The 114,150-nt window shown below is 67.6% G+C and carries 106 protein-coding genes, 2 tRNA genes and 1 pseudogene (2 of these 109 cut by a window edge); 73 read left to right on the plus strand and 36 right to left on the minus strand.

What is annotated here, in order from left to right; genetic code table 11:
* Nucleotides 1–436: the 5' portion of an SDR family NAD(P)-dependent oxidoreductase gene (locus QUE68_RS08435; protein WP_284225531.1), read on the minus strand. The gene continues 266 nt to the left of window position 1, outside the view; 436 of the gene's 702 nt are visible here — the first part of the coding sequence; its start codon is at nt 434–436; its stop codon lies beyond the left edge, outside the window.
* A 241-nt stretch (nt 437–677) separates the two neighbouring features.
* Here QUE68_RS08435 and QUE68_RS08440 point away from each other — a divergent pair, with 241 nt between their 5' ends.
* The 10 genes from QUE68_RS08440 to QUE68_RS08485 all read left to right on the plus strand — a co-directional run bounded on the left by QUE68_RS08440 (nt 678) and on the right by QUE68_RS08485 (nt 13,444).
* On the plus strand, nt 678–2,285 hold the full coding sequence (locus QUE68_RS08440; protein ID WP_286275771.1) for an aldehyde dehydrogenase family protein: 1,608 nt from the start codon (nt 678–680) through the stop codon (nt 2,283–2,285).
* Nucleotides 2,282–3,490 carry a CaiB/BaiF CoA transferase family protein gene (locus tag QUE68_RS08445; RefSeq protein ID WP_284225533.1) on the plus strand — a complete coding sequence of 403 codons (1,209 nt, stop codon included), beginning with the start codon at nt 2,282–2,284 and terminating at the stop codon, nt 3,488–3,490. Before QUE68_RS08440 ends, QUE68_RS08445 begins: the two co-directional genes overlap by 4 nt.
* 371 nt (nt 3,491–3,861) lie before the next feature.
* Nucleotides 3,862–4,671: an MlaE family ABC transporter permease gene (locus tag QUE68_RS08450; protein WP_284225535.1), complete on the plus strand. Its 810-nt coding sequence runs from the start codon at nt 3,862–3,864 to the stop codon at nt 4,669–4,671.
* A 9-nt stretch (nt 4,672–4,680) separates the two neighbouring features.
* Nucleotides 4,681–5,538 (plus strand): MlaE family ABC transporter permease, encoded by an 858-nt coding sequence (locus tag QUE68_RS08455; RefSeq protein ID WP_284225536.1) that lies wholly within the window; start codon nt 4,681–4,683, stop codon nt 5,536–5,538.
* A gap of 12 nt (nt 5,539–5,550) precedes the next feature.
* Complete coding sequence (locus QUE68_RS08460) at nt 5,551–6,744, plus strand: MCE family protein (RefSeq protein WP_284225538.1); 1,194 nt, start codon at nt 5,551–5,553, stop codon at nt 6,742–6,744.
* On the plus strand, nt 6,741–7,766 hold the full coding sequence (locus QUE68_RS08465) for an MCE family protein (RefSeq protein ID WP_284225539.1): 1,026 nt from the start codon (nt 6,741–6,743) through the stop codon (nt 7,764–7,766). The genes QUE68_RS08460 and QUE68_RS08465 overlap by 4 nt, the downstream gene beginning before the upstream one ends.
* Nucleotides 7,766–8,851: an MCE family protein gene (locus QUE68_RS08470; RefSeq protein WP_284225540.1), complete on the plus strand. Its 1,086-nt coding sequence runs from the start codon at nt 7,766–7,768 to the stop codon at nt 8,849–8,851. Before QUE68_RS08465 ends, QUE68_RS08470 begins: the two co-directional genes overlap by 1 nt.
* Nucleotides 8,848–10,353, plus strand: coding sequence for an MCE family protein (locus QUE68_RS08475; protein WP_284225541.1), 1,506 nt, complete (start codon nt 8,848–8,850; stop codon nt 10,351–10,353). The genes QUE68_RS08470 and QUE68_RS08475 overlap by 4 nt, the downstream gene beginning before the upstream one ends.
* Entirely contained in the window at nt 10,350–11,717 is a 1,368-nt protein-coding gene (locus QUE68_RS08480; protein WP_284225542.1) for an MCE family protein, read from the plus strand. The genes QUE68_RS08475 and QUE68_RS08480 overlap by 4 nt, the downstream gene beginning before the upstream one ends.
* Nucleotides 11,717–13,444, plus strand: a complete 1,728-nt coding sequence (locus QUE68_RS08485; RefSeq protein ID WP_284225543.1) for an MCE family protein — start codon at nt 11,717–11,719, stop codon at nt 13,442–13,444. Before QUE68_RS08480 ends, QUE68_RS08485 begins: the two co-directional genes overlap by 1 nt.
* Nucleotides 13,445–13,482: 38 nt before the next feature.
* Here the strand turns inward: QUE68_RS08485 and QUE68_RS08490 are convergent, their stop codons facing one another.
* On the minus strand, nt 13,483–13,995 hold the full coding sequence (locus tag QUE68_RS08490; RefSeq protein ID WP_284233533.1) for an Rv2253/PknI dimerization domain-containing protein: 513 nt from the start codon (nt 13,993–13,995) through the stop codon (nt 13,483–13,485).
* A gap of 176 nt (nt 13,996–14,171) precedes the next feature.
* On the opposite strand from QUE68_RS08490, the gene QUE68_RS08495 reads away from it, so the two are divergent.
* Entirely contained in the window at nt 14,172–14,576 is a 405-nt protein-coding gene (locus QUE68_RS08495; RefSeq protein WP_284233534.1) for a hypothetical protein, read from the plus strand.
* A 19-nt stretch (nt 14,577–14,595) separates the two neighbouring features.
* Here QUE68_RS08495 and QUE68_RS08500 read toward each other — a convergent pair whose 3' ends face one another.
* Both QUE68_RS08500 and QUE68_RS08505 read right to left on the minus strand, forming a co-directional pair.
* On the minus strand, nt 14,596–15,087 hold the full coding sequence (locus tag QUE68_RS08500) for a hypothetical protein (protein ID WP_284233535.1): 492 nt from the start codon (nt 15,085–15,087) through the stop codon (nt 14,596–14,598).
* A 120-nt stretch (nt 15,088–15,207) separates the two neighbouring features.
* Nucleotides 15,208–16,488 (minus strand): cytochrome P450, encoded by a 1,281-nt coding sequence (locus QUE68_RS08505; RefSeq protein ID WP_284233537.1) that lies wholly within the window; start codon nt 16,486–16,488, stop codon nt 15,208–15,210.
* A gap of 190 nt (nt 16,489–16,678) precedes the next feature.
* Between QUE68_RS08505 and QUE68_RS08510 the strand changes: the two genes are divergently transcribed.
* Nucleotides 16,679–17,290 carry a TetR/AcrR family transcriptional regulator gene (locus QUE68_RS08510; RefSeq protein WP_284233539.1) on the plus strand — a complete coding sequence of 204 codons (612 nt, stop codon included), beginning with the start codon at nt 16,679–16,681 and terminating at the stop codon, nt 17,288–17,290.
* 16 nt (nt 17,291–17,306) lie between these two features.
* Here the strand turns inward: QUE68_RS08510 and QUE68_RS08515 are convergent, their stop codons facing one another.
* Nucleotides 17,307–17,765: a hypothetical protein gene (locus QUE68_RS08515; protein ID WP_349816659.1), complete on the minus strand. Its 459-nt coding sequence runs from the start codon at nt 17,763–17,765 to the stop codon at nt 17,307–17,309.
* A gap of 89 nt (nt 17,766–17,854) precedes the next feature.
* Between QUE68_RS08515 and QUE68_RS08520 the strand changes: the two genes are divergently transcribed.
* The 8 genes from QUE68_RS08520 (at nt 17,855) to QUE68_RS08555 (ending at nt 26,675) form a co-directional block, all read left to right on the plus strand.
* Nucleotides 17,855–18,379 (plus strand): VOC family protein, encoded by a 525-nt coding sequence (locus QUE68_RS08520; RefSeq protein ID WP_284225549.1) that lies wholly within the window; start codon nt 17,855–17,857, stop codon nt 18,377–18,379.
* A 154-nt stretch (nt 18,380–18,533) separates the two neighbouring features.
* On the plus strand, nt 18,534–19,736 hold the full coding sequence (locus tag QUE68_RS08525; protein WP_284234703.1) for an acetyl-CoA C-acetyltransferase: 1,203 nt from the start codon (nt 18,534–18,536) through the stop codon (nt 19,734–19,736).
* Nucleotides 19,733–20,533: an enoyl-CoA hydratase/isomerase family protein gene (locus QUE68_RS08530; protein WP_284233541.1), complete on the plus strand. Its 801-nt coding sequence runs from the start codon at nt 19,733–19,735 to the stop codon at nt 20,531–20,533. Before QUE68_RS08525 ends, QUE68_RS08530 begins: the two co-directional genes overlap by 4 nt.
* 3 nt (nt 20,534–20,536) lie before the next feature.
* Nucleotides 20,537–21,853 carry an acyl-CoA dehydrogenase family protein gene (locus tag QUE68_RS08535; RefSeq protein ID WP_284233543.1) on the plus strand — a complete coding sequence of 439 codons (1,317 nt, stop codon included), beginning with the start codon at nt 20,537–20,539 and terminating at the stop codon, nt 21,851–21,853.
* Nucleotides 21,850–22,638, plus strand: coding sequence for an SDR family NAD(P)-dependent oxidoreductase (locus tag QUE68_RS08540; protein WP_284225552.1), 789 nt, complete (start codon nt 21,850–21,852; stop codon nt 22,636–22,638). The genes QUE68_RS08535 and QUE68_RS08540 overlap by 4 nt, the downstream gene beginning before the upstream one ends.
* Nucleotides 22,622–23,620 carry a phosphotransferase family protein gene (locus QUE68_RS08545; RefSeq protein WP_284233545.1) on the plus strand — a complete coding sequence of 333 codons (999 nt, stop codon included), beginning with the start codon at nt 22,622–22,624 and terminating at the stop codon, nt 23,618–23,620. The genes QUE68_RS08540 and QUE68_RS08545 overlap by 17 nt, the downstream gene beginning before the upstream one ends.
* Nucleotides 23,620–24,483, plus strand: coding sequence for an LLM class flavin-dependent oxidoreductase (locus tag QUE68_RS08550; RefSeq protein WP_284233546.1), 864 nt, complete (start codon nt 23,620–23,622; stop codon nt 24,481–24,483). Before QUE68_RS08545 ends, QUE68_RS08550 begins: the two co-directional genes overlap by 1 nt.
* A complete protein-coding gene (locus QUE68_RS08555; RefSeq protein ID WP_284233548.1) occupies nt 24,471–26,675 on the plus strand; it encodes a molybdopterin-containing oxidoreductase family protein in 2,205 nt (734 codons plus the stop codon). The genes QUE68_RS08550 and QUE68_RS08555 overlap by 13 nt, the downstream gene beginning before the upstream one ends.
* Here QUE68_RS08555 and QUE68_RS08560 read toward each other — a convergent pair.
* A complete protein-coding gene (locus QUE68_RS08560; RefSeq protein ID WP_284225556.1) occupies nt 26,672–27,394 on the minus strand; it encodes an enoyl-CoA hydratase/isomerase family protein in 723 nt (240 codons plus the stop codon). The two genes, QUE68_RS08555 and QUE68_RS08560, sit on opposite strands and share 4 nt — an antisense overlap.
* Before the next feature lie 83 nt (nt 27,395–27,477).
* Here QUE68_RS08560 and QUE68_RS08565 point away from each other — a divergent pair.
* The 7 genes and pseudogenes from QUE68_RS08565 (at nt 27,478) to QUE68_RS08595 (ending at nt 35,221) form a co-directional block, all read left to right on the plus strand.
* Nucleotides 27,478–29,060 (plus strand): annotated as a pseudogene (locus QUE68_RS08565) (AMP-binding protein).
* A gap of 35 nt (nt 29,061–29,095) precedes the next feature.
* The gene (locus QUE68_RS08570; RefSeq protein ID WP_284225557.1) at nt 29,096–30,286 is read left to right on the plus strand and encodes an amidohydrolase family protein; all 1,191 of its coding nucleotides are present in this window, start codon (nt 29,096–29,098) and stop codon (nt 30,284–30,286) included.
* Between the two features lie 57 nt (nt 30,287–30,343).
* Entirely contained in the window at nt 30,344–31,798 is a 1,455-nt protein-coding gene (locus QUE68_RS08575; protein ID WP_286275413.1) for a FadD3 family acyl-CoA ligase, read from the plus strand.
* Nucleotides 31,799–31,940: 142 nt separating this feature from the next.
* The gene (locus QUE68_RS08580; protein ID WP_286275414.1) at nt 31,941–32,831 is read left to right on the plus strand and encodes a hypothetical protein; all 891 of its coding nucleotides are present in this window, start codon (nt 31,941–31,943) and stop codon (nt 32,829–32,831) included.
* A complete protein-coding gene (locus tag QUE68_RS08585; protein WP_286275415.1) occupies nt 32,828–33,496 on the plus strand; it encodes a twin-arginine translocation pathway signal in 669 nt (222 codons plus the stop codon). Before QUE68_RS08580 ends, QUE68_RS08585 begins: the two co-directional genes overlap by 4 nt.
* A gap of 22 nt (nt 33,497–33,518) precedes the next feature.
* Complete coding sequence (locus QUE68_RS08590) at nt 33,519–34,517, plus strand: patatin-like phospholipase family protein (RefSeq protein ID WP_286275416.1); 999 nt, start codon at nt 33,519–33,521, stop codon at nt 34,515–34,517.
* A gap of 5 nt (nt 34,518–34,522) precedes the next feature.
* Complete coding sequence (locus tag QUE68_RS08595; RefSeq protein ID WP_286275417.1) at nt 34,523–35,221, plus strand: IspD/TarI family cytidylyltransferase; 699 nt, start codon at nt 34,523–34,525, stop codon at nt 35,219–35,221.
* Here the strand turns inward: QUE68_RS08595 and QUE68_RS08600 are convergent.
* Nucleotides 35,199–35,924: an IspD/TarI family cytidylyltransferase gene (locus tag QUE68_RS08600; protein WP_284225564.1), complete on the minus strand. Its 726-nt coding sequence runs from the start codon at nt 35,922–35,924 to the stop codon at nt 35,199–35,201. The two genes, QUE68_RS08595 and QUE68_RS08600, sit on opposite strands and share 23 nt — an antisense overlap.
* 28 nt (nt 35,925–35,952) lie before the next feature.
* A complete protein-coding gene (locus QUE68_RS08605; RefSeq protein ID WP_284225565.1) occupies nt 35,953–36,375 on the minus strand; it encodes a PPOX class F420-dependent oxidoreductase in 423 nt (140 codons plus the stop codon).
* Between the two features lie 135 nt (nt 36,376–36,510).
* Between QUE68_RS08605 and QUE68_RS08610 the strand changes: the two genes are divergently transcribed.
* Entirely contained in the window at nt 36,511–39,366 is a 2,856-nt protein-coding gene (locus QUE68_RS08610; protein ID WP_284225566.1) for an MMPL/RND family transporter, read from the plus strand.
* Here QUE68_RS08610 and QUE68_RS08615 read toward each other — a convergent pair.
* The gene (locus QUE68_RS08615; protein WP_286275418.1) at nt 39,359–40,384 is read right to left on the minus strand and encodes an NAD-dependent epimerase/dehydratase family protein; all 1,026 of its coding nucleotides are present in this window, start codon (nt 40,382–40,384) and stop codon (nt 39,359–39,361) included. The genes QUE68_RS08610 and QUE68_RS08615 overlap by 8 nt on opposite strands.
* A 66-nt stretch (nt 40,385–40,450) precedes the next feature.
* Between QUE68_RS08615 and QUE68_RS08620 the strand changes: the two genes are divergently transcribed.
* Nucleotides 40,451–41,728 (plus strand): low temperature requirement protein A, encoded by a 1,278-nt coding sequence (locus QUE68_RS08620; RefSeq protein WP_286275419.1) that lies wholly within the window; start codon nt 40,451–40,453, stop codon nt 41,726–41,728.
* A 22-nt stretch (nt 41,729–41,750) separates the two neighbouring features.
* Nucleotides 41,751–42,170 (plus strand): ChaB family protein, encoded by a 420-nt coding sequence (locus QUE68_RS08625; RefSeq protein WP_286275420.1) that lies wholly within the window; start codon nt 41,751–41,753, stop codon nt 42,168–42,170.
* 2 nt (nt 42,171–42,172) lie between these two features.
* Here the strand turns inward: QUE68_RS08625 and QUE68_RS08630 are convergent, their stop codons facing one another.
* Nucleotides 42,173–43,444 (minus strand): MFS transporter, encoded by a 1,272-nt coding sequence (locus QUE68_RS08630; RefSeq protein WP_284225571.1) that lies wholly within the window; start codon nt 43,442–43,444, stop codon nt 42,173–42,175.
* 164 nt (nt 43,445–43,608) lie between these two features.
* On the opposite strand from QUE68_RS08630, the gene QUE68_RS08635 reads away from it, so the two are divergent.
* Nucleotides 43,609–44,229 (plus strand): MerR family transcriptional regulator, encoded by a 621-nt coding sequence (locus tag QUE68_RS08635; protein WP_286275421.1) that lies wholly within the window; start codon nt 43,609–43,611, stop codon nt 44,227–44,229.
* Nucleotides 44,230–44,233: 4 nt separating this feature from the next.
* Here the strand turns inward: QUE68_RS08635 and QUE68_RS08640 are convergent, their stop codons facing one another.
* Genes QUE68_RS08640 through QUE68_RS08655 form a run of 4 tightly spaced genes read right to left on the minus strand, consistent with a single transcriptional unit; the run spans nt 44,234 to nt 48,196 of the window.
* Nucleotides 44,234–45,034, minus strand: a complete 801-nt coding sequence (locus QUE68_RS08640) for an ABC transporter permease (protein ID WP_284225573.1) — start codon at nt 45,032–45,034, stop codon at nt 44,234–44,236.
* Nucleotides 45,034–45,867 carry an ABC transporter permease gene (locus QUE68_RS08645; RefSeq protein WP_353507030.1) on the minus strand — a complete coding sequence of 278 codons (834 nt, stop codon included), beginning with the start codon at nt 45,865–45,867 and terminating at the stop codon, nt 45,034–45,036. The genes QUE68_RS08640 and QUE68_RS08645 overlap by 1 nt, the downstream gene beginning before the upstream one ends.
* Nucleotides 45,868–45,908: 41 nt before the next feature.
* On the minus strand, nt 45,909–47,102 hold the full coding sequence (locus QUE68_RS08650) for an ABC transporter substrate-binding protein (RefSeq protein WP_284225575.1): 1,194 nt from the start codon (nt 47,100–47,102) through the stop codon (nt 45,909–45,911).
* Between the two features lie 41 nt (nt 47,103–47,143).
* Nucleotides 47,144–48,196, minus strand: a complete 1,053-nt coding sequence (locus tag QUE68_RS08655) for an ABC transporter ATP-binding protein (RefSeq protein WP_284225577.1) — start codon at nt 48,194–48,196, stop codon at nt 47,144–47,146.
* Nucleotides 48,197–48,377: 181 nt separating this feature from the next.
* Between QUE68_RS08655 and QUE68_RS08660 the strand changes: the two genes are divergently transcribed.
* From QUE68_RS08660 to QUE68_RS08675, 4 genes are all read left to right on the plus strand, one after another.
* The gene (locus QUE68_RS08660) at nt 48,378–49,115 is read left to right on the plus strand and encodes a DUF1906 domain-containing protein (RefSeq protein WP_284225578.1); all 738 of its coding nucleotides are present in this window, start codon (nt 48,378–48,380) and stop codon (nt 49,113–49,115) included.
* Between the two features lie 525 nt (nt 49,116–49,640).
* Nucleotides 49,641–58,883 carry a type I polyketide synthase gene (locus QUE68_RS08665; RefSeq protein WP_286275423.1) on the plus strand — a complete coding sequence of 3,081 codons (9,243 nt, stop codon included), beginning with the start codon at nt 49,641–49,643 and terminating at the stop codon, nt 58,881–58,883.
* A 37-nt stretch (nt 58,884–58,920) separates the two neighbouring features.
* Nucleotides 58,921–59,313: a holo-ACP synthase AcpS gene (gene acpS, locus QUE68_RS08670; protein ID WP_284233574.1), complete on the plus strand. Its 393-nt coding sequence runs from the start codon at nt 58,921–58,923 to the stop codon at nt 59,311–59,313.
* Between the two features lie 112 nt (nt 59,314–59,425).
* The gene (locus QUE68_RS08675) at nt 59,426–60,766 is read left to right on the plus strand and encodes a dipeptidase (RefSeq protein ID WP_286275424.1); all 1,341 of its coding nucleotides are present in this window, start codon (nt 59,426–59,428) and stop codon (nt 60,764–60,766) included.
* 12 nt (nt 60,767–60,778) lie between these two features.
* Here the strand turns inward: QUE68_RS08675 and bcp are convergent, their stop codons facing one another.
* Nucleotides 60,779–61,252 (minus strand): thioredoxin-dependent thiol peroxidase, encoded by a 474-nt coding sequence (bcp, locus tag QUE68_RS08680; protein WP_284225582.1) that lies wholly within the window; start codon nt 61,250–61,252, stop codon nt 60,779–60,781.
* Nucleotides 61,253–61,359: 107 nt separating this feature from the next.
* Between bcp and QUE68_RS08685 the strand changes: the two genes are divergently transcribed.
* Nucleotides 61,360–61,587 (plus strand): DUF3618 domain-containing protein, encoded by a 228-nt coding sequence (locus QUE68_RS08685; protein WP_284225583.1) that lies wholly within the window; start codon nt 61,360–61,362, stop codon nt 61,585–61,587.
* 11 nt (nt 61,588–61,598) lie between these two features.
* Here QUE68_RS08685 and QUE68_RS08690 read toward each other — a convergent pair whose 3' ends face one another.
* Together QUE68_RS08690 and QUE68_RS08695 are read right to left on the minus strand one after the other, a co-directional pair.
* Complete coding sequence (locus tag QUE68_RS08690) at nt 61,599–61,769, minus strand: hypothetical protein (protein ID WP_284225584.1); 171 nt, start codon at nt 61,767–61,769, stop codon at nt 61,599–61,601.
* A gap of 344 nt (nt 61,770–62,113) precedes the next feature.
* Nucleotides 62,114–62,189, minus strand: a tRNA-Lys gene (locus QUE68_RS08695).
* A 160-nt stretch (nt 62,190–62,349) separates the two neighbouring features.
* Between QUE68_RS08695 and QUE68_RS08700 the strand changes: the two genes are divergently transcribed.
* Nucleotides 62,350–63,573, plus strand: a complete 1,224-nt coding sequence (locus QUE68_RS08700) for a L,D-transpeptidase (RefSeq protein ID WP_284225585.1) — start codon at nt 62,350–62,352, stop codon at nt 63,571–63,573.
* 106 nt (nt 63,574–63,679) lie between these two features.
* On the opposite strand, the gene QUE68_RS08705 is transcribed toward QUE68_RS08700, so the two are convergent.
* A tRNA-His gene (locus QUE68_RS08705) sits at nt 63,680–63,752 on the minus strand.
* A gap of 27 nt (nt 63,753–63,779) precedes the next feature.
* Nucleotides 63,780–64,427 (minus strand): oligoribonuclease, encoded by a 648-nt coding sequence (gene orn, locus QUE68_RS08710; RefSeq protein ID WP_286275425.1) that lies wholly within the window; start codon nt 64,425–64,427, stop codon nt 63,780–63,782.
* Nucleotides 64,428–64,510: 83 nt separating this feature from the next.
* Between orn and QUE68_RS08715 the strand changes: the two genes are divergently transcribed.
* Nucleotides 64,511–66,085 (plus strand): helicase HerA-like domain-containing protein, encoded by a 1,575-nt coding sequence (locus tag QUE68_RS08715; protein WP_284233588.1) that lies wholly within the window; start codon nt 64,511–64,513, stop codon nt 66,083–66,085.
* Here the strand turns inward: QUE68_RS08715 and cmrA are convergent.
* Nucleotides 66,082–66,888 (minus strand): mycolate reductase, encoded by an 807-nt coding sequence (cmrA, locus tag QUE68_RS08720; RefSeq protein WP_284225588.1) that lies wholly within the window; start codon nt 66,886–66,888, stop codon nt 66,082–66,084. The genes QUE68_RS08715 and cmrA overlap by 4 nt on opposite strands.
* A gap of 33 nt (nt 66,889–66,921) precedes the next feature.
* On the opposite strand from cmrA, the gene QUE68_RS08725 reads away from it, so the two are divergent.
* Entirely contained in the window at nt 66,922–68,226 is a 1,305-nt protein-coding gene (locus QUE68_RS08725) for an MFS transporter (RefSeq protein ID WP_286275426.1), read from the plus strand.
* On the opposite strand, the gene QUE68_RS08730 is transcribed toward QUE68_RS08725, so the two are convergent.
* Nucleotides 68,223–68,972, minus strand: coding sequence for an MmpS family transport accessory protein (locus tag QUE68_RS08730; protein WP_286275427.1), 750 nt, complete (start codon nt 68,970–68,972; stop codon nt 68,223–68,225). The genes QUE68_RS08725 and QUE68_RS08730 overlap by 4 nt on opposite strands.
* A gap of 155 nt (nt 68,973–69,127) precedes the next feature.
* Between QUE68_RS08730 and QUE68_RS08735 the strand changes: the two genes are divergently transcribed.
* Nucleotides 69,128–69,343, plus strand: coding sequence for a hypothetical protein (locus tag QUE68_RS08735; RefSeq protein ID WP_284225591.1), 216 nt, complete (start codon nt 69,128–69,130; stop codon nt 69,341–69,343).
* Nucleotides 69,344–69,348: 5 nt separating this feature from the next.
* Here QUE68_RS08735 and QUE68_RS08740 read toward each other — a convergent pair whose 3' ends face one another.
* Entirely contained in the window at nt 69,349–69,966 is a 618-nt protein-coding gene (locus QUE68_RS08740) for an SACE_7040 family transcriptional regulator (protein ID WP_286275428.1), read from the minus strand.
* A gap of 90 nt (nt 69,967–70,056) precedes the next feature.
* On the opposite strand from QUE68_RS08740, the gene QUE68_RS08745 reads away from it, so the two are divergent.
* From QUE68_RS08745 to QUE68_RS08765, 5 genes are read left to right on the plus strand one after another with little or no spacing between them, the layout of a single operon-like run.
* A complete protein-coding gene (locus QUE68_RS08745; RefSeq protein ID WP_286275429.1) occupies nt 70,057–71,607 on the plus strand; it encodes a carboxyl transferase domain-containing protein in 1,551 nt (516 codons plus the stop codon).
* 4 nt (nt 71,608–71,611) lie between these two features.
* Nucleotides 71,612–73,609, plus strand: coding sequence for an acetyl/propionyl/methylcrotonyl-CoA carboxylase subunit alpha (locus QUE68_RS08750; protein ID WP_286275430.1), 1,998 nt, complete (start codon nt 71,612–71,614; stop codon nt 73,607–73,609).
* Complete coding sequence (locus QUE68_RS08755) at nt 73,606–74,766, plus strand: acyl-CoA dehydrogenase family protein (protein ID WP_284233600.1); 1,161 nt, start codon at nt 73,606–73,608, stop codon at nt 74,764–74,766. Before QUE68_RS08750 ends, QUE68_RS08755 begins: the two co-directional genes overlap by 4 nt.
* On the plus strand, nt 74,763–75,263 hold the full coding sequence (locus tag QUE68_RS08760; protein WP_284225598.1) for a MaoC family dehydratase: 501 nt from the start codon (nt 74,763–74,765) through the stop codon (nt 75,261–75,263). Before QUE68_RS08755 ends, QUE68_RS08760 begins: the two co-directional genes overlap by 4 nt.
* Nucleotides 75,263–76,075: an HpcH/HpaI aldolase/citrate lyase family protein gene (locus tag QUE68_RS08765; RefSeq protein ID WP_284233603.1), complete on the plus strand. Its 813-nt coding sequence runs from the start codon at nt 75,263–75,265 to the stop codon at nt 76,073–76,075. The genes QUE68_RS08760 and QUE68_RS08765 overlap by 1 nt, the downstream gene beginning before the upstream one ends.
* Nucleotides 76,076–76,079: 4 nt before the next feature.
* Here the strand turns inward: QUE68_RS08765 and QUE68_RS08770 are convergent, their stop codons facing one another.
* Nucleotides 76,080–76,832 carry an enoyl-CoA hydratase gene (locus QUE68_RS08770; RefSeq protein WP_284233605.1) on the minus strand — a complete coding sequence of 251 codons (753 nt, stop codon included), beginning with the start codon at nt 76,830–76,832 and terminating at the stop codon, nt 76,080–76,082.
* Between the two features lie 241 nt (nt 76,833–77,073).
* Between QUE68_RS08770 and QUE68_RS08775 the strand changes: the two genes are divergently transcribed.
* Nucleotides 77,074–77,568, plus strand: a complete 495-nt coding sequence (locus QUE68_RS08775) for a DUF5994 family protein (RefSeq protein ID WP_284225602.1) — start codon at nt 77,074–77,076, stop codon at nt 77,566–77,568.
* Between the two features lie 13 nt (nt 77,569–77,581).
* On the opposite strand, the gene QUE68_RS08780 is transcribed toward QUE68_RS08775, so the two are convergent.
* The gene (locus QUE68_RS08780; RefSeq protein WP_284233607.1) at nt 77,582–79,216 is read right to left on the minus strand and encodes a fatty acyl-AMP ligase; all 1,635 of its coding nucleotides are present in this window, start codon (nt 79,214–79,216) and stop codon (nt 77,582–77,584) included.
* Nucleotides 79,217–79,823: 607 nt separating this feature from the next.
* Here QUE68_RS08780 and QUE68_RS08785 point away from each other — a divergent pair.
* The gene (locus QUE68_RS08785) at nt 79,824–80,795 is read left to right on the plus strand and encodes a haloalkane dehalogenase (protein WP_284233609.1); all 972 of its coding nucleotides are present in this window, start codon (nt 79,824–79,826) and stop codon (nt 80,793–80,795) included.
* A gap of 21 nt (nt 80,796–80,816) precedes the next feature.
* On the opposite strand, the gene QUE68_RS08790 is transcribed toward QUE68_RS08785, so the two are convergent.
* Genes QUE68_RS08790 through QUE68_RS08800 form a run of 3 tightly spaced genes read right to left on the minus strand, consistent with a single transcriptional unit; the run spans nt 80,817 to nt 82,287 of the window.
* Complete coding sequence (locus QUE68_RS08790) at nt 80,817–81,569, minus strand: acyl-[acyl-carrier-protein] thioesterase (RefSeq protein ID WP_284233611.1); 753 nt, start codon at nt 81,567–81,569, stop codon at nt 80,817–80,819.
* Nucleotides 81,570–81,589: 20 nt separating this feature from the next.
* Nucleotides 81,590–82,066, minus strand: coding sequence for a hypothetical protein (locus QUE68_RS08795; RefSeq protein ID WP_284233613.1), 477 nt, complete (start codon nt 82,064–82,066; stop codon nt 81,590–81,592).
* Nucleotides 82,063–82,287: a hypothetical protein gene (locus QUE68_RS08800; protein WP_284225608.1), complete on the minus strand. Its 225-nt coding sequence runs from the start codon at nt 82,285–82,287 to the stop codon at nt 82,063–82,065. Before QUE68_RS08800 ends, QUE68_RS08795 begins: the two co-directional genes overlap by 4 nt.
* Before the next feature lie 18 nt (nt 82,288–82,305).
* Here QUE68_RS08800 and QUE68_RS29605 point away from each other — a divergent pair, with 18 nt between their 5' ends.
* From QUE68_RS29605 to QUE68_RS08815, 3 genes are all read left to right on the plus strand, one after another.
* The gene (locus QUE68_RS29605) at nt 82,306–82,686 is read left to right on the plus strand and encodes a CsbD family protein (protein WP_454786435.1); all 381 of its coding nucleotides are present in this window, start codon (nt 82,306–82,308) and stop codon (nt 82,684–82,686) included.
* 108 nt (nt 82,687–82,794) lie between these two features.
* Nucleotides 82,795–83,220, plus strand: a complete 426-nt coding sequence (locus tag QUE68_RS08810) for an Asp23/Gls24 family envelope stress response protein (protein ID WP_284233616.1) — start codon at nt 82,795–82,797, stop codon at nt 83,218–83,220.
* Nucleotides 83,217–83,441 carry a hypothetical protein gene (locus QUE68_RS08815; RefSeq protein ID WP_284233618.1) on the plus strand — a complete coding sequence of 75 codons (225 nt, stop codon included), beginning with the start codon at nt 83,217–83,219 and terminating at the stop codon, nt 83,439–83,441. Before QUE68_RS08810 ends, QUE68_RS08815 begins: the two co-directional genes overlap by 4 nt.
* A 186-nt stretch (nt 83,442–83,627) precedes the next feature.
* Here QUE68_RS08815 and mbp1 read toward each other — a convergent pair whose 3' ends face one another.
* Complete coding sequence (mbp1, locus tag QUE68_RS08820) at nt 83,628–83,858, minus strand: microaggregate-binding protein 1 (protein ID WP_284225611.1); 231 nt, start codon at nt 83,856–83,858, stop codon at nt 83,628–83,630.
* Nucleotides 83,859–84,393: 535 nt separating this feature from the next.
* Nucleotides 84,394–84,816, minus strand: a complete 423-nt coding sequence (locus tag QUE68_RS08825; protein WP_284234707.1) for an Hsp20/alpha crystallin family protein — start codon at nt 84,814–84,816, stop codon at nt 84,394–84,396.
* A gap of 108 nt (nt 84,817–84,924) precedes the next feature.
* Between QUE68_RS08825 and QUE68_RS08830 the strand changes: the two genes are divergently transcribed.
* Complete coding sequence (locus QUE68_RS08830) at nt 84,925–85,257, plus strand: MerR family transcriptional regulator (RefSeq protein WP_455013424.1); 333 nt, start codon at nt 84,925–84,927, stop codon at nt 85,255–85,257.
* Nucleotides 85,258–85,604: 347 nt separating this feature from the next.
* Here the strand turns inward: QUE68_RS08830 and QUE68_RS08835 are convergent, their stop codons facing one another.
* Nucleotides 85,605–86,120 carry a hypothetical protein gene (locus QUE68_RS08835; RefSeq protein ID WP_286275432.1) on the minus strand — a complete coding sequence of 172 codons (516 nt, stop codon included), beginning with the start codon at nt 86,118–86,120 and terminating at the stop codon, nt 85,605–85,607.
* 137 nt (nt 86,121–86,257) lie between these two features.
* On the opposite strand from QUE68_RS08835, the gene QUE68_RS08840 reads away from it, so the two are divergent.
* The 3 genes from QUE68_RS08840 to QUE68_RS08850 all read left to right on the plus strand — a co-directional run bounded on the left by QUE68_RS08840 (nt 86,258) and on the right by QUE68_RS08850 (nt 89,142).
* The gene (locus tag QUE68_RS08840; protein ID WP_284233625.1) at nt 86,258–86,959 is read left to right on the plus strand and encodes a response regulator transcription factor; all 702 of its coding nucleotides are present in this window, start codon (nt 86,258–86,260) and stop codon (nt 86,957–86,959) included.
* Complete coding sequence (locus tag QUE68_RS08845; protein WP_284233626.1) at nt 86,956–88,422, plus strand: HAMP domain-containing sensor histidine kinase; 1,467 nt, start codon at nt 86,956–86,958, stop codon at nt 88,420–88,422. Before QUE68_RS08840 ends, QUE68_RS08845 begins: the two co-directional genes overlap by 4 nt.
* 87 nt (nt 88,423–88,509) lie before the next feature.
* Nucleotides 88,510–89,142, plus strand: a complete 633-nt coding sequence (locus QUE68_RS08850; protein ID WP_284233627.1) for an SOUL family heme-binding protein — start codon at nt 88,510–88,512, stop codon at nt 89,140–89,142.
* Here QUE68_RS08850 and QUE68_RS08855 read toward each other — a convergent pair.
* Nucleotides 89,139–89,915 carry a hypothetical protein gene (locus tag QUE68_RS08855; protein WP_284233628.1) on the minus strand — a complete coding sequence of 259 codons (777 nt, stop codon included), beginning with the start codon at nt 89,913–89,915 and terminating at the stop codon, nt 89,139–89,141. The genes QUE68_RS08850 and QUE68_RS08855 overlap by 4 nt on opposite strands.
* Before the next feature lie 2 nt (nt 89,916–89,917).
* Entirely contained in the window at nt 89,918–91,963 is a 2,046-nt protein-coding gene (locus tag QUE68_RS08860) for an MMPL family transporter (protein ID WP_286275775.1), read from the minus strand.
* 82 nt (nt 91,964–92,045) lie between these two features.
* Here QUE68_RS08860 and QUE68_RS08865 point away from each other — a divergent pair, with 82 nt between their 5' ends.
* Nucleotides 92,046–92,531 carry a MarR family winged helix-turn-helix transcriptional regulator gene (locus tag QUE68_RS08865; protein ID WP_284233629.1) on the plus strand — a complete coding sequence of 162 codons (486 nt, stop codon included), beginning with the start codon at nt 92,046–92,048 and terminating at the stop codon, nt 92,529–92,531.
* Here the strand turns inward: QUE68_RS08865 and QUE68_RS08870 are convergent, their stop codons facing one another.
* Nucleotides 92,532–93,392 (minus strand): NmrA family NAD(P)-binding protein, encoded by an 861-nt coding sequence (locus QUE68_RS08870; RefSeq protein WP_284233631.1) that lies wholly within the window; start codon nt 93,390–93,392, stop codon nt 92,532–92,534.
* 443 nt (nt 93,393–93,835) lie between these two features.
* Here QUE68_RS08870 and QUE68_RS08875 point away from each other — a divergent pair, with 443 nt between their 5' ends.
* From QUE68_RS08875 to QUE68_RS08910, 8 genes are all read left to right on the plus strand, one after another.
* On the plus strand, nt 93,836–96,073 hold the full coding sequence (locus QUE68_RS08875; RefSeq protein WP_284233633.1) for an MMPL family transporter: 2,238 nt from the start codon (nt 93,836–93,838) through the stop codon (nt 96,071–96,073).
* A gap of 181 nt (nt 96,074–96,254) precedes the next feature.
* Nucleotides 96,255–97,391, plus strand: coding sequence for a polyprenyl synthetase family protein (locus tag QUE68_RS08880; protein ID WP_454786240.1), 1,137 nt, complete (start codon nt 96,255–96,257; stop codon nt 97,389–97,391).
* A complete protein-coding gene (gene crtI, locus QUE68_RS08885) occupies nt 97,391–98,899 on the plus strand; it encodes a phytoene desaturase family protein (RefSeq protein WP_284233635.1) in 1,509 nt (502 codons plus the stop codon). The genes QUE68_RS08880 and crtI overlap by 1 nt, the downstream gene beginning before the upstream one ends.
* A complete protein-coding gene (locus QUE68_RS08890) occupies nt 98,896–99,840 on the plus strand; it encodes a phytoene/squalene synthase family protein (protein WP_284225622.1) in 945 nt (314 codons plus the stop codon). The genes crtI and QUE68_RS08890 overlap by 4 nt, the downstream gene beginning before the upstream one ends.
* A gap of 2 nt (nt 99,841–99,842) precedes the next feature.
* On the plus strand, nt 99,843–100,184 hold the full coding sequence (locus QUE68_RS08895) for a lycopene cyclase domain-containing protein (protein WP_284230792.1): 342 nt from the start codon (nt 99,843–99,845) through the stop codon (nt 100,182–100,184).
* Nucleotides 100,181–100,507, plus strand: coding sequence for a lycopene cyclase domain-containing protein (locus QUE68_RS08900; protein WP_284225623.1), 327 nt, complete (start codon nt 100,181–100,183; stop codon nt 100,505–100,507). Before QUE68_RS08895 ends, QUE68_RS08900 begins: the two co-directional genes overlap by 4 nt.
* Nucleotides 100,508–100,563: 56 nt before the next feature.
* Nucleotides 100,564–102,042 carry an FAD-dependent oxidoreductase gene (locus tag QUE68_RS08905; protein WP_284233637.1) on the plus strand — a complete coding sequence of 493 codons (1,479 nt, stop codon included), beginning with the start codon at nt 100,564–100,566 and terminating at the stop codon, nt 102,040–102,042.
* The gene (locus QUE68_RS08910; RefSeq protein ID WP_284233639.1) at nt 102,039–103,052 is read left to right on the plus strand and encodes a DUF5914 domain-containing protein; all 1,014 of its coding nucleotides are present in this window, start codon (nt 102,039–102,041) and stop codon (nt 103,050–103,052) included. Before QUE68_RS08905 ends, QUE68_RS08910 begins: the two co-directional genes overlap by 4 nt.
* Here the strand turns inward: QUE68_RS08910 and idi are convergent.
* Nucleotides 103,042–103,587, minus strand: a complete 546-nt coding sequence (idi, locus tag QUE68_RS08915; RefSeq protein WP_284225626.1) for an isopentenyl-diphosphate Delta-isomerase — start codon at nt 103,585–103,587, stop codon at nt 103,042–103,044. The two genes, QUE68_RS08910 and idi, sit on opposite strands and share 11 nt — an antisense overlap.
* Before the next feature lie 85 nt (nt 103,588–103,672).
* Nucleotides 103,673–104,887 (minus strand): sensor domain-containing phosphodiesterase, encoded by a 1,215-nt coding sequence (locus QUE68_RS08920; RefSeq protein WP_284225627.1) that lies wholly within the window; start codon nt 104,885–104,887, stop codon nt 103,673–103,675.
* A gap of 183 nt (nt 104,888–105,070) precedes the next feature.
* On the opposite strand from QUE68_RS08920, the gene QUE68_RS08925 reads away from it, so the two are divergent.
* Genes QUE68_RS08925 through QUE68_RS08950 form a run of 6 tightly spaced genes read left to right on the plus strand, consistent with a single transcriptional unit; the run spans nt 105,071 to nt 109,907 of the window.
* Nucleotides 105,071–106,249, plus strand: a complete 1,179-nt coding sequence (locus QUE68_RS08925; protein WP_284233641.1) for an acyl-CoA dehydrogenase family protein — start codon at nt 105,071–105,073, stop codon at nt 106,247–106,249.
* 16 nt (nt 106,250–106,265) lie between these two features.
* The gene (locus QUE68_RS08930; protein ID WP_284233643.1) at nt 106,266–107,339 is read left to right on the plus strand and encodes an acyl-CoA dehydrogenase family protein; all 1,074 of its coding nucleotides are present in this window, start codon (nt 106,266–106,268) and stop codon (nt 107,337–107,339) included.
* Entirely contained in the window at nt 107,336–107,836 is a 501-nt protein-coding gene (locus tag QUE68_RS08935) for a MaoC family dehydratase (protein ID WP_284233645.1), read from the plus strand. Before QUE68_RS08930 ends, QUE68_RS08935 begins: the two co-directional genes overlap by 4 nt.
* Before the next feature lie 10 nt (nt 107,837–107,846).
* The gene (locus QUE68_RS08940; RefSeq protein WP_284225631.1) at nt 107,847–108,290 is read left to right on the plus strand and encodes a hotdog family protein; all 444 of its coding nucleotides are present in this window, start codon (nt 107,847–107,849) and stop codon (nt 108,288–108,290) included.
* Nucleotides 108,287–109,498, plus strand: coding sequence for a thiolase family protein (locus QUE68_RS08945; protein ID WP_284233647.1), 1,212 nt, complete (start codon nt 108,287–108,289; stop codon nt 109,496–109,498). Before QUE68_RS08940 ends, QUE68_RS08945 begins: the two co-directional genes overlap by 4 nt.
* A 1-nt stretch (nt 109,499) precedes the next feature.
* Complete coding sequence (locus QUE68_RS08950; RefSeq protein WP_284225633.1) at nt 109,500–109,907, plus strand: Zn-ribbon domain-containing OB-fold protein; 408 nt, start codon at nt 109,500–109,502, stop codon at nt 109,905–109,907.
* On the opposite strand, the gene QUE68_RS08955 is transcribed toward QUE68_RS08950, so the two are convergent.
* Nucleotides 109,892–110,536 (minus strand): PadR family transcriptional regulator, encoded by a 645-nt coding sequence (locus tag QUE68_RS08955; protein ID WP_284225634.1) that lies wholly within the window; start codon nt 110,534–110,536, stop codon nt 109,892–109,894. The two genes, QUE68_RS08950 and QUE68_RS08955, sit on opposite strands and share 16 nt — an antisense overlap.
* A gap of 98 nt (nt 110,537–110,634) precedes the next feature.
* On the opposite strand from QUE68_RS08955, the gene QUE68_RS08960 reads away from it, so the two are divergent.
* The 4 genes in view from QUE68_RS08960 to fadD1 are tightly spaced (at most 27 nt apart) and all read left to right on the plus strand, a layout consistent with a single transcriptional unit that may run on beyond the window.
* On the plus strand, nt 110,635–111,579 hold the full coding sequence (locus QUE68_RS08960) for an alpha/beta hydrolase (RefSeq protein ID WP_284233649.1): 945 nt from the start codon (nt 110,635–110,637) through the stop codon (nt 111,577–111,579).
* Nucleotides 111,576–113,180, plus strand: coding sequence for a flavin-containing monooxygenase (locus QUE68_RS08965; RefSeq protein WP_286275434.1), 1,605 nt, complete (start codon nt 111,576–111,578; stop codon nt 113,178–113,180). The genes QUE68_RS08960 and QUE68_RS08965 overlap by 4 nt, the downstream gene beginning before the upstream one ends.
* Entirely contained in the window at nt 113,177–113,893 is a 717-nt protein-coding gene (locus QUE68_RS08970) for an SDR family NAD(P)-dependent oxidoreductase (protein WP_284225637.1), read from the plus strand. The genes QUE68_RS08965 and QUE68_RS08970 overlap by 4 nt, the downstream gene beginning before the upstream one ends.
* A 27-nt stretch (nt 113,894–113,920) precedes the next feature.
* Nucleotides 113,921–114,150, plus strand: partial view of a fatty-acid--CoA ligase FadD1 gene (fadD1, locus tag QUE68_RS08975; protein WP_284225638.1) — the start only. Its footprint extends 1,372 nt past the window's final position; the window shows 230 of its 1,602 coding nt (coding positions 1–230); it begins with the start codon at nt 113,921–113,923; the stop codon falls past the right edge of the window.

Genomic DNA, 114,150 nt, shown 5'->3' on the forward strand with positions numbered 1-114,150 from the left:
CGTTCACCGCCGACTTGGCCGACACGTAGTGCGACATGTACGGCGTGCCCGAATGAGTGCTCGACGAGGAGATGTTGACGATCCGGCCCCAGTTCGCCTCGATCATGTCGGGCAGGACAGCCTGGATGCAGTGGAAGACGCCGTTGAGGTTGACGTCGATGACGCGTCGCCAGGTGTCGAAGTCGATGTCGAGGAAGCGCTTGAAACCATCCAGCCCGGCGGCGTTCACCAGGATGGTGACCGGCCCCAGCTGGGCCCGGATGGCGTCGAGTGCCGTATCGATGGCCGCTCGGTCGGTGACGTCCGCCGTGAAGGCGAACTCCTCGTCGGAAGGATTCAGATCCAGCGTCGCGACGTGATAGCCGTCGGAGCGCAGACGATTCGCGATCGCCGCGCCGATGCCGGAACCGCCTCCCGTGACGACGGCGTTCTTCACTGCGGGGTCCTCCCGGTAAGTTCGATCGAGTTCGTAAGAACAGTGCTTCCGATTATGAGAACCGTACTCTCCGGTCGCCAGATCTCGCAAGACAACCGTTCCGCCGCCAGATCCAAAACCGTACTGGCCAAGGGTCTTGCAAGGCCCTGACGAGGTGGTCTGAGGCTGCTTGTGTTCTCGTCTAGCGAATGTATGATTCGCCACTGATGAGAATGAAATTTCCATCACACTGAGGAGGATGATGGGCCAGACACCGACGATGGCCGCCGACGGGCGTGCAGGCTCGGGTGCGCACGCGCCCCGGTCGAAGGCCGACCGGCGGATGCTGGTGGACGGGAAACTCGTCGAGGCTGGGCGGAGTCGGGCTGCCGACGACATCGACTCGCGGAGTCGGGCTGCCGACGACATCGACTCGCGGAGTGGGGCTGCCGACGACATCGACTCGAGGACCTTCCCCTCGCTCAACCCTGCGACCGGGGAGGTGCTGGGCTACGCGCCCGACGCCACCGCCGAGGATGCCCGCGCGGCCATCGGTGCGGCCCGGCGGGCGTTCGACACGACGACCTGGTCCACCGACGTCGAGTTCCGGATTCACTGTCTGGAGCAGCTGCACGCCGCTCTGGTCGAACACCGCGACGAGCTGGGTGCCCTGACCATCGCAGAAGTCGGCGCGACGCCCGCCCTGCTCGCCGGTCCCCAGCTCGACGACCCGATCCGGATCGTCCGCTTCTACGCCGACCTCCTGAAGACCTATCCGATGACCGAAGACCTCGGCAACGTCGCGAGCCGGGGGCAGCTGCACCATCGTTGGGTGGAGAAGGAAGCGGCGGGTGTGGTCGCCGCCATCATCGCCTACAACTACCCCAACCAGCTCGCGCTCGCGAAGCTGGCGCCCGCCCTGGCCGCCGGGTGCACCGTGGTCCTCAAGGGTGCCCCGGATACGCCGCTCATCACCTTGGCGCTCGGCGAGCTGATCGCCCAGCACACCGACATTCCGGCGGGCGTGGTGAACGTGTTGAGTTCGGCAGACCCCGCAGTCGGGCCCGTGCTGACCGCCAGCCCCGAGGTCGACGTGGTCACCTTCACCGGTTCCACGCCGACCGGCCGCGCGATCATGGCGGCGGGTAGTGCGACGGTGAAGCGCGTCTTCCTGGAGCTGGGTGGGAAGTCGGCGATGATCATGCTCGACGATGCCGACATAGGCAGCTGCGCGATGATGGCGGCCTTCACGATCGTCACGCACGCCGGACAGGGCTGTGCCCTCACGACGCGTCTACTGGTGCCCAACGCGCGCAAGGACGAGATCGTCGCGCAGGTGGCGGCGAACCTGGCCCATGTACGCCACGGCGACCCGGCGGATCCGAAGACCTACATGGGGCCGCTGATCAGCGAGCAACAGCGGGACAAGGTGCACGGCATCGTCCAGCGCGCCGTGGCTGACGGCGCCACTCTGGTCACCGGCGGCGAGAAGCTGGATCCGGGCTTCTTCTATGCCCCCACGTTGCTGACCGACGTCGATCCGGACAGCGAGATCGCGCAGGAGGAGATCTTCGGCCCGGTGCTCGTCGTCATCGGCTACGAGGACGACGACGATGCGGTCCGCATCGCCAACAACTCGATCTACGGACTGGCCGGCGGTGTCTTCGGCGATGAGGACCGGGCCCTGGCCATGGCTCGCCGCATTCGCGCCGGCTCCCTGAGTATCAACGGCGGCAACTACTTCGGTGCGGAGACGCCCTTCGGCGGCTACAAGCAGTCGGGAATCGGCAGGGAGATGGGCGTCGCCGGGCTCGAGGAGTTCCAGGAGCAGAAGGCCTACGCGACGGTCGTTCCCGGAGAGAAGGCATGAGCGGGCCGCTGGAGGGCATCCGCGTCCTCGAGGTCGCGATGTACGGGTTCGTGCCGTCGGCGGGCGCGGTGCTCGCCGAGTGGGGCGCCGACGTCATCAAGGTCGAGCACGCCGTCACCGGGGATCCGCAACGCGGCCTGCGACAGACCGGTTCACTTCGCGTGGAGGGCGATCCGAACCCCAACATCGAGCATGCCAACCGCGGCAAGCGCAGCATCGGGCTCGACGTGTCCAAGCCCGAGGGCCGCGAGGTCCTCCTCGAACTCGCCAAGCGTGCAGACGTGTTCTTGACGAGTTTCCTTCCCGGGCACCGCAGGAAGTTCGGGATGGACGTCGACGACATCCGCGCGGTGAACCCAAAGATCATCTACGCCAGGGGAAGTGCGCTCGGCCCACGCGGAATCGAATCCGAGAAGGGTGGTTACGACATGACCGCCTTCTGGTGCCGTGCGGGTACGGCGGCGTCCATCACGCCTGCGGGCACCAAGGGAATGATCGGTCCACCCGGGCCGGCCTACGGCGATACCATTTCCGGCACCAACCTCGCCGGTGGCATCGCGGCGGCTCTGTTCAAGCGTGAGCGCACGGGCGAGCCCTCGACGGTCGACGTCTCGTTGCTCGGCAGCGGACTATGGGCCATGGGGCACACCATCGCGTTGACCTCACACCTCCATCAGTTGATGGTCTCGCCGCCGCCCGGTGTGCACGGCTCGCCGATCAACCCTCTCGTCGGCGTCTACGAGACGAAGGACAACCGCTACATCTCGCTGGTGATGATGCAGCCCACCAAGTTCTGGGCTGACGTCTGCCGGCACGTGGAGCGCGAAGACCTCGTCGACGACCCGCGTTTCGCAACGGTCGAGTCGATTGCCGAGCACACGGGAGAAGCAGTCGAAATCCTCCGCGAGGCGATTGCCGGCCGTACCCTTCCAGAGTGGAGTGCACGGTTTGCCACCCTTGCGGGACCGTGGGCTCCCGTGCAAGACACGTTGCAGGCAGCTGACGACGCGCAGGTGCGTGCGAACGACTACATCGTGCGTGCTGGCGACTTGGACCTCGTCGCCAATCCCGTCCAGTTCGACGTCGAGCCACCCCACACCGGTCCCGCACCGGCCTTCGCCGAGCAGACCGACGAGGTACTGGTCGAACTCGGCCTGGACTGGGATCGCATCATCGAGCTGAAGACGGCCGGCGCCGTCACCTAGACGACTCGGAGGCCTTGATGCCCAATGTCGCGACCCGGCGCACCCGGGGGCCGGGGTGAACACCGGAACCCGGCCGACGTCGCGGCGACGTGTCGTTGTACGGCAACATGATTGGTTCGGCGTCATCGACGAGGAGGAGGCTACGGACATCCGTTTCGGAACTGGTCAGCCGCCCCAGGCCCAAGTGTCCGGGGCCGCCAAGAGTCGACCCGTCGATTCCGACCAGTCGATTAACGCCAAAGGGCACCCGCCGAGGGTCCACCGTGTGGCACAGTGCGTCGAGTTGTTTCACCAACCCCTCGGTGAAGCCGCCGATCGGGTCGCCGGCGCTTGGGCTTCGGCCGTGACGATTGTGAAAGGACCTGCAACCAATGGCGGTTAGGGGACCGGAGCGATGGTCGACGGGCGTCTCGATGCCCAAGGGCTTGTCGGCTCCCATGGGTGCCGTCGGCGGTCTGTTCTCGATGGGCGTCGACGCGGTCAAGTTCGTGTTCGTCCGGCCGTTCCAGTGGCGAGAATTCCTCGACCAGTGCTGGTTCGTGGCACGGGTGTCGTTGTTGCCCACGCTCCTGGTGGCGATTCCCTTCACGGTCTTGGTCAGCTTCATCCTCAACATTCTCCTTCGCGAGCTGGGAGCGGCTGACCTGTCGGGGGCGGGCGCCGCCTTCGGCGCCGTCACCCAGGTCGGGCCCCTCGTCACGGTGCTCATCGTGGCGGGTGCGGGCGCCACCGCGATGTGTGCGGATCTGGGGTCCCGGACCATTCGCGAGGAGATCGACGCCATGGAGGTGCTGGGCATCAATCCCGTGCAGCGCCTGGTCACCCCCCGCATGCTGGCCTCGTGCCTGGTGGCGTTCCTGTTGAACAGCCTGGTGGTGATCATCGGCATTCTCGGGGGCTACTTCTTCTCGGTCTTCGTCCAAGACGTCAACCCCGGCGCCTTCGCCGCGGGCATCACGCTCCTGACCGGCGTTCCCGAAGTCATCATCTCCTGTGTGAAGGCGGCCCTCTTCGGGCTGCTCGCCGGGCTCATCGCCTGCTACCGCGGGCTGACGATCACCGGTGGCGGCGCGAAGGCCGTCGGCAATGCGGTCAACGAGACGGTCGTCTTCGCGTTCATGGCGCTGTTCGTCATCAACGTGGTCGTCACGGCCATCGGCATCCAGCTGACGGCGAAGTAGGGGTCGGCCATGGGAACCATGCAGGTGGTGCGCAGCCGCTTCCCGCGGTTGGTGAACACCGTCCACCGACCGGTCAACAGCCTGGCCAGGATCGGGGATCAGACCCTGTTCTTCGGCCGGGCGATCAAGGGGACACCGTACGCGGCGACGCACTTCGGCAAGGAGATCGTGCGCCTCATCGCCGAGATCTCCATGGGCGCGGGTGTTCTGGCGATGATCGGCGGCACCCTGGTGATCGTCGGCTTCCTCACCCTGGCCACCGGCGGCACGCTCGCCGTGCAGGGCTATAGCTCACTCGGCAACATCGGCATCGAAGCGCTGACCGGCTTCCTGGCGGCCTTCATCAACGTCCGCATCGCAGCGCCCGTGGTGGCGGGCATCGGTCTGGCTGCCACCTTCGGCGCCGGGGTGACCGCCCAACTGGGGGCGATGCGGATCAACGAGGAGATCGATGCGCTCGAGTCGATGGGCATCCGCCCGGTGGAGTACCTGGTGTCGACGCGGATCGTCGCGGGACTGATCGCGATCACCCCGCTGTACTCGATCGCGGTCATCCTGTCGTTCGTCGCCAGCCGGTTCACGACCGTGGTCCTCTTCGGCCAGTCCGGCGGTTTGTACGACCACTACTTCGGGACGTTCCTGAATCCCATCGACCTGTTGTGGTCGTTCTTCCAGGCCGTCCTAATGGCGCTAGCGATCCTGTTGGTGCACACCTACTACGGCTTCTATGCCACCGGCGGGCCGTCGGGCGTCGGTGTGGCCGTGGGCAATGCCGTACGCACCTCGTTGGTCATCGTGGTCTCGGTGACACTGCTGATCTCGCTGGCCGTCTACGGCTCCAGCGGCAACTTCAACCTGTCGGGTTAGGGGAGGGCACCGATGTCTCGATCGAACGTTCGCGCACTGGCGGGTCTCGCCACCGTGCTCGCCATCGTCGCGGTCGTCGTCTTCTCCGTCATGATGTTCCGGGGCGGTTTCGGCCAGACCGTGCCGGTGACGGTGGTCAGCGAGCGCGCCGGCCTGGTGATGAACCCCGAAGCCAAGGTCAAGATGCGCGGCGTGCAGGTCGGCCAAGTCCAGTCCATCGAAACCCGACCCGACGGCAAGGCCGTGCTGCACTTGGCCATCGACCCCGACGACCTTGCGGACATCCCCGGGAACGTCGGCGTCAACATCACGTCGACGACGGTGTTCGGCGCCAAGTTCGTCGAGTTCGTCAACCCCCCGACTCCGTCGCCAGCACGGCTCGCGGAGGGCCAGCAGATCGACGTCCAGCACGTCACCGTCGAGATCAACACCGTCTTTCAGCAACTCACCTCGGTGTTGAAGGCGATCGACCCGGTCAAGCTGAATCAGACCCTGGCGGGATTCTCCGGGGCACTGAACGGACGCGGGGAGAAACTGGGCCAGACGGTGACCGACTTCGACCGATTCCTGCAGAGGATCAACCCGAGCCTAGACAACATCAACCGTGATCTGGAGCTGGCTCCGGTGGCACTCAATGCCTATGCCGACGCCGCACCCGACCTCGTCGGCATCCTCGAGAGCACCACCAAGGTCAGCGACACGCTCGTCGATCAGGAAGACAATCTCGACAGGTTTCTGGTCAGCGCCATCGGCCTAGCCGACGTGGGTAACGACGTGCTGGGGGAGAACCGGCAGCCGCTCGCCGACGTCCTGCGCATGCTGGTGCCCACCACCGACCTGACCAACGAATACAGCCCTGCGCTCAGGTGCGGAATCCAGGGCTTGTTCCCCTTCTTCAAGGGGCAGCCGCTTTCGAAACCCGGCGTCGAGGTGTCGTCGAGCTTCACGTTGGGCGTCGAACGCTACCGCTACCCCGAGGACCTGCCCAAGGTCGCGGCCACGGGTGGTCCGCAATGTGAGTCGCAGATGATGCCTCTGCTGCCAAATGGAAAGTTTCCGCCCTTCCTGGTCGCCGACGTCGGCGCCAACCCATGGAAGTACGGCAACCAGGGCGTCCTGCTGAACTCGGACGCGCTCAAGCAAGCGCTGTTCGGACCCATCTCGGGCCCACCGCGAAACTCCGCGCAGATTGGACAACCCGGATGACCGGCTCGCGGGGCACACTCGTCAAGTTCGGGATCTTCGGCGCTGTCATGGCGCTGCTGACGGTGTTCCTGTTCTTCACCTTCGGGCAGTACCGGACCGGCTCTACCAACGGCTTCTCGGCGGTCTTCACCGACGCCTCCCGGTTGTCCGCGGGAGATACGGTACGGGTGGCCGGAATTCGGGTGGGGACCGTCACCGACGTGTCGTTGCGACCGGACCGCACGGTGCTCGTGGAGTTCGATGCCGACCGCAAGATTTCGCTCACCACGGGAACGCAAGCCGCGATCCGCTACCTCAACCTCACCGGGGACCGGTTCCTCGACCTGATCGACGGCCCCGGCTCGACGCGGTTACTGCCTGCCGGTTCTGAGATCCCGGTGGACCGCACCCAGCCGGCGCTCGATCTGGATCTGCTCTTGAGTGGCCTGAAACCAGTTGTCCAGGGCCTGAACCCGCAAGACGTGAACGCGCTTTCGGCGTCGCTGGTCGACGTCTTCCAGGGCCAAGAGGGCACGCTCGACTCCCTGCTGGCGAAGACGTCGTCGTTCACCAACTCGCTGGCGGACAACAACGCGACCACCGAGCAGCTGATCGACAACCTGAACACGGTGCTGGGCACCGTGGCCAAGGACGGCGACCAGTTCGACGGCCTGGTCGACCGGCTCGAGAAGCTGATCACGGGTCTATCGCAGGATCGCGATCCGATCGGCACCGCCATCACGTCGCTCGACAACGGCACCGCGTCGCTGGCCGATCTCCTCACGCAAGCCCGGCCACCGCTTGCAGGCACCATCGACCAACTGAGTCGCCTGGCCACCAACCTCGACGCCAAGACGTCGTTTCTCGACGGCGCGTTGCAGAGATCGCCGGGCAACTACCGCAAACTTGCCCGAATTGGGGCATACGGGTCGTTCGTGCAGTACTACATCTGCGAGCTCAAGATTCGCGTCACCGACCTCCAGGGAAGGGCTTCGGTATTCCCCTTCGTGTCGCAAGAAAACGGAAGGTGCGCTGAGCCGTAATGCTGAAGTATCGCGCCTCGAACCTGGTCCGCGCCGGTTTCATCGGTGTCGTCCTCGCCATCCTGGTCGTCGCCGTGGGGCTGCAACCGGAACGTCTGCTCTCGTATGCGACCTCGCTGAAGTATCAGGCCCGGTTCAGCGAGGCCGGCGGCATCTTCGTCGGCAACGACGTCACCCTCTCGGGCCTCAAGGTGGGTGCCGTCACCGGCGTCTCGCTCGACGACGGTGACGCCCTCGTCGCGTTCACGGTCAACTCCAAGTACCCGCTGGGATCCCAGACGTCGGCCCACATTCGCACTGGATCGCTTCTGGGACAACGTGTTCTGAGTCTGGAGTCGGCCGGTGGCGGGTCGTTGAGCCGCACCGACGCCATTCCGGTGTCGCGGACGTCATCGCCGTATTCGCTCAGCGATGCGGTCGGCGAACTGACCACGAACACGGCCGGTACCGACACCGAGGCGCTCAACCAGTCGCTGGACACCCTGTCGACGACGTTGGATCGCATTGCGCCGCAACTGGGCCCGACGTTCGACGGCCTGAGTCGGTTGTCGAAATCCCTCAACAGCCGTGATGACACGCTGCGCGAGCTTCTCAAGTCCGCCGCGGACGTCACCGGAATCCTCTCGGAGCGCAGCCAACAGGTGAATTCCCTGATCCTCAATGCCGACGATCTGCTGGCGGTGCTCGTCGAACGCCGCCAGGCGATCGTCGGCCTGCTGGCGAACACGTCGGCCGTGTCCAAGCAGCTGATCGGCCTCGTCGGCGACAACGAGAAGGAACTGGCGCCGACGCTGGAACGGCTCAACAGGGTGAACGCGGTACTCGAGAAGAACCGCGACAATCTCGCCAAGGCGCTACCGGGTGCGGCGAAGTACCAGACCACGCTGGCCGAAGCGGTGTCCAGCGGCGGCTACTACACCGCCTACGTGCCGAACTTCCAACCGGCGCAGCTGCTTCAGCCGTTCCTCGACTATGCGTTCGGATTCCGTCGCGGGCCGTTCGGTAGCGGAGCGCCGCCCGCGGATACCGGACCGCGTGCCGAGTTGCCGTTGCCGTACAACGGAGTTCCTGGAGGCTCGCGATGACGTCTCGTGCCGAGAAGTCTCGGTCCTGGCTCGTCCCCGCCATCGCGGCGGGGCTGGTCATCGCGCTCATCGGGGGTGGCTTCCTGGCCATCCGCGCCGCGTTCTTCGCGCCCACCACGATCACCGCGTTCTTCACCTCGGCCACCGCCATCTATCCCGGCGATGACGTAAAGGTCTCCGGTGTCAAGGTCGGCACGATCGACAAGATCGAACCGCAGGGCACCCAGACCAAGATCACCATGGCGGTCGACCCGAACGTGCCGGTGCCTGCCGACGCCAAGGCGGTCATCGTCGCGCAGAACCTCATCGCCGCCCGCTACGTTCAGTTGACCCCCGCGTTCCGCTCTTCAGAAGAGGGCCCGACGCTGGGCGATGGCGCGGTGATCCCGTTGGAGCGCACCGCAGTCCCCGTCGAATGGGATGAGGTGAAGGTTCAGCTCGACCGCCTCGCGACCGACCTTGGACCCAAGGGCGACTTGAACACCAGCTCGGTGGGCCGTTTCATCGACAGCGCTGCCAACGCCCTCGAGGGCAACGGCGACAAGCTGCGCGAGACGTTGAAGCAACTCTCCGGGGTGGGCCGGATCCTGGCCGACGGCAGCGGCAACTTCGTCGACACAATCAAGAATCTGCAGGTCTTCGTGACCGCGCTGCGGGGGAGCAACGAACAGATCGTGGCCTTCAACAACCGGCTGGCCACGCTGTCCAGCGTGCTCGACGGAAGCAAGTCCGATCTCGATGCGGCGCTGACGGATCTGTCGGTCGCGATCGACGAGGTGAAGCGCTTCGTCGTGGGCACCCGTGACCAGACCGTCGAACAGATTCGTGGGTTGACCGCCGTCACGCAGACCCTGGTCGACTCCAAGATGGACCTCGAGCAGGTACTCCACGTGACGCCCAATGCCTTTGCGAATGCCTACAACATCTACGACCCGGACATCGGCACGGTCCGCGGCGGGTTCGCGATCCCCAACCTGTCCAATCCGATGCAGTTCGTCTGCGGCACCATCGGCGCGCTGCAGAACACCACGGCGCCCGAGACGGCGAAGTTGTGCAACGACTACCTCGGTCCCGCGTTGCGGCTGCTGAATCTGAACTACATTCCGGTGCCGATCAATCCGTACCTGGCCAAGTCGGCCAGCCCGGACAACATCGTGTACTCGGAGGCCAGGCTGGCGCCCGGGGGCGAGGGAGCCCCGCCCGGGCCGCCGGAGATCCCGCCGTCGGTCTCCGCGTACACCGGGTTGGACGGTGACGTCCCGCCACCGGCCGGCATGGGGCCGCCCGGCGTTCCTCTGCCGGTCAACGATCGGCTGCCGGCGTTCCCGTCACCGGCGCTGTATCCCGGCGCCCCGGTGCCGCCTGGACCGCCACCAGGACCTCCGCCAGCCGATGCGGCCGGCGCGCCGAACCTGCCGAACCTGCTGCTACCCGCCGAATCCCCACCACCGGCTCCCGGCCCTGCGCCAGGACCGCCGCTCGCCGCAGAGGGGACACCATGAACAAGCTCGGTCGGTTGTTGGCGACGGGCACGTGCGTGGCGCTCACCGCCACCGGATGCGCGTTCCAGGGAATCAACTCGCTTCCGTTGCCCGGGGCCGTCGGCCGCGGATCCGACGCCGTCAGATATCACGTCGAGATCGCGAACATCTCGACACTGGAATCGAATTCGCCCGTCCTGATGAACGACGTCGTCGTCGGCAGCGTCGGGAAGATGGACGTCGAGAACTGGCACGCCAACGTCGAGATCTCGGTGAAGCCCGATGTCGTCATCCCTGCCAATGCGGTGGCCAGCGTCGGGCAGACCAGCCTCCTGGGCTCGATGCACCTGGCGCTAGATCCGCCGCTCGGCCAACCTCCGGAGGGCAAGCTAGCGCCGGGGGCCACGATCGGACTCAATGACTCGTCGACCTACCCGTCGACGGAACAGACCCTGTCGTCGCTGTCCGTGGTGGTGAACGCGGGCGGTCTGGGCCAGATCGGCGAGATCGTCCACACCTTCAACACGGCGTTGTCGGGGCGTGAGTCCGACTTTCGCGATCTGTTGAGCCAGCTCGACACGTTCGTGGGCACGCTCGATCAGCAGCGGGAGAATCTCGTCGCCACCATCAGTGCCCTGAACCGGATCGCGGTGACCTTCGCGGGTAAGCGCGACGTCCTCGACCAGGCGCTGCAGCGGATCCCCCGGGCGCTCGAGGTGCTCGATCGCGAGCGGCCGCAACTCACCACCGCGCTCACCAAGCTGGGCAACTTCAGCGATACTGCGAACCGGCTGGTCAACGACACCCAGGCCGACCTCGTCAAGAACCTGCAGAACCTTCAGCCGACGCTCCAGGCGCTCGCCGATGTCGGACCCGACATCACGGAGGCCATCGCCTACCTGACGGTCTTCCCATACGGGCAGGCGCTCATCGACCGCGGTGTACGAGGTGACTTCATCAATCTGTTTGCGACGATCGACATCTCGGGCCCTCGGCTGCGAAAGTCGATCTTCTTGGGCTCCCGAGCCGGTCAGGAAGGCCGCGACCTCGTGCCGCTTCCCGGCGAGCCGTTCTTCCAGCGCTACACCTACGATCCGCTGGGGCGGCCCCTGCAGCCACCGCCGCCCGGCGGCCCGCTGTCGGCCCTACCCGGCAACCCCCCCACCGCAGGATTGCAGGCGGACCCGCCCGGGGCCGATCGGAGCCTGCCGGGGCCGGGGGTGCTTCCAGCGCAAGCGCCCCCGCCGGTCACTGGGCCCGTGCTGCCCGTGGTTCCGCAGGGGCAGAACGACGGCGTGGTCGCCAATGAGTCCGCGCCTTCGCCACCGAGCGGATCCATCTTCGCCGGTCCGTATCCGATGGCGCCCATGGCCGGAGGCAATTGATGCTGACTCGTCTGATCAAGATCCAGCTCGTCATCTTCACGGTCGTCGGGACCATCGGCGTGATCGTGATGGCCTTCGCCTACATCCAGGTGCCGACGCTCCTTGGTCTCGGCCGCCTCACCGTCAAGGTGCAGATGCCCGCCTCCGGCGGGCTCTACCGGTTCAGCAACGTGACCTATCGCGGCGTCGAGGTCGGAAAGGTCACCGGGGTGGAGCTCACCCCGGACGGCGCCGAGGCGACGATGAGAATCGCGACGTCCCCGAAGATCCCCGCCGACCTTCAAGCCGAGATCCGCAGCATCTCCGCGGTCGGTGAGCAGTACGTCGACCTGCGACCGCGGACCGACTCGGGCCCGTACCTTCAGGACGGGGCCGTCATCACCGCAGCCAACGTCTCGCTACCGCAACCCGTTGGTCCGGTGCTCGACCGGGTCAGCACGTTGGTGGACACGTTCCCCAAGGATCGGCTGAGCGCCCTGCTCGACGAGACGTACAAGGGATTGAACGGCGCCAGTGACGATTTCGGCTCGTTACTGGACTCCGGGGCTACGCTGAGCGCCGACCTGAACGGTATCGCCGACCAGACACGCGCTCTCGCCGACGACAGCCGCCCGCTGCTGGCGTCGCAGGCCGATACGGTCGATTCGATTCGCACATGGGCACGCAGCCTCGCGGGCTTCACCGGTCAGCTGGCCGACAATGACCCGCAGTTCCGTGCGGTGCTGGCGAAGGGGCCGGCCTTCGCGGACGAGACCTCGAGTCTGCTGAGCCAGCTGAAGCCGACGCTGCCCGTCCTGCTGGCGAACCTGGGTACGGTCAGCGAGATCCTGATGACCTACAACGCGTCGCTCGAGCAGCTGCTGGTGCTATTGCCGCCGTATGTTGCCCAGCAGCAGGCGTATACGACGTCCAGCGACTCGACCGGCGCCGCTAGGGGCGACTTCGCGGCGACGGTGAGTGATCCGCCGCCGTGCACGGTCGGCTTCCTTCCGCCGTCGTCGTGGCGCTCGCCCGACGACGAGTCCGACATCGACACTCCTGACGGGCTCTACTGCAAGCTGCCACAGGACTCGCCGGTCGCCGTTCGCGGCGCACGCAACTACCCCTGCATCCGGCATCCGGGGAAGCGCGCGCCGACGGTCGCCATCTGCAACAGTGACAAGCCGTTCACGCCCCTGGCGATGCGGCAGCACGGTCTCGGACCGTATCCGATCGATCCCAGCCTGATCGCGCAAGGCATTCCGATCGACGACCGCACGGATTTCAATGACAACATCCATGCGCCGCTCGAGGGAACGCCGTTGCCCCCCGGGGCAGTTCCATTGGGTACGCCCCCCGGCGCACCGCCCGGTGCGGCGCCGCTCTCACCGTTGGAGGCCCCCTTCACGGCCGCTGCGGTACCGCCGCCACCGCCGCCAACGGGCAACTCGTTGAACGGCGTCCCGATCCCACCGCTCGGTCCGGCACCGGGGCCCGCGCCGGAGATCATGCCGGATCCGGCAGCGGCCGGTCCGGCCCCCGGGCCGGCGGTCGATGGCGCCGCGCCGCAGGTGGCTCCGAGTTCCTTCGGGACCGCGACGCCCACCGCCGGTCCCAAGGTGGCCGTTGCCGAGTACAACCCGCGCACAGGCGAATACGTCGGTTCGAACGGCAAGGTGTACAAGGTGACGAACTTGGTGGCGGGAGCTCGCCTGGGGCTGTCCTGGAAGGATCTGCTGCCGCACTGACCCGAAGCCGGTGACCCCGGCCTCGGGTGGGTGGTCGATCAGTCGATCTTGGTGATCTTCACCGGAAGGGTGAGCACCAGCGAGCGGTTCCGGCCGCAATTGCCGCTGATGCCGGTCGTCTCGTCTTCACCGGCCAGCAGGTTGGAGCCCTGCTGGGCCGTGCCTTCCTCGTTCGCATGGATGAACCGGTAGACCTGCAGACCGGGGGCTCTGCTGCCGTCCGGACACGGGATCCAGTCGGGCACATAGTGTTTGACGTACCACAATCCGCTAGTCGTGTAGATGTCCTCGGTCCAGCCCAGGCTGCTGGTGACCTTGCCCGAGCAGGTGATGGCGGTGGAACAGGTCGTGTTCACCGTCCACGTACTGCGCACCGTCGGCTCATCCTGGTAGCGGTCGTTCACCTTGGCCCACTCGCCGTTGGAGACCACGGAGAAGGTCCCGTTGATGGCGTAATCGCCATCGGTGGCCAACGCCGTTGGTGCGGAGCTCATTCCGATCGCGGCGGCGGCGATCAACGCGGCTCCCGAGATGGTCTTCGCTGAGCTCATGACGTGCTCCTCGATACGTTCACCTTGGCTGACTGCCATGGCAATGCCATTCTTACGCAGGAGAATAACATCGCGAGCAACCGTGGCGACGGGGTTCGGAACGTACCCTGAGTCGAGATGGCCGATCTTCGGCCAAAAGAGAGAATTCGGCTCTCGCTCGTGGAAGGGTACGTATCGTGCGACGCGTCCTGACCGCTGCTGCCGGGCTCCTGCTGGCGGGGCTCTTGGCTGCGCCCCCCGCGGTGGCCGACCCCACCGATCCTCCGCCCGCCGACGATCTCACGTCGTGCAACCTGCCCGCCTGCATGCCGGGCATCATGCCCGGCGCGGTGCTCGGCGCACCGTGTGAACAGACCACCTACTACGTCTTCGGTGTGACGAACTGGGGGAGGGTGGTGTTCTGCGGATCGCCGCGACGCCTCCCGCCGCGTTGGTTCCGCTCCACCGAGCTTCGGGGCATCAAACTCGAAGGTGGCAATTGCTCTGGGCGCGATGGGGACATGGCTCAGGCCCCCGATGGGCTGTTCCTGTCCTGTGATTCACGAAACGGTGCGGCCGTCTGGACCCGCGGAGACATCTAGCCCGCCTGCCGCGACCCGCTCAGTATCGTTGCAGCGAGAACGAATACGTACTCGTGCCGGCGGGCGCCCCGTAGCAGCCCGCGTCATAGGTGGACACGATCGTCCCGCCCAAGGTGGTGGCGTCCCAGGAGTAGACGTCGTGTGATGGCAGGTTGAACCCGATGCAGCGCACCCCGTCGATGACGTCGACGGTCAGGGTGTACCGGCCGTTGTCGTAGAACGCCGTGTTCTGAAACTTCTGACTCTTCGGCGGCCGCGGAATCGCCAGGACGTTCAGGTTGTCGGTGGCGGGGGCGATGATCGGGTCGACGAAGTAGGTGCCGCACTCCGGATCGTTCTTGCAGGAGTGGGTGATCGACCATATCCACGAGTGATCGTTCCAGCGGTCGGTGAGGACCACGTAGTTGCCGATCCGCATACCGGCTGCGTTCGCCGTCGGTGCGAACAGCATTGCGGCCACTGCCAGAATGGCGCTCAGTACCGGCGCTGCCGCCCTAGCCATCGTAGCCATCGCCATCTCCCGTCGCGTGTTCGGATGCTCCCGCAGCTTATCGGGACTCCCGTCCGCGAATGGGCCGTTTGGCGGCAGCACATCGCAAGGCGTTCAACGGGTCTGCCGAACGCAGAGAGCTCAATCCTTGGGGGTGAACCGGATGTTGATCTCGGTGAGCCCACGCAGGATGAACGTCGGTTCGTAGGTGTAGCGGCGATCGTCGATCGGACCGTGCTTCTCCTCGTCGATGGTGATGTCGCCCATCCGGTCGAGGATGCGTTCGATCGAGACCCTGCCCTCGACGCGGGCCAGGGGGCCGCCGGGGCAGGAGTGCACGCCGCGGCCGAACGCGATGTGCTCGCGAACGTTCTTGCGGTCGAGGCTGAACTCGTGGGGGTTCTCGAAGCGCACGGGGTCGCGGTTGACCGCACCGGGGCACACCATCAGCGTGGTGCCCGCGGGAACGTCGGTGTCGCCGAGGTGAGTTTTCCTCTTGGCCAACCGGAATTGGCTCTTCACCGGTGCGTCCATCCGCAGTGACTCCTCGACGAAGATGGGGATGCGGCTGCGGTCCTTGCGCAACGCGTCCTGGATGTCCGGGCGGTCACCCAGGACCTTCATCGACGCCGACAGCAGCTTGGTCGTGGTCTCCTGGCCCGCAGCGAAGAGGAAGGTGGCCGAGCGGGCCACCTCGAGCACCGGCGGTGTAGATCCGTCGGGGTACTTCGCTCCCGCCAGGGCGGTCAGGACGTCGTCCCTTGGCTGGGTGCGGCGGTCCTCGAGATAGCCGACGAACTTGTCGTCCAGCCACTCGAGCGGGTTGAGTCCGACGGATTCGTGCTCGAGCGAGCCGACCTGCGCGCCGGGCCGCGGCGAGCCGAGCACGGTTCGGAACTCCTCGTGATCCTGCTCGGGAACGCCGAGCAGATCGGCGATGACCAAGAGCGAGAACGGCTTTGCGTAGGCGGACAGGAATTCGCACTTGCCGTCGGCGACGAAGTCATCGAGGCATTCGTCGGCGAGGCGCCACATGAAGTCCTCGTTCTCCTTCAGTCGACTCGGGGTGAGGAGCCGGTTCAGGAGGGACCTGGCGTTGGTGTGGTCCGGCGGATCCATGGTGACCATGTGCTCGAACATCGGCATCTGCGAGCGGTGATCGGTGATCTGCTGGGTGATGTCGTCACCTTCTGGCGTGAACGGCAGTGGCGGGAACGGCCCTGCCACCGCGATGCACGACGAGTAGGTGTCGGTGTCCTTGAGCACCGCGTTCGCCTCGTCGTAGCCGGTGATCGCCAGCACCCCGTAGTTGGGCTCGCGCACGACCGGGCACTTGCTCCGCAGGTGATCGAAATAGGGGTGCGGGTCGGGCACCAGAGACTGATCGGTGAAGTAGTCGACCGAGTCGAAGTCAGTGGTCATCTCGTGAGTTCCTTCCAGAACGGCGTCGAGCGGAAGTGCGGATCGGCGGGCGGCGCAACACCCCGGCGATGGCACCAATAGTGCTGAGCACCTGCTTAGCATGGGCTAGTGTCGCGGTCAAGGTCGACTGGCCGGTGGCGTCTACGATTCGCCTGGTGACGCCGCCTGGCGCGGCGAGGAAGGAATGGGCATGGCATCGGACCGAAGGATCGGCGCCCCGGACGCCAAGAACCGCGGCGTCCTGCTCGATGCCGCCGAGCAACTGATGCTCGAGGACGGCTACGCCGCCGTGACGTCGCGACGGGTCGCCGAGCGCGCGAGCCTCAAACCGCAGCTCGTGCATTACTACTTCCGCACGATGGACGACCTGTTCCTCGAGGTCTTCCGGCGTCGCGCCAGGCAGGGGCTCGATGCCCAGGCGCAGGCGCTCGAATCGACCCAGCCGCTGTGGGCGTTGTGGGAGTTCGGCACCGACCCGGCGGGGACCCAGTTGACCATGGAGTTCATGGGTCTGGCCAACCACCGCAAGGCGTTGCGCGCCGAGATAGGAGTCTTCGCCGAACGCTTCCGTGAGCAGCAGGTCGAGGCCATCACGACCGCGCTGCGGCGCTACGGGTACGAGACGTCCGATGTGCCACCGGTGGTCTGGGCCGTGTTCGCGACGAGCGTCTCCCGGGTGCTCATCATGGAGCAGGCACTCGGGATGTCGGCCGGTCACGACGAGATGCTGGCCTTCTGCGAGGACTGGCTGCGCCGCCTGGAGGGTGAACGCCTTCCGGCGGCAACCACGGCATCTGCCTGAATCGTTCGGGGGTCCTTCACCAGAGGCGGATCGAGCAGAGCGCTCCCCTTGGCCCCTGGTTGGTCACCACGACGTTGCCGTCGACGGCGATCACGCAGTGGAAGTTCGGCTGCTTCGGCGAGTCGAGACTGCTTGCCGTGACCATCGCCCACTGGTCGGGGTCGGCGAGCATCACGTCCATGGTCCACATCTGACCCGGGCCGAGGTCGGCTTCCACGTTCGGGCTGAAGAGGTACGGATTATGGCTGTAGTCACCGAAGTTCGCCGGGTCGACGTTGCGGTAGTAGATTTCGGCATTCCGGAACGGCGCCTCCGTGAACACGGTGTACTGCACGTGGTGCAGCGGCGGACCCGGCAGCGGATCGTCGTCCGCGACGGCCACGGCGGCACTCGGCAGCAGGCTGCCGGCCACCATGAGCGCGCCGAGCCCAAGCAAGCGTCGGCCGGTCGGCCCGTGTCCTCCCGGAAACCTCATTCGCAGATTTTAGAACGCCCTTACCCGCGGGTGGCGGGAATGGGGCACATTGGGCCGAAGTCCGACGGCCCGGGCCCTAGGCTCGGCGTATGTACAGCGCAATGCCGGGTCCCATCCGTCAGATCGGTTACGTCGTCCGCGATTTCGACGCGGTGCTCGATTCCTGGATCGCGCTGGGCGTGGGACCGTGGTTCGTCGTCCGCGAGTACACCCAGCAGGCGATCTACCGTGGCGAGGCGTGCGAGGTGACCATTTCGATCGCGCTCGCCAACTCGGGGGACCTCCAGGTCGAGTTGATCCACCAGCACGGCGACACCCCGTCGATCTTCCGCGAGTTCCTCGATGGCGGGCGGGAGGGCTTCCACCAGTTGGCCTGGTGGACAGCTAATATCGACGCTTCGGTGGCGTCCGCCGAAGCCGCGGGGTGGCCGGTGGTGTGGAGTGGGGGAGACGGCACCACCACGCGCTTCGCCTACGTCGAACCACTCCCTGGTGGCCAGGCCACCGTCTTCGAGCTCATGGAACTCACCGAGGTCACCAGTGCGATGGGCGCAATGATCCGCGACGCGGCACGGGACTGGGACGGGCGCGACCCGATCCGGATCGTCGGTTAGTCGGTTCGCTCGCCGACCCGGCGATGCCACGATAACGCTGTGCATTCGCTCAGCGCTCTCGTATGCTCTCGAGGAGAATGCATTTTTCCAGGAGACCGATGGCCACCGATCTGGCCCGCCCATAGTGAACGCCGACGCCTGGCTCCTCGACGCCGTGCGCACGCCACGCGGCAGGGGACGCCTCGACGGAGGCCTGCACGACGTGCACCCGCAGCGACTGTTCGCACTGTGCCTGACCGGTCTCGCGACGCGGGTCGGCTTCGACGCGGCCGACGTCGAGGATGTCATCGCCGGGAACGGCATCCTCGCCGGAGACCACGGTGACGACATCGCCCGCCTCGGGCTACTGCTGGCGGGCTGGCCCGAGTCCGTCCCCGGGCTGACCCTCAACCGGTTCTGCGGCTCGGGTCAGCAGGCAATCACCGTCGCCGCGATGGGCGTCGCCAGCGGCCAGCAGGATCTGGTGGTCGCAGGCGGGGTGGAATCGATGTCGCGGTGGAATCTCACGGCAGGATCAGTGACCATCGACGGCGCCAATCCGGCCTTTCGGCAACTGCATCCGACGATTCCGCAGGGCATCTCGGCCGATTTGATCGCCTCGCTGGAGGGCTTCTCGCGCAGCGACGTCGACGCGTTCGCCGTCGAGAGTCAGCGCCGCGCGGTGGCAGCGATCGAGGCTGGTCGCTTCGACGAGTCCGTGCTCGCCGTGTACGACGACGATGGCGCGCTGCTCCTCGATCGTGACGAACATCCCCGCCCCGGTACGACGACGGAGGCGCTGGCGAGACTTCGACCCGCGTTCGCGGAACTCGGCGGCGCCCGCGTCGACGGGGAGGCCCGGACCTTCGACGACATCTGCGTGGACCGCTACCCGGACGTGGGGCACGTCGAGCACGTGCATCACGCCGGAAACTCCTCCGGCGTCGTCGACGGTGCGGCCGCGGCGGTCGTGGCCTCCGACCGCTGGGTACGGGCGCACGGCGTCGTGCCGCGCGCCCGGATCCGCGCGACCGCGGCGGTCGGATCGGAGCCCGTCATCATGCTCACCGCGCCCGGCCCCGCCGCGCAGCGCTGTCTGGAGAAGGCCGGTATGGCGGTCGACGACGTCGACCTGTGGGAGATCAACGAGGCCTTCGCGGCCGTGCCGCTCAAGACGATTCGCGACCTGTCGCTCGACCAGGAACGGGTCAACGTCAACGGGGGAGCCATCGCGCTCGGGCACCCGATCGGCGCGACTGGCGCCATCCTCATCGGCACCGTGCTCGACGAGCTCGAGCGCCGAGACCTGACGGTCGGCCTAATCACGATGTGCACCGGAGGCGGCATGGGCACCGCGACCATCGTCGAGCGGGTATGAGCGTGCCCACCACGCTGGACCTCGACACCTCGCACGACGGCATCGCAGTGCTGCGTCTCAACCGGCCCGACCGGCTCAACGCCATCAACGAGGTCATGCGGGACGAACTCCTGCAGACCTTCACGGCCCTCGGGGCCGATCATGCAGTGCGTGCGGTCGTGCTGACCGGAGCGGGTCGCGGATTCTGTGCCGGCCTCGACGTGCGCGACTTCGGGCCGGCCATGCTCTCCGCGGACGCCCCCGCCATCGACCGACTGCGCTTCCAGGAGGCCATGACCGCGCTGCCCACGGCGATCCGTGCGCTCCCGCAGCCGGTGGTCGCCGCCGTGAACGGTCCGTGCGTCGGCGCCGGATTGGCGCTATGCCTCTCGGCGGACATCCGAATCTGCTCTGCCACGGCATCGTTCGGCAACGCGGCGATACTGCTCGGGCTGTCGGGCGGCGAGATGGGCACCAGTTATCACCTACCTCGCATCGTCGGCACAAGCGTCGCGGCCGACTGGATGCTCACCGGCCGTACGGTCTCCGCCGAGGAAGCCGACCGGCGAGGGCTGGTGAGCGAACTCGTCGAGCCCGAGGGTTTGCTCGACCGGGCACTCGAATTGGCCGCGCTCATCGCCGGGCTCGCTCCGCTCGGCGCGCAGCTGACCAAGCGAGCGCTGCAGGCGAACACCGACGCGTCGCTCGACGCCGCGCTGGAACTCGAGAACCGCAACCAGGTGCTTACCCACGCCACCGACGAGGCCGCGGCCCGTCGCCAGGCGTGGTCGACGCGCGGGACCGACCGAAGGGACTGATTCATGTCGTGGGACTTCAGCACCGACCCCGAGTGGGCCGAACAACTGACCTGGGTCGAGGACTTCGTGCGCAACGAGTGCGAACCGATCGACTACGTCGTCAAGGAATCCCACGATCTCAACGATCCCGTGCGCCAAGCGCTGATTCCGCCACTGCAACAGATCGTCAAGAAGCGCGGGCTGTGGGCCACGCACCTCGGTCCGCATCTCGGAGGTCCCGGCTACGGGCAGATGAAACTGGCGCTGCTCAACGAAGTGCTTGGCCGATCCGAGTGTGCCCCGATCGTCTTCGGTTCGCAGGCGCCGGATTCGGGGAACAGCGAGATCCTTGCCCACTACGGCACCCCGGAACTCAAGGCACGCTATCTCGAGCCGCTGCTCGACAACCGCATCGTGTCGTGCTTCTCGATGACCGAGCCGCAGGGTGGCGCCGACCCCAAGGTGTTCACGACCACTGCCGTCGCGGACGACGAGCACTGGGTGATCAACGGTGAGAAGTGGTATTCGTCGTTCGCGTCGATGGCGTCCTTCATCATCGTCATGGCCATGACTGACCCCGAAGCGCCTCCCTATCAACGTTATTCGATGTTCGTGGTCCCCGGTGACACGCCAGGCATCAACGTCCTTCGCGACGTGGGGCTGGGCTACGAACCGCTCGGCGGTGGTGGCCGCGAGGGATACGTCCGCTACGAGAACGTACGGGTTCCCGACGACCACATGCTCGGTCCGCGTGGCGGCGCCTTCGTCGTCGCACAGACCCGACTCGGCGGCGGCCGGATCCACCACGCGATGCGCACCGTCGGCCTGGTGCGGCGGATCTACGACATGATCTGCGAGCGCGCGGTGTCGCGCTATACCCAGGGCGAGGTGTTGGCCAACAAGCAGATGGTGCAGGAGATGATCGCCGACTCTTGGATGGAGATCGAGGCGTTTCGCCTCCTGACCCTTCAAACCGCTTGGAAGATCGACAAGTTCAACGACTACCAGGCGGTCCGCAGCGACATCTCGGCGGTGAAGGCGATGATGCAGAAGGTGCTACACGACGTGTCGGCACGCGCGCTGCAGATCCACGGATCGCTGGGGACCTCGCACGAGATGCCCTTCGTCCAGTACCTGACGGAGTCGTTCGTGCTCGGTTTGGCGGACGGTCCCACCGAGGTGCACAAGGTGACGCTGGCCCGCCAGCTGCTCAAGGACGTGAAGCCCGCGCCGGACATGTTCCCGTCCGAACACCTCCTGCGGCTGCAGGAGGCCGCCGAGGAGAAGTTCGCCGACCGGCTCGCGGGCATCCCGCGGCGCGACGAGGCGAGGCTGGCGTGAGCGGGTCCTGTGAGGGCAAGGTCGCCCTCGTCACCGGCGCCAGTCGCGGTCTCGGAAGGGCCATCGCGCTGCGGTTCGCCGCCGAGGGCGCTACGGTCGCGATCACCGCACGCACGATGGATCCCGACCCGAAGTACGTTGGCTCGCTTGGGGAGACGCGCGACGAGATCATCGCGGCCGGAGGCACCGCGGTGGCGGTACGGGCCGATCTCTCGGACTCCGCGGACCGTGAGCGCATGTTCGCCGACGTCGTGCAGCGCGTCGGCGCACCAGACATCCTGGTCAACAACGCCGCGGTGACCTTTCTGCGACCGCTGGCGGGCTTCCCGGAGAAGCGGGCCAGGCTGATGGTCGAGATGCACGTGATCGCGCCACTGCACCTGGCGCAGCTCGCCCTTCCCGGCATGCGGGAGCGCGGCCGGGGCTGGATCCTGAACCTCACCTCGGTGGGCGGTGACCTCCCGCCGGGCCCACCGTTCGACGACTTCGATCGCCACGCGGGTTTCGGCATGTACGGCACGGTGAAGGCAGCCATGAACCGGATGACAAAGAGCCTCGCCGCCGAACTATCCGACGACGGCATCGCCGTCAACGCCGCCGCGCCGTCGAAACCCGTTGCCACGCCGGGAGCCGGCTCACTCGACCTCGCCAAGACCGACACCGAGGACATCGGCCTCATCGTCGAGACGGTGTTTCTGCTCTGCACGGGCGATCCCAGAATCGAGACCGGCCGCATTGCCCACACGAGTGACTACCTGCGGGAGACCGATGGCCGCACCGAGTGAACTCGACGGCGCGCGTGTGCTGTTGGCGGCTCGCGGAGTCACGGACCTGCGGCCGTTGTGCGGTGGTGCCTCCAGCCTGACCTTCGTCGGCGCGCTCGGCGAGCAGCGGGTGGTCGTCAAGATGGCGCCGCCGGGAGTACCTCCGACACTGCACCGCGACGTGCTGCGCCAAGCCCGCATCATCCGCGCACTGGCTCCCACCTCGGTGCCCGTGCCCGAAGTGCTCTGGGAGGATCGCGGCGAACCACCCGACGTGCCGCCACTGTTCGTGATGTCGTTCCTCGACGGCACCTCACTCGAGCCGCTGTTCGATGACGACCGAGCCGGGTGCGACGACACCACGATGGCCGAGCGGATGCACGACGCGGCGCGAGTGATGGCGGCCCTGCACCGTCTCGACGTGACCGAGATCGGTCTCGGCGCTGAACCCGTCGTCGGATCGGAGGCCGAGATCGACCGATGGTGCCGGGCACTGGCGACGGTCGAGCCCACGCTGGCCCCGGGGTGGCAGGAGGCCGCGGAGGCCTTGCGCGCCACGCTGCCCATCCCACTGCCCGCCGCACTGGTGCACGGCGACTTCCGGCTCGGAAATCTGCTGGCGCAACGTGATCACGTCACCGCCGTCATCGACTGGGAGATCTGGTCCGTCGGGGATCCCCGGGTGGACGCCGGCTGGTTCCTCGCCAACGCCGATCCGCGAACCTACGGGCGGGCTACGCCGTTCCTCGGGGCGACCCCCTCGCCTGCCGAGCTGGCGGCGGGGTATGCCCGCGCGCTCGGCCGCGACGTACCCGACCTCGGCTGGTTCGTGGCGTTGGCCTGTTTCAAGTCAGCGGCGACCTGGTCACTCATCGTCAAGCACAACCGTCGCAGGAGCAGCCCGGACCCGGGTTTGGAGGCGCTGGCCTCGGCGGTGCCGCACCTCGTCGAGCGAGCTACCGAAACGCTTTCCGCCAACGAAGGATTCGAGGTGGTTCGATGATGACCGAGTGGTTCCTGTACATGTCGCAATACCGGCTGGGCATCCCCGACTTCGTCGCGCGGGCGCAGGCCGCCGAAGCGAGTGGCTTCGACGGGGTGGCGTTCTTCGATCACCTCGAGACGCCCGGCGCGAGCCAGTTCGCGGTGTGGGAGGCGATGGGCATCGCCACGTGGGTGGCCGCGAAGACCACGACGCTACGGGTGGGGCACCTCGTTCTGTGCGACGCATATCGTCACCCCGCCGTACTCGCCAAGCAGGCCGTCACCCTTGCCGAGGCATCCGAGGGCAGGTTCGAGCTCGGTCTCGGCTCGGGCTCCATGCCCGAGGAACTCGCGAAGTTCGATCTTGCGGCTGGCGACGGACTCGAACGCATCCGCCGACTCGACCGCGACCTCACCGCGATCCGCGAGTACTGGGGGAGTGGGGAGGCGGGCGACCGCGCGCAGGCACCCACGCCGACGCAGCCGATTCCGATCGTCATCGGCGGCACCGGACCGCGGATGCTCGAGGTCGTGCGCAAGCATGCAGACTGGTGGAACCTGCCTGCCGACCGGGTCGATCGCCTTTCCGAGCTGGCGGGTTCGGTCGGTACCGCACGGGTGTCTGTGCAGCAGATGGTCGGTTTCGCCGGACACGGCACCGACCCGCAGGCCGTGGACGAGGCGAGCCGTCGGCGCTGGGGGCACCTGGGGCCAGGTTTGGTGTGCGGCGACGCCGAATCACTGAGCGCTCACTTCGCGAGACTGAAATCAGAGGGTGCACAACGGTTCTACGTGTGGTTTGCCGACGGTGCCACCGTGGAGACGATCGAGGGATTCGGTACCACCGTCATCGGTACGAGAGGGTCGGCATGCCGCACGTGACGACGAGTCCGGGGATCTGCCGCATCTGCTCGGCCCACTGCGGAGTGCTCGCCACCGTCACCGATGGCACGCTGACAAAGGTGACCGGCGATCCGGACAACCCGATGTTCAAGGGATACACGTGCGCCAAGGGACGGGCGCTGCCGGAGATCCACAACAACCCAGCCCGCCTGCTGCGCAGCCAGAAGCGACGGCCCGACGGCACGTACGAGGCCATCGGTGCCGAGCGCGCCATGGACGAGATCGCCGCCACGTTGCAGGACCTCATCGACGTTCACGGCCCTAGATCGGTGGCGCTCTACCTGGGCACGAACGGCCTGCCGTATCCGGCGTCGGCGTTGATGGCGAACGCGTTCATCAGGGCGATCGATTCGCCGATGTTCTTCACCGCCAACACGATCGACCAACCCGGTAAGCAGATCGCCCTCGCCGCACACGGTCACTGGCTCGGTGGCGACGTCGACTTCCACGAGGCCGACAGCTGGATGCTAATCGGCACCAACCCGCTGGTGTCCAAGGCGATCGGAATTCCTGGCCAGAATCCCGCGCAGGGATTGAAGGCCGCCCTGGCCCGCGGCATGAAGCTGATCGTCATCGACCCCCGCCGATCGCAGACGGCGGCGCGGGCAGCGATCCATCTGCAGCCCAGACCCGGCGAGGACGTGTCGATCGTTGCGGGGATCATCAATCTGATCATTCGAGAAGGACTGTGCGACAACGACTTCCTCAATCAAAATGTCGCCGGGTTCGACCATCTGGCCCAAGCCGTGGCGGGCTTCACGATTCCCTATGTCGCCGAACGAGCCGACGTTCCCGAGCAGCAGCTGATCGATGCTGCGCGCCTCTTCGCGACGTTTGGGGACCGGCCTGGAATGGTCAATGCGGGCACGGGCGCCAACTTCGCGATGCACGGCAACCTGCTCGAGTACCTCTGCCTGTGCCTGGTCACCATCTGCGGTCGTTGGCAACGGGCGGGCAGTCGGGTCACCCGACCGAACACGTTGATGCCTGCCTTCACCGCCAAGGCGCAGGCCCATCCACCGTATGAGGGCTGGGGTTACGGGGAACGGCTCCGCGTGCGCGGACTGACCGACGCGGTGTGCGGCATGCCGACGGCGGCGCTGGCCGACGAGATCCTCCTCGAGGGTGACGGCCAGGTGAAGGCATTGATCTGCATCGGCGGCAACCCCATGGCCGCGTGGCCCGATCAGCGCAAGACGCAGCGAGCACTCGAGAGCCTCGAGATGCTCGTCACCCTCGACACCGAGATGTCGCTGACCTCGCGCTTGGCCGACTACGTCATCGCCCCGCGGATGCAGATGGAAACCCCGGCCATGACTCAGGGCAGCGAGTTGATCAAGTACTACACCAGCGGCACCGGCATCCCCGCCGCCTACGCGCAGTACGCACCGCGATTGGTGGACCCGCCCGCGGGTTCCGATCTGACCGAGGAGTGGCAGTTCTTCCTCGGTCTCGCCAAGCGGATGCAGCTCGAGCTGTGGTTCGTGAACTTCTTCGGCGGCGGCGGCGGACGTTTCATGGAGTCGCCGCCCGTCGTGGTGAACCTCAATGGCGATACCGAGATGACGACCGAGGAACTGTTCGCCCAGATGTGCTCCACCTCGCGCATCCCGCTTCAGGAGGTCGCCAGCCATCCGCACGGCAAGATCTTCGACGTCGACGCCGTGGTCCAACCGCGCGATGCCGACTGCGTCGCCAAGCTCGACGTCGGAAACACCTACCTGCTCGGCGAATTGGAGGACGTGCAGGCCGAGGACTTCCGCTCGGCGCGCAGTGATACGGACTTTCCGTTCCGGCTGATTCCCCGCCGGGCGGGCAACTTCATGAACTCGTCGGGAACCAATCTGCCCGCGCTGAACCGGGGGAAGCCCTACAACCCGGCGTACATGCATCCCGATGCGATCGCCGAGCTGGGGTTGCGAACCGGGGCATTGGTGACCATCACCTCGCCGCACGATCACATTCCGAGCGTGCTCGAAGCCGATGACACCCTTCGTCTCGACGTCGTCGCCATGCACCATGCCTTCGGCGGACTGCCGGCCGAGGACCACGAGGTGATGGACCGCGGAAGCAACGTCGGTCGTCTGGTCCCCACCGACGTCGACTTCGACCCCATCACCGGTATGCCGCGGCAGGGCAACGTCCCGGTGCGTGTGAGCGCCGCCGGCTAGTCAGACCGCTTGCGGTTCATCACCCGGTCGGCGGCCGCCCAGTGTTCGTCGGACACCCAAAGTCTGGCGAACGCCGAGATGGCCTCCTCCGCCGAGGTTCCCGCGATCACCCCCTTGATGGGCGCGACCGGCGGGGCAGCGAGTTTGCGGGCGACGGCGCGCCAGTCCTCCTCGAACGACGCCCGGGGTACGACGAGGTCTACGAGACCGAGCCGCTGCGCCTCGGCCGCGTCGAGCACGGAGCCGGTGCCCGCGAGGAGCAGCGCCCTGCCCTTGCCGACCAGGGCAGCGAGCCGCTCGGCGCCACCCCAGGCGGGCATGATCGCCAAGGTCACCTGATTGAAGCCGATCTTGACGTCGTCGGCCGCGAGCCTGATGTCGGCGGCCACGGCCACTTCGGCGCCGCCTCCGAGGGCGTGGCCGTTGAGCGCCGCCAGCACGGGGCCCGGGAATGCGGCGATGCGGTCGCAGACCCCGCGCATCCGCCGTGCCATCGCCGCCGCCTCGGCCTCCGTCCTCAGGGCGCTGAGTTCCTTGAGGTCGCCGCCGGAGACGAACGCCTTGTCCCCGGCGCCCTTGATCACCAACGCCCTGGCGCCGTGGGCCCCGTCCAGCGCGTGGTCGAGCTGGTCCATCGTCTCGAGTGAGATGGCGTTGCGCGCGTGTGGGCGGTCGATGGTGACGACCGCCAAGCCGTCCTCGATCTCCAGGTCGACCATGTGTCGCTAAACCGCCGTTCTCCGTGAGCGATATTGGCATTCTCGTTTCGGGAGAATAGCATCGCCGTGTGGTGGCCCACCCCGTGCGAATCATCCCTGCCGAACTGGCAAGACACTATGCGGACCAGGGGTGGTGGACGACGGAGACCCTCGGCGCCATGCTCGCACGGGGGCTGGATTCCCATCCGGACGTCGGCTTCCAGGTGCACTCCGCGCATCGGCCGTGGGTCGGCTCGTTCCGCGAGGTCGAGACCGTCGCCCGTCGGCTCGCCGCCGGCCTGCGCGACCGGGGTGTCGGACCCGGCGACGTCGTCGCGCTTCAACTGCCCAACTGGATGGAGGCTGCGGCGGCGTTCTGGGCCTCGGCGATGCTCGGCGCCGTGGTGGTGCCGATCGTGCACTTCTACGGGCCCAAGGAGGTATCGCACATCCTCGCGACCGTCAGGCCGAAGGCGTTCCTCACCACCAGGAACTTCGGCCGGATGGAGTTTCACCCCGAGCTGTCCGAGGAGGTGCCGATCGTCGCGCTCGTCGGAGAAGCGAGCTTCGATCGACTCCTCGCCGACGAGCCGATGACCGGTACCGTCGACACCGACCCCGGCGCGCCGGCGCTGATCGCCTTCACCTCGGGTACCACCCGCGACCCGAAGGGCGTCATCCACAGTCACCAGACGCTGGGCTGCGAGACGCGACAACTGCTGGAGAACTACCCGCCGGACCGCGGCAGGCAGCTGACCGCCACACCCGTCGGCCACTTCATCGGCATGATCGGCGCGCTCCTGATCCCGGTGATCGAGGGGGCCCCGATCGATCTGGCCGACGTGTTCGAGCCCGCTTCGGTACTCGCGTTGATGAAGTCCGACGGCATCACCATCGGCGGAGGTCCGCCCTACTTCGTGACCAGCCTGCTGGACCATCCGGACTTCACCGACGAGCATCGGGGTCACATCAAGACCGTAGGGCTGGGCGGCTCTACCGTGCCCGCCGCGGTCACCAGGCGGCTAGCCGACCTGGGCGTGTTCGTCTTCCGGTCCTACGGCAGCACCGAGCACCCGTCGATCACCGGATCGGGCCGTGATGCGCCCGAGGACAAACGCCTCTACACCGATGGGAATGCGCGACCCGGTGTCGAGGTGAAGCTCGCCGCCGACGGAGAGATCCTCAGTCGCGGGCCGGATCTCTGCCTGGGCTACACCGACCCGGCGCTGACCGCCGTGGCCTTCGACCCCGATGGCTGGTACCACACCGGCGACGTCGGCGTCATGGACGACGACGGCTATCTGACCATCACCGACCGCAAGGCCGACGTGATCATCCGCGGCGGCGAGAACATCAGCGCGGTCGAGGTCGAAGAGGTGTTGCTGGGCATGCCGCAGGTCGCCGAGGCCGTGGTGGTGGCCGCGCTCGACGACCGTCTCGGCGAACGGGCGGCCGCAGTCCTGCGGACCAAGCCCGGGCACGTCATGCCGACCCTGGACGACGTGCGGGCGCACTTCGAACGCGCGGGTGCGGCGCGGCAGAAGTGGCCGGAGGAATTGCACGAGGTCCCCGAGGGGCAAGACTTTCCCCGTACCGCGAGCGGAAGGTCCAGAAGTTCCGCGTCCGTGAGGCGGTCCGGCTCCCGGCGGGCCAGGCCCAAGAAACCGTTGCCACCCGACGCATGTGAGAATAGGATTCTCTCAAATCGAAAAGGAGAGTTCCATGGGTCAACTTTCGCACCGGGTCGACGTGCCCTTTCCGCTGTTCGACGCGGACAACCACCTGTACGAGCCACCGGAGGCGCTGACCAAGTTCCTCCCCAAGGAGTACAAGGACGTCGTCCAATACGTCCAGATCAACGGCCGCACCAAGATCGCGCTGCGGGGCCAGATCAGCAATTACATCCCCAATCCCACCTTCTCGGTGGTCGCCAAGCCGGGTGCCTGGGAGGAATACTTCAAGTTCGGCAACCCCGACGGCAAGAGCAAGCGCGAGCTCTTCGGCGAGCCGATGAAGGCCATTCCTGCCTTCTTCGAGCCCGCACCGCGGCTGGAGAAGATGGACGAGCTGGGCCTCGACCGTTCGCTGATGTTCCCGACGCTGGCCAGCCTCATCGAGGAGCGTCTCAGTGACGACCCGGTCGCCATCCACGTCATCGTGCACGCGCTGAACGAGTGGCTCCACGAAACCTGGGGCTTCAACTACCAGAACCGCATCTACACCACGCCGGTGATCACGCTGCCGATCGTCGAGAAGGCGATCGAGGAGCTGGACTGGGCGGTCAAGCGCGGTGCCCGCGCCATCCTGATCCGCCCGGCGCCGGTTCCCGGTTTCCGCGGGCCTCGGTCGTTCGCGCTGCCCGAGTTCGATCCGTTCTGGCAGAAGTGCGTCGAATACGACGTCTTCGTCGGCATGCACTCCAGTGACAGCGGCTACTCCCGGTACACCTCGGAGTGGGACGGCGGCGCGCAGGAGATGCTTCCGTTCCAGACCAACGCCATGGGCATCCTCAACGAATGGCGACCCATCCAGGATGCGGTGGCCTCCTGGGTTATTCACGGCGCGCTGTTCCGCTTCCCGACCTTGAAGGTCGGCATCGTCGAGGCCGGCTCGAAGTGGATGTTCCCGCTGCTCGACTCGATGACCGAGGTGTACAAGAAGGCCCCCGAAGCCTTCCTTGGCAACCCGATGGAGGAGATCAAGAACCGCATCTACGTCAGTCCGTTCTACGAGGAGGGCATCGACGACCTGATCAACCTGATCGGCGTCGACCAGGTGCTCTACGGCTCGGATTGGCCGCACCCGGAGGGTTTGGCGGAGCCAACGCACTACGTGACCGCGCTCGAGCACCTCGCCGTCGAGGATCAGGCGAAGATCATGGGCGGCAACCTGTCTCGACTGATCACTGCTTGACCCAGCCGCGCGTTGCGACGATCAAGGGCGCCCGCGCCCGATGAGGAGCGGCGCCAGATGAGCACCGCTTGGCAGACCATCCCCGAGATGGTCTTGAGTGCAGCGGACCGATTCGGCGACGCGGAAGCGGTCGTCGACGGTCCGCTGCGCCTCACCTTCGTCGACGTCGCCGACCGCATCCGGCAGGCCGCGGGGGCGCTCGCCGACTTCGGCGTCGAGAAGGGTGACCGGGTCGCGGTATGGGCCCCGAACTCCGCGCCGTGGATCATCGCGGCGTTCGGGATCATGACCGCGGGTGCGGTGCTGGTGCCGGTCAACACGCGGTTCAAGGCCGAGGAAGCCGCCGACGTCGTGTCGCGCAGCGGCGCCAAGGTGGTCCTGGTTCAGGAGGGTTTCCTCGGGCAGGATTTCGGCGCGGCACTCGACGCGCCGACGATCGATCTCGGGTCCGACTTCCTCACCAGCGGTTCGCCATTCGCGCGCGAACCGCGGGACTGGTTGGACGGGCACGACGTCTCCGACGTCATCTACACCTCGGGTACGACGGGTCGGCCCAAGGGCGCGATGATGAATCACGTTCAGACGCTTCGCATGTACGAGGAGTGGGCGACGCTCGCCGATCTGCGTGCGGGCGACCGCTACCTGATGATCAACCCCTACTTCCACACCTTCGGGCTGAAGGCCGGGCTCGTCGCCTCCTTCCTCCGCGGCGCCACGATGCTGCCGTTGGCGGTCTTCGACGTCGATCACGCCGTGGATCTGATCGAGCGCGAACGCATCTCGATGCTTCCCGGCCCGCCGACGCTGTATCACGCACTGCTCACGGTGGCCGACAAGAGCAGGCTCGCCACGTTGCGGGCAGGGGTGACCGGGGCCGCCGACATCCCCGTGGAGCTGATTCGGCGGATCCACGACGAGCTGCCGTTCCAGTCGTTGATGACCGGTTACGGACTCACCGAATCGGGGAACGTCACGCTGTCGCGCCCCGGCGACTCGTTCGCCGACGTCGCCACCACCGCGGGCCTCCCCTGCGAGGACGTCGAGGTCCGCATCGGCGACGACGGTGAGGTCCTGGTGCGCGGGTACAGCGTCATGCAGGGTTACCTCGACGACCCGATCGCCACCGCCGAGGCAATCGACTCGCGCGGGTGGCTGCACACGGGGGACCTCGGCGAGTTCACCGAGTCGGGCCGGCTGCGGATCGTGGGCCGCAAGAAGGACATGTTCATCGTGGGCGGCTTCAACGTGTATCCGGCCGAGATCGAGGGATTTCTCGCCGAACATCCGGCGATCGCACAGGCCGCGGTCATCGGCGTGCCCGACTGTCGGCTGGGGGAGGTCGGTAGGGCGTTCGTGGTCCTGCGCTCCTCGGTCGACCCGATCGGCGAGGAGGAACTGATCGATTGGTGTCGTCAGCGAATGGCCGGTTTCAAGGCCCCGCGGTATGTACAGTTCGTCCTCGAGTTACCCACGAACGCCACCGGCAAGGTGGTGAAGGACCAACTGCGCTGAGCACTTTCACAGCACGGAACCAGTGTTTCTGCAGTTCGTGCGAGATCTTGCCGAATGTGGAACGGAGTATGGTCGGGGCCTTGCTCACCGATGGAAATGCCATTCTCACGAGCTACACCCCATGAACAGGACGGGAGGTCGCATGTCGTCTCGCAAACCAGCCTCGCCGGTGCTCAACGGCGGCGACGCACACGACGATCCGACGGACACCGAGGTTGCCCCCCAGGAGGTGGCGGCTGGCCCGGATGACGCGCTCGCGCTCGCCGAAGAGGCCGAAGCCGAAGCCGATGCCGCGGAGGCCGCCGCGGCCGCCGCGCGCGCACGTGCCCGGGCGTTGAAACTCCGGAGGCAAGCGGCAGCCGCGGCCACCGAGTCATCCGATCCCGTCGCCCCGGCGGCAACGGCACCGGTCGCGCCCGAGGTCGACGAAACCCCGGACGCGACCAACGACACCGAGGTCGACCTCGCCGACGCCGAACCCGCCGAGGAGCCCGAGGACCCCGAAGACGAAGCGCCACGCCGTCGTCGGCTCGGCCTCGGCGTACCCCGCATCCGGCTCCGCTGGATCGCCGCCGCGTTGGTGATCCTCTGCACGATCGGATTCCTCGGCGCCAGTGCGTACATGGTCCTGCACCACCGGCAGGCGACGGAACAGCGACAGCAGTCGGCGGAGTTCGCCGCCGCGGCCAGGCAGGGCGTCGTGACGCTGATGTCGCTGAACTTCAACAGCGCGGCCGACGACGTCAAACGAATCATCGACAACACGACCGGTGACTTCAAGAAGGACTTCCAGGGTCAGGCCGACGAATTCACCAAGGTGGCGCAGGAATCGAAGGTCGTCACCGAGGCCACGGTCAACGCCTCTGCCGTCCAGAAGATGTCGAAGGACACCGCCACCGTGCTCGTCGCCGTGACCACGCAGGTGTCCAACGCCGCCAGCAATGACCAGCAGCCGCGCTCGTGGCGGCTCCGGGTCGACATCGCCCGCGACGGCGGACAGCTCAAACTGGCGAAAGTCGAGTTCGTGCCATGAGCGAGAAGGACGATGTGACCGACGTCGAGACCCCGGACGTCGAACCGACCGCCGAGGAACTCGACGAGACCCCGGCTGCCGTCGATGACGAAGACGGCGACGAAGTCGGCGACGAAGTCGGTGACGAAGGCGGTGACGAGACCCCGGCCGACACTGCCGAGGCTCCTCGGTCGGCCCGCGGCACGAAGATGCTGGCGCCGCTCGCACTGGCGGTCGCACTGATCGCGTCGGCAGGTCTGGCCGGCTGGCTGTACGTGTACCAGTACCAACCCGACCGGGAGTCCAACTCCGCCGTCGCCGCCGAGACCGTCAAGGCGGCATCCGACGGCGCCATCGCGCTGTTGTCGTACGCCCCGGAGACGATGGACAAGGACTTCACCGCGGCCAAGACGCATCTGACCGGTGACTTCCTGAACTACTACAGCCAGTTCACTCAGGACATCGTGACGCCCGCGGTCAAGCAGAAGGCGGTGACGACGTCGGCCACGATCGTGCAGGCCGCCGCCTCCGAGGTGAACCCCGACAACGCGCAGGTGCTGCTGTTCCTGAACCAGACGACGACGAGCAAGGAGAACCCCGACGGGTCCTTCACGGCCAGCAGCGTGAAGGTGGGCCTCACCAAGGTCGACGGCGCCTGGTTGATCTCGGCCTTCGACCCCGTCTAGCGGTACCCGTACCGTCGGAGGCGTGACGAACGAGCGCGCCGATCTGGTGCTGTCGGGGGGCGGCGTCAAGGGCGTCGGCCTGGTGGGTGCCGTCGTGGCTCTCCTGGACGCCGGCTACTCGCCGCAACGCATCTCCGGCACCTCGGCGGGATCCATCGTCGGAGCGGTCGTCGCCGCGGCGGCCCAGACCGGCGCGATGACGGGTGCGCAGGTCAAAGAGCTTGCGTTGCAACTGGACTACCGAAAGTTCCTGGATCCGGGTCCGCTGGAACGGGTGCCGGTGATCGGACCCTCGCAGGCTCTGCTCCGCGGCACGGGAATCTACCGCGGCGACTACGTGCGCGAGTGGGTTCGCAGCCAGCTGGCCGATCTCGGGGTCACCACCTTCGGGGACCTCGCGCTCGACGACGACGAGTTGCCGCCCGAGCAGCGCTACCGGCTGGTGGTCACCGTCGCCGACGTCACCCTCGGTCGGTTGGTTCACCTGCCGTGGGACTACCGGCGCGTCTACGGCCTCGATCCCGACGAGCAGTCGGTCGCCGACGCCGTTCGGGCGTCGATGTCCATCCCGTTCATCTTCCGGCCGGCGTCGATCGTCAGCACCGCCGGTCTCACCTCGACCTTGGTGGACGGCGGGCTGCTGTCGAACTTCCCCCTCGACTCCTTGGACCGGACCGACGGCAAGCCGCCGCGGTGGCCCAGCTTCGGCATCACCCTGTTGCCGAACCTGCCCGACGGCAACGACGGCGTCATTCCCGCGCTGGCGGCGCTCCGCAAGCTGGGCGCGCCGCACCTGCTGGAGGACGTCCTGACCACCATGCTGGTGGGCCGCGACCAGGCCTACCTCGCTCAGCCGTGGGTCGAGGCCCGGGCGATCCGGGTGGACTCCACGGACGTCGGATTCCTCGACTTCGACATCAGCGAGAACGAGGTGGAGGCGCAGTATCTGAAGGGGTACGGGGCAGCCGAACGGTTCCTCGCCGACTGGAACTGGCCGGCCTATCTGCGCCGGTTCCGCTGACCGAGGTGAGCGTCCCGACCATGAACCCGTGCGCGATCGTGCCGCTCGCCGACGCCGACGACGTCGCGGCGGCCACCGCGCCGGTGGCAGGCGAGGCGCCGCTGGTGCGCGTGGTCCGGTCGGTCCTGGGTGCGGTGGCCGAGGACCGGGTGGTCGTCGTGACGCCGCCCGCGCTGGCGGAGGACGCACGGGCGTGCCTGCGCTTGGTCGGCCTGGACGCGGCGGTCATCGTCGCCCCCGCCCCAGGATCGCGACGTCACCTCATCCGTGCGGGCCTGGAACACGTTGGCGCAGAACAGGCTTCGCTGACGGCGGTCCTGCTTTGCGATCGCCGCTACCCGCTGTCACCCGCCGACGTCGCCGCGCGGGTGCTCGCCGGCCTTGGGCCAGGCGCCGAGGTGGTGGTGCCCCTCCTGCCGGTGACCGACACCGTCAAGACCGTCGACGTCCTGGGCTCGGTGCTCGGTACCGTGGACCGTTCCACGCTGCGGGCGGTGCAGTTTCCGCGTGGCTTCACCGCCTCGGCGCTGTGGCGACTGATCTCGGTGGGGCCCGACGATGCCGAAGACGACGACGAGTTCGACGCGGCCGTGCGAGCCGGTCTCGAGATCGGCACCGTGGCCGGTCACGCCAACGCCATCCGCGTCGAGTCGGCGGCGGATGCGCGTCTGCTGCACGCGATCATCGCCTGCCTCGACGATTGACCCCGTCCTGCAGCAGTGCCTCCGCGAGCCGCACGTCGTGGGCGAAGGTGACCTTGAGATTCGTTGAGGCGCCGGGGAATACGCGCACTTCGAGATCGGTGAAGCGTTGCACGCAGGACGCCGTGTCGGTTCCCTCGAAGCTGCCTCCGGCCGACAGTCGGTAAGCGGTGAGCAGCGGCTGCGCGCGAAACGCCTGGGGTGTCTGGACCCGCACCAGTCGGCCGCTAGTGGGTGTGAGCCGGCCGTCGGCGGTCGCGGTCACGATGTCGGTGGCGGGGAGCACCGGTATGGCGCCACCCACGGCGCGCGCGGTGCTCAGCGCGGTATCCACCATCGCCGTCTCCGCCAGTGGACGGGCAGCGTCGTGGATGAGCACGACGTCGACGGCCCCCGATTCGATGTCGGGGGCCAGATGGCGAAGGACGTTCTCCTCGGAACCGTGGCGGGTGTCACCGCCTTCGACGAGTTCGACAGCCACGTGGGGGAGTTCGGCGGCCAGCGTGCGCGCGGCCATGTCGCGTTCACCCCGGCGGAACACCAGGACGGTGCGCGCGATCATCGTCGAGCGGGCGACCGCCTCGACCGACCACGACAGCATGCTCCGCCCGGCAAGCGGGAGATACGCCTTGTTGCCGTCGGCCCCGATTCGCGTGCCCATACCCGCGGCCAGCACGACGCCGACCGCGATGGGACCCGTGTGCATCGGCCTACGCTAGCCTGCCCGCCCGCGGTCACTCGGCGAGGTTGAACGCCGTGATCACCTTCGTCGGCCGGACCCGCACGACCAGTTCGCCGGGCACTCCGTTGCGGCGCCCGTACTCCTCGGCCCGCTCCGCGCCCATGTAGCGGGCGCCGGTGCGGGTCGCGACGTCGAGGAGCTCGTGGGGATCCTCACTGATTTCGGCGATGCCCTGCACCTGCACGAACGAGTACGGGGGATGCGGATCGTCGACGCACACGACGACCCTCGGGTCGCGCGCGAGGGCACGACCCTTTGCGGTGCTGCCGTGGGTGTTGAACACCAGACGACCGTCGTCGACGACGAACCACACGGGAGCGACCAGTGGTCTGCCGTCGGCCGCGACGTAGCCGAGCATGGCGGTGCGCGTTCCCTCGGACAGAAAGGCGATGACGTCATCGGTGAGCGCGTCCATGTCCACCACGGTAGGTGCGGTAGGTCACGTCGACCAGTGGCGCCCGGCACCGGGTCGTCGCGCAAATTGACAGGAGACAGTTTGACGGCCTAGATATATGACGTCGGTGTGATCGAGGAGGCTGGGTGGACTCGAATGAGTGACACGCGGCGCGAACCCTCGAAGGTAGCGCGTGCGATCCGGCGCTTGGCTGTGCCGATCATCCTCGGCTGGCTCGCGCTGACGGTGATCACCAACGTCGCGGTGCCCACCCTCGAGAAGGTCGGCGAGGCGAACACGGTGTCGATGAACGCCAAGGACGCGCCGTCGATGATGTCGATGCAGAAGATCGGCAGCAACTTCGACGAGTTCAACTCCGACAGCAACGCGATGGTCATCCTCGAGGGTGAGCAGCCCCTGGGCGCCGCGGCGCACGAGTACTACGACCAGTTGGTCGACAAGTTCGAGGCCGACACCGCCCACGTCGAGCACATCTCCGACTTCTGGGGTGACCCGCTCACGGCGTCCGGCGCCCAGAGCAACGACGGCAAAGCCGCGTACGTGCAGGTCTATCTGCGCGGCAACATGGGCGAGACGATCGCCAACGAATCCGTCACCGCGCTCCGTGAGATCGTCGATCAGACGCCCGCCCCGCCAGGGGTGAAGGCCTACGTCACCGGCGGTGCGCCGCTGGTGGCGGATCAACACTCTGCGGGTGACCGAAGCGTCATCATGGTCACGGTCATCACTCTGGTCGTCATCGCGGCGATGCTCCTTCTGGTGTACCGCTCCTTCGCCACCATGGCCCTGATCCTGTTCATGGTGTTCATGGAGCTGGGTGCCGCCCGCGGCATCGTCGCCTTCCTCGGCTACTACGAGATCATCGGGCTCTCGACGTTCGCCACCAGCCTGCTCACCCTGATGGTCATCGCCGCGGGTACCGACTACGCGATCTTCCTGATTGGCCGCTACCAGGAAGCCCGGGGTGTCGGCGAAGACCGCGAAGCGGCGTACTACACCATGTTTCGCGGGACCGTCCACGTGGTCCTTGGGTCGGGTCTGACCATTGCCGGCGCGATGCTGTGCCTCAGTTTCACCCGGCTGCCGTACTTCCAGACCCTCGGTGTGCCCTGTGCCGTCGGAACGCTCGTTGCCGTCCTGGCCGCGCTGACGCTGGGTCCCGCGGTGGTCGCCCTGGGCAGCCGCTTCCGCCGCATCTTCGAACCCAGGCGGGCCATCCGTTCGCAGGGGTGGCGGCGGATCGGCACGGTCGTCGTGCGGTGGCCCGTTCCGGTCCTCGTCTCGACGATCGCCCTGGCCCTGATCGGTCTGCTGGCCCTGCCCAGCTACAAGACCAGCTACGACAACCGCAAGTACCTGCCGGAGGACATCGCGGCCAACGTGGGCTACCAGGTGGCCGACCGGCACTTCAACGCTGCCCGGATGAACCCCGAGCTGATGATGATCGAAAGCGATCACGACCTGCGCACCTCGGCGGACTTCCTGGTGATCGACAAGATCGCGAAGGCCATCTTCCACGTGCCGGGCATCGGCCGGGTGCAGACCATCACCAGGCCCGACGGCAAGCCGATCAAGCACAGCACGATTCCGTTCCAGATCAGCATGCAGGGCACCACCTCGAAGATGAACGAGAAGTACCAGCAGGATTCGTTCGCCAACCTGCTCCAGCAGGCCAACGACATGCAGACCATGATCGACACCCTGACTCGCATGCTGTCGTTGATGGACCAGCTCACGGCCAACATCGGCGATCTCACCGACAAGATCACGGAGTTGGCGGCCACGACCAACGATCTGCGCGACGACATCGCGAACTTCGACGACTTCTTCCGGCCCCTACGCTCCTATCTCTACTGGGAGCCGCATTGCTACGACATCCCGCTGTGCTACACGGGGCGGTCGATCTTCGACGCGCTGGACGGCATCGACGCGCTGACCGATCAGCTCGGTGCCGTCGTCATCGACACACAGAAGTTGAACGAGCTCACGCCGCAGCTCGCGGATTCGCTGCGGCCCCAGCTCGCGCAGCTCAAGTCGGTCAAGCAGATGCTGCTGACGACCTATCAGACTCAGCGCGGCTTCCAGGACCAGCAGTCGGCGATGTCGGACAACTCGACCGCGATGGGCGAGGCGTTCGACGACTCCCGCAACGATGACACGTTCTATCTGCCGCCGGAGATCTTCGACAACAAGGACTTCAAGCGCGGCATGAAGAACTTCATCTCACCCGACGGGCACTCGGTGAGGTTCATCATCAGCCACGAGGGTGACCCGGCGACCGTCGAGGGCATCTCCCACATCGACGCCATCAAGCAGGCCGCCGCGGAAGCCATCAAGGGCACGCCGCTGGAGGGTTCGAAGATCTACCTCGCCGGCACCGCCGCCACCTACAAGGACATGCGGGACGGGTCGGCGTACGACCTGCTGATCGCCGGAATATCAGCCGTGACACTGATCTTCATCATCATGCTGGTCATCACCCGAAGCGTGGTGGCCGCGGCGGTGATCGTCGGCACGGTGCTGCTGTCCCTCGGCGCGTCGTTCGGATTGTCGGTACTGCTCTGGCAGCACATCCTCGGTCTCCAGCTGCACTGGATGGTGCTGGCCATGTCGGTGATCCTGCTACTGGCGGTGGGTTCGGACTACAACCTGCTGCTCGTCTCACGGTTCAAGGAAGAGCTGCCCGGCGGGCTGAAGACCGGCATCATCCGCGCGATGGCCGGCACCGGTTCGGTCGTGACGTCGGCCGGCCTGGTCTTCGCCGCGACCATGGCGACGTTCGCGTTCAGCGAGCTCAAGGTGATGGGACAGGTCGGCACGACGATCGCGTTGGGGCTTCTATTCGACACCCTGATCGTGCGGTCCTTCATGACACCGGCCATCGCGGCGCTCATGGGCAAGTGGTTCTGGTGGCCGCAGATCGTCCGCTCGCGCGCGGCGGTGAAACTGCCTCCACCGACCGAGCCTGCAGCGACGTCCGGAGTCAAATAGCTTCTGCGATAGACCGTTTCCGGTGTTCGCGGTACCAGTGCACCGCACGCTCGATGGATTCGTGGATCGGTTGCGGCTGCCAGCCGAGTTCGCGCTCGGCCTTGCCGTGATCCATCGGCGGCATGACGTGCATCAGCCGGATGCTGAGGCTCGACAACTCCATGTCGCGGCGCAAGACCCTAGCCGCCACGTCACCGACCGTGCCGAGTGCCGACATCACGCCCAATGGAATGCCGTAGCGGGGTGGTGCCACGCCGCCGGCCGCGGCGGCGGCGCCGTAGAGGTCGTGGGCGGTCATGTATCGCTCGGAGACGATGTAGCGCTCGCCGTTTCGGCCCTTCTCGGCGGCGAGCAGCAGCGCGGCCGCCGCGTCCTCGATGCCGACGACCTCGCTGGCCGTGTCCCTGACGTAGGCGGGCATCCGTCCCCTGGCCGCCGCCGCGAGCAGTGCGCCGTGCGGCGTCGGGGCGTAGTCGCCCGGCCCGTAGGTGTTGGCGACGCACATCGCGACGGCGGGCAGGCCGCGGTCGGCGGCGTAGCCCAACACCAAATCCTCGGCGGCGACCCGCGATTGGATGTACCCGCCGCCCCGTTTCGCCCAGTTCATGGCGTCGTCCTCGGTCGCGAGCCGACCGGACGCGGGGATGCCAATGGTGCCGATACTGCTGGTGAAGACGAACCGCCGCAGCTCTGCGTCGACTGCGACGTCCAGAACGTGTTGCAGCCCTTCGACATTGGTCCGGAACAGGGGAGTTGGGTCACGCAGCCAGGCCCGCGTGTCGACCACGCAGTAGTACACGTCGTCGACCCCGACCATCGCGGCCCGCAGCGCCTCGCCGTCGAAGACGTCACCGTAGTGCCGTTCCACCGTCAGGTGGTCGATCGCCGCGGTGGAACTGGTCGTACGCACCAGCACCCTCACCCGTTCGCCGCGCTCGACGAGCCGGCGCGTGACGTGCGAGCCCAGGAAACCACTGGCGCCGATGACCAACTTCGTCGCGCCGGCCGTCGATGACATGGTGGTGAATGTAGCGGCACCAAGGGGTATTCGGTACCGTCAACCGCCGTCGAAGGGAGGAGGCGCATGACCGAGTCGAAGCCGTCGACCCCCGCCGTGGTCCGCGCGCACCGCGTCCGACGGATGGGGGGCCGCGACCCACACGAACCGCACCGCGTCGCCACCCCGCTGGAACTGCTCTTCGATCTGACGTTCGTCATCGCCTTCGGCGTCGCTGCGTCGGAGCTCTCGCACGCCCTCGCCGGCGGTCACGTCGGCGTCGGGTTGACGGGGTTCGTCTTCGCCATGTTCGCGACGTGCTGGGCGTGGATCAACTTCACCTGGTTCGCCTCGGCGTATGACACCGATGACTGGATGTACCGCATCCTGACCATGGTGCAGATGGTCGGTGTGCTGATCCTGGCGCTCGGCATCCCGCCGTTCTACGCGTCGATCGAGCATGGGGGACACCTCGACAATGCCCTGATCGTCGCCGGTTACGTCGTGATGCGCGTGGCGATGGTGGCGCAGTGGCTGCGGGCGTCGCGGCAGGATCCCGAGCGCAGGCCCGCCAGCCTGACCTACGCGACCGTGATCACGGTCGTTCAGGTCGGTTGGATCGCCTCGATCTTCCTTCCACTGTCGGTCTCCGCGGGACTGGTCGTCTTCGCGCTGCTGGGCGTCGCGGAGATGGTCGGGCCGTGGCTCGCCGAGACCCGCCGGGGCGGTACGCCGTGGCATGCCCACCACATCGCGGAGCGGTACGGGCTACTCGCGATCATCGCCCTCGGCGAGGGCGTGGTCGGTACCGTCGCCTCGCTCACCGCCGTCGTGGGGGAGCGCGGCTGGACGCCCGATGCGGTCATCCTCGCCGTCGCGGGCACCGGGCTGACGTTCGGCATGTGGTGGATCTACTTCGCGGTGCCGTCCGCCGATCTGCTGCACGCGCACCGCGAACGGTCCTTCCACTTCGGCTACCTGCACATCGCGGTGTTCGGGGCGATCGTGGCGACCGGTGCCGGACTGCACACGGCCGCCTACTACGTCGAGGAACAATCGGTGCTCGGCTCCGTGGGCACGGTCCTGGCGGTGGTCATCCCGGTCGGGGTCTACATCGCGCTGATCTTCGTGCTCTACGGGTTGATGGTCGGGGGGTGGGACGCCGTCCACCTGCTCCTGGCGGTGTTGACCGCGGGGGTGCTGGTGGGGGCCGTCGTGGCCGCGGCCGCCGGCGTCCCGATGACGGCGTGCCTGCTGATCGTGACCCTGGCGCCCGTCGTCAGCGTCGTGGGGTTCGAGGTACTGGGGCACCGGCACGAGTCCCGCGACGTCGACGCCGGTGTGGTGCCCGCGGCGAAGGGGTAGTTCGGTCCTCGAGGAGGACGCCATGCCAAAGATCGGAAAGAACGGACGCGCCAAGAAGTCCGAGCTACCCAGCACGTTGCGGAAGTCGCCCGAGAAGGCCCAGCAGACCTTCGCCGCGGCGCATGACGCCGCCGCCGACGAGTACGGCGACGAGGGACGGGCTCACCGGGTGGCGTTCAGCGCGGTGAAGCACTCCTTCGAGAAGGTCGGCGATCACTGGGAGGCCAAGGAGGAGAAGGGTCCGTCGGACGAACGTGCCCGAAGAGGAGGTTTGGACGGCGGCGGCGAGACCGCCGAGGGCGTCGACGCCAACGCGTCGAAGAAGCACCTGATGGACGTCGCCAAGCGGCTCGACGTCGCCGGCCGGTCGACGATGACCAAAGGCGAGTTGGTCGACGCGATCGTCAAGGCGAATCGCCGGATCACGGCCCGACGTCGCTGACCTCAGCGCTCGGGGGCGTGCACGTCGAACGTCTCCAGCAGCGAGCGTTCCTGCTCGGCCTTCATCAGCCGACGGGCCTTCCCGCGGGTGATGAGGATCCCCGTCACCGCGAGCGCCCAGACCGCGTACTGCACGATCCATGCCAGCCGGAACGAGTCGAACGAATAGCCGCCTGCCGCACCGAGAATCACGCCCATGGCCTGCATCACCAAGAGTGAGGCGACGAACCCGCCCATGTTGACCATGCCCTGAGCGGTGCCGAGCGTGGCGCTGGGGTTGAACGTCCTGGCGAAGTCGAACCCGACCATCGAGCCGGGTCCACCGACCGAGATCACCACGACCAGGACCACGAGCAGCCACAGCGGAGCCCGGCCGGGTAGCGCGAGGACGACGGTCCACACCAGGGCGTTGCTGGCGATGATTGCGAGCACGATCCACGACCGCCGGTGCGGGTAACGCCCGGTGAAGATGCCGATCAGGATCCCCGCCGCGATGGCGGTGGCGACGGAGACGACGAGCAGCGCGCCCGCGGTGCTCGTCGACTGACCCTGCGCGACGGTCACGTACGGAACGCCCCACATCAGGCAGAACACGGTCACGGAGAACTGAGTCCCCATGTGGGTGAAGAACCCGAGCCGGGTGCCGGGCCGCAGCCAGACGGTCTTCACGCTGGACAGCACGGCGGAGACCGTCAGGTTCTCCTTGTCGGTCACGCGCCCGTGCGGGGTGTTCTTGACCAACGCCAGCACGAGCACCATCGCGAGCACGCCGAATGCCGCCACCGACAGGTAGGCGGTCGCCCACGTGGTCCCGGTCAGCAACGCCAGGAAGGGCAACGCCGAGAGCACCTGACCGAGTTGGCCGCAGATGCCGGTCAGCTGGGTGAGCAGCGGCACCTGGCGCGGGGGGAACCAGTGCGGCACTAGTCGGAGCACCGAGATGAAGGTGACGGCGTCGCCGAGGCCGACGATGGCGCGGGCGCCAACGGCCAGCGGCAACGACTCGGTCAGCGCGAGCAGGAGTTGACCGCTGGCCATCAACGCCGCGCCTGCCACGATCAGCACCCGGGAGCCGAAGCGGTCGAGGAGTACCCCCGCGGGCACCTGCGCACCGGCGTACACGACGACCTGCAGTACCACGAACGTCGACAGCACCCCGGGGCTGGCGTTGAAGCGCTCGGCGGCGTCGAGACCGGAAACGCCTAGTGTGGTCCGATTGAGCACGGCGACGATGTAGGCGAGCAGCCCCGTCGCCCAGATTGTCCAGGCGCGCACTCGGTCCATCGTCGCAAACAGCGGTGCGCGATGGCGAATCGAAATCCCACTAGACGCCAACGTGCAATCTTCGCAAACGTCCCCCCGGCTGGGCTACCGTAGTGGCCAGAACGTACGAGTTGGCTCCGCTATCGCGCTGACCGGCTGTTTGGGGGAGTAGGCAGGTGCCAGAGTATCGGCTCGAGGAGCTGGCTGCGGTCTCGGCCGTCAGTGTCCGCAACATCCGGGCCTACCGCGAGCGCGGTCTTCTCGACCCGCCGCGCCGCGAAGGCCGGTCCGCGCTCTACGACGATCACCACCTGGCCCAGCTAAGGACCGTCAACGAGTTGCTTCGCAAGGGTTTTACCTCGGCGCACATCGCGGAGTTCCTCGCCGGCCAGCGTCAGGGTCACGACTTGGCCAGCACCCTCGGGCTTCCCGGTGGTCCGCCGCGCCGCACCGCGGTCGCCCTCGACATCGACGTCGACGGTGACGAGGCGCGACGGTTGGTGCGGCACGGACTGGCCGATGTCGTCGACGGCAGGGTGACGTTGATCGACCCGGACCTGGCGGCGATCGTCGGTGGCGCGACCGAGCATCTCCGCTACGTGCAGACGATCCTGCGGGTCGCGGAGGGCATCACCGAGCAGGTCGAGGAACTCGCGAAGTCCGTCGCGAACGCGTTGGCGGAGAGCACGGTCGAGCACCTGGCGCTCGGGCGACGCGTCGTCGCCGACCGGCTGGAGGACGCCCTGCGCCGACACCTCGGCACCGACGTCGGGCTCGGTGGCGCGTCGGAGGTCTGACTGGCTACAACCTGGTGGTCGCGGGGTCGCCGCCGAATCGCTGCGCCAGCCACACCGGGATGATCGCCAACACCGTCAGCGCCGCGGCGACCACGTTGATCACGGGAGCCTGGTTGGGGCGGAACAGGTTTCCGAAGATCCAGATCGGCAGGGTCTGCACGGCGGGGCCCGCGGTGAAGGTGGTCACCACGATCTCGTCGAAGCTCAGGGCGAACGCCAGGATCGCGCCGGCGACCAGCGCCCCGCGCATCATCGGGAACGTCACGAACCGGAACGTCTGCCACGACGACGCACCCAGGTCGGCCGACGCGTCCTCCAGATCCGTTCCCAGCCTGCGCAACCGGGCTTGGGTGTTGTTGAACACGATGACGATGCAGAACGTCGCATGGCCAACGATCACCGTGGCAAGGCCGAGGGTCACCCCGAGCGCGGAGGTGAACGTGGCGTTCAGCGCGATACCGGTGACGATGCCGGGCAGTGTGATCGGCAAGACCACCAGGAAGCTGATCGTGTGACGGCCGAAGAACTGGTGGCGCTGGACGGCGAAGGCGACCATCGTGCCGAGCACCAGCGCGATCGCCGTGGCACCGAGCCCGACGAGCACCGAGTTGGCCAGCGAAGTCCACATTCCCTGGCTGTTCCAGGCGTCGGCCCACCACCGCAGCGTGAAACCGCTCGGCGGGAAGGCGAACGACCGCGAGGAGTTGAACGCGTTGACGACGATGAGAAGCAATGGTGCGTAGAGGAATACCAGGACCAGCACGGTCCAGGTCCGCACTGCGCCACGCGCGCCCTTCGACAACATCAGACGTTCTCCAGCGCGCCGGTTCGTCGCATCGCGAGTAGGTAGAGGACGACGGCGGCCAACGGGATGATCGAGAGCGCAGCGGCCAGCGGTTGATTGTTGGCGGTGACCAGTTGCCCGTAGATGATGTTGCCCAGCATCTGGGTCTTCCCGCCGACGATGGTCACCGCGATGTAGTCACCGAGAGACAGCGAGAAGGTGAAGATCGACCCGGCGGCGATGCCGGGAAAGACCAACGGCGCCATCACTCTTCGCAACGTGGAGAGATCGGAGGCGCCCAGGTCCGAGCTCGCGTCGATGAGGTGGTTCGGCACGCGTTCGAAGGCCGCGAACACGGGGATGATCATGTACGGCAACCAGAGGTACGTCAGGGTGATGACGGTGGCGACCAGGCCGTAGCCGGGGGTGTATCCGGTGGCCCACGAGAGCGGCCCGTCGGGGGACAGCAGCACCCGCCACGCGTAGGCCTTGACGAGGTAGCTCGCCCACAGCGGCGTCGTCACCGCGACGACGAGCACCAGACGCATGCGCGGGGAGGCGACCTTCGCCATGTGCAACCCCAACGGGACGGCGAGCACCGCGCAGATCACGGTGACCAGCAGGGCCACTCCCACGGTGCGGAGTGTCACCGTGCGGAACACCTCGTCGGTCAGCACCCGAACGACGTTGTCGCCGGTAACCGTGTGCACGACCGCTCCGGTGAAGGAGTTCGTCGTCCAGAAGGCCGAAACGAGCAGCACGGCAAGCGAACCCAGGTACGCCACCACCAGCCAAGCCAATGGCGGGACCAGCAGGAAGGCCAGCGTCAGCCAGCCCCGCCGAGGTGGCGACATCGGATCGCGCCGCCGCGCCGCCGTGGCGGGGGCGGCCGGGCTCACCCCTTGATCTGCTGCCACTTGCTGACCCACTCGTCGTAGGCCGTGCAGTTGTCGCCGCTACCGTCGACGCACTGCTTCTGCGGCGTGGTCCAGTAGTGGAGTTGGGAGGCGTAGGCCTCGTCGGTGGCGTGGTAGATGTCGCAGAAGTCCTTCTCGGAGGTGAACTCGCAGGCCTTGGTCTGCGCGGGCGCCTCGCCGAAGTACTCGGCGACCTGGGCGTTGACCTTCGGGGAGGTGATCCAGTCCATCCACTTGTACATGCAATTCGGATGCGCGGCCTTGGCGGCGACCATCCACGTGTCGGACCACCCCGTGGCCCCCTCCTTCGGCAGGACGGTGTTCACCTGCACCTTGTTCTCGCTGCCGATGGTGTTGGCGATCACCTGCCAGGTGGTGCCGATCACCGATGTGCCCGACTCGAACGCCTGCACCTCCTTGGTGTAGTCCGACCAGTACTCGCTGACGTTCTCCCGCTGCTGGGTGAGCAATTCAACTGCGGCGTCGAGTTGTTCGGTGGTCAGCGAGTACGGGTCCTTGATGCCCAACTCGGGCTTGGTCTTCATCAGGTACAGGGCCGCGTCTGCGATGTAGATCGGTGAGTCATAGGCGGTGACCTTGCCCTTGTACTTGCCGGCGTCGGTGAACACCGCACCCCACGAGTCGGGGGCGTCGGTGACGACGCCGACGTTGTACATGAGCAGGTTGGCGCCCCAGCCGTGCGGGATGCCGTACATCTGGCCGTCCACCGAGTTCCACGGCTTGTCCTTGAGGAAGCTGGAGATGGTCGAGTAGTTTCCCACCAAAGCGGTGTTCACCGGTGCGACGTCACCTGCGTAGATCAGCCGCAGGGTGGCATCACCGGATGCCGAGACGCCGTCGTACTGCCCGGAGCGCATCAGCTGCACCATCTCGTCGGAGGTGTTGCCGACCTTCACGTTGACCTTGCAGCCGGTCTGCTGCTCGAACGGCGTCACCCAGTCCACCGCCGGGTCGTTCGACCCGTTCTCGGCGTAACCGGCCCACGCGATCAGGTTGAGCTGGCCCTCGCCGTCGCCGAGGGCGCCGAGCGGTTCGATCTTGGGCGGGGCGGTTCCGGCGTCACCCCCGCCGGATTCCGAGCTGGAGCATCCGACGACGAGTGCGGCGCATGCGGCAATGGTGAAGCCGATCCGCAACGCGGTGAGTTTCATGACGCTCCGTTCAATTCGATCCTGTTGGCTGTCGATCATCTTCAGTTGGTCAAGTCGTGCACGGCACTGTCGGGCCAGGCCAGGGTGATGGGGGTGCCGTGGCCCAGGTCGTCGGGTAGTGACGCCGCGGCGTTGAGCACGGTCGCGGTCAGCGTGACACCCGGTTGCCCGACCACCTGAGCGACGGCGGCCACCCGGGTGGTCGCCCCCGCGTAGATGATCTCGGCGACGGTGGCGTCGACGGTGCGACTTCCCGGCGCGGCCCCGCCGCCCGCCGCGAGCACCGAGATGCGTTCGGGTCGTACGGCGAACATGCCGGGTCTGCCGACGAGCGCCGTCGCAGCGTCGCCGTCGAGCACGTTGGAGGTGCCGACGAAGTCGGCGACGAATCGGTTCACCGGGTTCTCGTAGACATCGCGCGCCTTGCCGACCTGTTCGATGCGTCCGTCGTTGAACACCGCGAGCCGGTCGCACAGCGTCAGCGCCTCGTCCTGATCGTGGGTCACGATGACGAAGGTGATGCCGACTTCCCGCTGGATCGCCTTGAGCTCCACCTGCATCTGTTCGCGAAGCTTCAGGTCGAGCGCGCCGAGCGGCTCGTCGAGCAGCAGGACCCTCGGCCGCCCCACCAGGGCTCGGGCCAGGGCGACGCGCTGACGCTGACCACCGGACAGTTGCGCGGGCTTACGGGGTCCGAAGTCGGCGAGCCGCACCATCTCCAGGGCCTCGGTCGTCCGGGTGCGGCGCTCATCCTTGGCCACGCCGCGAACCTTCAACCCGTACTCGACGTTCTGCGCGACGGTCATGTGCGGAAAGAGGGCGTACTCCTGGAAGACGGTGTTCACGTCGCGGCGCCGCGCGGGGAGCTCGGTGACGTCGACGCCGCCGAGCTTGATCGTCCCGGCGGTCGGCTGCTCGAACCCGGCGATCATCCGCAGCACGGTGGTCTTACCCGATCCGGAGGGGCCGAGTATCGCGAACAGCTCGCCATCGTCGACGGTCAGGTCGGCGCCCGCGACGGCCACGATCGAGTCGCCGAAGACCTTGCGTACACCCGCGAGTTCGATTCGAGGTTCGCCGGGGCCCGTTGGCATGCGGTGAATCGTATGGATCCGTCGTTCACGCCGCAGCGCAACGTAGGGAATCCACGGAATCCGGTCGTTTGGTCGACGGTTTTCGTTCCCGGGGACGGCGTTCGCAATGGCACTAAAACTTGATGCAGATGTGACCAGTGGCGTTGATGAGGGAAATGGGGCGCCTGTCATATCCTGTGGTGTGGCGATTTCCCGGCGAGACGTACTCAAGTACGCCGCCGCCGCGCCGGCGATCGCCGGGTTCGGCGGTGGTCTGGCGGCTGCGGTGTCGGCTGCCTTGGCGCCGGGGACGGCCTCGGCCGCGCCGCTGGGCGTACTGCTCGACTATGCCGCCGGGGTGATCCCCGCCTCGGCCATTCGCGCCGCCGGCGCGGCGGGTGCCATTCGCTACGTCTCGGACCGCCGACCCGGTGGCGCGTGGATGCTCGGCAAGCCGATCCAGCTACCCGAGGCGCGGGACTTGTACCAGAGCGGGCTGAAGATCGTGTCGTGCTACCAATTCGGCAAGCAGGACAGCGCCGACTGGCTCGGCGGCCAGAACGCCGGCGTTCGACATGCGAAGCGCGGCTGGCAACTGCACGTCGCGGCGGGCGGTTCGTACGGCGCCCCGATCTACGCGTCGATCGACGACGACCCGTCGCCTGAGCAGTACAAGCAGCAGGTGGCGCCCTATCTGCGCGGGTGGGAAGCGGTGCTGGGGCATCAGCGGGTCGGTGTGTACGCGAACTCGAAGACCATCGACTGGGCCCTGCAGGATGGGCTCGGCTCCTACTTCTGGCAGCACAACTGGGGGTCGCCCAAGGGGTTCACCCACCCTGCAGCGCACTTGCATCAGGTCGAGATCGACAAGCGAAGCGTGGGTGGCGTTGGCGTCGACCTCAACCACGTGTTGAAGCCCCGGTTCGGTCAGTGGGACTAACATTACCGATCAGTAAGTTTGGCCAGCAAACAATTTTGCGGCCCGGCGCTTTCTGAGTAGACACTGCGGACGAGAGTGTTTACCCGTCCGCGATTTCTCGCACGCGGCGGGGCGCACGAAAAATGTACATAACGATTAGGTAACAATACTGCCTTGAACTGCGCTGTTATTGCTACTGGACCGTAACCACCCGCCAGCAGGACGTTTGTACCGGAACACCGGAAGGCGTCACGAAGTCCGCGTTATCCAATGTGTGGTTACCCGTGCGTAGAACTCGCCAGTAACCATTTGGGGGTCCAAAATGGAGCAGGTTCTTATGACACTCTTATTGGGGTTGGCCTGCACGCCCGGGTCGTCCGGGAAGTGACCTGAGCCCGTCGGGATCCGACACCCGACTCGAGAACCGCGGACACCCGCAGGGGCGCGGGGCCTCACCGCCGAGGACGCAGAAGACGCACGCAAGCAGACGAGCCGTGCAGACGTGATGAGCGATACGCGCAAGAGCGCACGAGGAGATGGCAAGACGTGACGATCAACGAACACGACCGAGTGACCACTGGACGCAAGGGTGGTCCGGCCGACGGCTCCTCGCCGCAGACGGGCGCGCACGCCCTCGTCGACCTGCTTAACGCAGGGGAGCCCTACGCCGTCGCGTTCGGCGGGCAGGGCGGCAACTGGCTGGAGAACCTCGAGGAACTGATCAGCTCCGCGGGCATCGAATCCGAATTGAGTGAGGTCATCGGCGAGGCCGCGCTGCTGCTGCAGCCCGTCGCCCGGGAACTGGTCGTCGTCCGGCCGATCGGTTTCGAGCCGATGCAGTGGGTACGCGCGCTGGCCGCCGACGAGCCACTCCCGACGTCCAAGCAGCTGACCACCGCCGCGATCTCCGGTCCCGGCATCCTGCTGTCGCAGCTGGCCGCAATCCGTGCGGCAACGCGTCAGGGCCTCGACTTGTTCGACACTCCACCCGTGGCGATGGCGGGTCACTCCCAGGGCATCATCGCCTGTGAGGCGCTCAAGGCGAAGGGCACGCGCGACGCCGAACTGCTCGCGATGATCCAGCTGATCGGCGCGGCCGGCTCGCTGGTCTCCCGGCGGCGCGGCATGGTCGGCCGGGGTGACAAGTCGCCCATGGTCTCGGTCACCAACGTCGATCCCGTGCGGATCGCCGAGCTCCTCGAGGAGTTCTCCACCGACGTCCGCACCGTGCTGCCGCCCGTGCTGTCCATCCGCAACGGCAGGCGCTCGGTGGTCATCACCGGCACACCCGAGCAGCTGGCCCGATTCGAGTTGTACTGCAGCAAGATCACGGAGAAGGAAGAGGCCGAGCGCAAGAACAAGCTCCGCGGCGGCGCCGTCTTCAGCCCCGTCTTCCACGGCATCCAGGTCGAGGTCGGGTTCCACACGCCACGGCTGGCCGACGCGATCGACGTCGTCGACGCCTGGGGCGCCAAGCTGAGCATCGACTCCGAGCTGCTTCACCGCTTCGCCAAGGCGATCTACACCGAGCCCTTCGACTGGGTCCACGAGATCGAACGGCTGCACGACTCCGGGGCACGCTGGATCATCGACCTCGGCCCCAGTGACACCATCACCCGCGTCACCGCGCCCGTCATCCGTGGCCTCGGCGTCGGCATCGTCCCCGCCGCCACGAGGGCCGGGCAGCGCAACCTGTTCACCGTCGGTGCCGCCCCCGAGGTCGCGCCCGCGTGGTCGAGCTACGCCCCGTCGGTCATCACGCTGCCGGACGGCTCGGTGAAGCTGTCGACCAAGTTCACCAGGCTCACCGGACGCTCCCCAATGCTGTTGGCCGGCATGACCCCGACGACGGTCGACGCCAAGATCGTCGCCGCCGCCGCCAATGCGGGCCACTGGGCCGAGCTGGCCGGCGGTGGCCAGGTCACCGAGCAGATCTTCGACCGGCGCATCGCCGAATTGACCCAACTGCTGGAGCCGGGTCGTGCCGTGCAGTTCAACACCCTGTTCCTCGACCCCTACCTGTGGAAGTTGCAGGTGGGCGGAAAGCGGTTGGTGCAGAAGGCCCGTCAGTCGGGTGCCCCGATCGACGGCGTGGTCGTCAGTGCCGGCATCCCGGAACTCGACGAAGCCGTCGCGATCATCGAGGAGCTCAACGACGTCGGCATTGCCTACGTGTGCTTCAAGCCGGGCACCGTCGAGCAGATCAAGTCGGTCATCAAGATCGCCGCCGAGGTCCCCGACCGGGAGGTCATCGTTCACGTCGAGGGCGGCCGCGCGGGCGGACACCACTCGTGGGAGGACCTCGACGACCTGCTGATCTCGACCTACGGCGACCTTCGCAAGCTCTCCAACATCACGCTCTGCGTCGGTGGCGGCATCGGTACCCCCGAGCGCGCCGCCCAGTACCTATCCGGGCAGTGGTCGCAGGCCTACGGTTTCCCGATCATGCCCGTCGACGGCATCCTCGTCGGCACCGCGACGATGGCCGTGCTGGAGGCCACCACGTCGCCTGCGGTCAAGCAGCTTCTGGTCGACACCACCGGCACCGAACAGTGGGTCGGTGCCGGAAAGGCACAGGGCGGCATGGCATCCGGGCGTAGTCAGCTCGGGGCCGACATCCACGAGATCGACAACGCGGCCTCCCGCTGCGGCCGACTGCTGGACGACGTGGCGGGTGACGTCGACGCCGTCGCCGAACGACGCGACGAGATCATCGCCGCGATGGCCCTGACCGCCAAGCCCTACTTCGGCGACGTGGCCGACATGACGTACCTGCAGTGGCTGCAGCGCTACGTCGAGGTCGCGATCGGTGACGGTGACAGCACCGCCGACACCAAGCGTCCCGACTCGCCGTGGCTCGACGTCAGCTGGCGGGACCGCTTCGAGGAGATGCTCAAGCGCGCCGAGGCCCGCCTGCACCCGCAGGACTCCGGCCCGATCGAAACCCTCTATGCCGTCGACGCCGAAGGTGAAGCGCTGCTGGAGGATCCGGACCGGGCGCTGGCGGAACTGGTGTCGCGGTACCCCGACGTCGGGGACGTGAAGTTGCATCCCGCCGACGTGCCGTTCTTCATCACCCTCTGCAAGACCCTGGGCAAGCCGGTCAACTTCGTGCCCGTCATCGACAAGGACGTCCGGCGCTGGTGGCGCAGTGACTCCCTGTGGCAGGCCCATGACGCGCGCTACTCCGCCGATCAGGTCTGCGTCATCCCCGGCACCGAAGCGGTGGTCGGCATCACCCGTGTCGACGAGCCCGTCGGCGACCTGCTCGACCGGTTCGAGCAGGCCTCCATCGACGAGGTGCTCGCCTCCGGTGCTCAGCCGGCCGCCGTGGTGTCCCGCCGCCAAGCCCGCGCCGACGTCACCGGACCGCTGGGTGTCGTGCTCGATTCGCCCGACGTGCTGTGGGCCGGCCGGGCCTCGATCAACCCCGTGCACCGCATCGGTGAGCCGCGCGAGTGGCAGGTCAACGAGAATCGAAGCGCGACACACCCGTCCACGGGTTCGCGCCTCGAACTCAGCGGTGATTACGTCACCCTGAGCGTGCCGCTGTCCGAAGTCTGGATCACCATCCGCTTCACCCTGCCGTCCACCACCGTCGACGGCGGCATGCCGGTCGTCACCACGGAGGACGCCTCGGCCGCCATGCGCGCCGTGCTGGCGATCGCGGCGGGTGTCGACGGCGCCGACGCGCTGCCGACCGTCGTCGACGGCAGCACGACCGCCACGGTCTCGTGGGATCCGGAGGAGGTCGCCGACCACACCGGTGTCACGGCCACGTTCGGTGCACCGCTGGCGCCGGGTCTGACGCTGGTGCCCGACGCGCTGGTCGGCAGCTGCTGGCCCGCCGTGTTCTCGGTCATCGGATCCGCGGTCACCGAAACCGGTTTCCCGGTCATCGAGGGTCTGCTCAGCCTGGTGCATCTCGACCACGCCGCCCGGCTGCTGGCTCCGATGCCGACGACGAAGGCTCAATTGACCGTCGTCGCAACGGCTTCGGCGGCGACGGATACCGAGGTTGGCCGCGTCGTCCCCGTGTCGGTGACGATCAGCGATGCGGACGGGACGGTCCTGGCGGTGCTCGAGGAGCGGTTCGCCATCCGCGGCCGCACCGGTGCGCTCGCGCTGGCCGACCCGCTGCAGGCCGGTGGAGCGATCACCGACAACGCGACCGACACCCCCCGTCGTCGCCGCCGTGATGCCGCGGTCACCGCGCCGACGGACATGAGCGCGTTCGCCGTGGTCTCCGGTGACCACAACCCGATCCACACCGACCGTGCCGCGGCCCTGCTCGCCGGGCTGAAATCGCCCATCGTGCATGGCATGTGGTTGTCGGCGGCAGCGCAGCACGTCGTGACCGCCACCGATGGCCGGGCCACGCCGCCCGCACGTCTGATCGGTTGGACGTCCCGCTTCCTCGGCATGGTCATGCCCGGTGACGAGATCGACTTCCGGGTCGATCGGGTCGGCATCGACCGCGGTGCGGAGATCATCGAGGTCACCGCGAAGGTCGGAACCGATCTGGTGATGTCGGCGACCGCTCAGCTCGCCGCGCCCAAGACGGTGTACGCCTTCCCCGGCCAGGGCATTCAGTCCAAGGGCATGGGCATGGAGGTCCGCGCCCGCTCCAAGGCCGCCCGCAAGGTGTGGGACACGGCCGATAAGTTCACCCGCGACACCCTGGGCTTCTCGGTGCTGCACGTGGTGCGCGACAACCCGACCAGCCTGATCGCCAGCGGCGTGCACTACCACCACCCCGAGGGCGTGCTCTACCTGACGCAGTTCACCCAGGTCGCGATGGCCACCGTCGCCGCCGCCCAGGTTGCCGAGATGCGGGAACAGGGCGCGTTCGTCGAGGGCGCGATCGCGTGCGGTCACTCCGTCGGCGAATACACCGCCCTGGCGTGTGTCTCCGGCGTGTACCCGCTCGAGGCGCTGCTCGAGGTCGTCTTCCACCGTGGCAGCAAGATGCACGACATCGTGCCCCGGGACGAGAACGGCCGGTCGAACTACCGACTCGCCGCGATCCGGCCGTCGCAGATCGACCTCGACGATGATGACGTCACCGACTGGGTTGCCGAAATCGCCGAGCGCACAGGTGAATTCCTGCAGATCGTGAACTACAACCTGCGCGGGTCGCAGTACGCCATCGCGGGTACGGTGCGCGGCCTCGAGGTCCTGGAGGAGGAGGTCGAGAAGCGCCGCGAGATCTCGGGCGGCAAGCGCTCCTTCATCCTGGTGCCCGGTATCGACGTGCCGTTCCACTCCGAGGTGCTGCGGGTCGGCGTCGCCGACTTCCGTCGCTCGCTGGAGCGGGTCATGCCGCGTGACGCGGATCCGGCGCTGCTCGTCGGCAAGTACATCCCGAACCTGGTGCCACGGCCGTTCACGCTGGACCGCGACTTCATCGAGGAGATCCGCGATCTGGTGCCCGCCGAGCCGCTCGACGAGATCCTCGCCGACTACGACACGTGGCTCGCCGAGCGGCCGCGCGAGCTGTGCCGCAAGGTCGTCATCGAGCTGCTGGCTTGGCAGTTCGCCAGCCCGGTGCGCTGGATCGAGACGCAGGACCTCCTGTTCATCGAGGAGGCCGCAGGCGGACTCGGCATCGAGCGCTTCGTCGAGATCGGCGTGAAGTCGGCACCGACCGTCGCCGGCCTGGCCACCAACACGCTCAAGCTGCCGGAGTACTCGCACAACACCACCGAGGTGCTCAACACCGAGCGCGACGCTCCGGTGCTGTTCGCCACGGACACCGATCCCGAACCGGAGCTCGAGGACGAGTCCGCGCCGACCCAGGCCGCCGAGTCGGCGCCTGCGGCGGCCGCGCCTTCCGCTCCTGCCCCCGCAGCGGCCCCGTCCGGCGGTCCCCGCCCGGACGACATCTCCTTCGGTGCCGACGACGCGACGCTGTCACTCATCGCCCTGTCGGCCAAGATGCACGTCGACCAGATCGAGCCGTTGGACTCCATCGAGTCGATCACCGACGGTGCGTCCTCCCGACGCAACCAGCTACTGGTCGATCTGGGCTCCGAGCTGAACCTCGGCGCCATCGACGGTGCGGCCGAAGCCGACCTGGCCGGCCTGAAGGCTCAGGTCACCAAGCTGGCCCGAACCTACAAGCCTTATGGCCCAGTGCTTTCCGATGCGGTCAACGACCAGCTGCGGACCGTGCTCGGACCGTCGGGCAAGCGCCCCGCTGCCATCGCCGAACGCGTCAAGAAGGATTGGGAACTCGGCGACGGCTGGGTCAAGCACGTCACGATCGAACTGGTCCTCGGTACCCGTGAGGGCACCAGCGTCCGCGGGGGCAACCTCGGTCACCTGCACGAGGGCGCCCTGCCCGACGCGGCCACGGTCGACAAGGTCGTCGACGCGGCGGTCGCCGCCGTCGCCGCCCGTCGTGGCATCGCGGTGTCGCTACCCTCGGCCGGCGGTGCAGGCGGAGGTGTCGTGGACTCCGCGGCGCTGACCGAGTTCGCCGACAAGGTCACCGGTCGCGACGGCGTGCTCGCCTCGGCGGCCCGGCTGATCCTCGGCCAACTGGGTGTGGATGCGCCCGTGAACGTCGGCGAGAAGGTCAGCGATGCCGACCTCATCGACCTCGTCACCGCCGAACTCGGTTCGGACTGGCCACGTTTGGTGGCGCCGACGTTCGACGGCCGCAAGGCGGTGTTGTTCGACGACCGTTGGGCCAGCGCCCGTGAGGACCTCGCCCGGCTGTGGCTGAAGGACGAGGACGAGATCGACGCGGACTGGCAGCGGCTCTCCGAGCGGTTCGAGGCCGCCGGTCACATCGTCGCCAGCCAGGCGAACTGGTGGCAGGGCAAGGCCCTGGCTGCCGGACGCAACGTGCACGCGTCGCTCTACGGACGCGCCGCCGCAGGTGCGGAGAATCCCGGCACCGGGCGCTACAGCGACGAGATCGCCGTGGTGACGGGTGCCTCGAAGGGCTCCATCGCCGCGTCGGTGATCGCGCAGCTGCTCGACGGCGGGGCCTCGGTCATCGCCACCACCTCCAAGCTGGACGACGACCGGTTGGACTTCTACAAGGAGCTCTACCGCGACAACGCTCGCTTCGGCGCGACGCTGTGGGTCACCCCGGCCAACATGGCCTCCTACAGCGACATCGACGCCCTGGTCAGCTGGGTCGGCAACGAGCAGTCGGAGAACCTTGGGCCGAAGTCGATCCACCTCAAGGACGCTCTGACCCCGACGTTGCTCTTCCCGTTCGCGGCGCCGCGCGTCGCGGGCGACCTCTCCGAGGCGGGTTCGCGTTCGGAGATGGAGATGAAGGTTCTGCTGTGGGCCGTGCAGCGGCTCATCGGCGGCCTGTCGCACATCGGCTCGGAGCGCGACATCGCCTCCCGGCTGCACGTCGTCCTGCCCGGTTCGCCGAACCGCGGGATGTTCGGCGGCGACGGCGCCTACGGCGAGGCCAAGTCCGCGTTGGACGCACTGGTCACGCGCTCGAAGGTCGAGACGTCCTGGTCGCAGCGAGTGTCGTTGGCGCACGCCCTGATTGGCTGGACCAAGGGCACCGGGCTGATGGGTCACAACGACGCCATCGTCGGCGCGGTCGAAGAGGCCGGCGTGACGACCTACACGACCGAGCAGATGGCGTCGATGCTGCTCGACCTCTGCGACGTCGAGTCGAAGGTGGCGGCGGCCCGCGAGCCGATCCACGCCGACCTGACCGGTGGGCTGGGCGAAGTCGACATCGACATGGGCGCGTTGGCGGCCAAGGCCCGCGAGGACATGGCCGCCGAGAGTACGGCCGCGTCCGACGAGGACCTCGACGGCGCCACGATCAAGGCACTGCCGTCACCTCCCCGGGGGTATACGGCCGCGCCGCCACCCGAATGGGACGACCTCGACATCGACCCGGCCGACATGGTGGTCATCGTCGGCGGGGCAGAGCTGGGGCCGTACGGCTCGTCGCGCACGCGGTTGGAGGTCGAGGTCTCCGGCGAACTGTCAGCAGCGGGCGTGCTCGAGCTGGCCTGGACCACCGGTCTGGTCAAGTGGGAGGACGATCCCAAGCCGGGCTGGTACGACACCGCGTCGGGTGATCTCATCGACGAGGGTGAGCTGGTGGAGCGCTACCACGACGCCGTCATCGAACGGGTCGGCATCCGCGAGTTCGTCAGCGACGGCGCGCTTTCGGCGGATCACACTGCGCCGCTGCTGGTTTCGGTCTTCCTCGACAAGGACTTCTCGTTCGTCGTGTCGTCTGAGGCGGACGCCCGCGGTTTCGCGCAGTCCGATCCCGAGCACACCCTGATCGCACCGATCGCCGACACTGGCGACTGGCAGGTCACGCGCAAGGCCGGTACCGAGATCCGGGTGCCGCGCACGGTCAAGCTGTCCCGCACGGTGGGTGCCCAGATTCCCACCGGGTTCGATCCCATGGTGTACGGCGTGAGCGCGGACATGGCGGGCTCCATCGACCGGGTGGCGCTGTGGAACCTCGTCACCACCGTGGACGCGTTCCTGTCCTCCGGCTTCACGCCGGCAGAGCTGATGCGCTGGGTGCATCCCAGCCTGGTCGCCAGCACGCAGGGCACCGGCATGGGCGGCTTGACGTCGATGCAGGCGATGTTCCACGGCAACCTGCTGGGTCAGAACAAGTCGAACGACATCCTGCAGGAGACCCTGCCCAACGTCTTCGCCGGACACGTCGTGCAGTCCTACATCGGCAGCTACGGTGCGATGATCCACCCGGTGGGCGCCTGCGCCACCACGGCCGTCTCGGTCGAGGAGGGTGTCGACAAGATCCGGCTCGGCAAGGCGGACTTCGTGGTCGCCGGCGGTTACGACGACCTGACGCTGGAAGCCGTGATCGGCTTCGGTGACATGTCGGCCACCGCCGACACCGAGATGATGCGCGCCAAGGGCATCAGCGATTCGAAGTTCTCCCGCGGAAACGACCGTCGGCGACTCGGATTCGTCGAGGGCCAAGGTGGCGGCACCATCCTGTTGGCTCGCGGTGATCTGGCCCTGGAGATGGGGCTGCCGGTGCTGGCGGTCGTCGGCTACGTGTCGACGTTCGGCGACGGCGTGCACACGTCGATCCCGGCTCCGGGTCTCGGTGCCCTCGGCGCGGGTCGTGGGGGCAAGCAGTCCCAGCTGTCGAAGTCATTGGCGAAGTTGGGTGTCGGTCCCGACGACATCGCGCTGATCTCTAAGCACGACACGTCGACCCTGGCCAACGATCCCAACGAGACCGAGCTGCACGAGCGGCTCGCTGCCGCGATGGGTCGGTCCCCGGGCAACCCGTTGTTCATCGTCAGCCAGAAGAGCCTGACGGGTCACTCGAAGGGCGGTGCGGCGGCGTTCCAGATGATCGGCATGTGCCAGATGCTGCGCGACGGAGTAATCCCGCCGAACCGGAGCCTGGACTGCGTCGACGAGGAGATGGCTCATGCCTCGCACTTCGTGTGGGTGCGCGAGACCTTGCAGATGCGGGACAAGTTCCCGATGAAGGCGGGTCTGATCACCAGCCTCGGGTTCGGTCACGTGTCGGGTCTGGTCGCGCTAGTGCACCCGCAGGCGTTCCTGGCGGCATTGAGCCCGGACCAACGCGAGGATTACCAAAAGCGTTCTGGAGACCGGGTTCTCGACGGCCAGCGCACGCTGGCATCGGCGATCGCGGGAGGGCCCGCGCTCTACGAGAAGCCCGCCGATCGGCGCTTCCACCACGATGCGCCGGAGAAGCGGTTGGAGGCCGACATGCTGCTCGATGCCGGGTCGCGGCTCGGCGAGGACGGTTGGTACGGGCAGAGGTGAGTGTGACGTCCGAGGCGCCTGCGCTAGCGTTCCTGCGATGAGCATCGTGGGAGTCGGAATAGACCTGGTCTCCATACCGGACTTCGCCGAACAGGTCGACCAGCCGGGCACGGTGTTCGCCGAGACGTTCACCCCGGGTGAGCGCCGCGACGCCGCGGACAAGAGTTCGTCCGCGGCGCGCCACCTCGCGGCGCGTTGGGCGGCCAAGGAGGCCGTGATCAAGGCGTGGTCGGGGTCGCGGTTCTCCAAGCGGCCGATGCTGCCCGAGGGGATCCATCGCGACATCGAGATCGTCACCGACATGTGGGGACGGCCCCGCTGCCGGCTCACGGGTGCGATCGCCGAGCACCTCAAGGACATCACGATCCACCTGTCCCTGACCCATGACGGCGACACCGCTGCCGCCGTGGCGGTGCTGGAGTCCGCCTAACCCCCTTTACTCCCGCGAGCAGACGCAAAGGGCCCTCATTCGTAGCGAATGAGGGCCCTTTGCGTCTGCTCGCGGGGAGGGGCGGGAGGGGCGGGGCACTACGCTCGTCGTCATGAGCGACGTCGTCGACCGGGTCAAGTCCGTCCTGCCATCGGTGCGCGCCGATCTCGAGGATCTCGTCCGCATCGAATCGGTGTGGGCCGACCCCGGCCGCCGTGGCGAGGTCGATCGCAGCGCCGCGATGGTGTCGAAGTTGTTGTCGGAGGCGGGATTCGACGACATTCGCACCGTCAGCGAGGGCGGTGCGCCGGCCGTGATCGCTCGCCATCCCGCGCCACCCGGCGCCCCGACGGTCCTGCTCTACGCCCATCACGACGTGCAACCCGAGGGCGACACCGCCCAGTGGGCCTCGGCACCCTTCGAGCCCACCGAACGCGATGGTCGGCTGTACGGCCGCGGCACCGCCGACGACAAGGCAGGCATCGCCACCCACCTCGCCGCCATCCGCGCCTTCGATGGTGACCTCCCGGTCGGCGTCACGGTGTTCGTGGAAGGTGAGGAGGAGTCGGGTTCGCCGTCCCTGGACGCCTTGCTCGCCGCCCATCGGGATCTTCTCGCCGCCGACGTGATCGTCATCGCCGACTCGATGAACTGGACCACCCAGATCCCGTCGCTCACGGTGTCGTTACGCGGCCTTGCGGATTGCGTGGTGGAGGTGGCGACCCTCGACCACGGACTGCACTCCGGAATGTGGGGCGGTGTCGTTCCCGACGCACTCAGCGTCCTGGTGCGCCTGCTCGCCAGCCTGCACGACGACGACGGCAACGTCGCGGTCGACGGGCTGCATCACGGCACCGCGGCCGACGTCGAGTTCCCGGCCGAGCAGGTGCGCGAGGAGACCGGGATGCTCGACGGGGTCACCGAGATCGGTACGGGTTCGGTCGTCGAGCGGCTGTGGGCCAAGCCGGCGATCACGGTCATCGGCATCGACACGACTTCCATCGCGAAGTCGTCGAACACGTTGATTCCTCGGGCCCGCGCCAAGGTGAGCATGCGCGTGGCGCCAGGTGGTGACGCCAGCGAGCACATGACGGCGTTGACCCGCCACCTCGAGCGGCATGCTCCATGGGGGGCGCAGGTGACGGTCACACCGGGCGACCTCGGGCAGCCGTACGCCATCGACGCCACCGGACCCGTCTACGACGCCGCGCGGGCGGCGTTCCGGCAGGCCTGGGGCATCGACGCGATCGACATGGGCGTCGGCGGGTCGATCCCGTTCATCGCTGCGTTCGCGGCCGCCTACCCCGAGGCGAAGATCCTCGTCACCGGCGTCGAGGATCCGGCCACGCAGGCGCACAGCATCGACGAGAGCCTCGATCTCGGGGTGCTCGAGCGTGCGGCTACCTCGGAGGCTCTGCTGTTGGAAGCCCTCGGACGCGCCACGCCGCGCTAGACCGCCAGACCGCTACACCGCTAGGTCGCGACGCAGCTTCGCCACGTGGCCGGTGGCCTTCACGTTGTACTGAGCGACCTCGATCTTGCCGCTCTCGTCGACGACGAAGGTCGAGCGGATGACACCCTGAACGGTCTTGCCGTACATGGTCTTCTCGCCGAAGGCGCCCCACTCCGTGAGCACCTTGCGCTCTGGATCCGACAGCAGGGGAAAGGTCAATCCCTGGGCGTCGCGGAACTTCGCGAGCTTCTCGGGTTTGTCGGGGGAGATGCCGACGACGTCGAGGCCGGCGTCGTCCAACTCGGCCAAGCTGTCGCGGAAGTCGCAGGCCTGTTTGGTGCACCCGGGCGTGGACGCCGCCGGGTAGAAGTAGACGACGACCTTGCGCCCCTTGAAGTCGCTGAGCTCGACGGTGTGGCCGTCGGCGTCGGAGAGGCTGAAGGCGGGGGCCTTGTCGCCCGCCGCGAGGCGAGGGGTCGGTGGCATGGGTGGGTGTCCCTTCGGTCAGCCGGTGCGCGACTGCGGTTGTGGGGTCGTCGCGTGGCTGCTCTAGGGTAATTCCCCAAGACGGCAACGCGATTGAAGGGGCTGACGTGGCGGACCGGGATCCCGACAAGATCAAGCAGGACATCGACGTGGCGCGCGAGCAGCTCGCGACCACGGTCGATGCGCTGGCGGAGCGGGCGAATCCGGCGCGGATCGCCGACGACCTGAAGACGAAGGTCCTGCAGTTCGTGACCAAACCCGCCGTGGCGGTCTCGCTCGCCGGGCTGGGCACGGTCGTCGTGGTGCTGGTGATCCGACGGATCAGGGACCGCTGACGGGCTGAGGGTCAGCGACGGCGACGGCCGAAGCGGAAGAAGTCGAGGAACGAAAATCCGGGGGGGTTGGCCGTCAGCCCGAGCCTCGAGCAGTTGTAGACCACCACGATCCTCGGCGCCTCGACGTCGTCGTTCTCGACGGTCGGAGGGGCGACGGAGGGGGCCGTACCTGCGGTCAGCATCAGCTAAGACCTCGTTCCTCGTTCAGAAATCATCGCGGCTCGCCGCCTTCGCGGCTGCAGCTAACAACGATCGTAGCACTGAAATCACATCAGCGGTGCTCGAGTTGAAACCATTTTCCCTGGTTGAACCATTCGGTACCGGCGGTTTCGGATACTTCGTACGAAAGAACCGATCATGGCCGGGTAATTTCAGCACACGTCGCTCGCACCGGCGGCGTAAACGGCGAGTTAATTTACTATACCGTCAGCCGCTATCCACCACGTGTTGTCGGGGGCGGACCTGTGGGTGGCTCGGGGAACACCCCGGCAATGAAAAATCGGGCCGTCGCCGACCCGATCGTTTCTGGTGCGCCGTCAGGGTTTCGAACCCCGGACCCGCTGATTAAGAGTCAGCTGCTCTACCAACTGAGCTAACGGCGCGCGAGAGAGACGATAACAGTCCCCGGGGCGCTGGGTGAAATCCCTATGTCGAAAGTGCGACGGCCCACGAAGCGATCGCGCTGTTGTCGTCGGATTCCCTTAGACTGCTGGCAAGTAAGTGGGAATCCCATGTGAAGTCCGGTTGGAAGGTGTATCGAGCATGTCGCAGGTCCAATCGGCAGCACGTCCGCGTCGGACGCGTACCTGGCTGGCGGCCATCCTGCTGGTCCCCGCCATCGTCCTCGGCGCGAGCGCCTGCAGCAGCACGCCCGCCGCGCCGCCGCAGCCCGAGACCATTGCTGACAAGGGGACGCCGTTCGGTGACCTCCTGGTCCCGAAGCTCTCTGCATCGGTCACCGACGGGGCCGTCGGCGTCACGGTGGACGCGCCCGTGACGGTGAGCGCAGAGGACGGCGTTCTCGGTGCGGTCAACATGACCGACGATGAAGGGGCCACCGTCGCCGGCCGCCTGAGCCCCGACGGTCTGCGATGGTCCACCACCGAGCCGCTCGGCTACAACAACAAGTACACGCTCAGCGCGCAGTCGTTGGGACTCGGCGGCGTGACGAGCCGGTCGATGACCTTCCAGACGCATTCGCCCGAGAACCTGACGATGCCCTACCTCATGCCCAATGACGGTGATGTCGTCGGCATCGGCCAGCCCATCGCCGTCCGATTCGACGAGAACGTGCCGAACCGGCTCGCTGCGGAGAAGGCGATCACGGTCACCACCAATCCGCCGGTCGAGGGTGCATTCTATTGGCTGAGCAACCGTGAAGTGCGTTGGCGCCCAGAGGGTTACTGGAAGCCGGGCACGACGATCGACGTCGCCGTCAACACCTACGGAGTCGACCTCGGCGACGGGCTGTTCGGCCAGGAGAACGTCACGACGCGTTTCGCCATCGGCGACGAAGTCATCGCGACGGCCGACGACAGCACCAAGACGTTGACCGTCCGGCGCAACGGCGAGGTGGTGAAGACCATGCCGATCTCGATGGGCAAGAGCAGCACGCCGACGAGCAACGGCACGTACATCATCGGTGACCGGTTCTCGCACCTGGTCATGGATTCCTCGACCTACGGCGTGCCGTCCAACTCGCCCAACGGATATCGCACGGAGGTGGACTACGCCACCCAGATGTCCTACAGCGGGATCTACGTCCACGCGGCGCCGTGGTCGGTCGGCAGCCAGGGCTACAGCAATGTCAGCCACGGATGTCTGAACGTCAGCACCAGCAACGCGCAATGGTTCTACGAGAACACCAAGCGCGGTGACATCGTCGACGTCGTCAACACCGTCGGCTCGGTACTGCCCGGAACGGACGGACTCGGTGACTGGAACGTGCCGTGGGAGCAGTGGAAGGCCGGCAACGCCAACGTGTAGGCCTGATCTCCGAATCGGACCCGCGCACACGGTGCGACGGGTCCGATTTCGTTGGTGACCCCCCAATGCAGAAGGTCGGAGGACGTAAACGCCCTCCGACCTGCGGGGTGGCTGACGGGGCTCGAACCCGCGACTTCCAGGATCACAACCTGGTGCTCTACCAGCTGAACTACAGCCACCATTGCCGCCGAGGCGGCCCGTCGATCTTAGCCGGTCGGTCGGTCGGTGTCCGAATCGATGGGTCCACCATCGGCGGTCGGCGGTCCGAGTTCCACCGCGACCGCGGCGATGTCGCTGGTCGAGGGACCGGGTGGGGCGACGAAGGCGGTGCTCCGGTAGTACTTCAACTCGCGAATCGACTCGTGGATGTCGGCGAGGGCGCGGTGGGCCAGCCCCTTCTCCGGCTGCCCGAAGTAGATGCGCGGATACCAGCGGCGGCACAGTTCCTTGATCGAGCTGACGTCGATCATGCGGTAGTGCAGGAAGTCGTCCAGCGCCGGCATGTCGCGGGTGATGAAACCGCGGTCGGTGCCGATCGAATTGCCCGCCAACGGTGCGGTCTTCGGCTGCTTGACGTGGCCCCGGATGTAGTCGAGCACCATGGCCTCCGCTTCTGGCACGTCGACGGTGGAGGCCCGGACCTCCTCGGTGAGACCCGACTTCCGGTGCATCTTCGCGACCACGTCGACCATGCCGTCGAGCGCGGCATCATCGGCGTGGATCACGACGTCGAGGCCGTCGCCCAGCAGGTTCAGTTCCCCGTCGGTGACCAGGACGGCGATTTCGATGAGTCGGTCCGACCTCAGGTCGAGCCCCGTCATCTCGCAGTCGATCCATACCAGTTCGTCACGCACAACCGTCAACAGTATTCGCACGATCCGACGCGGCTGCCCAGACCCTCCTCGATCGGCCCCCCCGACCAGTAATGTCCCCCGGCATGAGCACCGAACCGACTGCCACCCCCGCGCAACAGATCGCGGCTGGGTACGCCGTCGAAGGCCAGGCCCTCGTCCTCGGCTCGATCGTCGTCGACGGGGTCGTGGACCCCGGCGCGCAGGTGCGGATCCCGCTCGCCACCGTCAACCGCCACGGCCTGGTCGCGGGGGCGACGGGCACCGGCAAGACGAAGTCACTCCAAGTCATCGCCGAACAGCTGTCGGCGGCCGGCGTGCCCGTGGTCATGGCCGACGTGAAGGGCGATCTGTCGGGATTGTCGCGACCCGGTGCGGTCGGAGAAAAGACCACTCAACGCGCCACCGACACGGACGACGACTGGACGCCGACGGCCTTCCCGGTCGAGTTCCTGTCCTTGGGCACCTCGGGCATCGGCGTCCCGGTGCGCGCCACGATCACCAGCTTTGGCCCGATCCTGCTGTCGAAGGTGTTGGGGCTCAATGCGACTCAGGAATCCACCCTCGGCCTGATCTTCCACTGGGCGGACCAGAAGGGTCTGTCGCTGCTCGATCTCAAGGACCTGCGCGCGGTGATCCAGTTCCTCACCAGCACCGAGGGCAAGCCCGAACTCAAGGCGCTCGGCGCGGTGTCGCCGACGACGGCGGGCGTCATCCTGCGTGCCCTGGTCAATCTCGAGGCCGAAGGCGCCGACACCTTCTTCGGTGAGCCGGAACTCGAGCCGAAGGACCTGATGCGCTTCGATGCGCAGGGCCGCGGCGTCATCACCCTGCTGGAGCTCGGCGCGCAGGCGGCCCGGCCGGTGATGTTCTCGACGTTCCTGATGTGGGTGCTGGCCGATCTGTTCACCGCGCTGCCGGAGGTCGGCGACGTCGACAAGCCCAACCTGGTGTTCTTCTTCGACGAGGCCCACCTGTTGTTCAACGACGCGTCGAAGGCGTTCCTCGAGCAGGTCGAGCAGACCGTCAAGCTGATCCGCTCCAAGGGGGTCGGGGTGTTCTTCTGCACGCAGCTCCCCACCGACGTGCCCAACAACGTCCTGTCGCAACTCGGTGCCCGCGTGCAGCATGCGCTGCGCGCGTTCACCCCCGACGATCAGAAGGCCTTGACCAAGACGGTGCGCACCTACCCGAAGACCACCGTCTACGACCTCGAAGAAGCGCTCACCTCGCTGGGCATCGGTGAGGCCATCGTCACCGTGCTGTCCGAGAAGGGCGCCCCCACCCCGGTGGCGTGGACCAGGATGCGGGCCCCGCGTTCGCTGATGGACACCATCGGTCCCGACGCGATCACCGCCGCCGCCAAGGCCTCGCCGCTGCAGGCCGAATACGGCCAGACGATCGACCGCGAGTCCGCCTACGAGCGGCTCAACGCCAAAGTCGCACCGCCCGAAGCGCTCCCGCCGCCGCTGCCCTCGGGTGACGGAGGACTCGCCAGCGCCTCGGGACGCGGCAAGATCGCGACGCCCAAGGAAGAGCCCGGCGTGGTGTCCGAGGTGCTGCAGAGCTCGGCATTCAAGAGCTTCCTGCGGTCCGCGGCCACCGTGGCCGGCCGCGAGATCACCCGCAGCGTGTTCGGTACGGGCCGCCGGCGCCGTTAGTCGCCGCCGAGCTTCTTGTAGACCGCTCCGACGATCGGGGTGACGATGGATCGCGGCGCGTAGCCGCTGGCCACCGACATCGCCTTGGACGTCACGCCGGGCACGACGCGCATCTTGTTGCGCTCCAAGCCATCCAGTGACAGCTTCGCGGTGTGTTCGGTGGAGATCCACAGGAAGTCGGGGATCAGCTTGTCGACGAGGGACTGCTCGTCGGGGTTCGGCAGGTCGGTGCGGACGGGGCCCGGCGCCAGCACGGTGACGTGGATTCCGAGGGACTTCACCTCACCGCGCAGCGACTCACTGAAGGTGTTGACGAAGGCCTTGGAGGCGGCATAGGTCGCGTTGTTCGGGATCGGTGAATTTCCCGCCGCGGAGCCGGAGATCAGGATGCCCCCTGCACGCCGAGCGACCATTCCCGGCAGGACGGCCAGCACCAGATCGTGGACGCCGAGGACGTTGAGTTGCACTTGCGCCTTCTCGCCGTCGACGTCGAGCTTCGCCACCGGGCCGAACGTCGCCGTGCCGGCATTGGCGCACAGGATGGACACGTTGCGCTGCGCGAGCTCGTCGCAAAGCGCCGCCCGCTGACCGGGATCCACCAGATCGACCGGCCGGACTTCGACGGTGACGCCGTAGCGCCCGGTCAACTCGTCGGCCAGAGAGGTCAGCACGTCTTCGCGGCGGGCGGTGATGATCAGGTGGTGCCCTCGGGCGGCGAGCTCGGTGGCCAATGCCTCGCCGATGTTCTGAGAGGCGCCGGTGACGACGGCGCGCGCGTCGGGGCTGGGAGCGGGTACGGACATGGGCCCAATCGTAAGTACCAATAGAGTGCGTTCATGACCAACCCCGCGGGGTCTCGCACCGCGGGCCGGCTGCCGGTCGTCGCGTGGGCCCTGTGGGACTGCGGAGCGACCGGCGTGAACGCGATCGTCGTCACGTTCGTCTACTCCGTCTACCTCACCCAACAGGTGGGGGTGGGGCTGCCGGGGCCGACGACCCCCGCAAGCTGGCTCGGCCGGGTGCTGACCATTTCCGGGTTGTTCGTCGCCCTGCTGGCCCCGGCGACGGGGGTCCTGGTCGATGCGCCGCACCGCCGCCGCACCGTGCTGGCCATCCTGACCGGTGTCGTGGTGGCGCTGACGTCGGCCATGAGTCTGATCCGCGCCGACTATCACTATCTGTGGCCGGGTTTGGTGCTGCTCGCGTGTACGGCCGCGTTCAGCGACCTGGCCACGGTGCCCTACAACGCCATGCTGCGGCAGTTGTCGACCCCCGGCACGTCGGGCCGTGTTTCCGGGTTCGGTTCGGCAGCAGGCTATTTCGGAAGCGTGATGCTGCTGCTCATCGTCTACCTGGGGTTCATCGCCGGTGACGGGGACGCGCGCGGGGCGCTCTCGCTGCCCAGTGACGACGGCCAAAACGTCCGTGCGGCCGTCCTCCTGACCGCCGCGTGGTTCGCGCTGTTCGCGCTTCCACTGTTGATCACGTCGAAGGTCGTCGACACCGGGGACCGTCCGCCAACGGTCGGGGTACTCGGCGCCTACCGGGCGCTGTGGGCCGAGGTCAAGGGGGAGTGGCGCCGCGACCACCACGTCGTCTACTACCTGGTGGCCAGCGCCGTCTTCCGCGACGGGCTGACAGGGGTGTTCGCCTTCGGCGCGGTCCTCGGTGTGACGGTGTTCGGAGTGTCACCCGCCGACGTCCTGTTGTTCGGCGTGTGCGCGTGTGTGATCGCCGCGGTCGGGGCCGTCATCGGAGGTCTGCTCGACGACCGCGTCGGGTCGAAGCCCGTCATCGTCGGATCGCTGGCCGCGATGGTCGTGGTGGGGCTGACCCTGCTCAATTTGTCTGGTGTGGTGGCATTTTGGATCTGCGGGCTGCTGCTGTGTCTGTTCATCGGGCCCACCCAGTCGTCGGCGCGCACGATGATGATGCGGATGTCCACGGAGGGTAAGGAGGGGGTGGCGTTCGGCCTCTACACGACGACCGGCAGGGCGGTGTCGTTCCTCGCCCCACTGTTGTTCTTCACCTTCATCGACGTGTTCGGCACCGATCGCGCGGGGCTCGGCGGATTGGTGACCGTGCTGGTGCTAGGACTGGTCGCGATCGTCGGGGTGCGGGTGCCGGACCGGTCGCGCTAGCGACTACCCAGCGACGTGCACAGCGTCAGGCCGGTACCGGTGGTCTGCTGGGTCTCGGTGCCGTCGATGGTGATCGAGCACGTGAGCTCGTGCCCGACGTTGACGATGCTGACGCTGGCCGAACTGTTGGCTGCCCCGGCGAGTTCCACTTCCTTCGTCCACGGCAGCACGACGTTGAACTCCGTCTGCAGCACACCGCCGGTGTCGAGGTAGAGGATGCTGATCGCCCGGCCCTCGCCGGCGACCGAGTAGACGACGGTGTGCGTGCCGCTGGGCTCGACCGAATCGGTCGGCGGGATGACACCGGGTGTCGTCGTCGGCGCGCTCGTCGGGACGCGCGTCGTGGTCGGCGTCCTCGTGGTGGTGGACGGCGCGGCCGCGGTGGGCTCGAGCGGTGTCTGTGGCGGCGCTACCAAGGTGTTCTGCTGGGAGCTGTTCACGACGACGAGTCCGACGACCAACCCGAGCACGATCACCAGCGCGGTCCCCGCCAGCACCCACAGCCACCGCCGCGGTCCGCCGGGCCTCGGGGGTTCGGGCGGTGCTCCGCCAGGGGGGTTCGGGGGACCGTAGTGGCCCGTGGCGGGGGAGTCGTACCCGTAGGGCGAGTAGGCAGGCAATTGCTCGGTCGCCTTCGGCGCCTCGTATGGCGGTTGTTGGCCGTAGGGCGAGCCGGGATAGGCGGGGTAGTGGTAGGTCCCCGGATGCTCCTGACCCCATCTGTCGGGCCGTGATGGATCCGTCATCTCCACCTCATGTCTGCAGGGTACCTGCGCGCGAGAGGGGCGCGCCGGGGCTCGTTTCGATGGGCGGCGGGCGGCGGGCAGTGGTTTACCGCAATTGACGGGCGGGTACACGCAGCCGACGCCGCAGCGGCGGTTCACGAACATGGAGGCTCGGCATGCGAGGTAGCGGAATCATCGGCACGATCGTGCTCGTCTGGCTGCTCATCGGCGTCTTCGCCGCCTACCAGCGGGACTACTTCAAGTCCACCGAAACGAGCTGTGCCACAGCGGGAAGCATCGCGCTGACCGTGGTCGCGGGTCCGCTCAACTACGTGGGCGCCAACCCGAAGGTGGCCGACTGCAACGTGAACGTTCCGCAGCCCAGCCAGTAGCGTCGCTAGCCGCGGCGGGCGGGCGCGAGCGCGGCGAGCGTCATCGCCCTGAGCACCGCGCGCGACGATTCCCGCACCGCGCCCGGTCGCACGCTGTGCGGGGTGGAGTTGATCAGCCCGAAGGCGGCGTGCGCCATCAGCCTCGCATCGCCCTCGTCCACACCGGGGTCCAGGCGACGGAGCACGTCGACCCAAATCTCGACGTACTGCCGCTGCGCGCGCCGCACCTGGCGCTTGGCGGCGGCCGGTAGGTGGGCCAGGTCGCGGTCCTGGATGCGGATCAGATCGGGTTCGGTGAACGCGAAATCCAGGTGAAAGTCGACCAGACCGTCCAGCGCGGAGGTCGGTTCGGCATGGGCGGCGACGACCTCGCGCGCGCCAGCCAGCAGTCGGGTGCTGATGCCGACGAGGAGTTCGACGAGCAACGCTTCCTTGTTGGGGAAGTGACGGTAGACCGCCGGGCCCGTCACACCGGCCGCGGCGCCGATGTCCTCGAGCCGGACGGCCAGGTATCCGTGTTCGGCCACGAGACGCTCCGCTGCGGCGATCAATTGGGAGCGACGGTCCGACTTGGCCTTGCTGCGTCGGGTCACCGGCGCGGTCGACGGTGGGTTCTGCACCATCCCGCCCCTCCCGCGCTGGTAGACATTTCGGTTAATGGTCACTAACATACCACCAGTTAGTCGTCATTAACTCAAATGGAACGGGTGGGCATGGCAACGCTCGTATCGCATCGAGACCAGCACGTGGCGTTGGTGGCCGAGCTGCGGGAGAAGCTCGCGACCGCGGCGCTCGGTGGTTCCGAACGCGCGCGCGAACGTCATGTCGGCCGGGGAAAGTTGTTGCCACGCGACCGGGTCGACGGTCTCCTCGACCCCGGCAGCCCGTTCCTGGAGGTTGCTCCGCTGGCCGCCGACGGCATGTACGACGACGAGTGTCCCGGTGCGGGGATGATCGCCGGCATCGGCCGGGTCTCGGGCCGGGAATGCATGATCGTCGCCAACGACGCGACGGTCAAGGGCGGCACGTACTACCCCGTCACGGTGAAGAAACACCTTCGCGCCCAGGAGATTGCGGCGCAGAACCGCCTCCCGTGCATCTACCTCGTCGACTCGGGCGGCGCCTTCCTCCCGCGCCAGGACGAAGTCTTTCCCGACCGCGAGCACTTCGGTCGGATCTTCTTCAACCAGGCCACCCTCAGCGCCCAGGGCATCGCCCAGATCGCCGCGGTGCTCGGTTCGTGCACGGCCGGCGGCGCCTACGTCCCCGCCATGAGCGACGAGGCGGTGATCGTGCGCAACCAGGGCACGATCTTCCTCGGCGGCCCGCCGCTGGTGAAGGCTGCCACCGGCGAGGTGGTGACGGCAGAGGAACTGGGCGGCGGCGACCTGCACGCCAAGGTCTCGGGCGTCACCGACCATCTCGCGCAAGATGATCGCGACGCGTTGCGGATCGTGCGCAACATCGTCGCAACGCTCGGTCCGCGATCGGCCACGCCGTGGGACGTCCGGCCGACGGTCGCCGCCACCGCCGATCAGACCGAGCTCTACGACGTCGTGCCCACCGACTCGAAGGTGCCCTACGACGTGCACGAGGTCATCACCCGCATCGTCGACGGCGGCCAGTTCACTGAGTTCAAGGCCGAGTACGGTGCCACGCTCATCACCGGTTTCGCCCACATTCACGGCCACCCCGTCGGGATCGTGGCGAACAACGGCGTGCTCTTCGGCGAATCAGCCGTCAAGGGAGCACATTTCATCGAGCTCTGCGACAAGCGCTCGACGCCACTGCTCTTCCTGCAGAACATCGCCGGCTTCATGGTCGGCCGCGACTACGAAGCCGGTGGCATCGCCAAGCACGGCGCCAAGATGGTCACCGCCGTCGCCTGTGCGCGGGTGCCCAAGCTGACCGTCGTGATCGGCGGTTCCTATGGCGCGGGCAACTACTCGATGTGTGGGCGCGCGTATTCACCCCGCTTCCTGTGGATGTGGCCGAACGCACGGATCTCGGTGATGGGCGGCGAGCAGGCCGCGTCCGTCCTGGCGACCGTGCGCGGTGACATGGCCGCCGACGAAGAAGAGGCCTTCAAGGCGCCCATCCGCGAGCAGTACGAACGGCAGGGCAATCCGTACTACTCGACGGCCCGACTCTGGGATGACGGCGTGATCGATCCCGCTGACACCAGAACGGTTGTCGGCCTTGCTCTTTCCATCGTCGCACAGGCTCCCCTCGAGCCCGTGTCCTATGGCGTGTTCAGGATGTGACCGGGTGACCATCAAGAGCTTCGACACCGTCCTGGTCGCCAATCGAGGCGAGATCGCGGTCCGGGTCATCCGCACGTTGCGCGCTATGGGAATCCGGTCCGTCGCCGTCTTCAGCGATGCCGACGCAGGAGCCCGCCACGTCGCCGAGGCCGACGAGGCGGTGCGCCTGGGTCCGGCGCCCGCACGACAGAGCTACCTGGACATCGACGCCGTCGTCGCTGCGGCAGTCCGCACCGGCGCGCAGGCGGTGCACCCCGGGTACGGATTCCTTTCGGAGAACGCCGATTTCGCGGCCGCGCTGGCAGATGCGGGCATCACGTTCATCGGGCCGCCCGCCCACGCGATCGCGACCATGGGTGACAAGATCACCGCCAAGGACACCGTGGCGCGCTTCGGGGTGCCGGTGGTACCCGGTGTCGCCCGCCCCGGCCTGACCGACACCGAACTGGTCGCCGCCGCCGACGAGATCGGCTATCCCGTCCTAGTCAAGCCGTCCGCAGGTGGCGGCGGGAAGGGCATGCGCATGGTCGAGCGGTCGGCTGACATGCCCTCCGCCTTGACGAGCGCTCGTCGCGAATCGGCCGCCGCCTTCGGTGACGACACCCTGTTCCTGGAGCGATTCGTGTTGGTGCCCAGGCACATCGAGGTGCAGGTGCTCGCCGACGGCCACGGCAACGTGATCCATCTCGGCGAACGTGAGTGCAGTCTGCAGCGCCGCCATCAGAAGGTGATCGAAGAGGCGCCGTCACCACTGCTCGACCCCGCCACCCGTGCCCGCATCGGTGCGGCCGCATGCGATACCGCCCGCAGCGTCGCCTACATCGGAGCGGGGACCGTCGAGTTCATCGTCGGTGCAGCCGACCCGGACGAGTTCTTCTTCATGGAGATGAACACCCGGCTGCAGGTGGAACACCCCGTGACGGAGGAAGTCACGGGGTGGGACCTGGTCGAGTGGCAGATCCGCATCGCCGCCGGGGAAGAGCTCACCGCTCGCCAGGACGACATCGTGATGACCGGACACGCCATCGAGGCCCGCGTATACGCCGAGGATCCGGCCCACGGCTTCCTACCGACGGGTGGTGCCGTGCTGGCCGTCCGCGAGCCGCACGGGCCGGGAATACGGATCGATTCCGGTCTCTTCGCCGGCACCATGGTCGGCAGCGACTACGACCCGATGCTCGCCAAGGTGATCGCCCACGGCACCGACCGCGCTCACGCGTTGCGCACCCTCGACCGGGCACTGGCCCGCACCGCCGTCCTCGGCGTGGCCACGAACGTCGACTTCCTCCGCTTCCTGCTCGCCGACCCCGACGTTCAGCGGGGGCGGCTCGACACCGGACTGCTGGATCGGCGGGTGGAGGACTTCACGGGAGCCGCGGCCGGGGACGAGGAGTTCGCCGCCGCCGCGGCCTATCGCTGGCTACGCGGCTTCGAGGCGGCCGCCGGGGACCTGTGGTCGGTGCCGTCGGGATGGCGGATGGGCCAGCGGGCGGCGACCGTGCTCCGCTTGCGCTCGGGCGAGCGCACCGACCACGTTCGCATCGTCGGTCATCCCGATGCGGCCACGGTGACCGTCGAAGACGGTGGAACATGCACGTTGACAGCGTGTCTCGACGGGGATGCGCTGACCGTTACCCTCGACGGCCGACGGGCCCGCTACCGCGTCGCCGACGCCGACCACCTGATCTGGCTGGCAGGGGATGACGGAGTCGTCCGGCTCGAGGAGTTGCACGAGGCTCCGGTGCGGCCCGACGACGAGCACAGTGGTGACGCCGAACTGGTCAGCCCGATGCCGGGTTCGGTCGTCGCCATCGGCGTGGAGGATGGGGCGACGGCGACGGCGGGCACGGTCGTCGTGACCGTGGAGGCCATGAAGATGGAACACACGCTGTCGGCACCCGTCGACGGTGTCGTCGAACTACTCGTCGCCGTTGGCGATCAGGTCAAGGTGGGCCAACCGCTGGCTCGTATCACCGCCCAACTGGAGGAGTCTCAGCCATGACTGACTTTCTGTCCACCGGCACGCTGCCCGACCACTACGAGCAGCTGGCCAAGACCGTCCGCGACTTCGCCAGAAGCGTCGTTGCACCCGTGTCTGCGAAACACGATGCTGAGCACTCCTTTCCGTACGAGGTGGTCTCGGGAATGGCGGAAATGGGGCTGTTCGGGCTGCCGTTCCCCGAGGAGTACGGCGGCATGGGCGGTGACTACTTCGCACTCTGCCTGGCCCTCGAGGAGTTGGGCAAGGTCGACCAGAGTGTCGCCATCACTCTCGAGGCGGGGGTGTCACTGGGCGCCATGCCCGTCTACCGCTTCGGCAACGATGCCCAGAAGCAGGAGTGGTTGCCGCTGTTGGCCAGTGGCAAGGCGCTCGGTGCGTTCGGGCTCACCGAGGCGGGCGGCGGCACCGACGCCGGGGCCACCAAGACCACGGCCAAGCTGGACGACGGCCACTGGGTGATCAACGGCTCCAAGCAGTTCATCACCAACTCGGGTACCGACATCACCAAGCTGGTGACCGTCACCGCGGTGACGGGCGAAGTCGATGGGCGCAAGCAGATTTCGTCGATCCTGGTGCCGGTCCCGACGGAGGGTTTCACGGCCCAGCCCGCGTATGACAAGGTCGGCTGGAACGCATCGGATACCCATCCGTTGAGCTTCGACGACGTGCGCGTGCCCGAAGAGAACCTACTCGGCGAGCGTGGTCGCGGCTATGCCAACTTCCTCCGGATTCTCGACGAGGGCCGCATCGCGATCGCCGCCCTGTCGGTGGGTGTCGCTCAGGGATGTGTCGACGAGTGCGTGCGCTACGCCAAGGAGCGTGAGGCGTTCGGCGCCGCGATCGGCACCTACCAGGCCATCGCCTTCAAGGTCGCCCGCATGGAGGCCCGGGCCCACATCGCCCGTACGGCCTACTACGACGCGGCCGCACTGATGTTGGCGGGCAAGCCATTCAAGAAGGAGGCCGCGATCGCCAAGATGGTGGCCAGCGAAGCCGCCATGGACAACGCCCGCGACGGTACCCAGATCTTCGGCGGCTACGGGTTCATCAACGAGTACCCCGTCGCCCGGCACTACCGGGACAGCAAGATCCTCGAAATCGGTGAGGGCACGACCGAAGTGCAGTTGATGCTGATCGCGCGTCAGGTCGGACTGTGACCGACAAGAAGGTCGTCGTGCAGCGGGGGCTGTGGTTCGAGGAGTTCGAACCGGGGGTGCTGTACCAACATCGGCCGGGCCGCACCGTCACCGAGGCCGACAACGTCCTGTTCACCACGCTCACGATGAACACGCAGGCGCTGCACCTGGACGCCGCCTTCTCGGAGGCGTTGCCGCCGTTCAACCAACGGCTGGTGAACTCCATGTTCACGCTGTCGACGCTGGTCGGTCTGTCGGTCGCGCAGTTGACGCAGGGCACCATCGTCGGGAACCTGGGGTTCAGCGACGTCGCGTTCCCGAAACCGCTGTTCCATGGCGACACCCTGTACGCCGAGACCGAGGTGACCGACAAGCGGGAATCCAGGAGCCGGCCGGGGGAGGGCATCGTGACCTTCGCGCACACCGGTCGCAACCAGCACGGTGACGTCGTGGCCACGGCCTCGCGAAAGACGATGGTGCGCAAGCATCCTGGCGGCGATACGGCGGGAGTGGGCTGATGGCGCTCGCCGACAACGGGCCGGGCTGGCTATTCTGCCCGGCCGACCGCCCCGAGCGGTTCGAAAAGGCCGCCGCCGCAGCGGACGTCGTGATCCTCGACCTCGAGGACGGCGTTGCGGCCAAGGACCGGGAGTCCGCCCGCACCGCGCTGCTGGAGACGAGACTCGACCCCGGCCGGACCGTCGTGCGGGTCAACCCGGTGGGCACCGCCGATCACGCCCTCGACGTCGCCGCCCTGGGACGCACCGAGTACCGCACCGTGATGCTGGCCAAGAGCGAGACTCCGGAGCAGATCGGTTCGTTGGCTCCCCTCGACGTGGTGGTCTTGATCGAGACCCCCTTGGCGGCGCTGTCGGTCGCCGAGCTGGCGCGGGTGGACAACGCCGTGGCCGTGATGTGGGGCGCCGAGGACCTGTTCGCGGTCCTGGGCGGCACCGCCAACCGCCACCCCGACGGCAGCTATCGCGATGTCGCGAAACACGTTCGCTCGCAGAGTCTTCTCGCGGCCAAGGCCTACGGCCGGTTGGCGTTGGACTCGGTGTACCTCGACATCAGGGATCTGGAGGGGCTCCGCGCCGAGACCGATGACGCGGTGGCAGTCGGCTTCGACGCGAAGGTCGCCATCCATCCGACCCAGGTCGCGGTGATCAGGGCCGGCTACACCCCGACCGCCGAGCAGGTGCGCTGGGCGCGGGCCGTCCTCGACGCGGCGCGTTCGGAGCGGGGCGTGTTCCAGTTCGACGGCCAGATGGTGGACATGCCGGTGCTGCGTCGCGCTCAGCGGATCGTCCACCTGGCTCCCGCCGAATAGCCCGCTACTTCTGCTTCGCAGCAGCCAATCTGGCTGCGAATTCCGGTGATTCGATGGACTGCGCCTGAGGTCCGAGCTCGATGTCGACTGCCATGCGGTGTTGTTCGGTGTCGACGGTGCCGGGATTGGCGGTCGCCCGCATCGACGCCTTAGTGGCGATCACGACGTCACGCGGTGCCGACGCGGGTCCCGCCGCCAGTTCACGCGCCGCCGCCACGGGATCGTCGGAGACCTGCAGCGCCAGTCCGTACCGCACCGACGCCTCGGCGTCGAATCGCATCCCGAACAGCAGGGAGGCGCGCGCGACCTGCGGGCCGACCGCACGCTGGAGCATCCAGGTGGCGCCCCCACCGGGGTGGATGCCGAGCTTCTGGAACCGCGGGTCGTACAGGGCGGCCGGACCCGAGATGCGGACGTCAGCCGCGAGCGCCAGGTTCAGCCCGGCCCCGACGGCGGCTCCGTTCACCGCGGCGATCGTCGGCAGCGCGCAGTTGGCCACGGCCAGGAAGCCGTCGTAGATCACCCTGAGGCCGTCCGCGGCCGCCGCGCCGAGGGCCGTCAGGTCGGCACCCGCGCAGAACGCCTTACCCGCACCGGTGACGATGACCGCGTGGACGCCGGGATCGTTCTCGGCGGCGTCGACCGCGGCGCGCAACGCCGCGGAGATCTCCGCGGTGACTGCGTTGCGGCGATCGGGATCGTTGACCGTGATGAGGGCGACGCGGTCTAGGACCTGCGTCAGTACGAGATCGGGCACGAGGTCGAGGGTAGTGACCGGCCGTGATGTCGTCGCGACCGGCCACGGCGCCACGACGACATGCGTAGGCTCAGGGGTGAGCCGCTTCGTCGTCGACGATGAGTCGTGCGGAATCCCGTGCGAGTGACATCAACGTGGATTCGATCCGACTGTCGTTTCGCTTCGCGCGACGGCGTTCTCCAATCGAGAAGGATCGCTTGATGGCCCGCAATCATCGCGCATCGTCGTCGGCGGTCGGGGCGTGACCGCCGCACCGTCGCGACGCACCGCGAGCCCCGTCCGCCTGACCCTGTGCAGCCAGCTCGGCCGCCGGGTCGACGGCGCGTGGTGGCCGCACTCCAACCGGCTGGCCAGGGAGCTCCCAGAGCTCGTCGGGGTGCTGTACGGACGGCTCGGTGAAGTCGTCGACATCTCGGTCAACTGGTCGATGTCGGAGAACCTGCCTGATCTGAATTCGCGGCACTGGCAGAACAAGCATCAGCATCTGATGACGGTGACGGGTCGCGATGCCTGCGCCAACCTGCTGATCATCCCGAGTCTGACACCGGGGACGTTGGCGGGGCTGCTGCTACGGATCGCGGCGGGACTGCCCCTGAGCGCCGAGCATCAGGCGACCCCGCTGTTCCGCACCGCCGCCGAGATCCTCGACGCGGCCAGGGGCGACGGAGCTTTGCCGCCGGTACCCGTGCCAACCGACGCGGGCCGGGCCAGAGGCCGCCGCAAGGCGACGCCCTAGCCGACCGATACGCCTAGCTCACCAGCGACAACGCGTGGGCCCGCCGGAGCTTGCCCGACGGCGTCTTCGGGATGACGCCCGGCTGGAGCACGACGACGTTGCGAGGCCGGACGTCGACGTCGGCAAAGACCTCGTGGGCCACCTGACGCTCGATGCGGCGCACCTGCACGGGGTCCGCGAAGTCATTGGATTCGACGGCGACGGCGAAGGTCTCCCGCGACAGGCCGGCATCCAGGCGCACCGCCACCGAACAACCCGGTCGCACACCCGAGACGCGGGTAGCCGCACGTTCGATGTCGGTCGGGTAGATGTTCTTGCCCGCCATGATGATGACGTCCTTCACCCTGCCGCAGACGACGATGTCGCCGACCTCGGTCAGGTAACCCATGTCGCCGGTGTCGTACCAACCCATGTCGTCCTGCGCTCCGATGAAACCGGCCATCGTGATGTAACCCGTGGTGACCGGCTTGCCGCGGACCTGGATCACGCCGACCGCGCGGGTGGGCAGCACCCCGCTGTCCTCGTCGACGATGCGTGCCTCCAGGCCCTCGATCGGCTGACCGAGCGAGACCAGGCGTCGGGTGTTGCCCTTGGTGGCGGGAACGGCGCGATGCAGCACGGCCAGCAGATCGGCGTCGACTTCGTCGACGACCATCCCCGCACCGCACTCGGTGAACGACACGGCGACGGTCGTCTCGGCCATGCCGTAGGCCGGCACGATCGACTCCCGCCGCAAACCGAACGGGGCACCCGCCTCGCACAGATCTTCGACGTCGGCCGGGTCGACCTGTTCGGCTCCGGAGAGTGCCCAGCGCAGCGACGACAGGTCGAACTGACCCGCGGTGGCCTGCCTGCGTAGGCGTTTGGCCAGCAGGTTGTAGGCGAAGTTGGGGGCCGCCGTCATGGTGCCCTTGTACTTGTCGATGAGCTTGGCCCACAGCAGGATGTCGTGCAGGAAGTCCATCGGCGTGACCTTGACGAGCTCGGCACCGAAGTACATCGGCACGGTGAGGAAGCCGGTCATGCCCATGTCGTGAAAGCACGGCAGCCAGCTGACGATCACGTCGGTGTCCGGGTCGAAGTGCGCGCCGACGAACATCGACTCCGCATTGGCCACGATGTTGGCGTGGGAGATGCAGACGGCCTTCGGAAAGCCGGTCGAACCGGAGGTCAGCTGCATCAGCGCGAGGTCGTCGTCGGCGGTGGCCACGGGGTCCACCGCGTCGTGCACCAGCAGGTCCTCCACGGTGAGCACTCGAATTCCGCGCTCGGCCAGGACTGGCGCCGCGGGCATGAACGGATCGGAGACGATGACGACTCGCGCCTCGATCATCCCGATGACGTCCGTCGTCTCCTGTGCCCACCGCATCAGGTCGGTCCGGGGAGTGGGCTGGTGCAGCATGGTCAGGCTGGCGCCGCGCATCCAGATGCCTTGCGCGACGGGGGCGATCTCGACCGGTGCGCCGGCCAATACCGCCACGCGATCCCCGTGTCCGATTCCCGCCGCCGCCAGTCCACCTGCGATGCGTCGCGCGCGCTCGTGAACTTCACCCCAGGTGTGTCGCACGGGTGTCCCAGGGTCGCCCGTGGTCATGCCATTGCGGCTACTGACTGCGTTGGCGAACATGGTGTCAGTGAATGTGCTCACAGGAATCCTTCTGGCTTTGGCGCGTTGGCGGCGATGCAGGTCATGATCGTCGAGCAGTCCTCAGTCGAGCACCTACGAGAGGTAGCGCGGGGACTAGGCGCCAGTGCCGCGGCGTGCAGCACGGAGGACATCATCCTCGACCCTCGCGGGCGGTGATGACAGCGGAAGTGTGAACTCCTCTGGCTAATGCCGCGGGGCACGCGGATCCGGGCGATTGCGGTATCTGGGTCAGTCGGACGCCCTGACTGTACAGAATGAGGCCCTGAATAGAGACCTGGCCCGTCACCGAGGTACCGATCGATGCCGCACCGTCACCTCGCCTCGACCAAAGCAACGCCGGGAGGTGTTCGCTAGCTACTGCACACGTCATCACGTTGCCCCTGATTCCTGGTCGGCATCGAAGGATGGTTCGTCATCCCGTGCATGGTCTCCGCCGACGGCCCGTGCGGCGCGGCGACGCGCCGTCGGTGACCAAAAAGTGATGGCGGGTGCAGGATGGTCGGATGGACATCTCCAAGTGCACCGCACTGGTCATCGAGGGCCGCCGCGGCGTGCAGGCCGGCCTCGCCGACGGTGTCACGGCCCTCTACCCACGACTCGCGAACTAGTGGGCGTCCTGCGAACGCCCGACGACCGATTCGAGCGCCTGCCCGGCCATCCGTTCCCGCCGAATTACGTCCAGGTCGCCACCAAGGGCGTCGACGCCCTCCGCATGCACTACGTGGACGCGGGTCCCGCGGACGGGCCGGTGGTCCTGCTGCTGCACGGCCAACCGACGTGGTCCTACGTCTACCGCAAGGTGATCGGGGTCCTCGCCGAGGCCGGAATGAGGGTGATCGCTCCCGACAACATCGGCTACGGTCGCTCCGACAAGCTTACGGACGCAACCGATTACACGTTCGCGCGTCATGTCGACTGGCTGCACGACTTCGTCACGGCACTGGACCTGCGCGAGATCACCCTCGTCGCGCAGGACTGGGGCGGACCCCTCGGGTTGAGCGTGCTGGCCCGCGATCAGGGCCGCTTCGCCCGCGTCGTCGCCACCAACACCATCCTGCACACGTGCGACCCCGCGCTGGAGGGCCAACTCACCTGGGCCCACCACGGAGTGGGCGACGGCAGGATGATGTTGCAGGAGACGCTGTTGGACTACGTGGCGTTCTACCAGCGGGCGCCCGACATCGTGCCCAGCCTCTTCTTGAACGCGGTCGCAGGTCCGCTGCCCGAAGACGTGCGGGCCGCCTACGACGCCCCCTTCCCGAACAAGTCCTACAAGGCGGGTCTGCGTCAGCTCATCGCGCTGATCCCGCTCACCCGCAACGATCCGGGCGCGGCCATCGGCCGCGCCACCATGGCCGTGTTGGAGCAGTGGGAGAAGCCATTCCTCACCGCCTACTCCGACGGGGACCCCGCGACCTGCGGCTGGGATCACGTCTTCCAGCAGCGCGTTCCGGGTGCGCGCGGGCAGAACCACGTGAGCATCACCGGTGCCGGACACTTCGTCCAGGAGCAGCGCGGCGAGGAACTTGGCCGCATCGTGGCAGACTTCGTGGCTCACACCTCGCCGCCGACCACCTGAGAGCGGGCTAACACCCTCGGGCTAGGACTTGCGAAGCAGTGCTGCCGCACGGACGTCGTCGCCGACGCGCAGCGCGATGTGCGCCTCCCCGCCGCGGCGGGCATATCCGATCGTCACCTCTTCGCCGTACCTGATGGGTTTGCGGTACTCGACAACCGCCCGGTACGGCGCCTCGCACAGATCTGGCTCCAGGGCCATCACCTCGTGGATCGCGTGCCAGTAGGCGGTGTTGGTGACGTGTTGAAAGATGTCGATGTCCGTGCGGCGCAAGCCAAATGGAGCCACGGTGTCGAACTCGTCGGGATTCTGGAGCCACGGCCGCCACTTCAGGCGGTGCTCGTCGGCAGTGCTCGCAAACCTGTCGATGAGGGTCTGGGTCACCCGGGAGGGCGTCAGGGTGTCCTTGTTCATGCAAATCCAGAAGCCCTCGGTCTGGATCCGGCCGCCCTCGGCGCCGACCAGGTCGACCCGCATGGTGCACCACCGCGTCGACAGCGCCGAGCACCACCGGCTGAACGTCACGTCGTTGGGCCACTCGATCGGCTCGATCACGTCGATGACGGTGCGGTTGACGATCCAGTGCGGATGCGCCTCGGCCTCTCCGGCGTCGACGAGGTTCTCCGCACCCACCTCCTGGATGTAGCGGGCCACGCCGTCGAGGCGCAGGTGGAGGTGCTCGTCCATGTCGCTGGTCGCCACCGGCCATGACGTCCGGTAGACGTAACCGTCGGCAGGGAGGGCGCGCAGAGGGCGGTCGACTTCGGGATTGCTCATTGCGTTCCTGTGTACCCGACTCACTCGTCCAGCGGATCACCCGTGACGACGTCGGTGATGGTGATGTCGATGGGTCGGCGATCGGCGGGCGAGTGGCCCAGCAGCTCGGCGATCACCTCGATGGTGGTGGCGCGGATGTGGCCGGCGAGCTCGTTGAGCGGTGTGCCGTAGCTGCCGGTGATCTCGATCAGCACTCCGAGGAGGGTGTCGGACTGGGTGTCGATGTCGAAGACGATCCGGGTGGGTGCGCACAGAAAGCGTTGCCGCAACACGATGGTGAGGGTGCTGCGCAGGACGTGGTCACTGATGAAGATGCGGCCGAGGCCAGGCCGCCCGGGCGGCGTCTCGGCGAGGAGCATCTGCCCGCCCGGGCGGGCCGTCTGCCGGACCACCGAGATCACGCGGTCGGCGATCGCATCCCAGCCGGGTTCGGGGGCGGTGCGCAGGTATTCGATCGCCCGGAAGAGCGGATCGGAGGGAGTGTTCGGAGAACTCATAGCCACCGTCCCAGCCGGGTTCGAAGGGTGGCGGTGGCGCGGAAGTGGTGGCCGCGTGCCGCGCGTAACCGGTGCAGCGCCGGACCGTACCGGTGTACGACGACCTCGAAGGCTTCCCGGTCACCGAGCGAGGCGGCCGTGAGGATGGCGTTCTCGCCAGCGCCGGCAACCCCGTCGCCACCGGCGTCTGCGGGCACGCACCCCTCCAGGTAGTTCGGCATCGGACGTCCCCGTGGGACGTGGACACGTCGATCCTAGAGCCGGACCCATCTGCGGCAGTATCGAATTGCGCCGCATCCGCAACCCGGGAGTGCGATGGTGATGTGAGCGGCTTCACGTCGATGCGACGTTCGGATTCCAGCGTCGCGCCCGACGGAACCTACGACATCTCGCGCGAGATGGCTCGCCGCATCCCGGCGGGACGGAACACGACGGAAGGAATCGATCATGGGCATCGTGGACAAGCCAAGAACGCCGCCGAAGACGCCATCGGCAAGGCCAAGGAGGTCATTGGCGACGTGACGGGCAATGAGAAGCTGGAGGCCGAGGGCAAGAAGGATCAGGGCGTCTCCGGAGTGAAGAAGGTCGGCGAGAACATCAAGGACACCTTCAACAAGTAAGCGCCTACCTGCCGGACCGCGAAACGCCTTCCTTCTGGCGGCTTGGCGCGGTCCGGCAGTTCCCCGAACGGCATCACAGCCGATGACCCGAGTAGAGAAAGGACGACGATGACGAGCTCGCTGGGAAAGACCACGATCGCCGATGCGGTCGTGTCGAAGATCGCCGGTATCGCGGCTCGCGAGGTCAGCGGTGTCTACGACCTGGGCGGCGGGGCGTCACGCGCGGTGGGCGCACTGCCCGGACGGATTCCGGGCGCCACCGTCGATCATTCGCAGGGTGTGTCGGTCGGGGTCGGCGAGAAGCAGGCCGCCGGTCACGCGGGTGCAGTGACCCGTGTGTTTTTTGGGCAAGGGGATGTGCGGATGAGCGTGCCCGACGACGCCGACGTCATCGCCGCCACCGTCGCCGCGGTGCCGGGGGTGGCCGCACTGCATGCCGGAATGTTCGGTGAGGCCGCCATGTACCCGCCCGGTCACCCGGTGCCCGGGATCCGTGCCAACGCCGACGGTGGCACCGTCGCGGCGGCGTCGTGACCGCGGCGCGGTGGGATCGCTACCCGGATCGGGCCGCCGCCCGGCGCGCCGCAGCACTGGCATTGCATCCGGATCGTGGCGGTGACGCGGCGGCCTTCGCCGAGGCACTGGCCTCGATCGACGAGCACTTCAGTTCGCGCCCTGTGATCGTCGGGCGAGGGGGTGGGCTGCGGCGGACACTGCGGCGCATCCTCCGCCGACGTCGATACATCCAGCTTTGACATCAGGGCAATGCGCGCCAGAATCACTGGCGCGCACTAGCACTCGTAGGCTTCCATGACCGGATTGCCCTCGTCAGGTTTTCAGGACCTGAGCGAGCAACTGCGCCTCGAGGGCGTCGACGCCAAAGACGCACCGGCGGCAGCACCCCCCAAGAAGCTGCCGCCGGATGCGTGGAATAGGTGCTGCTATTCAGCAGCCTTCTGACGCGCTTCGGCGGCTTTCTCTGCGGCCCTTGCCGCTTCAGCCTCGGCTTCCTTCGTGGCCACATCGCGCTGCGCCTCGGCCTTGTCCTGCTGGGCGCGGCCTTCCTCTCGGAGTCCGTCGCGGCCGCTGACGATCCCGACGACCTCCTTGGCCTTGCCCTTGACGTCCTCGACGACGCCCTTGACCGCTTCTTCAGGTCCGCTATCACCCATGATGTATCCCTTTCCGAAACTGTTCGGGGGCTGAGTACCCGAAGTGCATCGATCTTGAACATCGCCTGGTCAGAACCCACGCTCGGCCCGCCTGGCACGGGTGCGCGAGTGGCGGCGGACCGGGCGCTGGTCATCGTCGGGTTCTTCATGTCGTCTCTAGGTCTTCTGTCAGAGCATCACCTCCGTCGACCGACGCTGGGGCGTTCTTCGCGACGCGGGCTCGGGGGAGACCGTTGCGTCGCCCGGACTTTGGGTTTCGTTGGCCAGCGAGACGGCTGTGCCGCCGTTGCGGTTGCCAGCCACCAGTCTGAATGAGCTCCAGACATGTTGATGTGGCTGCTCGTTCGGCATGACCGGGCGGCAAGCCCCGCGGCGACCTCGTTGTACGCGCTGCCAGCACTGCACACGACGCGCAACCACTCGGCCCGGACGATTGCCTCCGCCTCGTCCAGTACCTCACTCTCCCAGGCGATTTGGCTATCCTGCAGCACGGTCGGCATCTCTGTCACCTCCATGCCTTCGGGCAAGGACCGGGTTAGGCGTTGATCACGGTGCGTTCGTTGCTGCTTGCGATCTTGATTCGACGCGGTTTGGCCTTCTCCGCGACGGGGATGGCGAGGCGCAGCACGCCATCATGGTAAGTCGCCGTGATCTGCTCGGTGTCCAAGGTTTCGCCGAGGAACACCTGACGGGTGAATACGCCGCGGGGGCGTTCGGCAGCGACCATTTCGCGGTCCTGATTGAGTGCGGAACGCTCGGCGTGCACGGTGAGCACGTTGCGTTCCACGTCGAGGCTCAGCGAGTCGCCCGAGACGCCGGGCAGGTCGAATTCAACGATGAACTCGTCGCCGTCGCGCCAGGCGTCCATCGGCATCACCGCGGGCCGGGCGGCTGTTCCTGCCGCCTGCTGGGCCCAGCGGTCGAGATCACGGAACGGGTCTGTACGCATCAACATCATCTCCACCTCCAGTGACTGTGTGTAGCAGATCTCTGTCGTCTGCCATAGATTTTTATATACCACTGGTGGTAGCTTGGCCGCAACCAAATCTTCAAGAAAGAGAAGTCACTGTCGGTGCACGAATCGAGCGCCCGCTCGGCGCGGGGGGTGTACGGCATTTCCGTGGCGTCGGAGTTGAGTGGCCTGGGCCCACAAACGTTGCGGCTCTACGAAACTCGAGGTCTGCTCACTCCGGCCCGCAGCGAGGGCGGCACTCGTCGTTACAGCGACGACGACCTGGACCGCCTGCAGCGGATCACCGAGCTTCTTGCCGCCGGCATCAACCTGGCCGGTATCTCGGAGATCTTCACCCTCGAGGCTCGCAACAGCCAACTCGAACACGCGAACGCGAGGCTCGCTTCGGAGAATGCCCGCTTGGTGGCATGGCGCGACTCTCGCTAGCCGATATGGATCCGTGCTCGAGCTTGACGGCGCCATGCCTCGCACCAGTTGTCCACAGTTGGCGTTCCATCCCGCATCCACGAAGAACGCGAACTGAACAGAGCCGAACTCGACGCGCCAACGGAGGCGGCCGAAGAGCCAGCCATCCCCGGCCCAGACCCAGACCCAGAGGCTGACCTGGGCCCGGACCCCGAACCCCCGCCTTTCTAGCGAGGGCTTGCGCTGCCGATGCGTCCCTGCCATTGATGCTCAGGCGGTGACGTTGGAACGCCGTCGATACATCCGGAACTTCCGGCGGATGCGGGGTTCTCGGCGGACCGTGCTTCGCCGAGAACCCCACACGGTGATTACCGAGCTGGCTGTTCGGCAGGTAGTAGTGGCGTCGACGGAGTGGCCGGGCCCGGAGCCGGAGCGGCGCCGCCCCGCTGTTGATCGGGCGCGGGTCGGTCGACACCCGGGCCGCCTTGCACGCCGGGAGCCGCGGGAGCACCGGGGGCCGCGCGGCCGGCCGGACCATCCGGTCCGCCTCCACGGGGTCCTCCGGGTCCTCCGGGTCCGCCGGGTCCTCCGGGTCCGCCGGGCGGGGGAGGCGGCGGACCACCCAGGCACTGCGGGCCGTCCGCGGCGTAGTGGGAGGACGCGCCGGCCCGTCCCACCTCGAGGGCCGATCCGCCAAACAGTCCGGCGCCCAGGATCCCGCCGATGAGCAGTCCTGCGATCCCGGCGCCGACGGCGACACCGATGGGGTGCCGGCGGACGCGTTCGCCGGTGCCGTTCCAACGAGAAGTGGGCCCCTCTTGCCGATCGGCAGCCGCCACCTCGGGCGCCTTCAGGTCCGCGGTGTCGTCAACGTCGTCGCTCATGTGTCCTCCATCGATTGGGTCGTTACCGCCACGACGTTGCTGGCCGAAGTTGAAACGAAGCTGAAGAAAGCCCGTCGACCGCGGTTCCCTCACATTCGCTTCAGGAACGGGCGCCCGCCGCGGGTGACAATGGGTGCATGATCAGCCGGGCAACGACGCGCCCCGAACTCCGAGCCAGAGTCTTGGTAGTGGAGGACTCCGAGACCATCCGCGAGATGGTCAGCGAAGCCCTGGAGCACGCCGGGTACGTCACCGGAACCCGGGCTGACGGCGAGGGGTTGGAGGACGCGCTGCGGGGATTCCGCCCCGACCTCGTCGTGCTCGACGTGATGATGCCCGGCCGCGATGGGTTCGCCTTGATCAACGTGGTTCGCGATTTCGACGACACCGGGATCGTATTGCTCACGGCACGTGACGGTTTGGACGATAGACTGCGCGGGCTCGATGGTGGGGCCGACGACTATGTGGTCAAGCCGTTCGAGCTGGCGGAATTGGTGTCGCGGGTGGGCTCGGTGTTGCGGCGACGGGGCCGGCTGCCATCGGCGGTACAACTCGGCGACCTGGTCCTCGACGTAGACGCCGGCACGGCCACCCGCGCCGGTCACCCACTGGACCTCACGGCCACCGAGTTGCGGCTGCTGTCCTATCTCGCCGACCAGCGGGGCCGACTCGTCAGCAAGGAGCAGATCCTGACCGCGGTGTGGGGTTACGACGCCTACGACCCGAACCTCGTGCAGGTCTACATCAGCGCGTTGCGCCGCAAACTCGAGGTGCACGGTCCGCGAATCCTGCACACCAGCAGGGGAATCGGATATCAGTTGCGGCCAACCACCTCGTGACCGAGACACCGTCGCTGCGTCGCCGCGTCACGCTTGCCGTCCTGGCATTGCTGGCGTCGGTCCTCCTGATTCTGGGCGTCGCGATCGACGTGACCTTCGGCGCCCAGGTCCGCCGCGACCTCCACGACCGGCTGGTGGCCAGCGCCACGCGCGCCACCGCCCTGGTTGAGGCGGGAACGTCCCCGCAGGATGTCTCGGCCCAACTCAACGGCGGAAGCATTCGGGCCCTCGTGATCACCCCCGATGGCCAAGCCTACGGCGATCCCGCCATCAGTCCCGACACCGTCGCCGGGCCCGGGACACCGCTGCCGCCGCCACCTCCGCCCCCGCGGCCTGGCCCGGCCGACCGAGCTGACCGACCCGACCGACTCGACCGACCTGACCGACCCGGGCCGCCGCAGCAGCCGCTGCCGCCGCCCGACGAGACGAACACCGCGCTGGTGCAACCACTGCCGACTGGCGGACGGCTCATCCTGGTCGCGGACACCACGCAGAGCACGGCGGCACTGCGTGACCTCCGCGAACTGATGATCGGCGCGGGGGCGGTGACCCTCGTCCTGGCCGCGTTGCTGCTCTTCGCCGTCGCCCGCGGAGCGCTTCGGCCGCTGGAGAGGTTGACGGGGGTGGCGAAGGCCATCGCCACGGGCGACCGCGGACGCCGCTTGCAACCGGACCGTCCGCATACCGAGTTGGGTCGTGCAGCAGCAGCTTTCGACGACATGCTCGACGCGCTCGAAGCCGCCGAACGCCAGGCGCAGCAGGCGGCCGAGGCGGCCCGGCGCGCCGAGTCTCAGACCCGCGACTTCCTCGCCGACGCCGCGCACGAACTGCGTACGCCGCTGGCTGGCATCCAGGTCGCGGCCGAGCAGCTGGTGAACACCTCGCCCGAGGCGCCACCGGCGGCCCGGCGGCGCGCCCAACTGCTCCTTGCCGACGCGCGTCGGGCCGGCCGGCTCGTCAGCGACATGCTCGATCTGAGCCGTATCGATGCCGGACTACCGCTGCGCGTCGTCGAGACTGACCTGGTGGGGATCGCTGACGACCAAGTCCAGCGTGCCGACATGCTCGCCCCGCGAGTGGCGGTCACCCGCACGGGCCTCAGACGCCTCGAGGTGCGGGCGGATCCGCAGCGGATCGGGCAGATCATGTCCAATCTGCTCGACAACGCCCGCCGCTACACCCCGCCCGGGGGCCGCATCACCGTGCACGTCGAGCAGTCCGGTGCCGATGACGCGCGACTGACCGTCACCGACACCGGGCCCGGCATCCCCGCCGCCGACCGCACCCGTGTCTTCGAGCGCCTGGTGCGTCTGGACTCCGCGCGCGATCGCGACCACGGCGGCGCGGGCCTGGGGCTGTCGATCGCCAGATCGCTGGCGCGAGCCCACGGCGGCGACCTCACCTGCGAACCGCACGACACCGGCGCGCGGTTCACGCTGACGCTGCCGTTACGTGGCCAGTAGCGCGTCGACACCGATGTAGGTCGACGACTCGTAGACGGCCCCACGTCGGCCGATGACGACCCTTCGGACGACCAGTAAATTGGAACGATGCTGAATCAGGTGACGACAGTGGCCACGCAGGTGGGCGAGTCCGTGCTCGGGATCGTGGGGATTCGCGTGGGTACCGAGGAACCGCCCCATACCAGCGAACGGCTGACCGACGCGGTGGAGATCCGCCGCTACCAGCCGCGCATCGCCGCCGAGACGACCGTCGAGGCCGATGAGGAGCGGGCGCGCAACGAGGGTTTTCGCCGGCTGGCCGGCTACATCTTCGGCGGCAACCGAGGCGCCGACAAGATCGCGATGACGGCACCCGTCAGCCAGGCCTCGACGAAGGGTCAGAAGATCGCCATGACCGCTCCGGTGTCGCGCTCCGGCAGCGATGCCGAGGGTTGGGTCATCCGGTTCTTCATGCCGTCGAAGTGGACGATGGCCACCCTTCCCGAACCGAAGGACGATCGCGTCCGCCTGGTCGAGGTACCCGCCGAGACGATGGCCGTCCTGAGGTTCACCGGTGACCGTGGCCAGGCCGCGGTGGCAGCGCGATCCACCGAGCTATTGGACACGCTGCAGGCCAAGGGTATCGAGCCGCTGGGCGATCCCGTGGCGTGGTTCTACGATCCGCCGTGGACGGTGTCGTTCCGTCGCCGCAACGAGATCGCCGTCCCGATCCATTCCTAGCTGACTCGCGCTCCATGTCGGCGCACGACGAAGCCGATGGCCGTGCAGACGACGAGTCCGGCGGCGACCGCTGACGCGGTGGCGAGCAATGGCGATTCGCGACCCGCGGCGCCGATCGCGGCGGCCACCAGCGCCCACACCACGGCCGCGACGTAGCCGGGGGTGGCGTGCAGCGCCACGGTGAGGGCCACGGCGGCTGCCGTGGCGGCCACAAGAACCGCTGCCTGCCAAGCTGTTCCGTTGGCTGAGACGCCCGACTGGATCAGTGCGGCGGCGACGTTCACGAAGACCGCCACACTGCTCCACCCGAGATAGAGACCGAAGGTCAGCGTGGCCAGCCGGCGCAGCCAGATCGGGCAGGTCAACTCCTCGGCGTGGCGCACCAGCAGCCGCATGACGTCGATCAGCGCGGCGACCATGACCGCGAACACGACGACGGTGAGCCACAGCCAGTCCTGAGCCGCGACGATCAGCCAGATGCTGAACCCGGCGAACGCCACGGAGGCTCCCATCAGCGCCCTGGTCTCCCAGGGCGCGCCCAGCCCCCATCGAAGCACCGTAATGGCGGTGACCGCGGATAGCAGCGTGATCAAGCCCCAGATGGAGAACGCCCATCCGGCGGGCGTGATCAGCGCTTCGTTGGTGGCCCCGGACTCCAGGAAGTCGCCGAAGAACCGGCTGATGACCAGTGGTGACGCGAGCTGGGTGAGTGACAGTAGCGCGGCGATCCAGCGCCAAGTCGTCGCCGTCGAAAGATGCTGATCTGTAGTCACTTTCATCCTCTATTCGTGGAGTGGACGGTCGGGTCGACGCGGGCCGGCCACCAGATCCTGGGCCCGATGAGGGTGAAGAGGGAGGGAATGATCACCGTGCGCACCAGGAAGGTGTCCAGCAGGATGCCGAGACCGACGATGATGCCGATCTGGGTGAGCACGATCAGCGGCAACACACCGAGAACGGCGAACACGGCCGCCAGGACGATGCCGGCGCTGGTGATCACTCCGCCGGTGGCGGCTACCGCGCGCACGATGCCCTCGCGGGTGCCGTGCGCGTGGGTCTCCTCGCGGGCGCGGGTGACCAGGAAGATGGTGTAGTCCACGCCGAGGGCGACGAGGAACAGGATCGCGAACAGCGGTGTGGTGTTGTCCAGGGCGGGAAAGCCGAAGACGTGCACGCTCGCCCAGCCGCCGAGGCCCAGGGCGGCCAGGGCGCTGAGCACCGTCACCGCAACCAGCACCACCGGCGCGAGCGCCGCTCTGAGCAGGACGTACAGCACCAATAGGACTACCGCGAGGATGGCGGGGATGACGACACGCTGATCGCGCTGCGCGGCGTTGCGGGCATCGAGCGCCTGAGCATCCGGGCCGCCGACGAGCGCGCCGTCGTCGGCGCCATGGACCGACTCCCGAAGGGTGTCGATGACCCCGAACGCGGTGCCGGAGGCGGGTGCCGCGTCGATGACGACCGAGTATTGCGTCAGGCCGGTGTCGGACCGGCCGGCCTCGGTGACCGACACGACCCCGGGGGTGGTGTCGATCGCCCGCTGGACCGCTTCGGCGCGATCGGTGTCGGCGATGACCGTGGTGGGAGCGGTGAGCCCGCTGGGGAAGTGTGCGGCGAGCGTGTCGTAGGCGGTGACCGATTCCGCCTTGACGCGGAACTGCTCGGTCTGGGAGAGGCCGATGGGGGTGCCGAGCAGCCCGGTGCACAGCACGGCCAGCAGCGTCAGCGACACCACCGCGACCCGGCCTGCGTGGTTGCCGACCCACGCGGCCAACCGGTACCACGCTCCGAACTGCTCCGCCTCGTGTTCACCTGCGCGTTGAGGGATGAACGGCCAGAACAACTTCGGTCCAAACAACGCCAGCAGTGGTGGCAGGGCGCCGAGCACGAAGACGGCCGCGACCAGAAGTCCACACGCCGCCTGCGCGCCGAGGCTGCGGGTGGAGGGCACGACCGCCAGTAACAAAGTGAGAAGCGCCAGGACGACGGTCGCGTTGCTCGCGAGGATCGCCGGTCCGGCGTGCCGCACGGCCGCACGCAGGGCGTCACGGTGAAGGGCATTGCGCGCCAACTCTTCGCGGTATCGCGAAATCAGGAGCAGCGCATAGTTCGTGCCCGCGCCGAAGACCAGCACGCTGGTGATGCCGGTGGTCGAGCCGTCGGCGGTCAACCCGGTCAGGTTCGTGACCACGCCGCCCAGCCCGGCGGCCGTTTGGTCGGCCACCGCGATGACCGTGAGCGGCACCAGCCACAGGACGGGTGAGCGGTACGTCACGATGAGCAGGAGGGCCACCACGGCGGCGGTCACGGCGAGCAGGGTGAAGTTGGCACCGGAGAAGGAGTCGGCGATGTCGGCGCCGAATGCCGGTCCGCCGGTGATCTGCAGCTGGAGGCCTCGTGGCGCACCGTCATTCGCTGCCGAACGCAGGTCGTTGACCCTGTCCGCCAGATCGAAGCCGGAGAGGTCGGATGGAGTGGGAACCGGTGCCAGTGCCACCACGCCGTCCTGGGACGTCGACGCGGGCGGCCCGCCGGGCAACCCGGCCGCGGCCAGTACGCGCTGGCGGGCGGCGTCGACGGCCGCCTCGTCGGCAGGTGAGAGGGGAGCGCCGTCAGTGCGCGACGCCACCAGGATGACGGGCGCCCGGTCGCCCGAGGGGAACTCCTTGGCGAGCGCGGCTGCGCGGGCGGACTCGGCGGACGACGGCACGGGAACCGGTGATTGGTCGGCACCGGAGTTCTCCCCGGCGAACGCCATCAACGCACCGGCGGCCACGGTGATGAGCAACGCGATCACCCATGACCACCGCGCGGTCACGGCGGCGGAGAATCGATCCCAGAACACCATGTCGAGAGTATATTAAGATTATTAACGATTAATCAACTTAAGGAAATGTTACGTGGAACGCCCATCGCCGCCCGGTCGCGATGTCGTCGAGGCCCTGATCGTGTCCGACGTCCAGGCCCTGTCTGCCGAGTCCGACGAACTCGGTCGCGTGTTCTGCGCGCGGCACGGCCTGAGTGCCAACGACTTCCGCGCGCTCCTCCACGTCATGGTGGCGGAGAGCGACGGCACGCCACTGACTCAGAGCCAGTTGGGCCAGCGGGTCGGTGTGTCGGGTGCCGCGATCACCTATCTCGTGGACCGGATGGTCGAATCGGGTCACCTGACGCGTGCCGCCCATCCGTCCGATCGGCGGAAGGTGCTACTGCGCTACGCCGATCACGGCAGTGCCGTGGCCCGTCAGTTCTTCACCCCGCTGGGGCGCCACGCCGAAACTGCCATGGACGAGTTCACCGCCGCCGAACTGACGATCGCCCACCGGGTACTGACGGCCCTCATCGGCTCCATGCGGGCCTACAACGACGAGTTGCACGAATCGTGATCAGGTCCATGCCTTTTCACGCCAGCGCCAGCTGGAATCACGAAGAAACTCGGCGAGTGTGCGGGGCGGCCTGCCGAGCAATTGCTGCACGTCATCGGTCAGCGGCTGGTTCTGACCCAGGCGGGTGAGCGTGTACACCGCCGACATGAAACCGATGGTGTCCCAGCCGACGTGGCGGCGCGCCAGTCGTGCGGCGAAGCGAATCAGTCCGGGCCGGGTGTAGCGCACCGGTCGGCCCAGCGCGGCCGTCAACTCGGCGGCGACCTCCGCCATGCTCAACGCCGCCGGGCCGGTCAAGTGGTAGACGGTGTTGCGGTGCCCGGCCGGGGCGCGCACCACGGCCGCGGCGACTTCGGCGGCGTCGCGGGCGTCGAGGAACGTGGTCAGACCCTTGCCCGCGGGAATGAATAGCTCACCGCGCTCGACGATGTCGGTGCCGTGCGTGGAAATGGTCCGGTGCAGGTTCTGCATGAAGAAGCTGCAGCGCAGCACCGTCCAGGTCATCGTGCTCTGCCGCAGTGCCTCCTCGACCTTGTAGTGCGGGATGAAGCGCGCCCTGTCGGCGCCGAAGACCGAGACGTATACGACGTGACGACAGCCGGCCCGCTCGGCAGCGTGCAGGAACGGGATGATGGCGGTGCGGGCGGCGCGGTTGCCGGGCAGCGGGAACAGCAGGAACAACGTCTCCACACCCGCCAGCGCCGGCGCCCACGTCGCCGGATCGAAGAAGTCCATCACGACGGACCGCGAGGTTTGGGAGTGGCGGCTGGCGATCCGCCACGGCGTCGGACCCGGCGCCTCGGTGAGCAGGTCGACGAGCTCGTGGCCGACATTGCCGGAGGGTCCCGTGATCAGCAGCATGAAGTCCACAGTGCCACACCGCCACCGCTGCACCCACGATAATTGTCGACTCGGTCAGTTAACCGGTTTGGTCACAATCGCGTCAGATATCGGGCCCTTCGGAAGGCGTTCCAGAGCAGGATCCGCAGTGCGGTCATCGGCCTGGACCTCGCGAACGGTTGGCTCATGCGACTTCGAAAAAGGTTGCTTCACAGTTCTTTTGACGGAACATCGGGCGGAGTGGCCGCCGGTCGGCTGGAACGCGGCGTTCGACGGTGCCGTCGCGTTCCGGCCCGCGCCGCGGAGACCGCCGAATCGGGGTCGACGAGGTAGCCAGGCGGCCGTCTCGGACGGAGTGACGGAACTGATGAGGCACCATGGCGACGAACGCCGGCGACCGGCCGCGCAGAAGCCGTGCGGCACGAACCCGTCGTCGCGCGACCGCCGTCCGAGGGAGGCCGCCCGTGCTGCAACGGATCGCGTTGCTGGCCATCGACGCGCCCCGCCGCGTTCTCGGCGTCGCCGCGCTGGTGATGGTGGCCGCCGCCGTCTTCGGCATCCCGGCCGCAAACAGCTTGTTGGCGGGGGGTTTTCAGGATCCGACCGCCGAATCGTCGCGTGCCGCGCAGATGCTCGCCGACGAGTTCGGGCAGCCTGCGGTGCAGATGATCGTCATGGTGACCTCACCCGACGGCGTCGACGGGTCTGCCGCCCGTGCTGCGGGACTGGACGTCGTCGACCGTCTCGAGAGGTCACCGGACGTGGTGGGGCTCGTGTCGGCGTGGACGGTGCCGCCGTCGGCGGCCGCGGAACTGATCAGCACCGACGGCAGGTCGGGGCTCATCGTGGCGGGAGTCTCCGGAGGCGAGCAGGAAGGGCCCGGGCGCGCGGAAGCCCTTGCCGACATGGTGTCTGAGGTGGTGGCTCCAGCGCACCCCGGCGTATCGCTGTCGACCGGTGGCTCGGCCATGGTGTACGCCCAGATCACGTCACAGACGCAGCGCGACCTCTTGATAATGGAGTCGATTGCGTTGCCGATCAGCTTCGCCGTGCTCGTCTGGGTCTTCGGAGGGGTGCTGGCGGCGGCGCTGCCGATGGTGGTCGGCGGCCTGGCGGTCGTCGGATCGCTGGCGATTCTGCGACTGCTCGCCACGGTCACGGACGTGTCGATCTTCGCGCTGAATCTGTCGACGGCCCTCGGTCTCGCGCTCGCCATCGACTACACGCTGCTCATCATCAGCCGTTATCGCGACGAGCTGGCCGAGGGCGTCGGGCGCAACGAGGCGCTGCTGCGAACCATGCTCACCGCAGGGCGCACCGTGGTGTTCTCGGCGACGACGGTCGCGCTGTCGATGGCGGCGATGGTGATCTTCCCGATGTACTTCCTCAAGTCGTTCGCCTACGCGGGCATCGCGACGGTGGCACTGTGCGCGGTGGCCGCGCTGGTCATCACCCCGGCGGCGATCGTTCTGCTGGGACCGCGGCTCGACGCGTACGACGTGCGCCAGGCCATGCGACGCCTGCTGCGTCGCGGGGATCCGGTGGTCACCCCGGTGCAGGAGATGTTCTGGTACCGGTGGACGACACTGGTCATGCGGCGGGCGCTGGTCTTTGGCGTGACGGGCTCGGCCGTCCTCCTCCTGCTCGGCCTGCCCTTCCTGGGCATCAAGTGGGGCTTCCCCGACGATCGGGTGCTTCCGGACTCGTCGTCCGCCCGCGAGGTCGGTGACCGGATGCGGGACGGTTTCGAGGAGAACTCCGATTCGGCCGTGACGATCGTGCTACCCGACGTCACCGGGCTGACCGCGGCCGACCTCGACGGTTACGCCGCCCGGCTGTCGACCGTGGACGACGTCGTGGCCGTCACCGCGCCGTCGGGCATGTTCTCCGACGGAATCCGGGTAGGCCCGCCGACCGGGGTCGCCCGGATGACCGATCGCGGCGCGTTCCTCACCGTCGGGACCAACGCGCAGCTGTTCTCACCGGCCTCGGAGACCCAACTCGATGCCCTGCACGCGGTGGCCACCCCGGGTGATCGGGCCGTGGAGTTCGCCGGCATGGCGCAGGTCAACCGCGACAGCGTCGAGGCGATCACCTCACGTTTGCCGGTGGTGTTGATCATCATCGCGGTGGTGACCTTCGTGCTGCTGTTCCTATTGACCGGCAGTGTGGTGCTCCCGGCCAAGGCCCTGGTCTTGAACGTGCTGTCGCTCACGGCCGCCTTCGGTGCGCTCGTGTGGATCTTCCAGGACGGTCACCTGGCCGCGATGGGAACCACGCCGACCGGAACGCTGGTCGCGAACATGCCGGTGCTGCTCTTCTGCGTCGCCTTCGGATTGTCGATGGACTACGAGGTCTTCCTGATCTCGCGCATCCGCGAATTCTGGCTGGCGAGCGGGCGCACCCGGGCGGACAACGACGAGAGCGTGGCGCGCGGTCTGGCACGTACCGGGCGGGTGGTCACCGCCGCCGCCCTGGTGATGTCCATCTCGTTCGCTGCGTTGATCGCTGCCCAAGTATCGTTCATGCGGATGTTCGGGGTTGGTCTGACGTTGGCCGTCCTGGTCGACGCCACCCTGGTACGGATGGTCCTGGTACCGGCCTTCATGCACTTCCTCGGGCGCTGGAACTGGTGGGCGCCCCGACCGCTCCGCCGCCTTCATGAGCGGGTGGGGCTCACCGAATCCGCGGTGCGGTCATGACCGGCTACCGGGCCGAGTCGAAAACTGACGCGGAAGTCAACCCAACCCAACCGCTGCGGGCTCCGAATGCCGTACGACATGCTGATCGGATCGACTATCAGGGACCGAGGAGCGCTGCGTTGGGGGACATGACGGATCGAGCCGCCGAGGTGTCGTCGGTGAGCGTGACCGGAGGTGTCCGTTGAGCGGCAGCGACCGTGCCGCGAACGCGCTGGCGTCACCGCGGCCGCACCGACGCGCGCACCGCGGCCCGGTCCGCGTCACCTCGGGCGACTGGCGCGCCGGCGTCCGCGCGAGGGTGGGCGCCCACCTATCCGACTTCGTGACCACCCGATGCCTTGCGGAGCTCGGTGAGTCGAACGTCGAGGTCGCGGGCGACGTGCTGAGTCAATTCGTCGACGGTGGCAAGTACGTGCGGTCGACGTTCATGTACGTGGGCTGGCTGTGCGGTGCATCGGACGACGAGGCGGCGTTGCGCGCGTCGGCCAGCCTCGAGCTGTTGCACGCCTTCGCCCTCATCCAGGACGACGTCATGGACGAGTCGGCGCTGCGGCGCGGCCGTCCCTCGGCCCACGTCGCATTCGAACGGTGGCATCGGGACCGGCGGTTGACCGGCTCGTCGACGCGATTCGGCGAGTCGGCGGCCGTGCTGCTGGCCGATCTCTGCCTGGTGTGGGCGGCGAAGATGCTCCGGGAGAGCGGTATCGGCGCCGAGGCGCTGGCCCGGGTGCGGCCAGGCTACGACGACATGCGCGTTGAGTTGGCGGTCGGTCAGCTCGCTGATTTGAACAACGATGCGCAGTCGTTTCCCTCGTTCGACGAGGTGCTCGACGTGCTGCGGAGAAAATCGGGTAACTACACCGTTCGACGCCCGTTGGAGATCGGAGCAGCCATGGCCGGATGTGCGCCGGAGGTCATCGACGCACTCGGCGGGTATGGCGCCGCCATCGGCGAAGCGTTCCAGCTGCGCGATGACGTCCTGGGAGTGATCGGCTCCCCGGATGTGACCGGCAAGTCCGTGGGCACCGACCTGGTGGCGCAGAAGGCGACCAGCGTGGTCGTCGCCGCCCATCAACTGGCCGACAGCGGGCTGCGCCGCCAACTCGCCGACCTGATGAGCAGCCCGGCGCTCACCCCCGCCGACGCCGAGCATTGGCAGTCCCTCATCATCGCCAGCGGTGCCCTGGAGTGGATCGAGCACCGCATCGACGAGCGTCTCACGCAGGCCGTGGAGTGTCTCGCCCACGCCGGCATCTCGCCGACGACCCGCACCGCACTCGAAGACATGGCCGTCTACTGCACTGAAAGGGCCGCATGATGCGCACCGTCAAGGGAAGAACCGATCGCGTCGTCGTCGTCGGAGCCGGTCTGTCCGGGTTGTCGGCGGCCATGCAGCTCGCCGGACGCGGATGCCACGTCACCGTGGTGGAACGGGGTGACCATCCCGGCGGCCGCGTCGGCCGGGCGGACATTGGAGGCTACCGACTCGACACCGGACCGACGGTGCTCACGATGCCCGACATCATCGACGACGCCTTCGCCGCCCTCGGCGAAAAGCTGGTCGATCGCGTCGAGCTGCTGTCGGTTCATCCCGCGTACGACGCGCTGTTCGCCGACGGAAGCGCGCTGAAGGTTCACACCGAGCCGACGGCGATGTTCGCCGAGATCGAGCGGTTCGCCGGGCGGCCGGAGGCCGACGCCTACCTTCAGATGCGGGCCTGGCTGACGAAGCTGTACGAGACCGAGTTCGACGGTTTCATCGGCGCCAACTTCGACTCGCCACTGTCCCTGCTGACCCCACAGCTGGGCAAGCTCCTGGCGATGGGTGGTTTCCGCCGCTGGGAGAACGTGATCAGCAAATTCCTGAGCGACGAGCGACTGCTTCGCGTCTTCACCTTCCAGGCGCTCTACGCGGGTGTGCCCCCGCAGAGCGCGTTGGCGGTGTACGCGGTGATCGCCTACATGGACACCATCGCCGGGGTCTACTTCCCGCGCGGGGGCATGCGGGCCCTGCCCGACGCGATGGCTGCCGCGGCCGCCGATGCCGGTGTCGAATTCATTTACGGCGCAACGGTTTCCAAGCTAGAACGCACCGGGTCTCGGGTGACCGCCGTGGTGACCGACCAGGGGCATCGCGTGGCAAGCGACGCCGTGGTGCTCACGACCGAACTCCCCGACACCTACCGGCTGCTCGACCACACGCCGCGTCGCCTGCTGCGCCTGCGTCCGGCGCCATCGGCCGTCGTCGCACAGGTCGGCTGCCCCGCGGTCGACGACCGAATCGGCCACCACACCATCGTGTTCGGGGACGCCTGGAAGCAGACCTTCCGCGACATCATCACCGACGGACGCGTCATGGGGGACCCGTCGCTGCTGGTGACGCGACCCACCGCCAGCGATGCCAGCCTCGCCCCGCCGGGGCGCGATCTGCTCTACGTCCTGGCACCGGCACCGAATACCGAGGTGGGCACGGTGGATTGGGACGCCACGTCGTCGACGTACGTGGAGTCCATGCTCGACGCGGTCAAGACCCGGCTCCCTCAGCTCGATGGTGAGATGGAGGTGTTGTCGGTGGTGACGCCCGCCGACTGGGGCCGCCAGGGCATGTTGGCCGGTACGCCCTTCGCGTTGGCTCACACCTTCGCCCAGACCGGCCCGTTCCGACCGGCCAACACCGTGCGCGGTATCGACAACGTGATCCTGGCGGGATCGTCGACGGTGCCCGGGGTCGGCGTTCCCACCGCAGTGATGTCCGGCCGGCTGGCCGCGGATCGGATCACCGGAGCGTCGGTCGCGCGCCCGAGCCAGGAGGCATATCAGCGATGATCGGTTCTGAACTCGATGCGGCCGGGGTGCGGGAGCCGTCATTGCGTCAGGCGTACCGGCAGTGCCGCGAGATCAACGCCCAACACGGCAAGACCTTCTTCGCCGCCACCCGACTGCTCGCGCCTAGTCAGCGCCCCGCCGTCCACGCCCTGTACGGGTTCGCCCGACGGGCCGACGACATCCTCGACGACTTCGACACCCGCGACCACGAGCAGCGCGCCGAGCAACTGCAGAAGTTCTCCACCCAGCTGTTCGACAGCCTGGTGGAGGGGCGACCCTGCGGTGCCGATCCCACGTTGATCGCCGTCGTCGACACCGCGCGCAAGTACGACATCGGGTGGGACCTCTTCGACGACTTCCTAGCCTCCATGCGGATGGATCTGACCGTCACCGACTATCCGGACCGCGCCGCGCTGCAGCGCTACATGTACGGGTCAGCCGAGGTGATCGGGCTGCAACTGCTGCCGATCCTGGGCACGGTCGGTCCGCGCGAAGAGGCGGCGCCCCACGCCGCCGCCCTCGGCACGGCGTTTCAGCTGACCAACTTCCTGCGGGATGTCGATGAGGACCTGCGGCGGGGCCGGGTCTACCTGCCCGCCGACGAACTCTCCGCTCACGGCGTCGACCGCGACGTCCTGACCTGGTGTCAGAGCAACCGACGTACCGATGCCCGCGTGCGAAGCGCTCTGATGGAGCAGCACGCGATCGCGCGCTCGGTCTACGGCCAGGCACGGCTGGGCATCGACAAGCTGATACCGGCGTCGCGGCCCTGCGTCGACGTGGCGTTGACGTTGTATTCGGGGATTCTGGACCGGATCGAGGAGATCGACTTCGAGATCTTCACGCAGCGAGCCACGGTCGGTAAGGTCCGGCGCATCACGGTGGCGGGGGCCGGCATCGCAAGGGCATGGGGTGCGCGACTGCGCCACGGAAGTAGGTGAGTGTGGACCGCTGGCAGTACCTGCTGGTTCTGGCGGCGTGCCTGCTCTGCACCCTGCCGTTGGAGCGCTATGGCAAGGGCGTCTACCGCCAGCCGCGGCGTCTGATCACCTCCGTTCTGCCGGTCGCGCTGGTCTTCCTGATCTGGGACGCCATCGCGGTGGCCGCCGACGTGTGGTGGTACAACCCGCGCTACCTCCTGGGGCTGATCGCGCCCGGCGAGCTACCGCTCGAGGAACTGCTGTTCTTCGTGGTCATCCCGGTGTGCGGGGTGTTGACCTATTCGGCCGTCGACAACATGCTGCAGGTGCTCGATCGCTGGCGGGTGAAGGCCAAACAGCGATGATCGGTCTTGGCTACACGCTTCCGGCGGTGATCGCCGTCGTTGCGGTGGTGGTGCTGGAATTGCGCGTGCTGCACACGGGGCTGTTCCGGCGTCGGGCGTACTGGATCTCGATGGTCATCGTCACGGGTTTCCAGATCCCGGTCGACGGCTGGCTGACCAAGCTGAGCGCGCCCATCGTGCTCTACGACGAGCGGCACACCTCCGGTGTCCGCTTTCCCTTCGACATCCCCATCGAGGACTTCCTCTTCGGCTTCGCGATGGTGACTGCGGTCCTGCTGTTGTGGGAGCGTCGACGACCCCCCGAGGAAGTAGCCGAGCAGTGATCAGCCCGACCGACCGTTTGCGTGTAACGCTGCCCGCAGCACCAGGATTCACCGATGTGAGCGCCTTGGAACGGGTACCGCGCGTCGTCGTCGTCGGGGCCGGAATCGCCGGTCTGGCGGCCGCGGCGGGGCTCTGCGAGCGTGGGGTGAGGGTCGAGGTCCTGGAGGCGCGGGACTACCTCGGTGGACGCGTGGGTGGATGGCCCGACGTGCTGGCCGACGGCTCGGTGACGGCGATGAACCGCGGCTTCCATGCGTTCTTCCGCCAGTACTACAACCTGCGCAGCCTGCTGCGCCGGGCAGATCCCCATCTTTCGGGGCTGACTCCCGTCGAGGACTATCCGTTGATCGACGCGCTGGGACGGCTCGACACGTTCCGCGGACTGCCGCGCACTCCTCCGCTGAATGCCCTGGCATTCGCGTTGCGAAGTCCCACCTTTCGGATGCGCGACCTGGTGCGGATCGACGCCAAGGCAGCCGCGCCACTGGCGACCGCATCGGTCCCGCAGACCTACCACGACCTCGACGGCCAAGACGCCGAATCGTTCCTGCAGGACATAAACTTCCCCGCGGCCGCGCAGCATCTGGCGTTCGAGGTGTTCGCCCGCAGCTTCTTCGCCAAGCCGGCGTACCTCTCGGCGGCCGAACTGGTCACGATGTTCCACATCTACTTCCTCGGTTCCAGCGAGGGCTTGATCTTCGACGTCGCGAACCAGAACTTCGACGTCGCACTGTGGAATCCGCTGCGAAAGTACTTGGAGGGCAACGGCGTTGCATTCCACACCGGGCTCTCCGCCGAGACCGTCTCGACGGGCTCCGACGTCAGGGTGTCCTGCGGCGCGGACGCGGAGTTCGTCGCCGACGCGGTGGTGCTCGCCACCGACGTGGCCGGGCTTGCGCACATCGTCGCCGGCTCGCCGGACCTCGGTGACGCGCCATGGCGGGAGCAGGTGGCGGATCTGGGCACCGCACCACCGTTCGTCGTGCTGAGGTTGTGGCTGGACCGCCCGGTGCGGGCCGATCGGGCCGCGTTCATCGGGACGGGAGGCCGTCCGCCGTTGGACAATGTCAGCGTGCTCGAGAGATACGAACGAGAGGCGGCGGTGTGGGCCGCCCGGACCGGCGGGTCGGTCGTCGAACTGCATGCGTACTCGGTGACCGACCCCGACGAGGTCGTCCGTGACGCCCTGGTGGCGCGGATGCACGAGCTGTATCCCGAGACCAGCGGCGCGACGATCCTCGAGGAGCGGCTGTTACGCCGCGGCGACTGTCCGCGGTTCGCCCCCGGCGACTTCGCGCGACGCCCCACGGTGCAGACGCCGGACCGGCGGGTGGTGCTGGCAGGCGACGGCATTCGCGTCGACCTACCCGTGGCGCTGATGGAGCGCGCGGCCACCACGGGCCTGCTCGCGGCCAACCGTCTGCTCGGGGAGTTCGGGCTCGCGGGGCATCCGGTGCACACCGTCCCCAACCATGGCCGGTCGGCAGTGTTGCGCCGACTGGCAACACGGAAGAAGAATGACGACTCGAGATGAGCGCATTCGACGAAATTCGCGCCGGCGCCGCCAAGGCCTGGCCCTTCCAGGTGCTTCCGAAGCTCGACTGGGCGGCGCAGAAGCCCAGCTACGGTGACGCCAGCCCCGCCGTGATCCAGGCCGCGCTGCAGCGTGCGCAACGCCGTCCGACCGGCAACTGGTACCCCTTCGCGGAGAGTTCGAAGGTCGGCGCCAAGAGCGCCGGGACCAGCGTCGCCGGGGTGCAACTGGTCGCGTGGCGGGGAGCCGACGGCCAGCTGCTGGTGGCGCCGCGCGCGTGTCCGCATCTGGGCGCCGACCTGGCCACCGCGCCCGTGGACTGCGGGACGCTGGTGTGCCCGTGGCACGGTCTTCGACTGTCGGACCGGCGGCACGGCGCGTGGAAGCCGTTCCCGAGTCACGACGACGGCGTCCTGTGCTGGGTGCGGTTGGATGATGCGGGAGGCGAGACCCCGACCGACGCGCCCATCCTCTCGGTGCGGCCGGGGTCCCCGCAGTTGGCGGCCGTGACCCGGCTGGAGGGCGTCTGTGAGCCCAGGGACGTCGTGGCCAACCGGCTGGATCCGTGGCACGGCGCGTGGTTTCACCCCCATTCGTTCGCTCAGCTGGAGGTGCTCAGCGCCCCCGCCGCCGACGACCATCTACCCGACGAACTCGACCGCTTCCTCGTCGCGGTGACGTTCCGAATCGGTCGGCTCGGGATACCGGTGATCGCCGAGTTCACGGCTCCCGGCCCACGCACGGTCGTCATGCACATCATCGAGGGCGAAGGTCAGGGCAGTGTGGTCGAAACCCATGCCACGCCAGTGGGTTTGGATCGGGACGGGAGACCGCGGACCGCGGTCGTCGAGGCCACCATCGCGCACTCCGATCGCCAGAACTTCAGCAAGGGGATGGCGGTTGCGCCGCTGATCCGGCCGCTGATGCGAATGTCGGCCACGCGCTTGTGGCGTGACGATCTGGAGTACGCCGAGCGGCTGTACGAGCTGAGGTCCAGCCCTATCGGGTGATGCCCGCGGCATCCAGTAGGGGAACCTGTTCGACCGCCCACGGACTGATCGCCCACGGGATTCGGACGGCGCTGCGCAGCTGATCCCACGGCACCCAGGTGGAGTCCATGACCTCCGCGGGGTCGGCGTCCACCGGTCCCGCGGCGCGCGCGGAGAACACCGGGCACACTTCGTTCTCCACGACGCCGTGCGCATCGGCCGCCCGATAGCGGAAATCGGGCAGCACGCAGGACAGGTCGACGATGTCGACGCCCAATTCCTTGCGGGCCCGACGCACGACCGCCTCCTCCACGGGTTCCTCGGGTGCGGGATGGCCGCAGAACGAATTGGTCCACACGCCGGGGAAGGCCCGCTTGTCCAGTGCGCGCCGGGTCAGCAGCACCCGGCCGGCATCGTCGAACAGGTAGCACGAGAAGGCGAAGTGCAGCGGGGTCGAGCCGTCGTGAATCTCCGACTTGGGGGCCGTCCCGATCCTCTGACCTGCGTCGTCGAGGAGGACGACCAACTCATCGTTGGTGACTGTGTTCAGGGACATGACCGCGACATTGCTCCTACGAACGAGGTTCCATCACTGCTATCGATGGATTCGTCACCGCTCAGGGCTTGGACTGGTCCGCGGGCTAGGGAATACGTACGAGCAGGTTGCGGGCCGCTCGGGTGACCAGGCTGCGGTCGTGTGTCATCACGAAGTCGAACCGTCGATCGGCGTCCGAGTTCACGTCCTCGCCGTCGACGAGGCGCTCCCGCGCGATCAGCGCGACGGAGGTGTGAGCGCCAAGGGCGAGGACCGTCCACTCCTGGCACAGCGGATCCTCGGGGGCGAGGTGGACCCCGCGGACGCCGTGGCCGAGGTCGACCGGCATCTGACGGCCGAACACCGCGACCAGCGGGCAGCTGCCGGCCAGCTGCCGATAGCGGCGAGCGGTGACTCCCGTGTAGTTGCTTACGTCCTGGAGTGCGGTGAACACGAGGGGTGTCTCGGTGGCGTGCTTCACCGTGCTCTCGATCTGGCGCGAGAAGGCCGTCAGCGTGGCCTTGCGGGCAGTCCGGACCGGGGTCCTGGCTGCGACCAGATCGAACGGCGAGCCTGGGTCGACGTCGCATCGTTGCGGGGGCGCACTCCACGACGATGCTCCTGGGGCCGTGCGCATCAGCGGTTCCGGGTGGCCGAAGCGGTATCCCTGACCGAGGCTGGCGCCCAGGGCCAAGGCCTGCTCGAGGTGCTCGTCGTTCTCGATGCCCTCGGCGAGAATGATGGCGCCCGTTCGTTCTTCGTGTGCGAGCACCGCGGCCAGCGTGCGGGCCTGGGTGTAGCGCGGTTGGGCCTGCACCAGCCGCAGATCCAGTTTGACGACGTCGGGGCGAACGACGTCGAGCAGCGCCAGGGAGTCGGGATGGGCTCCAACGTCGTCCAGGGAGATGAGGAAACCCCGGTCTCGGAGTTCGACGACCTTGCGCAGGAGGGCGCGGGGGTGGGCGAGTAGACCACGTTCGGTGAATTCGAACATCACGGCGAGTTGGTTGCCTGAGCGGTCCTTGACCTCGTCGGCCGACCGGCCGTGATAGGTCGTCGACGCCTCGCAGTTGATCGACAACATGGCTCCGGTGCCGAGCAGGTGGCCGGCGGCCGTGTCGATGGCGGTGTCGATGCAGAGTTGGTCGAGCGCCTGGAGGCGGCCGTTGGCCCGGGCCCTGTCGAAGACGGCGGTGGGGTCGCTGGCGATGGAACCGGTCCAGCGCGAGAGCGCTTCATAACCGATGACGACTTCGTCCGGTAGCGAGACGATGGGTTGGAAGACCGCCGTGAGCCCGCGCCCCGTCGTCGCGGCGGACATACCGTGGAGCGTGGATACCGTCGCCACCGCCGGGCTTCGTTGATCGTACGAACTAAAGGCCATGGTCCTCCGTCTCCGTTCGGCGGGTGATACCCAATGGGCGGAAGCGTCAAACCTCGGACTCGAACTCTTTCTGTTCGAAATAGACCACATCGTCCGCAGACCCGGATAGGCTCGGCGCTCGTGGACGTCGGCCTGAACCGTGCTCAACGCGAGTGGGTCGACGAGATCCGGGCCTTCCTGTACGACAACGTGTCTCCGGCGCTCGAGGCCGAGTTCGCCGAACATGGCCTCGAGCTCCTCGGCGGCGAGGTGTCGGCATTCCGGCGCCGGGTGGGCGAGAAGGGCTGGTTCGGGGTCAGCTGGCCGACCGAGTACGGCGGGCTCGGGCTGGACGCCATGCACCAGCATCTGTTGATGCGGGAGTTCGAGTATCGCGGTGTGCCCGGGCCCGATCTCACGGTCACGTCGGTGGCGCCGATGATCATCCGGCACGGCACCGAGCAGAACAAGCAGGAGTTCCTGGCGCCGATCGCCAAGGGCGAGATCATTTGTGCCGTCGGCTATTCCGAGCCCGACGCAGGAACCGATCTCGCTAGCCTGCGCACCCGCGCGGTGCGCGACGGCGATTACTGGGTCATCAACGGGTCGAAGATCTGGAACAGCGGCGCTCAGCGCAGCACGCACGAATGGCTGTGCGTGCGCACCGATCCCGATGCCCCCCGGCACCGCGGCATCTCGGTGATCATCGTGCCACTGGACTGCCCGGGCATCGAGGTTCGGCCGTTGACGGCGTGGTCCGGCTACCGCACCAACGAGGTGTTCTTCCGCGATGTGCGGGTGCCCGCGGCGAACCTGATCGGCCAGGAGAATCGTGGGTGGACCTACATCACCGGCGCACTGGACCTGGAACGCGGTGCGCTGACCAACGCCGGTGACCTACGGCGAGCGCTCGACGATCTGCAGCGGCTGGCGCGGCAACCGCGGCGCGACGGCTCGGTGCCGACGGACACCCCGGCGTTCGGGCGTCGTCTGGCGCAGGCGGAGGCCGACGTCGACGTGGCGATGCTGATGGGGCTGGAGGCCGCCGCCCTACTGGACACCGGCGTGATCCCCACCGTGGAGGTGAGCGTCGAGAAGATCTTCACCAGCGAACTGCGGCAACGCATCGCCGATCTCGCCATCGACCTGCTCGGGCCCGATGGCCTGCTGGTCCACCGCACCGCGGGCGCCCCTGCCGACGGCGTCTTCGAACGCCTCTACCGGGCTGCGCCGCTGATGCGCTTCGGAGGCGGCGCCAACGAGGTACTGCGCGACGTCATCGCCCAGCGGGGGCATGGCATGCCCTCCTACGGACGTTGAGAGCAAGGGATCGAGCGTGCGACTGATACCCCACGACGACGAACGCGAGTTCACGTCGATGCTGCGGCGACTCCTGTCGACCACTGCGGAGTCCGCGCGATGGGCGGCGTTGGCCGACGCGGGCGTCCTCGGTCTCAGCCTCCCGGAGCGGTACGGGGGTTCGGGCGCCACCCTCGCCGATCTCGGAGCGTTCAGCGTCGAGGCCGGCCGGCACCTGTGCCCGACGATCGTGCATGGCACCATCCATGCCGGGCTGGTCGTGGAGGCACTTGGCACCGACGACCAGCGCGGCACTCTGCTACCCGAGCTCAGCAGTGGGAAGCTCAGTGCGACAACGGCGTTGTGGTCACCAGTCGATGCGGGCATCGTGGCACCGGTCCTCGAGGCGCGCCGACGAGGTGATGCCTGGACACTGCACGGGGCCGTGGACTTCGTGCTGGACGCCGAGATGGCGGACCGGGTCGTCGTATCGGGTCGCGACGCGACCTCGGGTCGCACCAGTGTGTTCGTCGTGCCAAGGGAATCCGCGGGGCTGCGCGCCGAGACGCTGACGCTGATGGGTGCGCGTGGCGCAGCGCGGCTGTGCTTCGACGGTGTCACGGTCGACGACGGCCACACCATGGCGGGCCACGGTAGCGAGGTGACCGACGAACGGTTGCAACGCCTGGCGGATACGGCGACGGTCCTGCTGTGCCTCGACCTCGTCGGCACCAGCGAGGCGGCGTTGCAGCGCACCGTCGACCACACCGTCATGCGTCGGCAATTCGGTCGGCCGATCGCCTCGTTCCAGGCCGCGCAGCATCTGGTAGCGAACATGCACATCGCCGTGGCGGCGGCGCGGCTGGCGGCATGGGCGGCGCTGTCCGCGCTCGAGGAAGGGCACCCCGCCCGGCGTCAAACCGCGGTGGCCCGCATGCACGCCGCCACCGCCGCCAAGTCCGTCACCCTCGACGCGCACCAATTGCACGGCGGCATCGGCTATGTCGTCGATACGGACCTGCACCTGTACTCCGAACGGGCGAGGGTGCTCTCGACCCTCGGCGGTGGCGCTGACATCGCGGCGAGCTGGCTGGAGGACGTGATCACGTGAGCGATGAGGGCTTGATCGACGAGGAGTCCGCCGCGCGGGTCGGGAGCGTCGCCGCGCGCGCCACCGGAGAGGTGCACCGATTGCAATGGCAGCGCTGGGCGGCATCGGTCGGGGACCACAACCCGCTCTGGTTCGATGCCGACTACGCCCGCGCCAACGGCTACGCCGACGTGATCTGCCCGCCGCTCTACCTGCAGTACGCGGTGCTTGGCGTGGCGTCGCTCGACAGCTTGCGACCGGACGGGTCCTCCGGGGCCGTGTCCGGTGGCCTGGCGTTTCCCCGGGCGCCGCGGCGGATGGCCGGCGGCGAGACCACCATCTTTCACCTCCCCGCCTACCACCGGGACGACGTGGAAATGGTGCGCGTCATCGAATCGATCGTCGAAAAGCAGGGTCGCTCAGGACGATTCGTACTGGTGACGTGGCACACCGACTATCGGAACCAGGACGGCGACCTGCTCGCCGAGGCCACGACGTCGATGATCGCCCGACCGTGAGGAGGCCCGGATGACGACGACCCAGCCCTACTTCGAGGACGTCGAACCCGGTGACGTGATCACCCCACTCGCCGTCACCGTCGATGCGACACAGATGTTCTTCTTCAGTGCGGCCACCTACAACGGTCACCGCATCCACTACGACAAGCACTGGGCCACGTCCGTCGAAGGTTATGACGACGTGCTCGTGCAGGGACCATTGCAGTCGGCGCTGCTGGCCCGCGCCGTGACCGACTGGATCGGAGGGCGCGGACGGTTGATCCGCTACTCGGTGCAGAACCGCGCCGTGGCTCATCCCGGCGAGGAGTTGACGTTCGGGGGCACGGTGATCGCGAAGCGCATCGACGAGGGAATCGGCCTGATCGATCTCGAGATCGACGGGCGTCGCGGTGACACCTTGCTGATGCCCGGCACGGCGACGGTCGCGCTGCCCCGCCGCGACGGGTCGTCGTGACGGCTGGGGCGGGGTTGCGCGGGGCGGCGGCCATCGTCGGGATCGCCGAACTGCCGGCGCAGCGCAAGCAGACCCGGCCCGCGCTGTTCACCCTCGACCAGTACGCCGCGCTGGCGGCGATGGTGCTCGACGACGCCGGCCTCGACGCATCGAACGTCAACGGTCTGATCTCGCACGGCGTCGCGGAGTCGGAGCTGTTCGCACCCGCAACGCTCAGCGAATACCTCGGTATGCCAGTCGATTTCGGGGAGCGGGTGGACCTGGGCGGAGCCACCTCGGCCGGCATGGTGTGGCGGGCGGCCGTGGCCGTCGAACTCGGCTTCTGCGACGCCGTGCTGGCGGTCGTACCCGGGTCGACGACGATCCCGCAGTCGCAGCGCCGACCTCCGACCGAGCCCGCGTGGTACGGGGCGTCGAGCAACAGGTACGGGTCACCGCAGGCGGAGTACGAGATTCCCTACGGGAACGTCGGTCAGAACGCGCCCTACGCCCAGATCGCCCAGCGCTACGCGGCCACCTACGGTTACGACCCCGCCGCGCTGGCGAAGATCGCCGTCGATCAACGCACCAACGCCTGCGCGCATCCGGACGCGGTGTTCCACGGCAAGCCGATCACCATCGACGAGGTGTTGAGCAGCCCGGTGATCGCCGATCCCATCCACATGCTCGAGACCGTGATGCGGGTACAGGGCGGCGCGGGCGTCCTGATCGTCAACGCCGAGCTCGCGGCCCGCTCCCGGCACCGTCCGGTCTGGATCAGGGGATTCGGCGAGCACATCTCCTTCAAGACGCCCACCTACGCCGAGGATCTGATGGTGACCCCGGTGGCGCGGTCATCGGAGCGGGCCTTCGACATGTCGGGCCTGACCCGGGCCGACGTCGACGTCGCCTCCATCTACGACTGCTACACGATCACCGTGTTGATGAGCCTCGAGGACGCCGGGTTCTGCCCCAAGGGTCAAGGGGCGACATGGATCAACGACCACGACCTCACGTTCAGGGGGAACTTCCCGCTCAACACCGCTGGCGGTCAACTGTCCTTCGGGCAGGCCGGGATGGCCGGTGGCATGCACCACGTGGTCGACGCCGCACGCCAGGTGATGGGGCGTTCGGCGGTAGCGCAGGTGCGCGACTGCGACGTCGCGTTCGTCACGGGTACCGGCGGCATCATGAGCGAGCAGGTCGCCCTCGTCCTGGAAGGCGACTGACGTGTCCGAACCGCTACCGCTGCCCGAACCCACGCCGGTGTCGGCCCCGTACTGGCACGCCCTGACCGAGCACCGCATCGTGATTCAGTACTCCCCATCGCTGGGCCGGTACGTGTTCTACCCACGGACCCTGGCGCCGGGCACCCTGGCCGACGATCTGCAGTGGCGCGAGATCGACGGGGCCGGAACGCTGTTCACTTACACCGTCGCCGAACGCCCCACCGGTCCGCCGTGGTCGGGGCGTGCGCCCCAGCTCCTCGCGGTCGTGCAGTGGGACGTTGGACCACGTGTCAGCACCGAGCTGGTCGACGTCGAACCCGACCGGATCCGAATCGGAATGCGGGTGGAGCCGGTGTTCCACGACGTCCCGGAGGCCGGGTTGACGATGTTGCGCTACCGGCCGGCCTGACCGTCCGGTGGCTTCTTGCGCCTGACCCTGCGCTTGCGCTGGGCGGCGAGTCGGTCCAATTCGGCGAGCAGCGTGTCGGCCCGGGCACACTCGTCGGCGTAGTACTGGGCCGACCAGTTCAGCACGGCCACGGGATACGCCCACTCCGGTACGGGTGCAGCACCTTCGGCATGATCCAGCGCGAGCACCCTCATGCGTTCGGACTGCGCGCGGTGCGCCAACACCACCTCACGCAACTTGGCCGGATCCGCGGTATGACCCAACCATGCCCGCAGCATGATGCCGTGCTTGAGCACCGCCGGCTCGGGGTCGGCCTCGGTGGTCCACGCGGTGACGGCCTGCTCACCCTTGGCCGTGATCCGGTAGACCCGCTTCTCGCGCTCACCACGCTTGCGTTGGGTGTCCTTGTTCTCGTCCAGTCGCGAGGCGACCAGTCCGAGGTCCTCGAGTTTGTGCAGCTCGCCGTAGATCTGGCTGTAGGAGGGGGCCCAGTAGAAGAACTTCAGACTCCAGTCGGCCCAGCGCTTCATGTCGAAGCCGGACAGTTCCTGACCGAACGACAGCAGGCCCAGCACCGCGTAGCTCGTCGCCCGCAATCGCGTCTGGGGCGCGCTCTGATCCTCGGCCATGGCGCCACCCTAGATCAGGCCACGCGCGGTGATGCCGACATTTCGGCCCGCCGAGCACACTGTTTCTGATAGAAACAGGTCACCCCCAAGAGGAGACCATGGACGACGGTGTACTCGCGATGCTGCGGACACTCGACGACGCCTTTCCGGCAGTCGAACGAATGACCGCCGCCCAGGCGCGCGCCGCGGTGGCGGCGCGGCGACAGCCGGTGCGCAACGTCGACGACGCGATATCGGACGATCGCGTGCTCGACACCCTCGCCGGCCCCATCCCGGTGCGGGTCTACCAACCGGCGATCGGTACCGCGCCGCGGCCGGGTGTCGTGTTCTATCACGGCGGTGGTTTCGTGCTGTGCGACATCGACAGCCACGACGGCTTCTGCCGCGCGATGGCGCGGCATGCCGGGGCTGTCGTCGTCTCGGTCGGCTACCGGCTGGCTCCCGAGCATCGCGCGCCTGCCGCGGCCGAGGATGCCTACCTGGCCTTCGACTGGGTCGTGCGGCACGCCGCCGACCTCGGCATCGACCCGCGCCGCGTCACCGTCGCCGGCGACAGTGCCGGCGGCAACCTCGCCGCGGTCGCGTCGATCCTGTGCCGGGAGTACGGCACGGCGATGCCCGCCGCACAGGTCCTGCTCTATCCCCTTCTCGATCCGGCGTGCGATACCCTCAGTCAACGGCGCCGGGCGACCGGATGCTTCACCACTCGCGCTGCGCTGCAATGGTATTGGGAGCAGTACCTCGGCGAGACCGGTGTTCCTCAGCCCCCGCACCTCGTCGCCCCCGCCCTGGCGGTGACGCTGGAGGGTCTGCCGCCCACGGTGATGGTCACCGCGACCCTGGACCCGCTCCACGACGAGGGGGTGGCCTACGCACGCCGACTGCGCTCCGACGGAGTCCCGGTGCTGCACCGCGACTTTCGGGGACTGTTCCACGGATTCCTCACCATGATGGACTTCCCACCGGCGATCGCCGCGCGGGACGTGCTGTGGGCAGATCTGCGCGGCGCGTCGGCGACGCCCACACCCGAGGCCGTGCGATGACGGCCGCGTACCACGACGTGATCGTCGTCGGCGCCGGTTTCGCCGGGCTGTACGCGGTGCACCGGGCCGTGGCGGCAGGACTGTCGGTGCTCGGGATCGATGCCGCGGACGGCGTTGGCGGCACGTGGTACTGGAATCGATACCCCGGGGCGCGGTGTGACGTCGAAAGCGTCGACTACTCATACTCGTTCGACGAGGAGCTTCAGCAGACGTGGACCTGGAGCGAACGCTTTGCCAGCCAGCCGGAGATCCTCGCCTACCTCGAGCACGTGGCTCGACGATTCGACCTGACCGGCCGCTACCTCTTCGGGACCTGGGTGTCGGGGGCGGTGTTCGACGAAGGATCCGGAACGTGGGAGGTGTACACGTCGACCGGTGATCGCCATCGCGCGCAGTTCCTGCTGTGCGCCACCGGCTGCCTGTCCGCGGTCAACCGCCCCGACCTGCCCGGGATCGACGACTTCGCCGGGGAGGTGTACTACACCGCCGCGTGGCCCCAGCTGCACCCGGACCTGCAGGGCAGGCACGTCGGGCTGGTGGGCACCGGCTCCTCGGGCATCCAGGTGGCCCCCCTGATCGCCGACGCGGCCGCGTCGCTGACGGTGTTCCAACGCTCGCCGAATTACAGCGTGCCGGTGCCCAACCGCCCGTGGACGGACGACGACCTTCGACGCATCAGGGCCGAGTACCCGGAACGCCGGCGCGTGTCCGCCTACGCGCCCGCGGGCACCCCGCACACCACGACCGTGCCGCCTGCCGCGGACAACAGCCCGGCACAGCGCACAGATGCCCTGTGGCAGCGGTGGTCTGAGGGCGGTGTCCTGTTCAGCAAGACCTTTCCCGACCAATTGACCGACCTCGCGGCCAACGACGTCGCCCGGCAGTTCGCCGAGGACCGCATCCGGGAACTCGTCGAAGACCCGGCAGTCGCGGACGATCTGATCCCCGTCGACCACCCGATCGGCACCAAGCGCATCTGCACCGACTCCGGGTATTACCAGATCTTCAACCGCGCCCACGTCCACCTGGTCAACCTCCGCCGCGAACCGATCACCGCCATCACCGCCGGCGGCGTGCACACGACCGCAGGCGACTACCCCTGCGACACCCTCGTCTTCGCCACCGGATTCGACGCCATGACCGGTGCGCTGACGCGCATCGACCCGGTCGGCGCCGACGGCGTCCGGCTCGACGAGGTGTGGGCCGACGGACCGGTCACGTTCCTGGGCATGATGATTCCGCAGCTGCCCAATCTGTTCACCTTCAGCGGACCCGGGAGCCCGTCGGTACTGGCCAACATGGTGTTGCACGCCGAGATTCAAGTCGACTGGGTGATCGATCTCCTCACCACGGCGCGATCGGCGGGCTTCACTCAGGTCGACGTGCGTCGAGACGCCGCCGACGCGTGGACCCGTCACGTCGCGGCGGTGGCCGACGGCACGCTGTTCGTCCGCGCGACGTCGTCGTGGTACCTCGGGGCGAACATCGACGGCAAAAAGCGGGCCTTCATGCCCTTCGCCGGCGGGTTCGGCGTCTATCGCGCCCAGTGTGACGAGGTCGCCGAGAACGACTACGCCGGACTGGTGTTCACTGCGCGATGAATCCCCAACGGTTCGACGACAAGGTCGTCTTGATCACCGGCGCCGCCCGGGGCCAGGGCGCCGCCGAGGTGGAGATGATGGCCGGGTTGGGCGCCGACGTCATCGCCTGCGACGTCCTCGACGCCGACGGTGAGGCCCTCGCGCGGCGACTCGGTGAGTCGGTGCGCTACCAGCGGCTCGACGTCACCGAACCGGCCGACTGGGACTCGGTCACGACGGAAGCAGTTTCACGGCACGGTCGGATCGACGTCCTGATCAACAACGCGGGCGTCTACCGACGCGCGCCGTTGTCCGACTGGTCGGCACGGCAGATCCGAGACATGCTGGACGTCAACCTCGTTGGGCCCATCCTGGGAATGAAGACGGTGAGTGCCGTCATGCCCGACGGCGGCTCGATCGTCAACGTCGCGTCGACCGCCGGGATGCGCGGCTTCGGTGGCGCCCTGCCGTACGCCGCGTCGAAGTGGGGTCTGCGGGGTGCCAGCCGGTCGGCCGCCCTCGAGCTCGCCCCGCGCATCCGCGTCAATTGCGTCGTACCCGGTGCCGTCGACACCCCGATGATCGATGCGGCGACCCTCGACCTCACCCACCTCGCCCTGCCCCGCGCGGCCCAGCCGGACGAAGTCGCGCGCATGGTCGCGTTCCTTGCCAGCGATGCCTGCGGCTACTGCACCGGCGCGGAGTTCGTCGTCGACGGCGGCGCGACGGCATGACGTTCCCCAACACCGAGGAGGCGCCCCGTGCACGAGACCATCCAGCAGGTTCTGCGCGACCGCATGCAGGACGACGGCGTCGCGGTCCGCCACCAGGACCAGACGTGGACATGGCGTGAGCATCTCGGGGAGGCGGCCGCCGAAGCCTCGGCGATGATCGGCCTCGCCGATCCGGGCAGACCCCTGCACGTCGGGGTGCTGCTCGGCAACACCCCCGCGATGTTGCGCGCGATGGCGGCGGCCGCACTCGGCGGCTA

The sequence above is a fragment of the Mycolicibacterium sp. TUM20985 genome, from assembly GCF_030295745.1.
In the GTDB taxonomy this organism is placed as follows: Bacteria; Actinomycetota; Actinomycetes; order Mycobacteriales; family Mycobacteriaceae; genus Mycobacterium.

What these genes read in the sequence shown, in the direction of transcription:
- QUE68_RS08440 (WP_286275771.1), top strand. Translation starts at nt 678, where the DNA reads ATGGGCCAGACACCGACGATGGCCGCCGACGGGCGTGCAGGCTCGGGT.
- QUE68_RS08445 (WP_284225533.1), top strand. Translation starts at nt 2,282, where the DNA reads ATGAGCGGGCCGCTGGAGGGCATCCGCGTCCTCGAGGTCGCGATGTAC.
- QUE68_RS08450 (WP_284225535.1), top strand. Translation starts at nt 3,862, where the DNA reads ATGGCGGTTAGGGGACCGGAGCGATGGTCGACGGGCGTCTCGATGCCC.
- QUE68_RS08455 (WP_284225536.1), top strand. Translation starts at nt 4,681, where the DNA reads ATGGGAACCATGCAGGTGGTGCGCAGCCGCTTCCCGCGGTTGGTGAAC.
- QUE68_RS08460 (WP_284225538.1), top strand. Translation starts at nt 5,551, where the DNA reads ATGTCTCGATCGAACGTTCGCGCACTGGCGGGTCTCGCCACCGTGCTC.
- QUE68_RS08465 (WP_284225539.1), top strand. Translation starts at nt 6,741, where the DNA reads ATGACCGGCTCGCGGGGCACACTCGTCAAGTTCGGGATCTTCGGCGCT.
- QUE68_RS08470 (WP_284225540.1), top strand. Translation starts at nt 7,766, where the DNA reads ATGCTGAAGTATCGCGCCTCGAACCTGGTCCGCGCCGGTTTCATCGGT.
- QUE68_RS08475 (WP_284225541.1), top strand. Translation starts at nt 8,848, where the DNA reads ATGACGTCTCGTGCCGAGAAGTCTCGGTCCTGGCTCGTCCCCGCCATC.
- QUE68_RS08480 (WP_284225542.1), top strand. Translation starts at nt 10,350, where the DNA reads ATGAACAAGCTCGGTCGGTTGTTGGCGACGGGCACGTGCGTGGCGCTC.
- QUE68_RS08485 (WP_284225543.1), top strand. Translation starts at nt 11,717, where the DNA reads ATGCTGACTCGTCTGATCAAGATCCAGCTCGTCATCTTCACGGTCGTC.
- QUE68_RS08490 (WP_284233533.1), bottom strand. Translation starts at nt 13,995, where the DNA reads ATGAGCTCAGCGAAGACCATCTCGGGAGCCGCGTTGATCGCCGCCGCC.
- QUE68_RS08500 (WP_284233535.1), bottom strand. Translation starts at nt 15,087, where the DNA reads ATGGCTACGATGGCTAGGGCGGCAGCGCCGGTACTGAGCGCCATTCTG.
- QUE68_RS08505 (WP_284233537.1), bottom strand. Translation starts at nt 16,488, where the DNA reads ATGACCACTGACTTCGACTCGGTCGACTACTTCACCGATCAGTCTCTG.
- QUE68_RS08510 (WP_284233539.1), top strand. Translation starts at nt 16,679, where the DNA reads ATGGCATCGGACCGAAGGATCGGCGCCCCGGACGCCAAGAACCGCGGC.
- QUE68_RS08515 (WP_349816659.1), bottom strand. Translation starts at nt 17,765, where the DNA reads ATGAGGTTTCCGGGAGGACACGGGCCGACCGGCCGACGCTTGCTTGGG.
- QUE68_RS08520 (WP_284225549.1), top strand. Translation starts at nt 17,855, where the DNA reads ATGTACAGCGCAATGCCGGGTCCCATCCGTCAGATCGGTTACGTCGTC.
- QUE68_RS08530 (WP_284233541.1), top strand. Translation starts at nt 19,733, where the DNA reads ATGAGCGTGCCCACCACGCTGGACCTCGACACCTCGCACGACGGCATC.
- QUE68_RS08535 (WP_284233543.1), top strand. Translation starts at nt 20,537, where the DNA reads ATGTCGTGGGACTTCAGCACCGACCCCGAGTGGGCCGAACAACTGACC.
- QUE68_RS08545 (WP_284233545.1), top strand. Translation starts at nt 22,622, where the DNA reads ATGGCCGCACCGAGTGAACTCGACGGCGCGCGTGTGCTGTTGGCGGCT.
- QUE68_RS08550 (WP_284233546.1), top strand. Translation starts at nt 23,620, where the DNA reads ATGACCGAGTGGTTCCTGTACATGTCGCAATACCGGCTGGGCATCCCC.
- QUE68_RS08555 (WP_284233548.1), top strand. Translation starts at nt 24,471, where the DNA reads ATGCCGCACGTGACGACGAGTCCGGGGATCTGCCGCATCTGCTCGGCC.
- QUE68_RS08560 (WP_284225556.1), bottom strand. Translation starts at nt 27,394, where the DNA reads ATGGTCGACCTGGAGATCGAGGACGGCTTGGCGGTCGTCACCATCGAC.
- QUE68_RS08570 (WP_284225557.1), top strand. Translation starts at nt 29,096, where the DNA reads ATGGGTCAACTTTCGCACCGGGTCGACGTGCCCTTTCCGCTGTTCGAC.
- QUE68_RS08575 (WP_286275413.1), top strand. Translation starts at nt 30,344, where the DNA reads ATGAGCACCGCTTGGCAGACCATCCCCGAGATGGTCTTGAGTGCAGCG.
- QUE68_RS08580 (WP_286275414.1), top strand. Translation starts at nt 31,941, where the DNA reads ATGTCGTCTCGCAAACCAGCCTCGCCGGTGCTCAACGGCGGCGACGCA.
- QUE68_RS08585 (WP_286275415.1), top strand. Translation starts at nt 32,828, where the DNA reads ATGAGCGAGAAGGACGATGTGACCGACGTCGAGACCCCGGACGTCGAA.
- QUE68_RS08600 (WP_284225564.1), bottom strand. Translation starts at nt 35,924, where the DNA reads ATGCACACGGGTCCCATCGCGGTCGGCGTCGTGCTGGCCGCGGGTATG.
- QUE68_RS08605 (WP_284225565.1), bottom strand. Translation starts at nt 36,375, where the DNA reads ATGGACGCGCTCACCGATGACGTCATCGCCTTTCTGTCCGAGGGAACG.
- QUE68_RS08610 (WP_284225566.1), top strand. Translation starts at nt 36,511, where the DNA reads ATGAGTGACACGCGGCGCGAACCCTCGAAGGTAGCGCGTGCGATCCGG.
- QUE68_RS08615 (WP_286275418.1), bottom strand. Translation starts at nt 40,384, where the DNA reads ATGTCATCGACGGCCGGCGCGACGAAGTTGGTCATCGGCGCCAGTGGT.
- QUE68_RS08620 (WP_286275419.1), top strand. Translation starts at nt 40,451, where the DNA reads ATGACCGAGTCGAAGCCGTCGACCCCCGCCGTGGTCCGCGCGCACCGC.
- QUE68_RS08625 (WP_286275420.1), top strand. Translation starts at nt 41,751, where the DNA reads ATGCCAAAGATCGGAAAGAACGGACGCGCCAAGAAGTCCGAGCTACCC.
- QUE68_RS08640 (WP_284225573.1), bottom strand. Translation starts at nt 45,034, where the DNA reads ATGTTGTCGAAGGGCGCGCGTGGCGCAGTGCGGACCTGGACCGTGCTG.
- QUE68_RS08645 (WP_353507030.1), bottom strand. Translation starts at nt 45,867, where the DNA reads ATGTCGCCACCTCGGCGGGGCTGGCTGACGCTGGCCTTCCTGCTGGTC.
- QUE68_RS08650 (WP_284225575.1), bottom strand. Translation starts at nt 47,102, where the DNA reads ATGAAACTCACCGCGTTGCGGATCGGCTTCACCATTGCCGCATGCGCC.
- QUE68_RS08655 (WP_284225577.1), bottom strand. Translation starts at nt 48,196, where the DNA reads ATGCCAACGGGCCCCGGCGAACCTCGAATCGAACTCGCGGGTGTACGC.
- acpS (WP_284233574.1), top strand. Translation starts at nt 58,921, where the DNA reads ATGAGCATCGTGGGAGTCGGAATAGACCTGGTCTCCATACCGGACTTC.
- QUE68_RS08675 (WP_286275424.1), top strand. Translation starts at nt 59,426, where the DNA reads ATGAGCGACGTCGTCGACCGGGTCAAGTCCGTCCTGCCATCGGTGCGC.
- bcp (WP_284225582.1), bottom strand. Translation starts at nt 61,252, where the DNA reads ATGCCACCGACCCCTCGCCTCGCGGCGGGCGACAAGGCCCCCGCCTTC.
- QUE68_RS08690 (WP_284225584.1), bottom strand. Translation starts at nt 61,769, where the DNA reads ATGCTGACCGCAGGTACGGCCCCCTCCGTCGCCCCTCCGACCGTCGAG.
- QUE68_RS08700 (WP_284225585.1), top strand. Translation starts at nt 62,350, where the DNA reads ATGTCGCAGGTCCAATCGGCAGCACGTCCGCGTCGGACGCGTACCTGG.
- QUE68_RS08715 (WP_284233588.1), top strand. Translation starts at nt 64,511, where the DNA reads ATGAGCACCGAACCGACTGCCACCCCCGCGCAACAGATCGCGGCTGGG.
- cmrA (WP_284225588.1), bottom strand. Translation starts at nt 66,888, where the DNA reads ATGTCCGTACCCGCTCCCAGCCCCGACGCGCGCGCCGTCGTCACCGGC.
- QUE68_RS08725 (WP_286275426.1), top strand. Translation starts at nt 66,922, where the DNA reads ATGACCAACCCCGCGGGGTCTCGCACCGCGGGCCGGCTGCCGGTCGTC.
- QUE68_RS08730 (WP_286275427.1), bottom strand. Translation starts at nt 68,972, where the DNA reads ATGACGGATCCATCACGGCCCGACAGATGGGGTCAGGAGCATCCGGGG.
- QUE68_RS08735 (WP_284225591.1), top strand. Translation starts at nt 69,128, where the DNA reads ATGCGAGGTAGCGGAATCATCGGCACGATCGTGCTCGTCTGGCTGCTC.
- QUE68_RS08740 (WP_286275428.1), bottom strand. Translation starts at nt 69,966, where the DNA reads ATGGTGCAGAACCCACCGTCGACCGCGCCGGTGACCCGACGCAGCAAG.
- QUE68_RS08745 (WP_286275429.1), top strand. Translation starts at nt 70,057, where the DNA reads ATGGCAACGCTCGTATCGCATCGAGACCAGCACGTGGCGTTGGTGGCC.
- QUE68_RS08755 (WP_284233600.1), top strand. Translation starts at nt 73,606, where the DNA reads ATGACTGACTTTCTGTCCACCGGCACGCTGCCCGACCACTACGAGCAG.
- QUE68_RS08765 (WP_284233603.1), top strand. Translation starts at nt 75,263, where the DNA reads ATGGCGCTCGCCGACAACGGGCCGGGCTGGCTATTCTGCCCGGCCGAC.
- QUE68_RS08790 (WP_284233611.1), bottom strand. Translation starts at nt 81,569, where the DNA reads ATGAGCAATCCCGAAGTCGACCGCCCTCTGCGCGCCCTCCCTGCCGAC.
- QUE68_RS08795 (WP_284233613.1), bottom strand. Translation starts at nt 82,066, where the DNA reads ATGAGTTCTCCGAACACTCCCTCCGATCCGCTCTTCCGGGCGATCGAA.
- QUE68_RS08800 (WP_284225608.1), bottom strand. Translation starts at nt 82,287, where the DNA reads ATGCCGAACTACCTGGAGGGGTGCGTGCCCGCAGACGCCGGTGGCGAC.
- QUE68_RS08810 (WP_284233616.1), top strand. Translation starts at nt 82,795, where the DNA reads ATGACGAGCTCGCTGGGAAAGACCACGATCGCCGATGCGGTCGTGTCG.
- mbp1 (WP_284225611.1), bottom strand. Translation starts at nt 83,858, where the DNA reads ATGGGTGATAGCGGACCTGAAGAAGCGGTCAAGGGCGTCGTCGAGGAC.
- QUE68_RS08825 (WP_284234707.1), bottom strand. Translation starts at nt 84,816, where the DNA reads ATGATGTTGATGCGTACAGACCCGTTCCGTGATCTCGACCGCTGGGCC.
- QUE68_RS08835 (WP_286275432.1), bottom strand. Translation starts at nt 86,120, where the DNA reads ATGAGCGACGACGTTGACGACACCGCGGACCTGAAGGCGCCCGAGGTG.
- QUE68_RS08840 (WP_284233625.1), top strand. Translation starts at nt 86,258, where the DNA reads ATGATCAGCCGGGCAACGACGCGCCCCGAACTCCGAGCCAGAGTCTTG.
- QUE68_RS08850 (WP_284233627.1), top strand. Translation starts at nt 88,510, where the DNA reads ATGCTGAATCAGGTGACGACAGTGGCCACGCAGGTGGGCGAGTCCGTG.
- QUE68_RS08870 (WP_284233631.1), bottom strand. Translation starts at nt 93,392, where the DNA reads ATGCTGCTGATCACGGGACCCTCCGGCAATGTCGGCCACGAGCTCGTC.
- crtI (WP_284233635.1), top strand. Translation starts at nt 97,391, where the DNA reads ATGCGCACCGTCAAGGGAAGAACCGATCGCGTCGTCGTCGTCGGAGCC.
- QUE68_RS08890 (WP_284225622.1), top strand. Translation starts at nt 98,896, where the DNA reads ATGATCGGTTCTGAACTCGATGCGGCCGGGGTGCGGGAGCCGTCATTG.
- QUE68_RS08900 (WP_284225623.1), top strand. Translation starts at nt 100,181, where the DNA reads ATGATCGGTCTTGGCTACACGCTTCCGGCGGTGATCGCCGTCGTTGCG.
- QUE68_RS08910 (WP_284233639.1), top strand. Translation starts at nt 102,039, where the DNA reads ATGAGCGCATTCGACGAAATTCGCGCCGGCGCCGCCAAGGCCTGGCCC.
- idi (WP_284225626.1), bottom strand. Translation starts at nt 103,587, where the DNA reads ATGTCCCTGAACACAGTCACCAACGATGAGTTGGTCGTCCTCCTCGAC.
- QUE68_RS08920 (WP_284225627.1), bottom strand. Translation starts at nt 104,887, where the DNA reads ATGTCCGCCGCGACGACGGGGCGCGGGCTCACGGCGGTCTTCCAACCC.
- QUE68_RS08940 (WP_284225631.1), top strand. Translation starts at nt 107,847, where the DNA reads ATGACGACGACCCAGCCCTACTTCGAGGACGTCGAACCCGGTGACGTG.
- QUE68_RS08955 (WP_284225634.1), bottom strand. Translation starts at nt 110,536, where the DNA reads ATGGCCGAGGATCAGAGCGCGCCCCAGACGCGATTGCGGGCGACGAGC.
- QUE68_RS08960 (WP_284233649.1), top strand. Translation starts at nt 110,635, where the DNA reads ATGGACGACGGTGTACTCGCGATGCTGCGGACACTCGACGACGCCTTT.
- QUE68_RS08965 (WP_286275434.1), top strand. Translation starts at nt 111,576, where the DNA reads ATGACGGCCGCGTACCACGACGTGATCGTCGTCGGCGCCGGTTTCGCC.
- QUE68_RS08970 (WP_284225637.1), top strand. Translation starts at nt 113,177, where the DNA reads ATGAATCCCCAACGGTTCGACGACAAGGTCGTCTTGATCACCGGCGCC.